Source organism: Pseudonocardia sp. OZ21 (genome assembly GCF_059359135.1).
In genome coordinates, this window is the sequence record NZ_JCADBN010000002.1 from 229862 (window position 1) to 344256 (window position 114395).

Consider the following 114395-nt stretch of genomic DNA (forward strand, 5'->3'; position numbering starts at 1 on the left):
GGCCGGAGACGCAGGGCGTCTCGCTGGAGGACATCGGCGAGGGCGCCGACCGGTAGCGCGCCGGGTCAGGCGGGGTCGTCCGTGCTCTCCTGCACCGGCGCCGCCGGCATGCCGACGGCCGCACGCAGGCACCCCAGATAGCGCGCCTTCTCCCGGCGGTAGCGCTCGACCGGTGCCGAGACCGTGTAGCAGCCCAGCAGGATCCCGTTGCTCCAGATCGGCGCCGCGATGCACGCGACGCCGGGCGAGAACTCCTCGACGTCGGTGGCGTAGCCGTTCCTCGCCACCAGCGCCAGCTCACGGGCGAAGACGGCCGGATCGGTGATCGTCTTCGCGGTGACGCTCTCCAGCGGGTGCATCGCGAGGTAGCGGTCGCGGTCACCGGGCTCGGCGAACGCGAGCAGCACCTTGCCCGACGCCCTCGCGTTGGCGGCCCCGCGGTAGCCCGGCCGCAGGTTCGTGACCTGCACGGCGTGGGTCCCGGCGAGGTGCGTGAGCACCACGGGGTTCCCGCCCCGCCACGCGCTGAGGTAGGCGCTCTCGCCGGTGACCTCGGTGATCCAGCGCAGGGGTGCCAGCAGCTCCGGAGGAGGGACGGTCTGCTGCGCGTAGGCGTGGGACAGCACCTCCATCGCGAACCCGAAGCGGAACTGCTTGCGCTCGTCACGGGTGAGGAGCTTGGCGTCGACGAGGGTGTTGAGCAGGTGGTACACGGTGGGCACCGACGTACCGAGCTCCGTGGCCAGCCGCGCGACGGAGCGTTCGTGCTCGGGCAGCGACGCGATGAGCATGAGCAGGTGCGCCGCGCGGGACACCGACTGGATGCGGGTGCCCGTCCGGGCCTCGTCGGTCATGTCGTCCTCATCGTCGCGTCACCCTGTGTCCGTGCCGGGTCATCTTCGCCTGCCCGCCGGCTGGGCGCCGGTCACCGGTCGGGACTCCTGATCGAGACGCCGCCGTCCACCGGCAGGGTCACCCCCGTGACGTACCGGGCCTCGTCGGACACCAGGAACAGGGCCGCGTAGCCGACGTCCCAGCCGGTGCCCTCGATGCCCAGCGGTGAGGCGGCCCGCCTGCGGTCGCGCAGCCCCTCGTCCATCCCGGCGGCGTAGACCATCGGCGTGTAGATCGGTCCGGGCGCGATGCAGTTCACCCGGATCCCGTCGGCGGCGTGGTCGATCGCCATCGCGCGGGTCAGGGCGATGACCGCGCCCTTCGCCGCGGTGTAGGGCGTGAGGCCGCGCGGGCGCAGCGCCGAGATCGACGACAGGTTGACGATGGACCCGCCACCGCCCGCCGCCATCACCGGCACCACCGCGCGGCTCGCCGCCACGATGGTCCCGACGTTGACCGTCATCACCACGTCCCAGTCCGCCGCGGTGACGTCGAGGATCGTGCCCGGGCCCTCGATCCCCACGTTGTTGTCGAGGATGTCGATGCGGCCCCAGCGGCCGACCGCGGCAGCGGCCATCGCGGTGCAGTCGTCCTCGGCCGTGAGGTCGGCGGTGTGGGCGACCGCCTCGCCACCCTCCCGGGTGATCATCTCGACGGTGTCCCGGGCGGCCGCCTCGTCGCGGTCGACCACGAGCACACGGGCGCCGTGGCGCGCGAACAGGATCGCCGCAGCGCGCCCCGTGCCGATCCCGGCCGCCCGCGAGCCCCCGCCCGTGACGATCGCGACCTTGCCGTCGAGCCGTCCGGCGTCGGGGTTCATGCCAGCCCCATGAGCGAGGCCGACGTGGTGCCCAGCATCTGGTCGACCTCGTCCGGGGTGACCTCGACGCCGTGGCGCTCCGCGATCTCCGGTAGCCGGCGGAACGTCTCCACCCAGGCGTCCAGCGGCATCACCGAGGAGACACCCGGGCAGTCGCTGCCGAAGACGACCCGGCCCAGGCCCACGCCGTTCTTGATCTCGCCGATCCGCCCGACGAACCGCGCCTCGTCCTCGATCAGCAGGCCCTGCCACAGCGAGAGCTCGAGGTACAGGTTCGGCTTCCACCGGGCCATGTCCAGCGCCAGCGGGAACCAGGCCCGTTGCCCGGCGTGCAGGATCACGAAGGTGGTGTCCGGGAAGTCGGCGGCGGGCTCGTCGAGGTGGATCGGACTGGCATACGTGCTGACCAGCGGCGCCGCCATCGGTCCGGTATGGACGGCCACCGGCACCCCGCGCTCACCCGCCAGCGCGTAGAGGGGGCGGCACACCGGGTCGCTCGGCGAGTAGCCGGAGCACGGGTGCAGCTTGAGCCCGCGCGCACCCGCGTCGAGCGCGTCACGGAACATCTCGACGGCCCCCGGCCTGCGCGGGTCGATCCCGAAGAAGGCGATGAAGTGCTCCGGGTCCTCGCGCGCCAGGTCGGTGGCGAGCCGGTTCTCGGCCTCGATCGAGAGGTCACCCTCCCCGAGGCGCAGCCCGTAGTCGCCGAGCAGCAGGCACGACCGGTCGACGCCGGCCTTGTCCATCTCCGCCCGGATCTCGGCCGCGCGCGACCCGACGTCCTGGACGGGCGCCTCGGAGTGCTGGTGCACACCCCCGACCAGCCCGCGGGCGGCGATCTCGCGGACCGCGGCGTACCGCTCGAAGATCGACCACAGGTGACGGTGCAGATCGATGATCATCGTCGTGCTCCTTCCGGACGTGCCGGCTCCGCGGCCCACACCAGGTGCTCCCGCACGGCGGCGGAGAACTCCCTCGGCCGCTCCAGGAACGCCATGTGCGGGGCGTCCATCTCGACCAGCCGCGCGACGGGCAGCCGCGCGGCGAGGTCCGTCATGACCTCCATCGGCGTCGACAGGTCGTGGACGCCCGCGATGCAGGTGGTCGGCACGCGGATCTCCCCCAGCCGGTCGAGCACGTCGTGGGCGCCGATCGCGCGCCAGGTGTCGGCCAGCGCGCCGGCGTCCATGGCGAGCAGCCGGTCCCGCGCGTAGGCCAGTGGCGGGGCGTCCGGGTCCTGCAGCGCCGCCGGTGTGAACCAGCGCGCCATGGTGTCGTCGAGCATCCCCGCCGAACCCCTGGCCTCGGTGGCGTCGGCGCGAGCGGTCATCACGGCCGCGTCGCCGCGCGGGGTGGTGCAGGCCAGCACCAGCGAGCGCACCCGGTCCGGGTGCGCCAGTGCCAGGTGCAGCGCGACCATGCCGCCCAGGGACGCGCCCACGCCGTCGAACGGACCGGTGCTGTGCCCGACGATCTCGTCGGCCATGTCGGCGAGGGTGAGGCCGGGGCGCGCCCTGGCCCGCTCACCGTGCCCGGGGAACGTCACGGCCCGCACCGGCGGCAGGTCCAGCCACCGGACGCAGTCCCGGTCCAGACCGACCGGATGCAGGAACAGCAGTTCGGCGGCATCCGCGTGCTCGGCCACGTCAGGACGCCTCGCCCGGGATCGCGCGGTAGACGTTGCGCACGTACGACGTGAAGTGCGGGCTCACCTTCCTCGTCCATTCCGTGGGCGGCTGCATCGCCCGGTAGGCCTCGCTCTCGAGCACCTCCGGATCCTCCAGTTCGTAGAGCGCGAGGTACTTCGGCTCCCCCTCGACGCTGACGAACCGCCGTCCCGACAGGAAGCCAGGACACCCGCGGCGCTCCGGCAGGTGTTCCTCCTCGTACCAGCGGTTGAAGTCCTCCTCGTGGACGGGATCGATGTCGATCATGACGAGCAGCAGGCCGGTGCCCCGGTCGCTCGTGCCCCGTTCGCTCATGCCTCTGTCGCTCACGATGTGCCTCCTTCTGCGGAGTTCCCGATCCCGGACGGCAGCGGGCCGGCCAGGGCGTAGGCGTCCTGCACGAGGTCCATGGCCGCGGCCATGTCGGTGAGCGACGCCAGCGGTGGCTCGCCCTCCCGGACCCGGCGCAGGACGTCGCGGACGAAGACCGGGTAGTGCGGGACGTTCGTGGTGTGCGCGCGGACGTGCTCGCGCCTGCCGTCGCGCCGGATCACCTCGACCTCCCCCGGCCCGGTGGCGATCAGGTAGTGGTCGCGCGCGGCGATGCTGAACCGCATGTCGAACACGGAGTGGGGACCGGGCAGCAGGTAGCCGGTCTCGATGTGGAACGTCCGGGCGCCGCTGCGCAGCGTCACGAGCGAGTGGTCCTCGATCGACAGCCCGTGCGCGGCGTTGGACATGGTGGCCGCGGCGACCCCGACCGACGGCCCGAGCAGGACCCTGGCCAGGTCGAGCAGGTGCACACTCAGGTTGATCGTGCAGCCGCCACCGGACTGCTCCGGATCCAGCATCCACGCGCAGCCGGACGAGACGTAGCGTATCGGCGCCCCCGCGATCCAGCGGAACGACAGATAGTGGATCTCGTCGTCGGCGAACCGTTCCCGCATCGCGGCGAGCAGCTCGCTCTGCCGCCAGACGAAGGGCACGGCCGCGAACGCGCCCTCGGCCTCGGCGCGCCGGGCCAGCCGGTGCACCTGCTCCGCGTCGGTGCCGCACGGCTTCTCCATCGCGAACGGGATGCCCCGGTCGAGCAGGTGGTCGGCCTCCCCCACCATCTCGGCGTGCGAGCCCAGCGCCAGGACGAAGTCGGGCGCGAGATCGTCACAGAGCCGCTGGTAGGAGTCCGACCACGGGCAGCCGAGCCCCTCGCCCAGTGCGCGGGCCACCGCGGCGTCCCCGTCACCGACCCCGACCAGCTCGACGCCGGGCAGCGCCAGCAACGTCGGCAGGTACAGGTCCAGGTGCCAGTGCGACGCACCGATCACAGCGACCCGGGTGGCCATCAGATCGACCGGTTGATGCCGCCGTCGACGACGATCGTCTGCCCCGTGACGAACCCGGCCCGCGGTGAGCACAGGAACGCGCAGAGGTCACCGACCTCCTCCGGTCTCCCCAGCCGCCGCACCGGGATGTTCTCGGCGTACCGGCGCAGCTGCTCGTCGAGGTCGATGCCGGCGCTCGCCGCCGCCTTCCCCTGCAGCTCACGCAGCCGGTCGGTGAGGATCGGCCCCGGCGCGATGTTGTTGACCGTGACGCCGTCGGCGGCGAGGTCGTCGGCCAGGACCTTCGCGAGCACCGTGACGGACGCCCGGTTGGCCTCGGAGAGCACCAGCTGGCTGATGGGCTCCTTGGTGCCGTACCCGGTGAGGTTGACGACCCGGCCGCGCCCCGACTCCCGCAGGTGCGGCAGCGCGGCGCGGGTGAGCCGGACCGCGCTCATGAGCACCCCGTCGTGCGCCGTGTCCCACGCGCCGTCGTCGGCCTCGGTGAAACGCAGGGCGGGCGGCGGCCCGCAGTTGACGACCAGCACGTCGAGCCCGCCCAGCAGCTCGACGGTGCGCCGGACGAGCTCCTCGATGTCGGCCGCCGAGCCGAGGTCGGCGGCCACGCTGCCGGCCGCCCCGATCTCGGCGGCCGTGGCCTCGAGCCGCCCCTGGTCGCGCGAGGAGATCACGACCCGGGCGCCCTCAGCGGTCAGGGCTTCCGCGCAGGCCCGGCCGAGCCCCTGGCTCGCGGCGGTGACGAGCGCCCTGCTGCCGGCGAGATCGAGGTCCATCGGTGGCGTCTTCCCTTCGGTCGGATGCGGCGAGGGCCGCGGTCAGCCGGCCTGCCCGGCGGCGAGGGGCTGGGCGGCGGCGGGGGAATTGTCGAGGAACGTCTGCAGGAACCGCAGGGACGCGCAGAGGCGTTCCCGCTGGTCCGCAACCCCCGGGTGGTTGTCGAGGCCCTCCACCGAGAGCCGGTAGGGCTCGGCGCGATCGCGTTGCGCCACCAGCACCCCCATCAACGAGGTCAGGTCGGCCACCCCCTCGCCGGGGTAGCACCACTGCACGTCGAACCCGCGGCGGTGGAACCGGTCCTCGACGTAGCGGGACTCGATGCGGAAGTCCTTGGCGTGGCCTGCGGGCGCGAGCGGCGCGAGCCTGCTGATCACGGTCAGCGGGTCCTGCAGCGACGAGATCGGGTTGATCAGGTCGAGGAAGACGGCGACCCGGTCGCTGCCGACCTCGTCGATGATCTGCACGTACTCGTCGGCCGTGAAGTCCGAGTGGTTCTCGAGCAGGATCTGCACATCGCCGGGGACCTCGTCGACGGCGCGGCGCAGCGCGTCGATGACGTAGCGCTGCTCCACCGCGATGCGCTCCGGGAAGGCCAGCAGCTCGTTGCGGTAGAAGCCGGAGGAGACGCGCGCGAACGGGCTGCCGATCGCCGCGGCCAGTTCGGCCCAGCTCCGGATCCGCTCGACACCCGACTCCACGGTGTCGCCGTTGCCCGCCCGCCCCACGACGTCACCGGAGAGCGTGATCCCGAGCCCCAGGTCGCCGGCGAGGGTGCGCAGCGACTCGAGGCCACTCGCCTCCCGGTCGCGGACGTGGACGGCGTTGAACTGTACGAACGCCGCGCCCAGGTCCGCGACCTCGCGCATGACGTCCTCGAGCGAGATCTCCCCGGTGGCGAGGCGGCAGTGGTAGGAGAGCGTGTCCACGCCCAGAACGATGTGCACGGCCGGTGGTCCTTTCGTCAGGCGTTGCGCTGCGGTCGGTCCGGTGACAGGAACGGTGGAGGCGTCACGGGCCCAGCACCCACTGCTGCAGCGAGGCCGCGATCCGGTCGCTGCCGGGCAGGAGCTCCGCGACGAGGCTCGGCGCGGCCGGTACCCGGGAGTCCGGCAGCCCCAGGCGCAGCGCGGGGCTGCGCAGCGGCACGCCCGCCCCCGCCACCCTGGCCACCACCTCGGCCCCGAACCCGCCCGTCACGTTCGCCTCGTGCAGCACCGCGAGCCGCCCGGTGCGCCAGACCCGCTCGATCACCTCGTCCGTCAGGAACGGGTTGAGCCACGGCAGCTCGAGCACCTCCAGCGACACGCCCTGCTCCGCGAGCGTCGCGGCGGCCTCGAGGGCTCGGCCGGTGAACGCCCCCCAGGTGACCACCGTGGCGTCCGACCCCTCGCGGCGCACCCGCAGGCCGCCCGGCTGCTGCACCGGGCCGCCGAGCACGACGTCCTGCTTCCCGGCGTTGTAGAGCGTGCGGTTCTCGATCACGATCGTCGGGTCGTCGCTGTGCACGGCCGCCACCAGCAGGTCGTACGCGTCCTGCGCGGTCCACGGCATGCACACCCGCAGGCCCGGCACATGCAGGAAGAACGCCTCCAGGCTCTGGCTGTGCTGCGCGCACGCCCCCGGCGCGGAGCCCTGCTGCGTCCGGATCACGACCGGCGCCCGCAGCTCTCCGCGGCTGACGTAGTGCACGTTCGCCAACTGGTTGACGATCTGGTCGAACGCCACGAGCGAGAAGTCGACCCACATGATCTCGACGATCGGGCGGCGGCCGAGCATGGCCGCGCCGACGGCCGACCCGAGAATCGCCGACTCGCTGATCGGGGTGTCGAAGACCCGCTCCCCGAACTCGCGCCGCAGCCCACGGGTGACCCCGAAGACGCCACCCGGCTTGGCGACGTCCTCCCCGTACAGCAGCGTCTCCGGCAGTTCGGCGAGGCAGCGGCGCAGGGCGGCGTTGACCGCCTGGCCGTAGGTGAGCTGGGAGGTCGTGGTCGCCGGGGCGGTGGTGGTGGCGGACGGCGTCTCAGAGATGGAGGTCGTCTCAGACATAGAGGTGGTCCTTCGCGGTCGCCGGGTCGGCGAGCGGGGCGGCGAGCGCCTCGGCCGCCGCCTGCTCCATCTCCGCGCGGGCGTCGCTCTCCGCGCGCTCGATCTCGGCGTCCGGCGCGCCGTCGGCCCGCAGCTGTCCCGCCAGCCGGACGGTGGGCTCGAGCCTGCGGGCCTCGTCGAGCTCACCGGGCCTGCGGTACTGCTCGGCGTCGCCGATGTAGTGGCCGACGAGCCGCGCGGTCATCGCCTCGACCAGTGTCGGGCCTCCGCCCTCGCGGGCCCGCCGGACGGCGGCACCGAGGCGGTCGCGCACGATCGCGGGGTCGTTGCCGTCGATCCGCTCGCCCGGGATGCCGTAGGCCGCGGCCCGGCGGTGCAGGAGCGGGTCGCGGACCATCTCGTCGATCGGGGTGAGCTCGGACCACGTGTTGTTCTCGCAGACGAACACCACCGGCAGGTTCATCGCGGCCGCGAAGTTCATCGCCTCGTGCACCGCGCCCTGGTTCATCGCACCGTCACCGAACACCGTGATCGCCACCCGGCCCGAGCCGTCGAAGCGGCCGGCGAGCGCCGCCCCCACCGCGATCGGCGCCCCGGCGCCCACGATGCTGTTCTCCCCGAAGAAGCGGTGCGTGGGGGCGCTGAGGTGCGCCGAGCCGCCGCGACCGCCGTTGGTCCCGGTCGCCCGGCCGAGCACCTCGCCGAACAGCGCGGCGGGCGGCACGCCGCAGGCGAGTGCCCACGAGTGGCCGCGGTAGGTGGCGAAGAGGGCGTCGTCCGGGCCGATCAGCTCTGCGGTGCCCACCGCGACGGCCTCCTGGCCGATCCCGAGGTGGATCGAGCCGACGGCGTCGCCCGCGAGCCGCAGGTCCCGAACCTTCTCCTCGAACACCCGCATCCGCCAGACCTGGTGCAGGTCGGCCGCGGTCCGGGACCGGGTCACCCCGTCCGTGGCGAGCGTCTGGTCGCTCATGGTTGCTCCGTCCGTCTCAGCCGACGGCGAGGCGCTGGCCGCCGTCGACGGCCAGCGCGACACCGGTGATGAAGGAGGCCTCGTCCGAGGCGAGGAACAGCGCGGCACGGGCGACGTCCCACGCCGTTCCCATCGTGTTGCGCAAGGGCACGTGCGCGTTGCGCTCGGCGATCACCTGCTCCCGGGTGGCGCCGCCGCGCCCGACCCGGTTCTCGATCGCCATGGGGGTGTCCATCAGCCCGGGCAGGATCGCGTTGGCGCGGATGCCGTGGGCCGCGTTGGTGATCGCGATGTGCTCGGTCAGGGTGACGACGCCCGCCTTGGACGTCCGGTAGGCGACGTACGGGTAGTTGATGTTCGCGGCGATCGACGAGATGTTCGTGATCACGCCGCCGCCCTGCTCGCGCATCACGGGAATCGCGTGCTTGCAGGTGAGGACCATGCCCTGCAGGTTGATCGCCGTGATGCGGGCGAACGCGTCGGCCTCGATCTCGGTGATCGGGGCGTCCCCGCCGGCGAGGCTCACCCCGACGTTGTTGTGCAGGATGTCGATCCGGCCCCACCGTTCGAGGCATGCCGCGGTCATCGCGGCGATGGCGTCCTCGTCGGTGACGTCCGCCCGCACGGCCTGCGCCTCACCGCCCTCGGCCGTGATCTCCTTGACGGTGTCCTCGGCGGCGGCCAGGTCGCGGTCGGCCGCGAGCACACTGGCCCCTTCCCTGGCGAGCAGCACCGCGGTGGCGCGCCCGTTTCCCGCGGTCAGGCCGGGTGTCTGCCCCGCGCCCACCACGATCGCCACCTTGCCCGTAACACGCTGACCCATGCCTCGACCCCTTCGTCGAACAACCCGCCCGCCCTGCGGCTAGCGCATGAACTCCTCGACCCGCTCGGTGCCGAGGCCGACCGCCGCGTAGTGCCGCCGCGCGTTCTCGATCTTGGTGAACACGTCCTCGTACCCGGTGGCCGCGCCGTCGGGGTCGACGTAGACGTAGGTGCCCGTCACGTGGAAGAGCGTGACCATCTCCGCGACGCCCTCCGGCACGACGAGCGTGTGGGTCTCCCCCGGCGGCTCGAAGGCGTAGCTGCCCTCGGTCGCCTCCCACTCGTGCTCGAGGTAGTGCCAGCGCCCGCGGAGGGTGAACGCGTGCACCGGTCCCGCGTGGCGGTGCCGGGAGAGCACGCCACTGCGGCGCACGCGCAGCAGGTTCACGAAGTAGCCCTGACTCGGCGCGAGCAGGAGCGGCCGGAACGCGACATCTGGAGCCTGCGGCACCCACAGCCGCTCGTCGGCCTCGAGGTCGAGCGCACCGGGAACGACCAGGTCGGACACCATGCCGGGCGGCTGCGAGCCGCGGAAGGGAACGAGGTCGTCCTCGGTCGACATGCCCACCTCGATTTCAAATGATGAACCGTTGCGGCATTACCTGAAGGACGGTAATCATGGGGCGCGCACCGCGTCAACATCCCGACCGCACCGCGCAACCGGGAGAACCTCGCTCACGAACGATGGAGTTCCGCGCCCATGGCTCTCGTGCCCTACCTGTCGGAGTCCGACCTCGCAGAGGAGGACCGGCCCCTGCTGGCCCGTCCGATCAACCTGTTCCGCGCGCTCGCGAACTCCCCCGACGCGCTGCGTACCCACGCGGAGTTCGGCGAGTGGATCCGCCACCACTGCGAGCTCGACCCGCGGCTGCGGGAGCTCGCGATCCTGCAGGTCGGCTACCTCACCTCGAGCCCCTACGAGTGGAGCCACCACATCAAGATCGGGCATGACTTCGGGGTGTCCGACGACGACGTCACGGCGCTCATCGCCGCCACCGCCGGCCAGGAGCACGGGCTCGGCGAGGTGGAGACGGCCGTGCTGGCCGCGGCGAGAGAGATCACCGCGGACACCCGGATGACCGACGAGACCTGGGCCGTCCTGCTCGGCCACCTGGGCCGGGCCCGCCTGGTGGACCTCGTGATCGTCATCTCCTTCTACAACGCGGTGATCCGCATCCTCGCCACGCTGCAGATCGACGTGGAGCCCGACTACCAGCGCTACCTCGAGGCGTTCCCGCTGGCCGAGCAGGCGCCCGGCCCGGAGACGGCCAGGAGACGGGGGTAGGCGCGCTCCCGGTGGTCACCGGGTGGACACCGGCACGACGTTGCCGATTCTTTGCTTGCTTAGCATCAAGCAATTAATATTGCGTCCCATGCTGCGCTCCCGCCCCGCCACCGCTTCGATCGATCGGGATCGACGAGGGGACGACGAGCCTCTCCCCCGCCGGTGGACCGTGTTCACCGTGATCGCGATCGCCCTGCTCATGGCGTCGATCGACCAGACGTCGGTGGCCACGGCGCTCCCCGCGATCCAGAAGGACCTCGGCGGCTCCCTCGCGTGGAGCAGCTGGACGATCACCGTCTACGCGCTCGGCCAGATCATGTCCATGCCGATCGCCGGCAAGCTCAGCGACCAGTTCGGCCGCAAGACGATCTTCCTGGTCGCCATCACGATGTTCACCCTGACATCGCTGTGCGCGGGGATGGCCGGCGACATCGCCACCCTCATCGTCGTGCGGGTGTTCCAGGGCCTCGCCGCCGGGGCGATCGTGCCGTCGGCAACCGGCATCGTCGCCGACCAGTTCGGGCGCGACCGCGACCGGGCGATCGGCCTGTTCACCAGCATCTTCCCGATCGGCGCGATCATCGGACCCGTGGTCGGCGGCGTGCTCGTCACCTACACGTCCTGGCGGGCGATCTTCCTGATCAACCTCCCGCTGGGCGTGCTGCTGGTGGTCCTGGTGGCCCTCCTGATCCGCAGGACACCCCGCACCGCGGCCGCCCCCATCGACCTGCGGGGGATCGCCCTGCTCTGCGGGCTGCTGCTCTCCACGATGACCGCGATCACCGCGCTCGGCACCCCCGGCAACCTGCGGCTGCAGCTCACGGCCGCCGGGGTGTCCGCCGCCGTGGCAGCTGTGCTCTGCTGGCGGTTCCTCCGGCACGCCCGCCGCGACCCCGCGGCCGTCGTGCCGATGCGGCTCCTGCGCGGCCGCACCTTCGGAACGATGAACACGGTCAACGTGATGTTCGGCGCGGCGGCACTCGGCTTCGGCACGCTGGTGCCGATCTACGCGGAGAACCGCTACGGCATCGCCCCGCTCGCGGCGGGGGGCCTGCTCGCGATCCGGGCGGTCGGGATGATCAGCCTCTCGGGCCTGTCGGTGTTCCTGCTGCGCCGCACCGGGCACCGGATCCTGATGGTCGCCGGCTTCGCCGTGATGACCGTCGGGATGGTGATGCTGGCGCTGCCACCGCAGGGCCTCTCCGTGGAGGCGTGGCTCTCGCTCGCCGCCGGCATCACCGGCCTCGGGATGGGGATGGCGGCGCCGGCGAGCAACAACGCCTCGCTGCACCTCGCGCCCCGCGAGATCTCGGCGATCACCGGGCTGCGTGGGATGTTCCGCCAGTCCGGCGCGATCGTCTCGATCTCGATCACCACGGCACTGCTCTCGGTCAGCGCGCAGCCCGGGATCACCCAAGCCTACGTCTTCGCTGTGTTCGCCGTGATCCTGCTGGCCGCCGTGCCACTCATCCTCTCGATGCCCGACCACCGCGGCAGCTGGTGAGCTCGCGCCCGTCTCCGCGCCCGTCTCCGCGCCGGTAGCCGCCGGAACTCCGGGTCGGCCCCGACATCGACGTCAGCGTGGCCGCAGCCGCGTCCCCACCACTCCCACGTCGACCTCGCCGCTACGAAGGTGCCCACCCCGATGAGAGGGCGTTGATTGGCGAACCCGCTATCCCCGCGTCAACAGCCCAGCTGGGCAATGCGATTCGTCGCTGCAGTAAGATCATCACCTGCGGAGTCGAGCAGCGGACGCGGTGCTCGGTGCGCGTCCACTTTCCCTGCTGACCTGCTCCGGTCAGGAAAGGACCAGATGTCGTCGCCTGCCCCGCACAGTCCGAACAGCACCCTCCGCCAGCGCGACGACCTCGATAAGCACGCGTCGCCCGAAGCAGGTGCGCAGGCTGCCACCGATGACGGATTCAGAAAAGCACGCTCCACCCTGCTGGCGATCGGCGCGGTATCGGCGGCCGTACTGACCATAGGTGGCGCCGCGGGCATTTTCGCCATCATGAACGGCGATGTCGCCCCCGCCACCATGGCCGGCATCGTCGTCGCCGCGAGTGTGGTCGTCGTCCTCGTGACGGTGGCCAGTGCCGTGCGGACCGTCCACCGGGCGCTCACGGCACCGGCCGGTGTCGAACGGCGCCCCGAGGCCGAGCGTCGTCAGGACGTTCCCGCTCCCGAACCGCGGCCTGCCGAGCCGACCGCCAGTGGGATCGCGCCGTCGGCGAGTCCCGGTCCGCCGCCACGCGAGCTGCCTCAGGAGCAGTCGCAGAGCCCGGAGGTGTTCAGCAGGATCGCCGGACGCCTGCAGGCCAAGGTGTCCAGGGCGTTCGTCGACCTCGATGCGCTGGAGCGGCGGATCGAGGACCCGGAGCTCCTGGCCACGGTCTTCCGGCTGGACCACCTCATCACGCGCATCCGACGTGAGGTGGAGAACCTCTCGGTGCTGGGCGGCGACGCTCCGCAGCCCCGCTCGAGCCAGCCTGCCGAGGTCAACCAGGTACTGCGCCTCGCTGTCGCGTCCACCGAGGACTACCAGCGCATCACCACGTTCCCGGTTCGCGGGATCAAGATGCACGGGCATGTCGTCGCCGGCCTCATCAACCTCCTCGCGGAGCTCCTGGACAACGCGACGGCGTTCACTCCGCCGCACGCCCCGAAGATCGCGCTCACCGCGTCCCGGGTCGCGTCGGGCCTCGCGATCGAGGTTCACGACCGCGGGATCGGCATGGCCCCCGACGACATCGAGCGGGTGAACCGCCTGCTCGCCGGCTACACCGACGTCGACCTGCACCAGCTGCTGGACGAGGGCCGCATCGGTTTCGCGGTGGTCAACAGGCTCGCGCCGCGGCACAACATCAGGGTGCAGCTGAGGTCCAACATCTTCGGCGGGATCGACGCCGCGGTCGTCATCCCCCACAACCTGCTGACCGAGTCGGGGGACCTCTACACAGCCCCGCACACGGAAGGTCCGACCCGACTCGAGCCGGGCATGAACCGGGGTGCCGCGCGGGTACCGGTGCGCGCCCACGCCCAACCCGCGCCGCCGGACTGGCCATGGCCCGCGCCCGGCAACCCCGCCGGGGGGTCGACGGACGTGCTGACGAACACCCGTCGCGGCATGCCGGGCCCGGCGGCGCCGGACGGCACCGGACCGTCGTCGTTCCCACGATCGCCGGCGGAGACCGACAACGGCCACGGCGGTCTTCGCCCGGTTCCGATGGCGTCCGACGCAATGGCATCCGCGGGAAAGGCGGCGCCCCCGCCGACGAACCGTCCGCCGCTCCCCCAGCGGGGTTCGGAGACCTACCTTCGGCCCGAACTGCGCCAGCCCCCGCAGGTCGCCAGGATCATCCCCGGCCACAATCCCGATCTCCTGACCGACGTCATGCGTGGACGCGAGGATGCCGAAATCGACAACAACGACGGGGGTCAATGATGGATGATCTCAACTTTCTTCTCGACGACCTCGTCAGGACCGTTCCCTACACCAAGTGTGCGGTGCTGCTCTCGGTCGACGGCATCAAGACACACTGGAGCGGAACAAGCGCCGACGACGCCGACATCCTGGCGGCCATGTCCTCCGGGATGATCTCGCTCGCACACCAGGTGGGGGCGAAGTTCGGGGGACATCAGGACAGCGGGGTCCGGCAGGTCATCACCGAACTCAGCGGCCTCTACCTGTTCGTCACGGCCGCGGCAGGTGGCACGGTGCTGGCGGTGCTGGCGGCCCGCGAGGTGAACACCGGAGCCATCAGCTTCGAGATGACGAAACTGTGCAAGCGGGTGCCCACCCGCATCGCGACGCCCACCCGCCAGCGTCCCGCCTCCGGTAGTGGGATTCGTTGAGAGATGATCGAAGGCGGCAGGGACCCGGACCTCGAAACCGAAGTACTTCCCCGCTCACGAAAGGACGCCGATCCATGGCGGGCGCGGCCGTTCACCGTCACCAACGGCAGAACTGAACCGAGCACGACCATTGATCTCATGACCTTGGTCATGGTGTCGGACGAGGCGGCCATGTCCTCCGACTGGCTGGGCATCGACCACGCCCCGGTGTTCGATCTCTGCCGAACGGCCATCTCGGTCGCCGAGGTCGCCGCACGCATCGGACTCCCGATCACGGTCACGAAGATCCTGCTGGCCGATCTCCTCGAGATGGGCGTTCTCATCATGAGGGCGCCCGCGTCCTTCATCACCGACCTGACGACCCTGGAGGCAGTTCGCGATGGTCTCCGCGCCCTCTGACCACCGTTTTCCCGTCCAGATGAAAATCCTCGTCGCAGGCGGGTTCGGCGTCGGGAAGACCACCTTCGTGGGCGCCGTCAGCGAGATCCCGCCGCTGACCACGGAAGAACATCTGACCACCCTCAGCGTCGGGACAGACCGGCTCACGGGCATCGAGAACAAGACGACCACCACCGTGGCCATGGACTTCGGCCGCCTCACGCTGCACAACAACATCAAGCTGTACATGTTCGGGACACCGGGCCAGGACCGGTTCTGGTTCATGTGGGACGAACTGTGCCGGGGCACCCTCGGTGCCGTCGTACTCGTCGACACCCGACGGCTCACGGACTGCTTTCCCGCCATCGAGTTCTTCGAGTCCCGCAGCATCCCTTTCCTGGTCGCCATCAACGAGTTCGACGGAGCGTTCCAGTACGACGCCGACGAGGTACGGGCAGCACTGAACCTCCAACCGATCGTCCCGATCGTGCAGTGCGATGCCCGCAGTTCTGCTTCCGCCAAGGGAGTGCTCATCTCATTGCTCGACGCAGTGATTGTGCAAGCCCGGACCGACGCCGCAGTGCGCGACCACCCGACCCCTACGGCCAGGAGTACGTCATGACCTACGACCCCCCAGGCAGCTCGGCCGACCCGATCGACAGCCGGTTCGTCGGCGCTCCGTACGACCCGGCCGCAGTCGCGCGGGTACAGCGGCTGCGCGCACTCGGCATCGGCACCACCCCGGACGCCGAGTTCAACAAGATCGCCGCCAAGATCGCACATGCCGCGGGCACGCCCTACGCCATGGTGAACTTCGTCCTCGACACGCATCAGTACTTCGCCGGGCTCTACGAAGCCCCGTCCGCGGGAACCGGCACGCTCGAGGCCGCACAGGCGGCAGCCCAGGGCACCGTCGGCAGGACGATGGACCTCGACCACGGCTTCTGCCCCCACGTGGTCGACATCAAGCACGCACTGGTGCTCGATGACGTGTGCGCCTGGCCGAGGTTCGCCGGCAACCCGGTGGTCGACGAGCTGGGGATGCGCTCCTACATCGGAGCGCCGGTGTTCGACCGTGCCGGAATGGTTCTCGGCACGGTGTGCGCCGTGTCCACCCGGCCGAGCGCGTGGGGCTCCCCGGGGGTGGAGCTGATCAAGTCCATGGCCCTTGAGGTCATGGACCTGATCAACCGACGTGAGCTGGGAGGGTCCTGAACAACTCCGCCCGTAGCGGGCCGAGTTGTTCAGGGCGCTCCTAGGCGGCTCGTAGCGCCGCGCTACTCGCCCGCAGCTCGCCGGCCAGTAGCTCCGACCACTCGCGCCGGTGCGATGTCGTCTGCAGGGCCACCTCGGCGAGCCGCAAGCGCTGGACGTCCGAGGTGCCCGCAGGGGCGTAGATGTGGTACGCGTCGCGGACCAGGCGCTCGAGCCGGCGGTCGGCCGACAGCCCGTGCGCGGCGTGCACCTCCATCGCCGTGCGCGCGGAGTCCAGCGACAGCTCGACGTTCTGCAGCTTCGCGTTCATGAGGTAGGCGTCGCAGGGAACTCCCTCGTCGAGCAGGTGCGACGCGTGGTAGGCGAGTACCCGGGCCGTCATGAGGGATGCCTGCATCGCGCCGAGCTTCTGCCGGACGGTGGGGTCGTTGCTCAGGGCGACCCCACCGTGCCACCGACTCGAGACGAACTGCAGGGTCTCCTCGAGCAGAGCCTGGTGGATGCCCAGCGACACCGCGGCGAGGTTCAACCGGCCGTACAGGATGCTCGACGAGTAGGCCACGCTGAGGCCCTCACCTTCGGCCCCCAACCGGTTGGCGGCGGGGACCCGGCAGTTCTCGAAGATCAGCTCGCCGAAGCTGAATCCGTTCAGCCCCATGGTGGGGCGGTAGTCACTGAGGTAGAAGCCGGGCCGGTCGGCTTCCACGAGGAAAGCGCTGAGCCCACCTGACCCCGGGCCGGTACGGGCGACGACGCCGTGCAGGTGGCCGATGTGGCTGTTGCCCACGAACACCTTCCGGCCGTTGAGGACGTACTCGTCCCCCTCTTGGTGCGCCGAGCTGGTCATGCCGAGCACGTGACCACCGGAGGCCTGCTCGGTGACGGCGATCGTGGGCAGGTAGTGGCCTGCCGCGACGCCCGGCAGCCACCGGTGCTTCTGCTCCTCGGTGCCGAAGTGCAGGATCTTCGCGACACCCAGCATCGATGCCTGGGCCATCGCTCCGAGCGCGCCGGAGACCCGGGACAGCTCCTCGATGATGATCGTTTTCGCCAGGTGGCCGAGACCCATTCCGCCGTACCGGGGTCCGATCGTCACCCCGATCCAGCCCTGCCGTGCAATTTCCGTGGCGAGCTCGACCTCTACGGACCGAGATGCCTCCATGGCCGCGACTCGGGGTCCGACCACCGTTTCAGCGAACTCGCGGACTTTCTCTCGGAGTTGGTCGTGGCGTTTGCTTGTGAACGCAGAACTAACCTGTGTGCGCTCGGACGTCACCTGACTGCTCCCCATTCTGCGACCGGCCCAGCAAGTGCTCCCAGCTTTTCTAGCGGCGCCCTGATCTTGCCATCTGCCGCCTGGTGACGCAACGCGTCTGATCATGAGCGCCCCGCTGCCGACGCTCCACGCTGCGGGTGGAGGCCCCGCCATCGACTGGGGCGCACTATTCGCAGGATGTCGTGACATCTTTCATCCGGGGCCGGCGCCCGCTTCGCCGCGCGCTTCGCGGCGACCGGTCCTGGCGACGCGGGCAACACACCGACCTCACAGCCGACGCACAGCCGGGACGCCCGCGTTCACCATCACTCTGCGTTTTCCCCGGACCGTTCCGGTCAGCATATCCACTTATCGGATAAATGCGGAACGGACTCCGAGAATCGATGTCCGACGCCTTCTTGATCGACCGCGGAGAGGAAACGATGGCGTGTCCGCCGCCGATCACCGCGCCCGCTGACGTCGCCGACGACAGCGCTGATCTGCACTCCTGGGGCGGGGCCTGATCGACACAGGGCTCAGGACCTCCCCGGCCGGGCCGGCCACGAAACCGTCGCGACGTTTGTGGGCGACCGTCTCGATCATCGTGCTGACGTCCTCTCTATCGGCGATGATCATGTTACAGAGGGTAAGCATCCGGATGATCATGCAGAAGCGCCGTTCGGGTGGCAGGAGCCCGACGACGTGACGTTTCAGCGCGTGGCGACGAGGGCGGCCTCGCCGATCACCACGGCGAGCCGAGCGACAGCCGGCTCGACGAGCAGCTTGCCGTGCTCCGCGGTGGCGCCCGTCGGGTCGCCGATGTACCCCTCCGGGTTTCGTCGCCGAGGACGGCGACACCTGGCGCTGCTTCCCGGTCCTGCCGGGACCGGTCACCTGGTCCGGCGGTCGGGTCAGCCGGCTCCCAGCAGATCAGCGGCGCGCTCGGCGATGCCGTAGACGGTGGCGTTCGTGTTGGCCGACACGATGGACGGCATGACCGACGCGTCGGCCACCCGGAGCCCGTCGATCCCGCGCACCCGCAGATCGGTGTCGACCACCGCCATGTCGTCGGTGCCCATCCGGCACGAACCGACCTGGTGGGAGTAGGTACGCAGGCTCTTGAACAGGTAGTGGCGCACGGCCTCGCCGTCGTCCTCGCGCACCCCCGGTCCCGGGAGCACCTCCTCGGCCCGCCACGGGGCAAGGGCGCCGGCCTGCCCGATGGCGCGGGCGATGCGCAGACCCGCCGCCATCACCTCGACGTCCCGCGGGTCGCCGTAGTAGTTCGGGTCCAGCAGCGGCGCCGTGCCGGGCCGGGCGTCGGCCAGCCGGATCGTCCCACGACTGCTGGGGGTCATCGCGCCGAACGCGACGCTGTAGGCCTGACCGGGTACGGGCAGCGCGGGCGGCATGGCGGGCGCGAAGTACGGGATCTCCAGCACCTGGAACTGCAGATCCGGCCCGCCGTCGGCGAGAGGGCTGCGGGCCAGCCCGATCAGCTCCGCGTGGTTGTTGACCCCGGGCGGAATGGGCACCGGCGAGCTGTAGACCACCGTCGAACGCGGATGGTCGTGCACGTTGGACCCGACGCCGGGCAGGTCCAGCTCCACATCGACGCCGACCTCACGCAGATGCGCCTGCGGGCCGACGCCCGAGAGCAGCAACAGCTGCGCCGAGCCGACGGTGCCCCCGGCCAGCACGACCTCCCCGCTGCACGCGGCGGTGTGCACGGTGGAGCCGACGCTGTACTCGACACCCGTGCACCGCCCACCGGTGACGCACAGCCGGTGGGCCGACGCGTCGGTCACCACGTCGAGGTTCGGCCGCGCCAGCACCGGGACGAGATAGGCGTCGGCCGCGCTCTGCCGCCTGCCGTCCACGATGTTGAGGTCACACCAGCCGAAGCCCTCCTCCAGCCCGCTGTTGATGTCGGACGCCATCGGGTGGCCGGCCTCGGCCGCCGCGGCGAGCCCCGCCACCGCCACCGGATGCGGCGCCGGCGCCGGCGCCGGCGTCAGCGGCCCGTCCACCCCCCGGACGGCCGGGTCCCGCCCCACGGTGCGCTCGCTGCGTCGCAGGTGGGGAAGCAGGTCGTCGAACCCCCACCCCGGCGCACCGGCGGCGGGCCACGCGTCATAGCTCGACCGGTGGCCGCGGATAAAGCACATGCCGTTGATCGCCGACGAGCCCCCCAGCACCCGGCCGCGCGGCCACGGGATGACCGTGCCGGTCGCGCTCTGCACCACGCTGACGCCCGCCCAGTCGACCGCGGTGCCCTGCAGCCTCGGCCACCCGGACGGGACGGCCACCGCGTCCAGTGGTTCCCGGCTCCCGGCCTCGATCAGCAGCACCCGCACGTCCGGGTTCTCCGACAGCCGCGCCGCGACCACGCAGCCCGCGGTGCCGGCCCCGACCACCACGAAGTCGTACCCGCGCCCCGGCCCACTCCTGACGTCATCCCCCATGCCGCAACTCCACGCGGTATGCCCAGTACCTGCAGCGGTATGAGGCCAACCTCACGGACCCGATGGCCCCTGACCAGCGATAATCCGCCGTTTGTCCGGGATGGGCGAGCAGGACGGGGTCGGCGCCGATCCGCCGTTCGCCCACACACGGCCCTGCCTGAGCGCGTGCCCGCCTCCCTCATCGCCCGCGCGCTCGACGAAACCGGCTGAACGGAGCGCCTAGTTGTAATGCCCAGGCGGGTTGTTGACCCGGCTGACGAGTGGGTGGCCGCGGTGGGCTTTCTCGTCGGGGTGGATCTCGGCGTAGGCCCCGTGGGCTGGTGCGGGTCTGCCGGGACCGGTCGCTGGCGCGGCCGTGCACCCGCCGGCGTCGCCGTCGCGCAGCCGAGCTTCTTCACCTCCACGTGCACCAGCTCGCCCGGGCAGGCGCATTCGCAGCGGCGGATCACCGTGCCGGTGGGGCGGTCGAGCCAGGCCGGCCGGGCGAGGCCGTGGCGGACGGCGTGGAGCGATCGGAGAGTCCGGCAGGCCGCTGCCACGAGCGCTGAACGGCCGTTGACCTGCGACGAGGGACCATGATTCGAACAGGTGTTCGAGTATGATGATGGGGTGTCGGACAGCCCGCTCACCACCGCGCACCGCCTCCTGGTCCAGGCGATCGACACGCTGTCCGCCGCTGCCGAGTCCGGCGCCACCGACGACGACCTGCTGTCCGTGCTCACCCTGTGCGAGGGCACGAGCAGGAGGCTGGACCGGCTTACCGTCGCCACCGTGTCCGCGCTGGAGCGGCGCGGGACGTTCGCGGAGCGGGGCTACAAGTCCACTCCGGCCGCGCTGGGCGATCTGCTCGGCTGGGAACGGTTCGAGGCCCGTCACCGGGTGGTCGCCGCCGAGCAGGTGTGCCCGCGGGTGAGCCTCGACGGCACCGCACTGCCCGCGAAGCTGCCTGCCACCGCCGAGGTCTTCGCCGCCGGGCACACCGGCCTGCGGCATGTCGCGGTGATCGCGCGGGTGCTCGCGAGCCCGGCCGCCGAGCGGCTCACACCGCAGGTGTGGGCCGGTGCCGAAGCCCAACTCGCCGAGAAAGCCGCCGTCTACACCCCCTCAGAACTGCAGACCTGGGGCATCGCGCTCGTCGAAGCCCTCGACGCCGACGGCCCCGAGCCCGACGACCGGCCCCCCGCGCCGGTCAACGAGGTGCACCTGGTCCGCCACCGCGGCAAAGCGGGCGGCACCCTCAAAGCCCGGTTCGACGACGCGGCCATGTTCGACGCCATCGCCACCGTGATCGACGCCCACGCCCGACCCGTCACCGCCGACGAGCAGCGCAGCGCCGCCCAACGCCAGGCCGAAGCCCTCGCCGACGTGTGCGGGTACGTGCTCGACCACGCAGACGTCCCCGAATGCGGCGGGCGCCGCCCACATCTCACTGTGCTGGTCCGGCTGGAGGATCTGGAGAACCGGGCCCGCGCCGCCTGCCTGGACTTCGGCGGCACCCTGTCGCCGGAGTCGCTGCGGATGCTGGCCTGTGATGCCGCGGTCGTCCCGGTCGTGCTGAACGGGACGGGCCAGCCCCTCGACGTCGGGCGGGCCACCCGCACCATCCCCGACGGGCTGCGCCGCCATCGCCGCCCGCGACCGCGGCTGCGCCGGCTGCGGCCGCCCACCATCCTGATGCGAGGTCCACCACATCACCGCCTGGCACGACGGCGGCGACACCGCCCTGCACAACTGCGTGATGCTCTGCCGCGCGTGCCACCGCCTCCAGCACCACTCCGAATGGGAAGTCCGCATCCGCGACGGGCTCCCCGAACTCATCCCACCCGCCTGGATCGACCCCCAGCGAAGACCCCGCCGAAAACCACTCCTGCACCTCGCCGCGTAAGGACGGTCGAGCAGAGGGGGCGCGGTCGGCAGAGCCTCTGTGATCACTGGGGGGACACATGTCCTCAGGCCGACGCCGTCAACAACGCTCATGGGCACTACACCTAGCCAGCGCCCGCGGTGCGCAATCTGCGCTCCGCCAGCACCATCGACTCGTGCAGCGGGGTGGTGCCACCGGCGCGGGCGGCGTCGAGCACCTGGTCCACGGTGTCCTCGATCGCCTCGACCCGTGTCGCGGCGGCGTCGTGGTCGAGACCGCCGACCTCACGGTTGAGCACGTAGATCACGCCGCCGGCGCTGGTCACGAAGTCGGGCACCCACACCGTTCCGGCGTCGGCGAGCAGTCCCGCCACCGAGTCGTCGGTCACCTGGTTGTTCGCGGGCCCGATGACCAGCGGCACGTCGAGCGTCGCCACCGTTTCCGGGTTGAGCACGCCGCCCACCGCAGCCGGCACCAGCACGTCGGCCGTGGTCCGGATGGCCTGCTCCGGATCCACCCAGGAGTATCCGGCGCTCTCCGCCGCCGCCTGTTTCTCCCCGTCGACGTCGGAGACGACAACGGTGGCCCCCGCCCGGTGGAGGTCGGCGGCGAGCCGTGACCCCACGGAGCCGAATCCGGCGATCACCACCTTGCGGCCCGACAGCGACTCCGACCCGAAGGCGTGCCGGGCACCCGCGCGCAGCGCAGCCTGGACGCCCTGCGCGGTGGGAGTGCCCGAGTTCCCCGTGCCACCGTGCTCCTGCGGCAGGCAGAACGAGTGGGGAGTCACCTCCCGGATGGTCATCATGTCCTCCGGTCCCGTGCCCACGTCGGGTCCCACGAGGTAGGAGCCATCGAAGGTGGCGACGACCTCGGCCACGTCGTGGAGCACGTCCCGGCGCAGCTGGGGCGTGAGCACCGTGCCCATCGGCAGCGCGACAACGGTCTTCCCGCCCCCGTACTCCAGCCCGGCCGCCGCGCACTTGTAGGTCATCGCCTCGGCGAGCCGCATCGCGTCCGCCGCGCCGTCCCGCCAGCTCGGATAGGTCCAGATTCGGCAGCCGCCCACGGCGGGTCCGAGCGCCCGGGAATGCACGGCGACGGTGATGGCGGCGCCGGACCGCCGACCGCGCCGGACCAGCACGTCCTCGTGGTGCAGGGCACCGTTCTCAGGCATCGAGACCTCATCTCCCATTCCTCAACAATTGGCAAACAATCACATTCGCCGGCCTGTCGGGCGGCCCGCTGTCCCATCCTGTGCCGCGCCGCCATCGTTTGACCAACGCACATTCCAGTTACCGGTCATCGCGGATCGTGCTAACAAGGGGTCATGGAGCTACGGCACCTCGCGGCGTTCACCGCCGTCGCCGAGGAGGGGAGCTTCACTGCCGCCGCGGAGCGCCTGCACATGGTGCAGTCCGCCGCCTCGGCCGCCGTGCGCACCCTCGAGCGGGAGCTGGGCGTGCGGTTGTTCGACCGCACCACCCATCACGTCGAGCTGACCCCGGCCGGACGGCTGCTGCTGCCCGAGGCACGTCGCACGCTGGCCGCAGCCGCCGCCGCGCGGGACGTGATCAACCAGATGCACGGTGGGCTGCGCGGCACGGTGCGGCTGGGGATCAACCAATGGGACCGGGCCTTCAGCGTGCCGCGGCTGCTCGCGGAGTTCCGCGAGGAGCACCCGCAGGTCGGGATCGAGCTGCACCGGGGCGACAGCACCAGCAACTCCCGTGCGCTGCACAAGGGGCAGCTGGACCTGGCGTTCATCGCCGTCGACGCCGAAGCGGCCCCCGGGCTTTCACTGACACCGCTGGTACGGCAGACGATGCTGTTCGTCACCTCGCGCGACCATCGCCTCGCCGGCCGGAGCTCGATCGACCTCGCTATGACCGCGGCCGAGCCCTTCGCCGAGACGCCCCAGACGTGGGGGGTACGCATCTCCATCGACCGCGCCTTCCGGGCCGCAGGGCTCGACCGCCGGGTCGCCTTCGAGGTCGCCGACATCGAGACGGTGCTCGACTTCGTCCGCTTCGGCCTGGCCGTCGCCCTGGTGCCTCCCTCGGTGCTGGACTCCTCGTCCGCCGTGAGCGTGATGCCCGTGTCGACCGGGGCTCCGGTGCTCGCCCGGTCGCTCGCAACAGCCGCTCAACGGGATGTCTCCGCGCCCACGCGAGCCCTGCTCTCCACCGCCCGCCGGTTGGCCCGCGACGGCCTGTGCTGAGCCGCCGGACCCGAACAGGCCCAGCCCGAGCGGGATCCCGGTGTCGGCGAACGCCGCGCGGGCGCCACCCCCGCCCCATCGGCAGGTCGCAGCCCGGCACGTGGGTGGCCCTCATCCCGGTCGTCGTGACCCGCGTGGCGCCCGTCCGCGCAGGCCGATCAGCGCCGTGCGATCACTACCAGCGCGTCCCATTCGTCCATTGTGGACGCCACCCGATCCAGCGCGGCATCAGCGCGACGGCGACGAGACTGATCACCGCGGTGACCGCCAGATAGCCGGCGGCCAACCAGGGCGTGCCGCCGCCGAGAGCGAGCAGGCCGGTGAGGAACACCGGCGTCAGCCCGGAGGCCCAGATGCCCGACCCCTGGAAGACCAGCGACATGCCGGTGTAGCGGACGTCGGTGTCGAACAGCTCCGCGAAGAGCGTGGACTCCGGCCCCGTCATCAGCGCGTACCAGACGCCGAGCTGGAGCAGCAGCACCGCGACGACGAGCCAGGCGATGCCGCTGTGGACCGCGAAGAACGAGGGCACGACGGTGACCCCGAACCCGACGACCCCGATGCCGAAGATCCGCCGTCGCCCGTAGCGGTCCGCGAGCAGGCCCGCCACCGGGATCAGCGCCGCCATGAGCAGGGCACCGCCGGTGACCGCCAGCAGCACCACGACCTTGTTGATGCCGACGGTCGCCGTCGCGTAGGTGATCGCGAAGACGCCCCAGGTGTTGAACGCCGCGCCCTCCGCCCACCGGGCGAGCATTCCGGCGAGGATCCCGCGCCGGTGCCCTGCGGTCCGGAAGACCTGGACGACGGGCACGCGTGCCGTCGCGCCGCTGTCGCGCAGCCTGCGGAACTCCGGGGTCTCCAGGAGGCGGAGCCGGACCAGGAGGCCCACCGCCACCAGCACGACGCTCAGCACGAACGCCGCGCGCCATCCCACGTTCAGGAACGTCTGCTCGTCGAGCACCTCGCCCAGCAGCGCGAAGACCCCCGTCCCGAGTGCGAGCCCCAGGCCGAGGCCGATCTGCGGCACGCTGCCGAACCGGGCCCGCTTGCCCGCAGGCGCGTTCTCCACCGCGAGCAGCACCGCGCCGCCCCATTCGCCACCCACCGCGAGGCCCTGCAGCACGCGGAGCACCACCAGCAGGATCGGCGCCGCCGCACCGATCGACGCGTAGGAGGGCAGCACCCCGATGAGCGCGGTCGCCGCCCCCATCAGCACCATCGTGGCGACGAGCGTGCGCTTGCGGCCGAGCCGGTCACCGATGTGCCCGAACAGGACGCCGCCGACGGGACGCGCGACGAACCCGACGGCGAACGTCCCGAAGGCCAGCAGGGTGCCCACGAGCTCGTTGCCGACGGGGAAGAACAGCTTCGGGAACACCAGGCTCGCGGCCGTGGCGTAGAGGAAGAAGTCGTACCACTCGACGGTGGTGCCGACCAGGCTCGCCAGCAGGACGGTGCGGGTCCTCGGCGCCGGGCCGTCCGGTGGCCGTTCCGCGAGGACGGCGGCCGTGCCCCGGCCGCTCACTGGGCTGCGGCGAACGGGACGGCGCGCGGCTCGGCCACGACGAGGCCGTGGCCCTCCGGCGGGTTCCAGATCCCCCGCCGGGCCAGCAGGGGCAGCACGCCCTCGCCGACCCACCAGGCCTCCTCCAGGTGCGGGTGCCCGGACAGGATGAACTCCTCGATGCCCAGCGCGTGGTACTCCGCGATGCGGTCGGCGACCTCGGTGTGGCTGCCCACCAGCGCGGTTCCGGCGCCGCCGCGCACGAGGCCGACACCGGCCCACAGGTTGGGCGACACCTCCAGGTTCGACGTGGAGCCGCCGTGCAGCGACCGCATCCGCCGCTGACCCTCCGACTCGCTGCGTGCGAGACCGGCCTGCACCTTCTCGATCGTGGCCGGGTCGATCGCCGCGATCAGCGACTCGGCGTGTGCCCAGGCCTGCTCGGAGGTGTCACGGGTGATCACGTGCAGCCGGATGCCGAAGCGGACCGTGCGCCCGCGCGCCGCGGCGAGCCCGCGGATCCAGGCGATCTTCTCCGCCACCTGCGCGGGCGGCTCACCCCAGGTGAGGTAGACGTCGGCGTGCTCGGCGGCGATCTCGCCCGCGATGGGCGACGAGCCCCCGAAGAAGATCGGCGGCACCGGGTCGGGCAGGCGGTCGAGGAACGCGCCCTCCACGTGCACGTGCTCACCGTCGAGATCGACCTTCTCGCCCCGCCACAACGCCCGCACGACCTGCAGGAACTCCCCCGTGCGGCGGTAGCGGGCGTCCTTGTCCAGGAAGTCGCCGTACGCCCGCTGCTCGAGGGGCTCCCCGCCCGTCACGACGTTCAGCAGCAACCGGCCGCCGGAGTGCCGCTGGTAGGTCGCCGCCATCTGCGCCGCGAGCGTGGCCGACACCGAGCCCGGCCGGAACGCGACGAGGAACTTCAGCCGCTCGGTCTCGGCCACGAGCATCGCCGTGGTGAGCCACGCGTCCTCGCACCACGCGCCCGTCGGCGTGAGCGCCCCGGCGAAACCGACCTGTTCGGCGGCGCGAGCCACCTGGGTCAGGTAGCCGATCGACGCCGGCCGGACGCCACCGGCGGAACCGACGTCGACGCCGTGCCCGCCCCCGACGAGCTGACGGCCGTCGCCGTACGTGGGCAGGAACCAGTGCGCGGTCAGAGGACCAGGAGACACGAGAAGACCTTTTTCTGAACGACCCGCGGGAGCAGAGGACCCGGGCGGGCGGGGGACGGAACGGGGCTGCGCGTCAGCCGCAACAGACGCAGGACGCCAGCCGGCACAGGTCGACATGCCGACGTTGCGTGAGCAGGACCCCGATCACGGCTTCCACAGCAGCAGACGGGCCCGGTGGACGCAACCGAATGTGATGCGACAGATGGGGATTCCCGGTCCGGCACAGCGCTATTTGTTCGAACATTTCTCAGCTCTCTCACCTGCCGAAACCGGGAAGGGAAATGGCGGCGGTAATGTCAGACCCCCCGGCCGACCAGGCTGCACTCGGGCCCGCCCTAGAGGATCTGTCTACCCACACGGAATGATGCGGGGATGCCGCCCGTGACCCTGACGCTGACCATGAGCGCCGACATCGACCCGCCGCTCGCCGGGCCCCAGGCCGCCCAGCAGCTCGGCCGGGAGATCGCCCGACGTTCCGACGCGCAGCTCGCCGGCACCTCCCTCTCCCCGGACCACGGCCGCGTCAGCTGGACGGTCCTGCGGCCGCGGTCCGAAGGGGCGTACTCCTACCCGCTCCTCGAGCTGGAGCGCACCGTCCACGCCGTCGTCCGGGAGACCGAAGGCTGGGAGGGCGCCCTGATCCGGCCCACCGAGCTCCGGGTCCTGACCGCCGACGACGTAGACGACCGCCCCGACGAGCCGTCGATCCCCGACCTCGTGGGCGTCGACGAGTTCGCGGAGCTGCTCGGCGTCAACCGGGCCCGCTTCTACCAACTGCGCGACCGGCCCGACCTCGGGTTCCCGGGCCCGGTCGCCCGGGGCGTGTACCTCCGGGCCTCAGCGGAGCAGTACGCGCAGGACCGCGCCCGCCGGCTGGGGCGCCAGGCCGCCACCGAGGGCTGACGGTCGATCGCGCAAGTCGCTCCACCTGCGCAGCTTCAGCCCGTTCATCGAACGTCGCCGGACCGCCTCGACCTCGACGCACCGGGCTGACCCGCTGCGTACGCGAGAGGGCGTCCGTCAGCCGATGGTCGAGATCGCGATCGACCTGTGGCCGGCGGACGTGGACCTCGAACCGATGTGCGCAGCCCTGGCCCGCTGACACCGTCGATCATGCCCGGCGCCGGCCCACGGCTCCTCGCCTGATCGGAGATCCTCATGACCGGCTCGCTCGCCGACCTCGGATACGGCCTCTCGATCGTCGGGTACGGCCTCTCGGCGATCGGGCCGGGGATCGGCGTCGGTCTCGTCTTCGCCGCCTTCATCAACGCCGTGGCCCGCCAGCCGGAGGCACGCGGCCAACTGCAGGGCATCGCGTTCATCGGCTTCGCATTGTCCGAGGCGCTGGCCATCCTCGGCCTGGTGCTCGTCTTCGCCCAGTAGGGACGACAGAGCCAAACCGCCCCGATGATCGCTAGGCTCCGTGGTCGATGCACCCCGCCCCCACCGGCAGCGCCGTCCCGGGCCCTGACCTGCCCGGGATCCTGCCGGGGGTGCTCCGGTCCGGGCTGCTCCCGCCGGAACCGCCGGTGAGCACCCGGCACACGGCCCGCGACCGGGCGGCCGACGTCGGCTGTGTCGTGGTGGCCGCCGCCATCGCGTTCCTCGTGTTCATGCCACCGCCCGGCCCCGGTTCGCTCGGCCTGCCGGACGCCCCGCCGTTGGTCAACCTGGCGGCCGGTGCTCTCTCGTGGCTGTCGCTGTGGTGGCGGCGCCGGTGGCCCGTCCCGCTGGCCGTCGCGCTCGTCCTGGGTGCGGTGCTGGTGCCGACGGTCGTCGGGGCCGCCGCGCTCGCGCTGTTCACCGTGGCCGTGCACCGGCGCGCCGCCGTCACCGCGGCGGTGACCGTGCTGGCCGTGGTGGCGGGCCTGGTGCAGCACCGGCTGCACCCGATCGACCCCGACACGCCCGTCACGTACTGGGTCACGTGCGGCATCCACGCACTGGTGTGCCTGCTCGCCGCGACGTGGGGGGTCACCGTGCGGGCCCGCAGGCAGCTGGTGCTGTCGCTGGCCGAGCGGACCCGCCGGGCGGAGGCCGACCAGCAGGAGCGCATCCGGCAGGCGAGACAGCGCGAACGCGAACGCATCTCCCGGGAGATGCACGACGTACTGGCCCACCGGCTCTCGCTGCTGAGCATGCACGCCGGAGCACTGGAGTTCCGGCCCGACGCCTCACCCGAGACCGTCGCGGAGGCGGCCGGGGTGATCCGGGCCAGCGCGCACCAGTCGCTGGTCGACCTGCGGGAGATCCTCGCCGTGCTGCGCGCGGCCGACCACGACGACGACACCGACCGCGACACCGACGGCGACGCCCTGCACCCCCAGCCCGGCCTCCACGGCCTCGGCCTGCTGCTGGAGGAGACCCGCCGGGCCGGCACCGTGGTCACGGTCCGCGACGAGGTCACGGCCGCGGACGCCGTGCCGGCGGTCCTCGGCCGCACCGCATTCCGGGTGGCGCAGGAAGGCCTCACCAACGCGCGCAAGCACGCGCCGGGCGCGCCCGTCACCGTCACGCTGACCGGCGGGCCGGGCGCCGGGCTCACCGTCGGGATCTGCAACCGGCTCGCCGTGGCCGCACCGGCCCCCGAGGTGCCGGGGTCCGGAACGGGCCTGGTCGGGCTGGCCGAGCGCGCCGCGCTGGCCGGTGGGCGCCTCGAACACGGGCCGACGGCCCATGGCGAGTACCGCCTGTGCGTGTGGCTGCCGTGGCCGGCGTGACGGAACCCCCGACGGGCCGGGCAGCGCCGGTCCGGGTGCTCGTCGTGGACGACGATCCCCTGGTGCGTTCCGCGCTGCACACGATGCTGGGCGGGACCCCGCTCGTCGAGATCGTCGGGCAGGCCACCGACGGGGCGCACGTCCCCGCCGCCGTCGCCGCCCACGACCCGCAGGTGGTGCTCATGGACATCCGGATGCCGGTGGTCGACGGCCTCGCCGCCACCGCGGCGCTGCGCGCCCGCCCGGACCCGCCCGAGGTCATCGTCCTGACCACCTTCGACACCGACGACCACGTCCTGCGCGCCCTGCGGGCCGGAGCGGCGGGGTTCGTCCTGAAGGACACACCACCGGCGCGGATCCTCGACGCCATCCTTCGCGTCGCGGACGGCGAGACGATGCTCTCGCCCTCGGTGCTGCGACAGCTGGTCGACCACGTCACCACCGGCGACGGCGCACGGCGGCACCGTGCCGCCGAGCGGCTCGACCGGCTCACGGTGCGGGAGCGTGAGGTCGCCACCCGGATCGGCGAGGGGCTCACCAACGCCGAGATCGCCGCGAGCCTCCACATGAGCGTCGCGACGGTGAAGGCCCACATCACGCGCATCCTCACCGCCCTCGGTCTGAACAACCGGGTGCAGATCGCCCTGCTCGCCCACGACGCCACCCCCCACGGCGACGGTCCTCCGACCCGACGGACGGGGGACCCGACGTAACTGCGGCCCCGGACCGGTCCGGGAGGAGCGCGGCGAGGTCGTCGTCGACCTCTGACCGCGCTCGGAACCGACCCGGACCGCGGTCAGTGGTGCGCTGCGCGCTCCACCGTGACCTGCAGTGCGGCCATGAGGGCACGCGCCGAGTCGAGGCTCAGCTCGACCGCCACCCGGGCACCGGGGCCGCGCTCGGGGTTGAGGAAGTCGATGTTCACCGTGTGCGCGTCGGGGGCGTGCACGGGGTGGTCGTAGTAGACGGTCGCCGTGCGCAGCGGGAACCAGCCGTTCGGGCCCTTCCCGCTGCTGGACTCGACGTCGATCTTCTCGGTGCTGTAGGTGCACATGGTCGGCTCACACCTCTCCGGACAGGCGGGTGGCGAAGAACTCCTGCACGCGCTGCCAGCCGTCCAGCGCGGCCGCGACCCGGTAGGCAGGCCGGTCCACCGAGAAGAAGGCGTGTCCGGCGTCGTCGTAGCGGTGGAACTCGTACTCCTTGCCGTGGGTCTGCAGGAGCTTCTCCAGCTCGTCGACCTGGTCGGGCGACGGGTAGGAGTCCTCGTTGCCGAAGAGCCCCAGCACCGGGGCGCGCAGTTCGGCGACCCGGTCGGCCAGCGGCTGGACCTGCAGCGGGAAGCCCTCGGGCGGCGTGCCGACGACGAACGCGCCGTAGCAGTCGACCGCACCCTGGATGTCCAGTTCGAGCGCGGTCAGGAACGCCTGGCGGCCACCGGAGCAGTACCCGATGGTGCCGACCTTGCCGTTGGAGTTGGGCAGGGCGCGCAGCCACCGCACCGCGCCGGCGGCGTCACCCACGAACCGGGCGTCCGGCACTCCCCCGTTGGCCCGCGCGGTGGCCGCGGCGTCGTCGGGCTCCGCGCCGGGGGCCTCGCGGCTGTAGAGGTTCACGCAGATGGCGTTGTAGCCCCAGACGGCGAACCGCCGCACGATCTCCTTGCTCTCGCGGTCGTAGCCGGGCATGTGGTGGATCACCAGCACGCCGCCACGGCTCCCGCCGTCCATCGGACGCGCGGTGTAGGCCTCGATCTCATCGTTGTCGGCACCCTGGATGCCCACCGTTTCGGCGAGCACGGCGTCATAGCGCACGGAGGTCGTCTCCTCTGATCGTCGGGATCCGACGGACGCCGGATCCCGACCCCTTCTTACCGCCGCAAGCAGTTGCCCGGCTGCGGCGCCCCCTGCATGCGGTGCCGGTCCCGCCACCATCTGTGACGGAATGTCCCGTGTGTCCGTCGCCGGGCTAGTTCGGGGCGGTCCCGCCGCCTCCGGGGAGCGCCGCGCACGCGCCCGGGTAGAGCTCGCGGTAGGCGGCGATCCGCCCGAACTGGGTCACCACCGACTCGGCCTGCAGCACGCTGTGGACGATCGCCCTGGCGAAGGTGCGCTCGGCTGCCGCCAGCACGGCCGGGAGCGGGTCGGCCGGACCGTCGCCGCGGCCCGCCCCCGGCACGGACACCGCGAAGACGGTGTCCCCGTCGGTGCGGCCGTGCACCGGGGACACCGCACGGGCCATCCCGCGCTGCCCGGCCGCCGCCAGCCGGTGGAGGGCTGCCGCGTCGAGCGGGGCGTCGGTGGCGACGAGACCGATCACCGTGTTGGGTCCGATCGCCGGGTCGGGCACCGCCAGCCCGGCCCGCGCCCGGCCCGGTTCCGTGAGGCGGCGCTGCGCCGCGGCGTGCTCAGCGGCCGACGGGGTGCTCAGGGGGAACTCGCCGTCGGCCCCGAGACCCAGCGCGTACGGGAGCCCCGTGGCGAGGTCGAGGGTGGAGCCGTGGGCGTTCATCGCGGCGATCGCGCCGACCACGGTGCCGCCGGGCAGCACGGCGCTCGCCGTCCCGATCCCGCCCTTCATCTCCGCGGTGACCGCACCGGTGGCGGCCCCGACGCAGCCCTGCGCGACCGGTGCGAACGCGGGCGAGTCCGCCGCAGCCTGCGCCGCACGCCGGCCGAACCCGGCGTCCGGCCGGGCGCCGAACACCCCTCCCCTGCCCAGGTCGAACAGCGCCGCCGCCGGCACCAGCGGGAGCAGGAGCCCCGGCCGGTCGGCCACCACCCGGGCACCCCGGCCGTCGGCGGCGAGCCACTCCAGCACCCCGTCCGCCGCCGCGAGGCCGTAGGCGCTCCCCCCGGTGAGCACCACGGCGTGCGTCGACACCCCTCCGGCCCGCAGGTCCAGCACCGCGGTGTCCCGCGTGGCCGGACCGCCACCGATCACCTCGACAGCGGTCGGTGCGCCGGACCGCGGGAGCAGCACGACGGTGGTGCCGGTGAGGAAGCCCTCGCCCACGCGGGTGTCGTGCCCGATCCGGACGCCGGGGACGTCCGTGATCGCGTTGTGCGGGCCCGGGACGGTGCCGGCCGGCGGGGTCGGGCTCATACCTGCTCCCGGTCGGGCAGCTGCGGGACCGCGGCGAGCAGTCGCCGGGTGTACGGGTCGGACGGCGCGGCGAGCACGTCGGCGGTGCGGCCGCGTTCGACGACCCCGCCCTCGTGCAGCACCATGATCTGCTCGCACAGCCGGTGCACCGCGCCGATGTCGTGCGAGACGAGCACCAGCGCCAGGCCGAGGTCGGCGGCCAGGCCCCGCAGCAGGTCCATGACCTGCCCGCGCACCGCGACGTCGAGCGCCGAGAGCGGTTCGTCCCCCACCAGCACGCGCGGTCCCGGCGCGAGCGCGCGGGCGATCGCGATCCGCTGCCGCTGACCACCGGAGAACTCGTGCGGGTACCGGTCCTTGGCCGTCCCCGGCTCCAACCCGACGGCACCGAGCAGCTCGGCGACCCGCGCTCCGTGGTCGCCGGGCACGTCGAGGCACTCCAGCGGCTCCGCCACGATGTCGGCCACCCGCATCCGGGGATCGAGGGAGGCGAACGGGTCCTGCAGCACGACCTGCACCTCCCGCCGGAACCACCGCAGTGACCGCGGCGAACCGGGCGCCACCACGCGACCGCGGTAGCTGACCACTCCCGCGTCGGCCCGGTCCAGGGCCAGCAGCAGCCGGACCAGCGTGGACTTGCCCGACCCCGACTCGCCGACGATCCCGACGCTGCCGCCTGCGGCCAGCTCCAGGTCGACCCCGCGCAGGGCGTGGCGGACCGGCCGCCTGCGCAGCAGCCGCTGCCGGGGCATGGGGTAATGCCGGTGCAGGCCCTCGGCGCGCAACAGGACATCCGGGCTCCCCGCGCCGTCCACTGCCGCCTCCCCTCCGTCCGCCCCGTCTCCGCTCACGATCCCCGCCCCGCTGTCTCGACGTGTGCCGGAGCGCTCCAGCTCGTGCGCCGCGCCGCCGCGACCAGTGCCTGCGTCACCGGGTCCCGCGGGCGGTGCAGCACCTGCTCCACCGGTCCGTGCTCACGGACCCGCCCGTCGGCCAGCACCGCCACCCGCCGGGCGATCTGCGCGACCACGGCGAGGTCGTGGCTGATGAACAGCAGGGCGGTGCCGCGGCGGCGCACCAGGTCGTCGAGGAGCCCCAGCACCTCGGCCTGGACGGTGACGTCGAGCGCGGTGGTGGGTTCGTCGGCGATCAGCAGGTCCGGCTCCCCCGCGAGCGCGATCGCGATGCCCACCCGCTGGCGCTGGCCGCCGGAGAGCTGGTGCGGGTAGGCGCGGACCAGCATCTCCGGGTCGGGCAGCCCCACCGTGGCGGCCAGCTCGACGGCCCGGCGGGCGGCGGCGGACCGGGACACGCCGGTGAGCCGGCACACCGGTCCGGCGATCTGCGCGCCGACACGCATCAGCGGGTCCAGCGCCGTCGCCGGCTCCTGGAACACCATCCCGATCCGGGTGCCCCGCACGCGGGCCAGCTCGCGGTCCGACCGGCCGGCGAGCTCGCTCCCGTCCAACCGGACGCTGCCGCTGACCGTCGCGCCGTCGGGCAGCAGGCCGATCGCGGCGAGTGCGGTGAGCGACTTCCCCGACCCGGAGGCGCCGATCAGGCCGAGCCGCTCCCCCACGTCGAGGGAGAGCGAGACGTCGTCCACCACGGCCCGACCGCCGAAGCGGACGGTCAGGCCCTCGATCTCCAGCAGTGCCGTCACGGCAGCAGCACCTCCACGGCCGGCGCCGCCTGCCCCGGCAACCGCATCCTCGGGTCGACGGCGTCGCGCAGCGCGTCGCCGAGAAGGGTGAACCCGAGCACGACGACGGCGATCGCGCACCCCGGCCAGACCACCACCAGCGGGTGCACGGTGACGTACTGCTGCAGGTCCTGCAGCATCCGGCCCCAGGACGGGGTGGGCGGCGGGGTGCCGAACCCGAGGTAGGACAGCGCCGCCTCGGCGAGCACCGCGAGCGCGAGGACGAGCGAGAGCTGCACGACGAGCACGGGCGCGACGTTCGGCAGGACGTGGCGGCGGACGATGCGCCCGGTGCCCGCCCCGGCCACCCCGGCGGCCAGCACGTAGTCGGTGCCGAGCACCGAGGTCATCTCCGCCCGCGCGACGCGGGCGACGTTCACGCCGGTGCCGATGCCGATGGCGACGACCGCCGTCCACACCGAACCGCCGTAGACCGCGGCCAGCACCATCGCGAGCAGCAGCGTCGGCAGCGCCACCAGCACGTCGATCAGGTGGGCGACCAGGTCGCCGCCATGGCGGGGGACGGCGGCGAGCACGGCGAGGCCCACCCCCACGACGGCGGCCACCACGGTGGCGGTGGCCGCGGTGAACGCCGTGACCTGGGCGCCTGCCAGCAGCTGGCTCGCCAGGTCGCGGCCGCTGCCGTCGGTGCCGAGCAGATGCCCGCCCGAGAGCGGTGGCAGCCACGTGGAGGCCGGGTCGACCAATGTCGGGTCGAACGGTGTCCACACCCGCGACACGAGCGCGGCGAGCACGAGCAGCGCCACCACGACGGCGCCCGCGAGGCCGGTGCGGCTGCGCAGCACCCGGCGCGTCACCGGCTCACCCGCAGCCGGGGGTCGATCAGGCGGTGGGCCACGTCGACGAGGAAACCGATCGTGAGCACCGCGCCGGTGAGCAGCAGCACCTCACCCTGCACCTTCACCAGGTCGCGGTTGCCGACGTCGGCGAGCAGCATCTGCCCCACTCCCGGCAGCGCGAACACCGCCTCGACGACGACCGCGCCCACGAGCAACGCGGCCACCTGCAACCCCAGGATCGACACGACCGGCAGGGCCGCGTTGCGCAGGCCGTGGCGCAGCAGCGCTCCCGTCCGGGTCAGGCCGGTGGCCCGCGCGGTGCGCAGGAAGTCCTGGTTCAGCACGCCGAGGGTCGCCGACCGCACGAACCGCAGCAGCACCGCGCCCTCGGCCAGCGCCAGCGTGACAGCCGGCAGCACCAGGCTTCGCACGGCCCGGACGGGCTGCCCCCAACCCGCCGTAGGGAAGCCCTGCGCGGGCAGCCAGCGCAGCCACACCGCGAACACGATCGCCAGCACGAGGCCCACCCACAGGGTGGGCAGCGCGATGCCCAGCTGGCTGCAGACCGAGATGACCACGCCGAGCCGGCGCCGGTGCGCCACCGCGGCGAGCACCCCGAGCGGGACCGCCACCAGCACCGACAGCACCATGGCCACGGCGACCAGCGGCGCCGTGACCGTCAGCTTCGCGCCCAGCTCCGCGGACACCGACACGCCGCTCAGGGCCGAGGTGCCGAAGTCGCCCCCCAGTACGCCCCCGATCCAGGTGACGTACTGGACGGCCAGTGGCCGATCCGTGCCCAGCTCGTGGCGCAGCGAGGCGACCTGCGCCGGGGTCGCCTGCACGCCCGCGATCACCTGCGCCATGTCCCCGGACAGCAGTCGGAGCAGCAGGAAGATCAGGACGCTCGCCGCGAGCAGCGACGCGGCGAACAGCGCGGTGCGACGCACCAGGAACACGACCACGGCTGACCAGCTACTGCGCGGCCGAGGCCGTGACCTGCGCGAGGTCGAGCCGTGAGTTCGTCTCCCTCGTGGGGAACCCGGTGACGCCCTGCCGCAGCACGACGAGGCTGGTCGGGCTGTAGAGCCAGTCGCTCACCGCGTCCTCGGAGATCTTGCGCGCGACCTGCCGGTACAGCCCGTCACGCTCGACGTCGCTCGCGGCTGTCGACGCCTGCGCGGCCCACTGCTGGACCTGCGCGTCGGAGTAGCGCCAGTAGTAGCCCGGGTTCGCGTAGTTCCCGATGTCCCGCGCCTCGGCGTGGTCGACGATCGACAGGTCGTAGTCCGCCTTGGTGTAGACGCGGTCGAGCCAGGTCGCGAACTCCACCGGCTCGTAGCGCACCCGGATCCCCACCTGCCCGAGCTGCGACGCCACGTACTCGCCGATCCTCGCGGAGTAGAAGTTCGGCACCACGAGGGTCAGGTCCAGCCCCGACCCGAACCCGGCCTCGGCGAGCAGCGCCTTCGCCGCCGTGGGGTCGTAGGGGTCGATGGAGGTGAGCCCGGCGTCGAACCAGGGGTCGGTGGGAGCGGCACCGCTGCCGATGCGCTGGCCCTTGCCCGCCAGAGCCACGCGGATCAGGCCGTCCTTGTCGATCGCCTGCCGGATCGCGTGCCGCACGCGGACGTCGGCGAGGGAGCCACGGCTGTTGTTCATGCCCAGGACGAACTTGTCGCTGGTGACACCCTCGGCGACGGTGAAGTCCTGGCCCTCGAACTGCGACAGGAGCGTGGGGTCGGGCCCGGTCTCCACGTCGGTCTCGCCGGTGAGCTGGGCGTTGTTGGCGGCCGTGGTGTCGGGGATGTAGTGCAGCACCACGTCGGAGAGCGTCGCGGGCTGTCCCCAGTAGTGCTCGTTGCGCGCCAGCGTGATGGACGACCCGCGCTGCCAGGAGCGGATCACGAACGGGCCGCTGCCGTTGGCGGTGTCGGCGAGGGTGGCGGGATCGGTGCCCTGCTTCAGCACCGCGGCGGCGCGGTCGGTGAGCGCGTAGGTGAGGTTGGCGTCGCGGCGCGAGAGGGTGATCACGACGGTGTGCGGGTCGGGGGCGTCGACACCGGTGACCGCGGCGAAGTCCTTCTTGTTCGGGTTCTTCGAGTCCGGTGCGATCACGTTCCGGTAGGACCACACGACGTCGGCGGACGTGAGGGGGGAGCCGTCGGCGAAGGTGAGCCCGTCGTGCAGCCGGAACGTGTAGGTGAGCCCGTCGGGGGACGTGCTGAAGTCCTGCGCGAGCAGCGGCACGATCGCGCCACCGGCGTCGCGGGTGAGCAGCCCCTCGTAGACGTTGTCGAGCAGCAGCTGCGGGACGGCTGCGCCCGCCACGCTCGTGATGTCGAGGCTGGTCGGCTCCAGCACCAGCCGCACGTCCAGCGTGGTGTCGGCGGCCGCTGCGCCCGCCCCATCCGACTCCGCGCCGCTACAGGCGGCCGTCAGCACAGCGGCCGCGAGCAGCAGGGGAACGAGTCGTCTGACCCGGATCACGGACTCTCCTTACGGGGTGGGGACGGACGTGACGGCGGCGACGAACCGGAGCAGCTCGGCGTGGACCTCGCCGCGGTCCAGCTCGTGGAGGATGTTGTGCCGGTCGCCCGGGTACACGACGACCCGGGCGCGGGGCAGCAGCTCACCCACGGTGACCGCGCCCGCCGCCGGGGCGATGTCGTCCTCGGCGCCGTGCAGCAGCAGCACCGGCAGATGGTCGAGTGCACCGTCGGTGACCGCGGCACGGGTGCGTGCACCCGCCGCGGTGAGGGCCGCGAGGGTCTGCGGGCGCAGGCCGCCGTCCCACACCAGGGGGTCCTCGCGCACCAGCCGGGCCTGCTCGGAGTCACGCACCAGCTCGGACGGGTCCTTGCGCAGCTCCATCGGGTCGACGCCGGACGCGAGGAGCGCGGTCAGCCCCTGTGCGCCGTCGAGCAGCGAGGAGCCGGCCAGTACGAGCCCCGCGGTGTCGGCGGCGGGATCGGCGGCCGGACCGCTGACGGTGCCGGTGCGGATCTCCCCCACCAGCAACGTGGCCACGGTCGCGCCGAGCGAGTGCCCGGCCACCACCACCGGGACCCGGGGCCATGCCGACCGGGCCTTGGCGAGCAGGGTCTCGGCGTCGGCCACGAGATCGTCGATGCGCTCGACGAGGACCCGCTCGCCGTCGCTGTAGCCGTGGCCGGCCTGGTCGAGCGCCCACGTCCCGACGCCCGCCTCGGCCGCCGCCTCCGCGAGCGGACCGTACTGGCCGCTGTGCTCACCGAGCCCGTGCAGCAGCACCAGCAGGGCCACCGGACGGCCGCCCGGCTCCCAGCGCCGGAAGTGGATCCTGCCCCGGCGCCCCGCGAACCAACCCCTGATCATGCCGATCCCCCCAGTGTCGATCTGTGTGTCGAGCCACCATGTGCCGTGACGCTCGATCCGGCCAGCGCTGACTCGAGATCGGTGAGCAGGTCGTCGATGCCCTCGATGCCCACCGACAGCCGGATCAGGCCGGGCGTCACGCCGGACGCCCGTTGCTGCTCGGGGTCCAGCTGCGCGTGGGTGGTGGAGGCGGGGTGGATCGCGAGGCTGCGGACGTCGCCGATGTTGGCGAGGTGGCTGAACAGCGTCAGGCCGTCGACGAACCGCCTGCCGGCGTCCCAGCCGCCCTCGATCTCGAACGCCACGACCGCACCCGCACCGCGCGGCAGGTAGTGCCGTGCCCGGTCGGACCAGCGGCTCGACGCCACCCCGGGATAGTGCACGCGGCGCACCAGCGGGTGCCGTTCGAGCCACTGCGCCACTGCCGTCGCGTTGGCGCAGTGGCGCGCGAGCCGGAGATCCAGCGTCTCGAGGCCCTGCAGGAGCAGGAAGCTGTTGAATGGGGAGACCGCCGGGCCGAGGTCGCGCAGCAGCCGCGTGCGTAGCCGCATCGAGTAGGCCAGGCCGTCGCCGGAGAAGGTGTCCCAGAACGACAGTCCCTGGTAGGTGGGGTCGGGGGCGGTGAGGCCGAGCCAGCGAGCCGGGTCGGCGCCGAAGTCGAACCGCCCGCCGTCCACCACGACACCGCCGATCGCCGTGCCGTGGCCCGCGAGGAACTTGGTGGTCGAGTGCACCACGATGTCGGCGCCGTGCTCCAGCGGCCGCAGCAGGTAGGGCGTGGGCACGGTGTTGTCCACCACGAGTGGCACGCCGGCGTCGTGGGCCACCGCGGCCACCCCGGCGACGTCGAGGACGTTGCCCAGCGGGTTGCCGATGCTCTCGCCGAACAGGGCCCGGGTGCGCGGGGTGACCGCGGCCCGCCACGCGGCGAGGTCGTCGGGATCCTCGACGAAGCTCACGGCGATCCCGAGGTCGGCGAAGGTGTGCGCGAGCAGCGTGTGGCTTCCGCCGTAGAGCGCTGCCGAGGCCACGACATGGTCCCCGGCCCTGGCCAGGTTGAGCAGGGACAGTGCCGTGGCCGCCTGGCCGCTGCCCAGCGCCACGGCGGCCGTGCCGCCCTCCAGCGCCGCCATCCGCTCCTCCACCACGGCGGTGGTGGGGTTGGAGAGGCGGGTGTAGGCGTGGGACGTCAGGTCGCGGAGCGCGAACGCGTCGGCGGCGTGCTCGGAGTCGGTGAAGACGTAGGACGTGGTCTGGTAGATCGGGACGGCCCTCGCCCGGGTGGCCGGGTCGCCGCTGGTCCCCGCGTGTACCTGCCGGGTGGAGAAGGACCAGCGTGGCGCCGGGCCCGTCACGCCTGCCGGGCCAGCACGTCGGCCCACCACTTCTGCGCCACCCGCGGGTGCGACCGCAGCCAGCCCACGAGCGCGTTCTCGCCGAACGCGGCGAACAGCGGGTTGTCCGGGTCGGCGCTGATCCCGGTGGCCGCGGCGGCGAGCTGCGGAGGAAGGTCCAGTGGCGCCACGACGGCGTCGAGACGCGGGCCGAGGAAGAAGGGGACGGAGTAGCGGTCCACCCCGGCGGCCGGGCTGACGACCCGGTGCCGGGTGGCGGTCAGGTACCCCTGGGTGGCGATCTCCAGCATCTCGCCGATGTTCACCACGAACGCGCCCGGCACCGGGACCGCGTCGATCCAGCCGCCGTCGGAGGCCAGCACCTGCAGGCCGCCGACCTCGTCCTGCTGCAGCAGGGTGAGGTATCCGTAGTCCTTGTGCGCGCCGACGCCCTGGTCGTCGGCGGGTGTGGGCCTGCCCGGGTAGTGCACGATCTTCACGTGGAGCGAGGACTCCTCGTCGAACCAGGCGTCGAAGTACCCCTCGTCCTGCCCGAGCGCGACGGCGAGCGCCCGCAGCACCTCCCTGGTCACCCGCAGCGCCTCGTCCTGCCAGGTCAGGACGCGCTCCCGCAGGTCGGGCAGCGCCGATGGCCACTGGTTGGGGCCGATCAGGCGGACCCAGTCGGGGTCGCCGGGGCGGGTGTCCACCGCCCTGCGCTCGGGACCGATGTCGATCTGCTCCCGCCAGTCCGCGTTGCCTGCGGTCTGCTCGGTGCCGACACGCGTGTACCCGCGGAACTGCGGGGAGTGGATGTTCTCGATCTCCAGGCGCTGCTCCACGGGCAACGCGAAGAACTCCTTCGCGGCGTCCAGGATCCCGTCGGTGACGGCGTCGGGCACGCCGTGGCCCGTGACGTAGAAGAACCCGACCTCGTGGGCGGCCCGGCGCAGCTCGGCGAGGAACGCTTCCCGGTCGGCCGCGGGATCACGGAACCGGGCGAGGTCGACGACCGGCAGGGTGCGGCGCTGCGCGGGGGGCAGGATGGCGTTCTCTGTCATGGGGATGACCTCGTCAGGAGTGGGGACGGGCGACACGGGGACCACCGCCGGGTGCCGGGGCGGACGTGGAGGGCGGCCGGGTCAGCGACAGCCCTGGTCGAACTGATCGCCGCGCCGGCCTGCCCAGACGGGCTCGAGCAGCGCACCGCGCGTCCCGCCTGCCGAGGTCATGGGGGGATGAAACCATGACGATGCGTTCACAACCATGACCATTCCGGCGTTGTGACCGACGCCGCTCTCCGGCCCCTGGCCGGCTGCGCAGCGGTGCTGCGCCGGGCGCGCACCGGCAGGAGCGGGAACCGGATCGTGAGGGCCGGTGCACCTTTCGCCCGATCGTGACCGACCGGCCGAACTCCGACCGTCCAGCCGTCCCGGTCGGGTAGGACGGGGATGTCGCCGGTCGCTCGACCGGCTCGGGAAGCACCGGACGGGAAGAATCGAGCCGTGGTCACCCCGTCGTCCCGAGGTTCGCAGAACCCGTCGCCCTCGTCGGTGCGCCGCTGGAGACGGCGGCTCGCCGACGAGCGCGAGGAGGCGAAGGTCTACCGCGACCTCGCCACCCGCCGGACCGGGGAGGAACGGCAGATCCTGCTCGGGCTGGCCGAGGCCGAGGAGCGGCACGCCGCACACTGGGCAGGCCTGCTCGGCGACGACGCGGGCCGGGTCCGGCGCGGGGCCGCCAGGATGCGGCTGCTGGCGTTCCTGGCGCGCCGGTTCGGCTCGGTGTTCGTGCTGGCGCTCGCGCAACGCGCCGAGACCCGGTCGCCCTACCGGTCCGACGCCGACGCCACAGCGGCCATGGCCGCCGACGAACGGGTCCACGAGGAGGTGGTCCGCGGCCTCGCGGCCCGCGGCCGGGCCCGCGTGTCGGGCACCTTCCGCGCCGCCGTCTTCGGCGCCAACGACGGTCTGGTCAGCAACCTCGCCCTCGTGCTCGGGGTGATCGGCGGCGGTGCCTCCCCGCCCACCGTGGTGCTCACCGGCGTTGCCGGGCTGCTCGCGGGGGCGCTGTCGATGGGCGCCGGGGAGTACGTGTCCGTGCGCTCGCAGCGGGAACTGCTCGCCGCATCCTCGCCCGACGTCCGTGATGCCCACGCCATCCTGCGCGAGCTCGACGTCAACGCCAACGAGCTCGCGCTCGTGTACCGGGCCCGCGGGGTGCCGCCCGATGAGGCCCACCGCCGTGCAGCGGCCGTGCTGCACAGCGACGACCCCTCCTCGGCAGCTCTGGTCGACGACCAGGTCCAGGGCGACGACGGCTATGACGTGGTGGGCACCGGCGTGGGCGCCGCACTGTCGAGCTTCTGCTTCTTCGCCTCCGGGGCCGCCGTGCCCGTGCTGCCGTTCCTGTTCGGGCTCAACGGAGTGGCCGCCCTCGCCGTCGCCGGCCTGCTCGTCGGGCTCGCCCTGCTGCTCACCGGCGCCACCGTGGGTGTGCTGTCCGGCGGTCCGCCGCTGCGCCGGGCGCTCCGGCAGCTCGCGATCGGCGCAGGCGCGGCCGCGACCACCTACGGGCTCGGCCTGCTCGTCGGTGCCGCGGTGGGCTGACCCGAGGACCGATGCGGATCGATCCGCGCTGGCGAACCCGCGCGATCGGGGCGAAGCTCGGGCGGACGAAGATCGGGCCGGCGGAGATCCGGCCGACGGAGATCTGGGCCCGCGCCTCGTCGCGACGTCCTCGACCGGAAGGCAGCATCGTGAGCTTCGCGTTCGGCATCTTCGACTCGTTCGACCTCGGTGACGCCACCCCGGGCGCCGTGCTCACGAACCGGCTGGACCTCGCCGTGGCCGCCGAGGCGGCCGGGATCGGCCACTACCACGTGACCGAGCACCACGGCACGCCCCTGTCGGTGTGCCCGTCCCCGAACCTGTTCCTCGCCGCACTGAGCCAGCGCACGTCCACGATGCGCATCGGGGCACTGGTCAACGTGCTGCCGATCTACGATCCGCTGCGGCTGACCGAAGAGATCGCCGTCCTCGACCAGCTCTGCGCCGGACGCCTCGACCTCGGCGTCGGCCGCGGGGTCAGCCCCTACGAGCTGGGCTACTTCGGCGTGTCCGACGAGGACTCCCGTGCGCTGTTCACCGAGGCCCTCGGCGTGATCACCGCCGCGTTGGCGACCGGGCGCATGACCCACCGGGGCGAGCGCCTGCGCGACTACGACGTCGAGCTGTCGGTCCGGCCCGTACAGCTCCCCCACCCGCCGCTCTGGTACGCCTCCAGCAACGCCGGCACCGCGGAGTGGGCGGGCACCAACGACGTCAACTTCGTCGGCCGGTGGAACGACGGCTCCTTCACCTCCACCGCCGAGACGTTCTGGAACGCCTGGGAGCGCCGTCCCGCCCGGTCCGGCGGCACCCCCCGGATCGGGGTGGCCGCCACCGTCCACATCGGCGCCACCGACGAGGAGGCGCTCGACCGCTACCACAAGGCCCACGCGGTCTTCGCCCGTCAGCTCACCAAGCTCTGGCACGACCACGACGACCACCGGGTCGACGCCATGGCCGACGCCGAGGCCGGCCTCCGCCGCGGCACCGCGCTGGTCGGCTCGGCGCAGACCGTCCGCGACCTCGTTCTGGAACAGGTCGAGCGCGCGGACGTCAACTACGTCGAGGCGACCCTCGCGTTCGGCGACCTCACGCCCGCCGAGGCCACCGCGAACCTTCAGGCGTTCACGGAGGTGGTCCTGCCTGCCGTGCGCGCGGCCACCGCCACCCGGGAGCACGTCCGTGACGCCCGGTGAGCCGAGCGGTCCTCGGTACCGGCGGCCATCATGGGACGGGCCGCACCGCTCTCCGACCGGAGCTCGACGTGACCACCTCCCCACCGGCCCCTGTCCGGCAGCTGCTCGATGCCGCCAACCGCGGGGACGTCGACGGGTTCCTGGGCAGCTTCACCGCCGACGGGGTGGTGGACGACTGGGGGCGGGAGTTCCGCGGTTCCTCGGAGATCCGGTCGTGGAGCGACGCCGAGTTCATCGGGGTCCGGGTGTCGCTGACCCCGACCGGTGTGGTCGAGCGGGACGGGGTCGTGACGGTCACCGCGCAGGTCGGCGGCGACGGTTTCACCGGCCCGAGCCAGTTCTCGTTCCACCTCCGGGACGGCCTCGTCTCGCGAATGACCATCCGCGCCTGAGGATCCTGCTGGCCACGACGCGCCCGGAGCGCCAGGATGTCCGCCGTGGACCAACCGCCGCAGCCCGAGATCCGCATCGGAGACCGCGAGCGGCGGGAGGTGGACGCCCGGCTTCAGCAGGCGCACGCGGACGGGATGCTCACCCTCCTCGAGTACGACGAACGTGCCGCCGCCTGCTGGGCGGCGCGCACGCGCAGCGAGCTCGACGCGATCACCAGCGACCTGCCGCAGTCCGACCAGGCCGAGACCACGGTGCTGCCGGTCGACACCCCCGCACCCGGCCCCGCGGAGGCGCCCCCCACCAGCGTGGCCCGGCGGGTCGTCAGCGGGGTGGTCACCGCGGCGCTGGTGGTCACCGGGCTCTACCTCGGCGCCCAGGTGATCACCGCCGACGACGGCGTGTCCATCTTCGGCAGCAGGGTCGTGCAGGTCGGCGCCGACCAGCAGCGTGCCGAGGTCGGCATGCTCTTCGGCAGCATCCAGGTGGTGGTGCCCGACGACGTGCGGGTGCGCCCGTCGGGCACCGTGATCTTCGGTAGCACGAGGTGCGAGGAGGCCTGCCGGCCCGGCCCTGGCCTCCGCGAGGTGGTGGTGGACGCCGATGGCGGGTTCGGCAGCGTCAACATCATGCGGCAGAGCGAGCTCGACCGCGGCGACTTCGGCGACAGGGACCGTGACTCGGACCGCGACGACGACTCCGACGACGACGACTAGCTGTACTGCCCAGCCGGGTTGTTGACCCGGCTGATGAGTGGGTGGCCGGCGATCTTGCTCCCTCGATCGCAACGAGATCCGGGTTTCGGCCCTTCGGAGGGCGGTCAGGCTGGTCTCACAGTGATCTTGCTCCGTTGATCGCCACGAGATGCGGGTTTCGGCCCCTCGCCGGGCGCAGAGCCGCGTCTCGGAACGATCTTGCTTGTCCGGCGCGCTGTCCGGCGCCACGTTCGCCGACGTCGACAACTCACACCTCGCCCGAAGGTCTCCCCATCTTCAGGCCGACACGCCGTCGACAACGCTCATGGGCACGACAACCAGCAGCGGCGGCCACGGTCGAGCGCTCTCGGCAGGTCCAGAACCCGGCTGCGCGACCCGTCAGGTTCAGCCGAAGGGCTGACCCCGAGCCGTTTGACGGCGACCCGGTCCTGCTCGACGATCGGAGCACGGCCCGCGACTACCGAAACGCCCCATCCCCGGCCGGATGGTGGCCAGGTCGCATCGGGGAGGGGTCCCGCCCGGCCGCGTGACGGGAGAGATCATGGAGACAGCTCCTGGTCGACGAGTGCATCGGCGTTCCGTGTTGGGTTCCCTGCTGGCGGCGGGCACGTTCCCGCTGGCTCTCGGCGCCTGCAGCAACCAGGCGCCGGACGTCGCAGCCCCACCACCGGCCCCGTCCCCGGCCCCGCCCCCCGGCTCGGCCCCGCTCCCGGCCCCGGTCCTGCCCCGGCCCACGACCCCCGACGAAGCGCTGCGCCGCCTCCAGGAAGGCAACGACCGGTTCGTCGCGGGCACGCCGCTGCACCCGAACCAGAGCGTGGAGCTCCGGCAGCAGCTGACCGGCAGCCAGCAGCCCTTCGCCGCGGTACTCGGTTGTTCGGACTCCCGCACCTCCCCCGAGCTCGTCATGGACGCCGGCATCGGCGACCTGTTCGTCTGCCGGGTCGCCGGCAACATCGCCTCGCCTGCGGAGACGGCGTCGCTGCTGTACTCCCAGGCAGTGCTCGGCACCGACGTGCTGCTCGTGCTCGGCCACGACGACTGCGGAGCGGTCAAGGCCGCGATCGACGTCGCGGACGGCAAGATGCCCGCCGGCGAGTTCGCGGCGTTGACGGACCCGATCCAGCCGGCCGTGGCCGAGGCGCGCCGGACCGGCGCGACCGGTGCCGCGTTGCTACACGAGGTCATCGTGGCGAACGTGCGCCTCGTGGTGGCCACCCTGCCCACCCAGAGCGCCGGGTTGGCACAGGCGGTGCGGGCCGGTCAGCTCACCATCCACGGCGGCGTGCTCACCCTCGCCTCCGGCAAGATCGAGCTGCTGGGCTGAGAGCTACCGCCCCGGTCAGGCGGTGCCGGTTCGCGCCGCGGTGACCACCACGGTGGCGTACCGCATCGTGAAGCCGCCCCCCATCGCGTCGACGGCGGCCCCTGTGGCCGCGAGCAGCTCCTGCAGCTCGGCAGGCGACAGCCGGCCCGCGACGCCACCGGTGGGGAGCTGGTCCAGCCACTCGTCCCGGGTGTAGAACCGCTCCCAGTCGAATCGCCACTGCTCCGGGTCGCTGAACGCGTCCACCTGCCGGATCCCGTCGACCGCCCTGGTCAGGAGCGGCGAGTACCCGTCGAGGGCGGAGCCCGTCCAGGGATCGAGCGGCGAGCCGGGCAGGACCCGCCGGTGGACCACGGAGAAGGCCTGCGCCACCTCGGGTGGGGGCTGGAACACGTTCCAGAACAGCGCCAGCCGGCCGCCGGGCCGAAGCACCCGCGCCGCCGCGGCCGCGCCGGCGACCGGGTCCACCCAGTGCCAGGTCTGCCCGGCGACGACCGCGTCGAACACCCGTCCCGCGGGATCCCAGGCTTCGAACGCGGCCACCTCCACCTCGACCCCGCTGCGACGCGCGAAGTCGGCCATCCGCGCGTCGACGTCGACCCCGAGCACCCGGCAGCCGGCCGCCCGGAACTGTCGGCTGGAGATGCCGGTGCCGCAGCCGACGTCGAGGACGTCGGGCCCCGGGCCGGCGTCGACGATCGCCGCCACCATGGCGCCGGGGTAGCGGGGTCTGGCCCGGTCGTAGCGCTCGGGATCCGACCCGAACGACTCCGCCATCCCCCGGTGCTGGTGCGGCTCCGGCTCGGAAGAACGTGCTCGTTCCGGCGGTAGAGTGGGCATGTGCCCACTCTAGTGGGCACATGCCCACTCGTCGACCGGGTGGGGACCCCACGACGGAACGAGGACGCGGTGCCGACGGGAGTGCACATCCGCGACGCGCGCGAGCAGCTGTTCGACGCCGCCGAGCGCGTCCTGCTCCGGGACGGGCCGAACGCGCTCACCAGCCGCGCGGTCACCACGGAGGCCGGCTGCGCCAAGGGCGTGCTGCACCGGCACTTCGCCGACTTCGACGGCTTCCTCGCCGAGCTCGTGCTGGCCCGCATCGACCGGATCGAGCACCAGGCGGCCGCCCTGCGCAGGTCCGCAGGCACCGGCACGGTCGCCGGCAACGTCACCGCCGCACTGACCACCCTGTTCGAGTCGGTCGCCGTGGCGATCGTCGCGCTGGTGATCTCCCGCGACGACCTGCGCGCCCGGCTGCGCCGGGCCCGGCCCACCGGAGGCATCCCGGCGCTGACGGAAGCCGCGGCCATGATCGGCTCCTACCTCACCGCGGAGCGAACCCTGGGTCGCGTGGCGGCGGACGCCGACATCGACACGCTCGCTCCCACGCTGATCGGGGCCGGGCATCTGCTGTTCGCCGACCGGAAAGCCACCCAACCCGAACCCGGAGCCGTCCACAAGGTCGTGGCCACGGTCCTCGCCGGCGTCGTCCCGGAATCGCAGCGATAAGCGGTCGGAAAGTTCACTCGAAAGACTGACGTCCTATAACAAATGCATCACGAACAGGCCTCAGCTCCTCCTGTGTCGCGGGTCCACGAACAGGAGGTTCTTCATGGACAAGGTCGCCACGCGGGACACCACGATCGACCTCGGCGCACCCGCCGCCGAGCGAGACATCGATCGAGGGCTCGAGCACTACTTCCTCGAGTCCGATGCCTTCCGGCGCGTCCTGCGGGGTGAGACAACCGTGATCCTCGGCAACCGCGGCGCCGGCAAGAGCGCCATCTTCCAGATGGTCGCCCGGCGCAGCCGGGCGAACGGCGCTCGGGTCATCGAGCTGGCCCCCGAGGACTACTCCTACGAGATGCTCCAGCGCACCATGCAGACCGAGGAACAGGGCTCGTGGGCCAAGCAGGGCGCCTACGCCGCGGCGTGGAAGTACAGCCTGCTCGTGCTGGTGATGAAGGAGATGTGCAAGAAGCAGGTGCGGTCGAAGAACGCCTCCGAGGCGGCGATCCGGAAGTACGTCCGGGACCACCACCGCCAGCCGGGGATGGGGAAGCTCTGGGCGCTCATCTCCTACCTCAAGCGGCTCGAGGGCTTCAAGATCGGCCCGTACGAGGCACAGGTCAAGACGAAGGAGCTGGAGCGGCTCTACAAGCTCGAGGAGATCCGCCACCTCGTGCCCCACCTGCAGAAAGCACTGACGGACCAGCAGGTGGTCGTCGTCATCGACGAGCTCGACAAGGGCTGGGACTCCTCCGAGGACGCGCAGGCGTTCATCTCCGGGCTGTTCCAGGCCTGCGTCGCGCTGAACGGGCTGTCGGCGAACCTGCGGATGTACATCTCGCTGCGCCAGGAGCTCTACGAGAACACGCCGTCGCTCTACGAGGACGCCCAGAAGCACCGCGACCTGATCGAGTCGGTGTCCTGGTCCGAGGCCGACCTCCGCAGCCTGATCGCCCGCCGCATCAGGTACTCACTGCCGAGGCTCGCCGACGCCACTGACGAGAAGTGCTGGAACGCCCTGTTCGCCGCCGGGCGCGGCACCGGACGGGACGAGGCGTTCCGCTACATCGTGGACCGCACGCTCCACCGGCCCCGCGAGATGATCCTGTTCTGCACGCAGTGCCTCCATACGGCGGGCGAGCGCAGGTCGCCGCTTCCCCTGCGCATGGACACGATCGCGCTCGCGGAGTTCGAGTACTCGCGGGGCCGCACGCACGACGTCGCCGCCGAGCAGAGATTCCAGTACCCGGACGTGCTCAGCGTCTTCGAGGCGTTCCGGGGCCAGGTTCACACGTTCGAGCGGCGCCATCTCGAGTACCTGTGCCTCGAGATCATCACGGGCGAGGTGACGGTCGGTGCCCGCGCCCGGCGGTGGCTGGCGGACTACGACGAGGACACGCTGATCGACGTGCTCTGGAAGATCGGCTTCCTCACCGCGGAGGTCGCCGCAGGCACCGCCTGCCCCGGCGGCGCCACCACCTTCGCCGGGCACCACCAGGTCCCGCAGCTCGACGTCCGCAACGTGCGCAGGTTCGCGATCCACCCGATGTTCCGGGCCTGCCTTGGCACGAGAGAGGGGGACCCGGAGATCCCGCGCCAACGCCACGGCAGCTGACGCGGGCACGAACCCGGCCGCGGACCCGACGCCCCGGCCGGACCCGGCGTGCCGGGTCCGGTCCGGGCCACGGTCACCAGCCGGCCACCGACCCGGCGTCCACCGGGAGCGTCACGCCGGTGACGAACGACGCGTCGTCCGACAGCAGCCAGACCACCGCAGCGGCGACCTCCTCCGGCTCGCCGATCCGCTGCATCGCCTGCGGCTTCATGATCTGTGCGAGCCGCTCGGGGGTCGCTCCACGGGCGAACCCGGTCATGATCGTCCCGGGCGCGACCGCGTTGACCCGGATGCGGTCCTCGGCGTACTCGACCGCGGCGTTCTTCGTGAGACCCACCAGGCCGTGCTTCGCGGCCGTGTAGGGCGCGAGCCGCTTCACGCCGCGCAGCCCGGCGTTGGACGCCGTGTTGACGATCGAGCCCCCTCCCCCGCGGAGCATCTGGCGGATCTGACGCTTCATCCCCAGGAACACGCCACGCAGGTTCACGGCGATGACCCGGTCGAAGTCCTCGTCCTCGACGTCGGCCAGCAGCTCCCCGCCACCGCCGATGCCCGCGTTGTTGTGGGCGAAGTCCAGCGCGCCGAACCGCTCGAGAACCGCCGCCACCAGCGCGTCCTGGTCCTCGGCGCGGGACACGTCGCAGGCCTGGAAGTGGGCCTCCCCGCCGGCGTCCCGGATCAGCCGCACGGTCTCCTCACCGGGCTCGCGCGCCGACTCGAGATCCGAGACGAGCACCCGGGCGCCCTCCTGTGCCGCCCTGATCGCCGTGGCGCGCCCGATCCCGCTCGCCGCGCCCGTCACCAGTCCTGCCCTGCCGGTCATCGATCCCATCGGCTCCCCCTGGACGTCGTCATCGCCATCACCCGCGGCCCGGGCCGGTTCGCCCGCCGACCTGCCGCCAGGATCAACCGGCCGCGCCGAGGGGCGGGAGCGGTTCCACGCGCGATTACCTGGTGATCCGTGCAGCCCGCGCGGCCATCCGACCCCGGATTACGACGCCGGAACTGTCCTCGATCAAGCGCCGAACCGCAGGGCCGCTATGGTCGCCGCCACATCGACCGAACCGATCTTCCGCGTTCCCCGAATACGTCACTCCTGTCCCCCGTCGAAGGGCGAACTCCCCATGGTGCAGAAACCATTCGATGTCGTGATCGTGGGAGGCGGCACTGCCGGATGCGTACTGGCGAACCGCCTCACCGCCGATGGCAATACCCGCGTCCTGCTCCTGGAGGCCGGGCGCCCCGACTACTGGTGGGATCTGCCGATCCAGCTGCCGATCGCCATGGGAATGCCGGTCGGCAACAAGCACCACGACTGGCTCTACGAGTCCGAGCCGGAACCCGGCCTGCTGAACCGGCGCCTGCACCACCCGCGGGGCAAGGGCATCGGGGGCTCCAGCGTCATCAACGGGATGATGTACCAGCGGGGCCACCCCACCGACTTCGACCGGTGGGGCGTCGAGTCCGGCACACCCGAGTGGGACTACGCGCACTGCCTGCCCTACTTCCGCCGGTTGGAGAACTGCCTCAGCGAGGTGGACGAGTCCGTCCGCGGCCGCGGCGGCCCGCACACGCTGCAGCGCGGACCGGCCGAGGGCCCGATCTTCGAGGCGTTCCTGTCCGCAGCCCAGCAGGCGGGCCACAAGCTGCTGCCCGACCTGAACGGAACCGAGCAGGAGGGCTTCGCCCGGCTGGACCAGGGCGTGCGCCGCGGCCGGCGGGAGTCGGCGGCGCGCTCGTACCTCGGTCCGGCGCGGCGGCGGCGCAACCTCGAGGTGCGGTCCCGGACGATGGTCACCCGCCTCCACGTCGAGGGGGGCCGTGTCGTCGGCGTGCGGTACCGGCAGGGCACGGGCAGCGACACCGTCGTGCCCGCTCGCGAGGTCATCCTGTGCGCCGGGGCGATCGGCTCACCCCAGATGCTGCAGCTCTCCGGCATCGGCGCGGCCCGGGAACTGGAGGCGCTCGGGCTCCGGGTGGTCCACGACCTGCCCGGAGTGGGTGAGTCGCTGCAGGACCACCTGGCCGTCCATCTGCAGCACCTGTGCCGGGAGCCGGTGTCCATGGCACCCATCCGCCGCAAGGTCCACTGGCCCCGGGTGGTCGCGGAAGCACTGCTGTTCGGGCGCGGCCCGGGAAGCCGCAACCCGATGCAGGCGGGCGGCTTCGCCCGGAGCGGGCTGGAGGAGACCCACCCCGACCTGATGTACCTGCTCGCGCCGCTGGCGATGAACAGCACCGAGCAGTCGGTTCCGCTCAACGAGCACGGCTACCAGCTGCACGTGGGGGTGATGCGCTCGGAGGCCAGGGGGTCGGTGAAGATCACGTCGCCGGACCCCGCACGGCATCCGGCGATCCTCCTGAACTTCCTGACCGGACCGGAGGACCGGAGGCGCTGGGTGGAGGCCGTCCGCATGGGGCGCGAGCTGCTCGCGCAGCCGGCCCTCCAGCATCTCGACGCAGGCGAGCGCATCCCGGGACCCGAGGTCCGGTCCGACGACGAGGTGATCAGCTGGGTGACCCGCACCGCGAAGGTCGGGTTGCACCTCGCGTGCAGTGCCCGGATGGGCGCCGACGACGGCTCCGTGGTGGACCCGTCGACGCTGCGGGTGCACGGCCTCGACGGACTGCGCATCGTGGACGCCGCGGTCATGCCGTCGCTCACCAACGCCAACACCTACGGCCCGGTGATGATGCTCGCGGAGAAGGCGGCCGACATGATCCTCGGCAACACGGCACTCGCGCCGGAGTACCCGGGCAGCGCGCCCGGCCGGCTCTCCGTGGCCGGTCCGGACACGGTCCGGCAGCCCTCCGGAACGAGGCGTGCACCGGCCTGACCGGACACCAGGAGATGAGGGATGACCGGGTCGAGCAGGGCAAGGGGCGATCAGAGCAGGTGGCACCGACTGCCCTAATGTGCCGGTCCATGAGGAGCGCCGCCAAATGAGAAATGCCTTGGCGAGCTGGAAGTCCCCGCAGCACCGCGACGGACTGGCGCTCGTACTCAGCTCGGCCCTGTCCTCGGCGGTCGGCCTCCTCTACTGGGTCGCCGCCGCGCGGCTGTTCGACCCCGACACCGTCGGCGTGAACTCCACGATGGTCTCCACGCTCACGCTGCTCGGCAGCGCGGCACAGCTCAACCTGGGCAACGCCATGCTGCGCTTCGTCCCGGTGGCGGGCCGGACGGCGCGGTCGTTGGTGCTCAGCTGCTACGCCGTGGGGATCGGGGCGGCCGTCGTCACCGGCGGGGCGTTCGCACTCGGAGCGGGATGGTGGGCGCCCGACCTGCTCGAGGCCGTCGGATCCGGCCCGCTGCTGGCGTTCTTCCTGCTCGCCACGCCCGTGTGGTCGGTGTTCGTCATGCAGGACTACGTGCTCACCGCGATCAAGCGGGCGACGCTCGTGCCCCTGGAGAACCTCGTCTTCGCGGTGCTGAAGATCGCCTTGCTCGCGGTGGGCGCGGTGCTCGCGATGTTCACCGCGATCGCCGTCTCCTGGGCGGTGGCCACCGCCGTGCTCGTGCTGGCGGTCACCGTATGGCTGCTGCGGGCCCTCCCGGCCCACGGCATCGCCACCGCGGCTGCCGCCGTGCCGATCCGGGCACGCACCGTCGTCGGGTTCGTGTCCGCCGACTGGGCGGGCACCCTCTTCTCCCTGTCCGTCAACTTCGGACTGCCCCTGCTCGTGCTGGCGCGCCTCGACGCGGACGCCGCCGCCACGTTCGGGGTGGCCTGGCAGATCGCCTTCGCGCTGTACCTGGTGGCCAACGGGATGGGTCAGTCGCTGGTGGCCCACGTGTCGGCCGACCCGCAAGGGCTCGACGACGCCTACCGCGGCATGGTCAGGAAGGCACTCACCCTGCTGGTGCCTGCCGTGATCGTGATCGTCCCGGGTGCCGGGCTGATCCTCTCCATCTTCGGGGAGCACTACGCGGCCACCGGCACCGCGCTGCTCGCGCTGAGCGCGCTGTCCGCCGTGCCGAACGTCGTGTCGATCGCCACGGTCAACGCCGCCAGGGTCCGCCAGCGCCGGATCGTGCAGTTCGGCGTCCCGGCGTTGATCGCCGTCATCGTCATCCCGCTCGCGTGGATCCTGATGCCACGGATGGGCCTCACCGGTGTGGGCATCGCCCTGCTCGCCGGCCAGTCGACGGTGGCCGCCGTCATCCTGGTGGGCCGCTGGCTCCGGCCGCGGCGCCCTCCGCGTCCCGCGTCGGGCGACGAGCCCGCGCCCGTGCCCGTGCTCCCCGACTTCGGCCTGGTCAACGCCGAGACCCTCCCCATCCCGATCGCCACCCGCTCGCTCCACCTCAACGGGTCGGCCACAGACGCGAGGTCGCCCGTGTACGACCCGCCGACCGCCCCCGTGCCGCCGACGACTCGCCCCACGCCGGGCCCACGTCCCCCGCACAAGTAACGGCGCACTGATCGCGCGAGATCCGCCCTCGCAGCAAACACAGGGATCTCGTGCGGGCTCTCCCGTAACCGGGTCCGCCCGTTTCCGCACGATAGCCGGATATGCCGGTTCCGCCGGCCGGAACGGGCCTACATCAGCCCCGGCCGGTGGCCCGCTGTTGGGAAACCGGCCGACTCCGGATCACCAACCGCTCATTTCGTATTGCCAAGGTCTGCCCAGCCGCGGACCACCGCGGTGTCGATCTACGGGCAGGGACTGCGGAGTGCGGGAATGTCATCGGTAACGTCCGTACGGGTGGCGGCACCGCCACCGACCGTACCCAAGTCGGCCCCGGCGCCGCGACGTCGTTTCGGAGCCCGTGAGCGCCACGACTTCCTCGTGTTCCTCGCCCTGGCGGCCCCGAACATCCTCCTGATCGTCGCCTTCAGCTACCGCCCGCTGCTGAGCAACATCTACTACTCCACCCTCAACTGGACCCTGGGCGCGGCCACGGCCGTGCCCGTCGGCCTCGGCAACTACGTGCGGTTCTTCACCTCACCGGAGACGGCCGAGATCGCGAGGGTTACGGCGATCTTCACCGTCGCCACGGTCGGCGGGTCGATGCTGCTGGGCCTGCTGATCGCACTGGCCCTGAACCGCAAGGTCAGGGGCGTCGGCTTCGCCCGCGCCGCGGTGTTCTCGCCCTTCGTGCTCTCCGGGGTGGGCGTGGGGCTGATCTGGTCGTTCATGTTCGACCCCACGCTCGGCGTGATCGCACAGGTGCTGGACGCGGTGGGGCTGCCGAGCCCGCAGTGGTTCAACGACCCGTCGCTGAGCCTCGTGATGGTGATCGTCGTCTACATCTGGAAGAACATGGGCTACGCGGCGGTGATCTACCTCGCCGGGCTCCAGTCGGTGCCGCGCGACCTGCTCGAGGCAGCCTCCATCGACGGGGCCGGCCGGCTGCGGACGTTCCGGTCGATCGTCCTGCCGATCCTCTCCCCCACCACGTTCTTCCTGCTGGTCACGAGCGTCCTCAACTCGCTGCAGGCCTTCGACATCATCCGGATCATGACCCCGCTCGGCCGGGGCACGACCACGCTGATCTACGACGCCTACCTGCAGGCCTTCGGCGGCTACAACCGCGCCGGCTACTCCGCGACCGTGTCGACGGTCCTGTTCGGCCTGCTGGTGCTGTTCACCGCCATCCAGATGCTGGTCCTCGAGCGACGGGTGCACTACCGATGACCCTCACGGCGACGGGACCCGCACGGGTCACCCGCCCGCACCCACTGTCCCCGCGCAATCTCATCGCCGCGGCGGTGGGGTCCTACCTCCCGATCGTGCTGGCCGTCGCGGTCGTCGTCCTGCCGCTGGTGTGGATGGTGCTCTCGTCGTTCAAGACGCCGAGCGAGCTGCTGAGCCGGGACCTGTCCTCGCTCCTGCCCGGCAGCCTCGCCCCCACCAACTACGTGCAGGCCGCCCGCGACGTCCCCTTCGTGCGGCTGTTCCTCAACTCGGCGCTCGTGACCGTGGTCGGCGCCGGGCTCAAGGTGCTCCTGGCGATCTCGACGGCATACGCGCTGGTCTTCGTGCGGTTCCCCGCCAAGAAGCTGATCTTCGCCGGGATCCTGGTGACGCTCATGGTGCCGCCGCAGGTGTCGCTGCTGCCGAACTACATCCTGGTCACCGGCCTGGGCGGCGCCGACACCTACTGGGGGATCATCCTTCCGGGCCTGGGCACCGGTTTCGGCACGTTCCTGCTCCGCCAGCACTTCATGACGCTGCCGATGTCGATCATCGAGGCGGCCGAGATCGACGGCGCCGGCCACTGGCGCAGGCTCACCCGCATCGTCGTGCCGATCTCCGCGCCCAGCATCGTGACGGTCGCGCTAATCAGCATCGTGTTCGAGTGGAACGACTACCTGTGGCCGCTGGTCATCGTCAGTAACCCCTCGATGATGACCCTGCCGGTCGGCCTCACGCTGCTGGACAACAACGAGAGCGGCATCGCGGCGTACGGGGTGCTCATGGCCGGCTCCGTCGCCGTCATCGTGCCGGTCCTCATCGTGTTCGCCGCGCTCCAGCGCTACGTCATCTCCGGGCTCACCCAGGGCGCCGTGAAGGACTGAGCGAGCACCGCACCACCGTTTTTCTCTCCCCACCCATCAGAAGGACCTTCCATGCCCACCGGTACCTCCCCCCGTGCTGCCCTCAACCCGGCTCTGGACCGGCGCGGTTTCCTCCGCCTCGCCTCGGCCGTCGGACTCACCGCGGCCGTGGCCGCGTGCGGCGGCCCCGTGACGACCTCCGGTGCCGCCCCGGCAGCGACGACGACCGAGATCGACTACTCGGGGGTGAAGCCGGCGTCCCAGATCACCTGGTGGTCGAGCAACCCCGGCGGCTCCCAGCCGGTGTCGCAGCAGATCATCGACGCGTTCCACGCCTCACAGCCCGACATCAAGGTGAACCTGGTGACGGCGGGCTCGGACTACGAGGAGATCGCGCAGAAGTTCCAGACCGCCCAGACCGGCGGGACGCTGCCCGACCTCATCGTGCTGTCGGACGTCTGGTGGTTCCGGTACTACATGCTGGGGTCCATCGTCCCGCTCGACTCGCTGATCAAGACCGTCGGCATCGAGACCGCCGACTACCGCGAGCAGCTGATGGCCGACTACCAGTACGCGGGCGGCCAGTGGGCGATCCCGTGGGCCCGTTCGACGCCGCTGTTCTACTACAACAAGGCGCACTGGGCGGCTGCCGGGCTGCCCGACCGCGCCCCCGCCACCTGGGCCGAGTTCGCGGAGTGGGCACCACGGCTGCAGAACGCGGGCACCGGCGTCCAGCACGCGTTCCAGCTGCCCGCCCTCGACGGCTACGCCGGCTGGACCTTCCAGAACCTGCTCTGGGGTTGGGGCGGCGGCTGGAGCAAGGACTGGGACGTCACCACTGACTCCGCGGAGTCCGTCGCCGCGCTGCAGTACCTCCAGGACGCGGTCTACAAGGGCGGGTGGGCCGGCGTGTCCAGCAAGGACGCCGGCAGCGACCTGTCCTCCGGGGCCGTCAGCGCGACCATGAGCTCGACGGGCGACCTCGTCGGGATCCTGAAGGCCGCGAAGTTCGACGTCGGCGCGGGCTTCATGCCGGGCGGTCCGGTCGCCACCACGCCCGTGTGCCCCACCGGTGGGTCCGGCCTCGGGATCCCGAAGGCCATTCCGAAGGAGAACCAGCTCGCCGCGGCGACCTTCGTGAAGTTCCTCACCTCGCCCGAGAACACCGTCACCTTCGCCGGTGCCACGGGCTACATGCCGGTGCGCAAGTCCGCCGACATCTCGAGCCTCGTCACGAAGACCCCGCAGAGCAAGGTGGCGATCGACCAGCTGGCCGTCACCCGCGTGCAGGACCGGGCCCGCGTGTTCTTCCCCGGCGGCGACCAGGAGATGGCCAAGACCTGCGCGAACATCCTGACGCAGCAGGCCGACACCCAGACGGAGCTGACGGCGCTCAAGAAGACCCTGACCGGTATCTACGACCAGGACGTCAAGCCGAACCTGTAGTCCGCCCGCTGGTCCGCCGCCGGCAGTACGCCGGCGGCGGCCCGGCTCACTCCGTGGCCGCCCGCTGTTCGTGACCGACGCCGCCGAGGGCGTCCGCCCCGCTCCGCAGTCGGAACGCCCACACGGCCATGATCACACCGAAGACGATCGAGAAGATCCCCACCAGCCACAGCAGCGTGATGAGCCCGGCACCCGGCCAGGTGAGCAGCACGATGCCGAAGATCACGCTGACGACGCCTCCCGCCAGCATCCAGCCCCACGTCGACGCGCCCACCTTGCGCATCGTGAACGACTCGACGATCTGGGCCACGCCGTTCACGATGCTCCAGAATGCGATCACGAAAAGGATCGCCAGCACCGTGACACCGGGCCACGTGAAAGCGATGATGCCGGCGATGAGCGACACGACACCCTGGACGACGTGCCAGATCCAATGCGATTCCTCCGTGCGGTGCCGGATCCCGGCAATGATCGCCGTGATGCCGTCGATGATCGCGTAGGCCCCGAAGACGAACACCAGCGCGAGCAGCGCGGTACCCGGCGCGAAGAGCGCGAACAGGCCGAAGAGGATCGCCAGTATCCCGCGGATCAGCACGAGCCACCAGACTCCGCGAATTGCTGACGCCGGTTCCGACGTAGTCATGGTCAGCTCCTGTCTGCAACGCTGTGTTCCGGAATAGTGGAATGTGTCACGGTACCGTTCGAACGGCTGCCGTCGAGCCCCTGAACGGGGCAGTCGCCAATGCGCGCCCGCCCTCACCGCTGCAGCGCGCCGAAGATTCGCTCGGGAGCCAGTGGGAGATCGCGGAAGCGGATTCCGGTGGCGTCGGCCACCGCATTGGCCAGCGCGGGGGCGTGGAGAACAGCCACGTGCCGCCGGCCAGCCAGGCGTCCCCGGGCCGCCACTGGTGCCGCGGCACGTCCCGGCGGCGGATCACCTCGGTGACGGTGTGCAGATCCATGACGTGGCGCCGCGTCGCTGAGGTGTCGCGGGCCGGGAGGTCACGGGAGCTTCCAGAAGTGGTCGGTCACCAGGAAGAAGACCACGGCCCAGACGACGTTGACCGCGATCGCCGCCCCGAACCCGATCAGGTTGGTGCGGGGTTGCGGAGCATCCTCGGCCGGCCAGAGCCACCAGCGGAACAACCGGTTCCCGTAGCGCGGCATCGTCAGGTACGTCATCACGAAGCTCGACAGGAGATTGCCGACCAGCAACGACTGCCACAGCGGCAGCCCGGGCAGCAGCGTCGCCAGGCCCAGCGTCAGCACCATCGCCGTCGGGTAGAGCCCGACCCACACGACGACCGCCGACTTCACATTCGACGGCGGCGCCACCTCCTGCCCGCGTTCGTCGAACGCGAACCAGTTGCCGAAAGAGTTGTCGATGGTGCGGAGCTGGAAGTTGTCGAACTGCTTGCCCTCGTCGAGCAGCTTCTGCCGGCGACCCGACGTCAGCCACTGGTCGAGCGTCGCCGCGGAGTCGAATCGGTACAGCGTGGTCCACTCGTCCTGCAGTCCCTCGATCGGCCGGAAGATCTCGGATCCGCGAAAACCGGGGAACTCACACTCCGCGGCGGTGACATGTTTCTGCCACTCGAGGAACGCAGCGGTGTCCTCCTTCTTGACGCGGTGCGTCACCACGACCGTGACGAGCGCATCGCCGGAATCCTCCCCGCGGGTGAGCACCTGCTGCGTCGCCGGCCCGTCGAAGTACCCGGCGCCCCGGTCGAGGAAGTCCTGGCGGGTCGCGCTGTTCAGCCAGCTCTGGAGGTGGTCGAGGGAGTCGAACCGGTAGACCACGATCCAGTCCGGCTGCACCGGGGTGGGCGGCGTGATCGTGGCTCCGAGGAACCCGGGATAGGTGCCCGCCGCATCGTTCACATCGTTCTGCCACGTCTGGAACGCGTCCCGGCAACCGTCCCGGACCCGTTGGCCGATGATCACCGTCGCCAGTTCGTCGACGGCCTCGTCACTGGCTGTCGCCATTCTCATCACCCCCTCGGGGCAATCCTTCGCCCATTTCAGGCCCATCAGCTCCCGAGGGTTCCCATCAGCACTCCGGAAGCCCCTCCATCGCCCCGATCAGTGACGAAAAGCGCTACGGAATGATGGCTCTTCGAGCGATGCGCATACCCGTCTACTCGGAGCTACGGACAGGGCGTTACCGCAGTTTCCCGAACGTGATCCGCCCGGTGACCGGCCACGAAAAGGACCGATCATGGCGAGGAGCGCCGCATTCCCGGGCACCGCGACGATCAGGGGTCGTCGCGGCGCTCGCCGGGGTGCTCGGTGTCCTCGGCGAGCGCGTCGTCGGCGAGCGCGTCCTCGGCGAGCGCGTCGTCGATGAGCCGCTCCAGATCAGCGAGGTTGTGCCGGCGCCCGTCGGTGCGCAGGACGACGACGCCGTCGTCGTCCACACCGGCCTCGGCGAGCGCCTCCGTGATGTCGTGGGCGGCGAGCAGCGCCTCCTTGCCGAACCGGTCGTACGCGAGGTGCTTCGGGTGGACCTCGGGCTGCTCCGGGGGGTCGTCCGTCATCCGGGCCTCCAGATCACACCGGCCGGGCGGCCCGCGCGCCGGTGGGGCGCACGGGCCACCCGTTCTTCAGGCGGCGACGCTCACGACGTCATCGCGCACTGCCCGCGGTCCTGCATCACGGGTCCGCTCGCCGACGGCTTCAGGTCGAAGTCGAAGATCGCGGTGGGCAGGTAGAGCGAGCAGCAGGCGTTCGGGATGTCGACGACGCCGCTGACGCGGCCCTCGATCGGCGCCGAGCCCAGCAGCAGGTAGGCCTGCTCGCCCGAGTAACCGAACTTCTTCAAATACTCGACCGCGTTGAGACACGCGTTGCGGTAGGCCATCGTGGCGTCGTTGTAGAGCTGGGTGTCGGTCGTGTGGTCGACGCCGATACCGATGAACGTCACGAACTCCGAGTAGCGCGGCTCCACGTTGCCCGGCATCAGGATCGGGTTGGTCGTCACCCCGTAGGTCTCCATCCCGCCCTTGATGACGTCGACATGGAAGTCGATGAAGCCGCCCATCTCGATCGCGCCACAGAACGTGATCTCCCCGTCGCCCTGGCTGAAGTGCAGGTCGCCACCGGAGAGCATCGCCCCGGAGACGTGCACCGGGTAGAAGACCCGGGAGCCCCGGGTGAAGTTCTTGATGTCGTGGTTGCCGCCGTTCTCCCGGGCGGGCACCGTCCTCGCGCCGTCACGGGCGATGGCTCCCGCCACGTCTCCCTCCGCCGTGCCACCCAGCGAGTTCGCCTCCAACGGCGGGAGCGCGAGCGGCGGTACGCGATCCGGATCACGTTCGATCAGTGCGCGCTCCCGGCGGTTCCAGCGGTCCAGCAGCTCAGCGGACGGGGCGGTACCGAACAGGCCGGGGTGCGTGATCCCCGTGTAGCGGACCCCCGGGATGTGTCGCGAGGTCGCGACCTGCCCGGCGAAGTCCCAGATCGCCTTGTACGCGTCGGGGAAGTAGTCGGTCAGGAAGCCGCCACCGTTGGCCTTGGCGAAGATCCCGGTGTAGCCCCACCCCTGGCCGGGGGCGTCCCCGTACTCCTGCGGAGCTTGCACCGGCCCCAGGTCGAGGATGTCGACGACGAGGAGGTCTCCCGGCTCGGCGCCCTCCACCGCGATGGGCCCGCTCAACATGTGCGCCTGGGTCAGGTCGACGTCACGTATATCGTTCGCCGAGTCGTTGTTGCCGATCTGACAGTCGGTCCACTCGCGGCACTCCACCCGGATCTGCTGTCCCGGCCGGACCGTCACCGCGGCGGGCACATCCGGATGCCACCGGTTGTGCCCCGGGACCGCCTGGTCGCGCATGGACTTGGACTGGTCGACGGTGAACACCACATCGGGCATGGTGGATCTCCTTCCGGATCGGATCGGTCACCCCGTCGCCGCGGGGACGGACGGGGCGGGCTTGGTCGGGACCGGAGCGCGGGGCGCGCGACGGCGATCCCACACGAACAGCGCGCCGAACACGACGACGCCGCCGATGGCGAGGCCGAGCGCGATGGCGTCCGGGTTGCGCCACAGGTTGGTGAGCAGCAGATAGGCCGGGATCGCGCCCGTCACCCAGCCCTGGATGATCGTCACCCAGCCCGTGTAGCGCGTGAGGGACTCGCGTTTGAGGCCGAGTACCACGAAGAACAGTGCCCACAGGAACGCCCAGTAGAGCCAGATGACGCCGAAGGGCCGGTCCCCGAGTATCTGGAAGTTCGCGTACGAGTACCCGACCGCCGTGATGGCCACGAACAGCGAGAACCACCCGACGCCGGTGGTGTCCAGCCCCGCCAGGAGCCCGATACCGACGTAGAGGTAGGTGAAGCCGAACAGGTACAGGCCCGACGCCGCCAGGATCACCTGCGGATCACCCGCGGCAGTGAAGATCAGGTACGTCGGGGTGACGACCTGCAGAGCACCGACGAAGAGATTCATCGGCGCAGCCGCTTTACCGTCGACGGCCCCGACAAGCAGCAGGCCGTTGATGAACAGCACCGCTCCGACGTACAGCAGACCGACAATCGCCATCTTGTCCTCCTTGCTGCGCCCACGTCCCGGCGGCGTGGCGGCCGGGCGTCTGTCAGTGCAGCGGTAGCGCGGTGGGTCGGAGGACGGTGCCGGGGCGGCGACGGGTGGCCGGCGCACTCGCCGCTACCACCGCACGGACGTCCCGGCCGGCCTCCTCGCGCAGCCGGTGCCGGACGAGGCCCTGGACCGTGAAGGTGGGTGACGGCGGGTGCCGGCGCCGCAGTGGCCGCCGGCCGGTGGTGCGCGCCGCTCCGGCCGAACTTCGAAAGTGCAGCGACCCATGGGCCGCACTCCGGGCAGCGGTACTGGTGTGCCGCCGTCATGTCTCACAGCTGTCCGGGACCTCCCGAACCAGCTCAGATTAGGACGGCGCCCACAGCCCGGGATAGCGCCGAACGGAGGTGGGAATGGTGGCATTTGCCCTGATCGGAGGCGTTCTACTGCGTGCAGGCGGCGGTAGGGAGGACGATGATGGGCACGAGAACGGTCCGTTGTGCAGAGTCCTCCGGGACTGCCAGGAGGCAGCCGCAATGTCCACCAGGCCGCAGGTCATCACCGACGCCGCCCCGTCCTTCCACGACGAGCAGGCCCGGCGCCGCCGCACCTACGTGATCCTCATGGTCGTCCACATCGTCGGCTTCGCCGCGTCGTACCCGCTGTACCTCTGGACGCCGGTTGCCGGGGTCGTGGCCGTCGTGCTCACCGGCGTCCTGCCGTGGGTCGCGGTTCTGCTGGCCAACGACGCCGGCCGCCGCGGGGGCAGACGGCAGGGCGTCGGCACGAGGAAGCGCAGTCTGCCGCCGTCGACGACGGGCGGTGCTCCTGACGTCGTCGTACCGCACGAGGCCCCCTGACCTGCGGCCGGCCCGGGCACACGACGACGGCGGCGCCGATACCGGCGCCGCCGTCGTGGTCGTGCGGGATCCGTGTCAGGCGGCGACGGCCGATGGTCCGGTGGCCGGTGCTGCTGGAGCCAGGGGAACCACCGGGGCGGCCGCGGCCGGAACCTCGGGCCGCAGCTCCGTGGCCGGGTTGCCTCCCCACCGGGTGAACGGCGCCGTCTCCTCGCCCTTGATGAGGAAGGCGTCGGCGTCCAGCTTCGTGCCGTCGCCCATCGTGACCCCGTAGTGGACGAAGGACGCCACGCCGAGGACCACACCCGCGCCGAGGGCGGTGCGGTCGGACTTGAAGGTGCCGTCCTCCAGCGAGTGGCACTGGATCACGCTGAGGTTGTTGAGCACGGCGTCGTCCCCGATGCTGACCAGGGTCTTCTCCGGGATGCCGCAGCCGTCGTCGAAGACCCGGCGGCCGATGCGCACACCCAGCAGGCGCCACTGGAGGTTCCGGAACGGGGTGCCGGGGAACAAGGGCGCCGCCAGAACCTTCCAGAGCCGCTCGTGGCGCCAGAAGTACGGGTCGTAGATCGAGACGAACCGCGGGACGAGCGACCGGAACCCCGTCGCGGCGCGCTCCGCCAGCGTCACGAAGAGGATGTTGAACACCACGGCCGCGACGAGGCCCACGGCGGTGGCGGCCGCACCGAACCGGGAGTAGAAGGTCGCGGCGACGGTGGTGATCACGATCAGTGCGAAGAACTGCACCCACCGGACCAGCAGGTACGTGGCCATGCCGGCGACGTTGTGCCGGTTCTTGGCGGCGAGGCGACGGCGCAGGACCCCCGGAGCCTTCAGGTGGTCGAACTCGCTGTCGCGGGCGACGCTGCGCGGGATCTCGAAGGGCGGCGAGCCGAGCAGGCCCACGTTCTCCCGCACCGGGCCGTCGATCGGCACCATGACCTTCGTGCCGAGCAGGACGTTCGTGCCGATCTTGGCGTCGGCCGGGTAGACGATGTTGTTGCCCATGAAGTTGCGCTCGCCGATCGCGATCCGCGACATCCGGAAGGAGCTGCTCGAGTAGTCGACGTTCCGGATCGCGAGACCGTCGGCGATCATCGTGCCGGTCCCGATGGTGGTCATCAGCGGCGAGTCCTGCTGGAGCTCGGTGCCGAAGTTCGAGCCGGTCTGCTCCACCACGGACAGGTCGTAGCCGAGGCCACGGGCGTATCCGACCGCGCCGGAGCTGTCCCCGAACATCCTCGTGAAGAACTGGGAGTTGCTCAGCCGGGTGATCACCGCCGCGACGACGTGGTGGAAGCCGTAGAGCCGGTAGGTCCGGTCCGGGCGGACCAGCGGGCTGAGCAGCCGCGGGACGACGACCATCACGGCGAGGAGCAGAGCCAGCACGCCGAAGAACACGATCGCCGAGAGCGCCGCCATCGACAGGTAGAAGGAGGCCCCTGCGAGCGACGCCACTGTGGGCTGGAAGAGGGTGTCGACCCCGGGAACCGCGATGAGAAGGGTGATCACGGCGCCGAGCACCGCAGGCACCAGCAGCAGAGCGCCCACCAGCTGCGCCGCGCCGTAGACGAACCGGCGCAGGGTGGCGCGGGGGTGCGGCTCGACGGTCCGGTAGTTGGTGGTGGTGGGCTCGGCCGGGACGCCGTGCCACCGCTCCCCCGCCGGCACGGTCTGCCCGGAGTGCAGCGACGAGGAGTGCCCGAGCTGTGCGGCGTCGCCCATCTCCGTGCCGATCTCGAGCACGCTCGACTCGCCGACGAAGACGTCACGCCCGAGGGTTACCTTCCCGGTGCGCAGGACACCGCTGGTGGCGTGGTAGCCGCTGAACGAGACGCCGCGACGGATCAGCGTGTCCGAGCCGATGCTGATCAGGTCCGTGGCCACGGGGACGGTGCGCGACATGATCGTGGTGCCGCGGCCGATCTTCGCGCCCAGCGCCCGCAGGTACAGGTTGTAGAGCGGGGACCCGGCGAACAGCACCAGCGGGTCGATCTGGATCAGCGTCTTGACGAGCCAGAAGCGGACGTAGCCGAGGCTCCACAGCGTGATCTCGCGTTCTTTCCAGCGTCCCATCAGGGTCCACTTGGCCAGGATCGGCAGCAGGCAGGCCGCCACGAGCAGCCCCACGGTGAGGAGGGCGGAACGGCCGTAGACGTCCAGCTGGGTGGCGCCCGATGACGACCACGAGAACCCGCGGTCCACGACGAGACCGCTGAGGTAGCTGAACGCCAGGAACACCAGCAGCTGCAGCGCACCGGTCATCACGTAGCCGGCGGTGCTGGTCCGCACGACCGTCTCGGTCGAGGGGGCGGCAGCCACCGGCGCCACGTCACCGAGGGTCGCGGCCAGCTGCCGGACGGTGGGGTGGCCGTATATCTCGCGCATCGACAGCCCGGGAATCGCGGACTCCTTGCGCACCCGCGCCGAGAACTGGGCCATCAGCAGGGAGTTGGTGCCCAGGTCGTCGAAGAAGTCGTCCTCGACCGAGACCTGCTCGACGCCCAGGGTCCGCGCCAGCGCGGCGGCCAGGATCTCCTCGGCCTCGGTGGCGGGCGCCACGTGCTCGTTCGCGGAGGTGGAGCGCCGCGTGGTGGGCGCGGGCAGGGCGCGGCGGTCCACCTTGTCCTGGGGGGTCATCGGGATGGCCGCGAGCTGCTCCAGGTACGCCGGCACCATGTAGGCGGGCAGGCGCTCCTTCAGGTGCGCGGTGATCTCGTCCGGGTCGAGCGTGGCGGTGTCGGTGCGGAGGCTGTAGTAGCCCACCAGCTCCTTGGTGCCCGGCGTCGGTTCGAAGGTGTCGACCACGGCCGCGGCCACCCCGGGCACCTGCAGCAGCACCGACTCGATCTCGGTGAGCTCGATGCGGTAGCCGCGGATCTTGACCTGCAGGTCGATCCGGCCCATGTACTCGATCTCGCGCTCGGCGTTGACGCGCCCGAGGTCACCGGTGCGGTAGATGCGGTGTGAGGGGTTGCCCGGGATGTCGAGGAAGTCGGGGATGAACGCCTTCGCCGTCAGGTCGTCGCGGTTGAGGTAGCCCGCGGCCAGGCCGACGCCGGCGATGCCGATCTCACCGATCTCGCCGTACGGGAGGGCGCGGGAGGGGTCGTCCCGGTCCAGGATCACCGTCGTGTAGGTGGGCAGCGGCTGCCCGATCGTGACCGGCCGGTCGGGGTGCAGCGTGGTCCAGGTGGCGGTCACGGTGGCCTCGGTCGGCCCGTACACGTTGAGGAACCGCCGCCCGGGCTTGTGCCAGCGCGCGATCAGGTCCTGCGGGCACGCCTCACCGGACACCAGCAGGAAGCGCAGCAGCGGCAGGTCCTCCTCCAGCGTGGCCAGCAGCGTCGGCACCACACACATCGCCGTGACCCGCCGCTCGGTCAGGAACTCGTGCAGGTCCAGCCCCAGCAGAGTCGAACCCGCCGGCTTGGGCACCAGCGTCGCACCCGCGACCCACGGCACCCAGATCTCCTCGACCGAGAAGTCGAACGCGATCGTCATGCCCTGGTACACGCGGTCCTGCGCGGTGATCCCGTAGACCTCCGCGGCGACCCGTACGAAGTTGCAGATGCTCGCGTGCTCGATCGCCACGCCCTTGGGCCGGCCGGTGGTGCCCGAGGTGTAGATCAGATAGGCCAGATCCTCCACCGGCTCACCCCGCTCGCCGACCGAGAGCCGAGCCGCACTCTGCTCCGCAATGGCGTCGGCCGCCCGATCGACATAGACCAGACCGGGCGCGAAGTCCTCGAGCCCCTCGACGCGATCCCGAACGTGCGACAACGACAGCACCATCCGCACACCGGCATCGGAAAGGATGTAGGCGATGCGGTCCGGCGGAAATGCCACATCCAAAGGCACGTACGCGGCATTGATCTTCAACACCGCCAGCATCCCGATGTAGGAATGCACGGCCTGGTCGAACAACAACCCGATCCGGTCGCCCGGCCGCGCCCCGTTCGCCAGCAGGTACCGGGCGAGGCGGTTGGCCCGCTCGTCGAGGTCGGCGAAGGTCAGAGTGGTCTCACCGGCGTCGACGGCCAGGTGGTCGGCGTGCCCGGCGGCCCGCATCCCGTCGACCCGCTCCTCGAAGACCTGATCGAGACGCTCGCCTCGAAAGGTCCGGGATTCCTGCGCGTAGTCGGCAGCCACCAGCACAAGACCCGGACGCGGCCCCGGGCTGGGCATCGAACCGGGTTCCTGCAGCAGCGTGCTCACGATTTCTCCTCGAACTTTCCTGACTAAGGGCGCGCGGAGGCCCGCCGGGTATCACCCGACGACTCCACATGTGGAGGAGCTGAGAAAAGCTGGGATCGGCGATATGTGTGCTGACCCACACCGGCCGGGATCCCGGTGAAACTGTCTCCCACCTACTACTACGGATCCAACGGCCGACCGGTTCGGTGAATTCCCGATTGTGTTCGACCCGGAGCCGCGTCGGATTCACGAGATTCTCCGGGCAGCAGCGCACCCGGATGCGCCTGCGCGGGCAGGACAGCCACGGGGCGCAGGTGTCGGCCGAGCGTGGCCGGCCCCGTCGCGCGGTGCCGGCGCAAACGCCACCGGCGCCGCGTCAGCGGCGCCGGTGGCTGTCACCCATGTCGTCGAGCGGGCAGGCTGTGCCGAACCGTGGCGGCCTGCGTAGCCGGCCCGCATCCCCGTCCGCCGCGTGCTGGGTCACACGCGACGGCCGATCGTCATCCCGCGGTGGCGCTCTCCCGCGGCTCGGCGCTGGAGAGCACGTCGAACAGGCGCTTCACCGGACGGCTGGCCCCGGCGAGGTGCAACGGCGGAAGCTCGTTGCGGGCGCGGCGCCGAGCACTGGCGGCCAGCGGCTCCATCCCGTCACTGTCGGCGAAGGTGACGGCCGACAGGTCGACGTGCGAGGTGAGCGGGAAGATCTCCAGCAGCCGCAGCGCCTCGTCGAGCAGGTCGGCGCTGGACATGTCGAGCTCCCCACCGACCAGCAGATGCACGCCGTCGTGGCGGTCGACCATCCGCCACCAGCTGGGCAGCGTGCCCGGGTCGCTCGCGAGGTAGGCAGACGAAGAACGTTCGAGCACTGCTAGTCCTTTCCCCAGGTCCGACCAGCGGGAGCACCGCGGCGCGGCTGGACGGCCGCCCCCACGGCCGGCGCCGTCGGCACACGGGGCAGGCCGACCGGCCACACCCCCGACCGGCCCGGCCGGATTCTCGGTCCTGCCACCGCCCACACCCCCCAAAACGGATATTGGTGACGGTTCCCTACCCGCCCGCAATACATGTTGCTTCAACCGTACGACGGTAGAACGGCTGAGCGCCCGGAAAAGATGGCAGGTGTCGCGCCGGTTACATGTGATAGCGGCGACGCCGAGCCCGTTCAATGATCGGCTTTTCGTAAGCTTTCCGAAATGCTGCCGGAACGTTGGTCCCCGCTTTGCCGACAAAAGGGGCGAAACCCTGCCGTCGACATCCGGACAGGGCGGGCGGACGGAGCAGCCGGCGGGGTCAGCGACCCGGCACGGTGGAGTCCGGCGCCGCCAGGCCGACCGGACTCGGCCCGACCGCTCTCGGTGCCGGCCGGGAGGGTTGCGGCGGACCCCACGCCAGTGCGAGGACGAGCTGGGCCCGTGTGCTGGGCGAGTCGAGATCGTCGCCGAACAACTCGTGCAGCTTCGCGAGGCGGTAGCGGACCGTCTGCGGGTGCACGTGCAGCTCCGCGGCGATGGCCCGCCGGTCGCCCATGTGCCGCAGCCAGGCGAGCAGCGTCTCGGACAGGCGCTCCCGCGACGCGGGCGAGGAGGTGGCGAGCGGGCCGAGCACGCGGGCCCGCAGCGCGTCGAGCAGGCCGGCGTCGCGGTGCACGATGATCGCGTCGAGGTGGTCGGCGGTGAACACGGGGTCGTCGACCAGCACCCCGCAGCGCTGCAGCCGGGCCGCTGTCTCGGCGATGTGCAGGCTGGCCGGTAGCCGGTCCGCCGTGACGGCCACGCCGACGACCGCCCGGGTGCCGCGCAGCACCGTCGCCAGCCTGCGCAGGTTCCGGTGCGACGGGTTGGGCACGATCGCCCCGAGCAGCGGCGGGCGGCTGAAGACGATGTTCGACGGGTCGAGCCGGGCGAGGGCCTGGTGCGCGGCCGGGCTGTCGGGCTCCACGAGGACCACGGCCATCTCGTCGGGCAGGGGCCACTCGGCCCGCTCCGCCGCCGCCTGGACGGCGGCCCGGTCGGCGCGGTCGGACAGCAGCAGCCCGACGAGCTCCTCGCGCAGCCGCTCCCGGGTGACCGCCGCCTCGGACTGCTCGAGGACGTAACCGCGGGCCGAGGACGAGGAGAGCTTGTCGACGAAGAGGAAGACCGCCTCGGCCAGCGCCGCGACGGTGCGGGGCTCGACGTCGTGCTCCACGGCCACGGTGGACACGTGGCGCCAGAACACCCGCGCCCCCATCTGGTAGGCCGACAGCAGGGTGGTCAGGTCGTTGCCCTGCCGCCACTGGATACGGCCGATCTGCTCGAACAGCTCACTCTCGACCCCGCCGTCGGTGTTGCTGCTCGTGACCAGGGTGACCAGCCGGTTCAGCGCCGCGTCCGCCGCGACCCCGACCTCCGCCCTGTTCGCCGCGAGGAACTGGGCATAGTCGGGCCAGTCCTCCTCCAGTGCCAGGCGCACTTCGTCCAGCAGCTCGGGCAGCCGCTCGACGAGCGCCGGCACCAGGCCGGCCAACGAGGGATCTGGAACGTCCACACACATCTTCTACGCCTGTCCGGGCGTATCCAGCGCCCGAGTTGTACGAGATTGACAAAATCGCACCTAAATAATTAACCACAGATGCGCAGAGACCGCGGCAGTTCCCGGGCAACATCGGCTCATGCGCGAATCGCGGTCGGCACAGGGTGCGTCCGCCGTGCCGCCACGCGGTGCCGAGGCGCGGCTCCGGCAGGCCGAACAGGCCGAGAACTTCCCGGTCGCACTGCGTGTCCTGCCCGCCAGGGTGCGCACCCGGTTACAGACGATCTACGACGTGGTCCGCATGATCGACGACCTCGGTGACGAGGCCGCGGGCGACCGGGTCGCCGAGCTGCACGCCTTCGCCGACGACCTCGGCACGGTCTGGTTACCCGACGGCACCGGCCCCCGGGCGCCGGTGCTGCGCCGGCTGGTTCCGGTCGTGCGCGACGGTGGCCTGCCGCAGGAACCGTTCGACCGGCTGATCGCGGCCAACCTCCAGGACCAGCAGGTCATGCGGTACCGGACCTGGGACGAGCTGCTCGGCTACTGCGCTCTGTCGGCCGAGCCGATCGGCCGGCTCGTCCTCGCCGTGTTCGAGGTCGACGCTCCGCCCGGCGGTGCCGTCGAGCGCGCCGCCGACCAGGTCTCCACCGCGCTGCAGCTGCTGGAGCACTGGCAGGACGTCGCGGAGGACCGCGACCGGGGGCGCGTCTATCTCCCACTGGAGGACCTCGACCGCTTCGGAATCACCAATACGAGCGATGTCGCCGGCGATGCCGTCGGCGAGGATCGACACGACCAGGGCGATCTGTGGTCGGCCAGCGCGTCACCCGCGCTGCGCAGACTGATCGCCCACGAAACCGCTCGCGCCGTGGCGTTGCTCGACGAGGGTGCCGCCGTCGTGAGGACCTTGCACGGCTGGGCCCGCCTCGCCGTCGCCGGCTACGTGGCCGGTGGCCGCGCCGCGGCCGACGCGTTGCGTCGGGCCGAATGGGACGTGCTGGCCGGCTCGCCGGCGGCCCGGCGGCGCGACGTCATCCGTCACCTCGTCCCCGAACTGATCCGGAGTGCTCTGTGACCCCGCCACGGACCCCCCTCGACGACGCCTACCAGGCGTGCGACGCCATCACCCGGCGGGAGGCCCGCAACTTCTACTACGGCATCCGGCTGCTGCCGCCCGCGAAGCGCTCGGCGCTCTGCGCGGTGTACGCACTCGCCCGGCGGATCGACGACATCGGCGACGGGGACCTGCCCACCGCGCAGAAGGTGACCGCGCTGGCCGACGTACGGCAGTCGCTGCGCAGGCCGCCGGACCCGGCCGACCCCGTACTGGTCGCGGTGACCGACGCGGCGACCCGGTATCCGATCCCGCTGGGGGCGTTCGACGAGCTCGTGGACGGCGTGGAGGCCGACGTCGCCATGGACGCCCGGTCCGACACGGCGGCCTGCTTCTACGAGACGTTCGACGACATGGTCGGCTACTGCCGCTGCGTGGCCGGCTCCGTGGGGCGGCTGTGCCTGGGCATCTTCGGCTCCCGCCCGGACCCGGAGGCCGCCCGCTACGCCGACGTGCTGGGCATCGCGCTGCAGCAGACCAACATCCTGCGCGACATCCGCGAGGACCTGCAGCACGGTCGGATCTACCTGCCCCGCGCTGAGCTGGAGCGCTTCGGCGTCGAGCTGGTCCTCGACGAGCACGAGGTGCTGGTCGACAAGACCGGCGGCCTGGCCGAGCTGATCACGTTCAGCGCTGAGCGGGCCCGCGGGTGGTACGCCGAGGGCCTGCAGCTGGTGCCGCTGCTCGACCGGCGCAGTTCCGCCTGCGTGACCGCGATGTCCGGCATCTACCGCAAGCTGCTGGAGGACATCGCGGCCGACCCGCCCTCGGTCTACCACCAGCGCCGGTCGCTCTCGGGCTGGCAGAAGGCCGCGGTGGCGGCACGGGCGTTGTCCGGACGCGCGCCGGTGGGAGCCGGCACCTCATGAGTGCTCCTGTCCGGGTCGGGGTGGTCGGCGGCGGTCTCGCGGGGATCGCGGCCGCGCTGCGCTGCGCCGATGCAGGCTGTGCCGTGACGCTGCTGGAGTCGCGCCCGCGGCTGGGCGGGCTCGCGTCCTCGTTCCGCCGGGGCGACCTCGACGTCGACAACGGTCAGCACGTGTTCCTGCGCTGCTGCACGGCCTACCGCGAGCTGCTGCAACGCCTCGGGGTCGCCGACCTGGTGACGCTGCAGGACCGGCTCGACATCCCCGTGCACGTCCCCGGGCGACGGCCCGGCAGGCTGCGCCGGTCCCGGCTCCCTGCGCCCCTGCACCTCGCGGGGGCGCTGCTGCGTCACCGCCCGCTCACGTTCGCCGACCGCCTGCGACTGCCCGGGGCGGCGCTGGCGCTGCGCAAGGTCGACCCCGCCGACCCCGCGACCGACGCCGTCAGCTTCGGCCGGTGGCTCACCGAGCACGGCCAGAGCCGCCGGGCCATCGAGGCGCTGTGGGACCTGGTGGGGGTGGCGACGCTGAACGCCGGGGCGGACGCCGCGTCGCTCGCGCCTGCCGCCACCGTCTTCCAGCTCGGGCTGCTCACCGACGCGGCGGCGGGTGACATCGGCTGGTCCCGGGTGCCACTGGGCCGGCTGCACGACGACGCGGCCGGACGCGCACTGCGCGCGGCCGGTGTGCAGGTCCGCACCTCGACGAAGGTCCGCGCGCTGGGGCGGACGGCGGACGGGTGGCAGGTCAGCTCGGAAGGAGAGGGCGAGAGGGTGGAGGAGACCGTGGTCGATCAGATGATCTGCGCCGTGCCGCCCGCGGCAACGGAACGGCTGGTGCCCGAGGGGGCGCTGGACCTGCCGCCCGGGTGGTCCGAGGCGCTGGGCAGCTCGCCGATCGTCAACGTGCACGTCGTCTACGACCGGCGGGTGCTCGACGTTCCGTTCCTGGCGGCCGTCGGCACCCCGGTGCAGTGGGTCTTCGACCGCACGGAGCAGTCCGGGCTGCGCCGGGTGCACCCCGCGCCCGCGCAGTACGTCGCGGTGTCCCTGTCGGCTGCGGACGACCTGATCCGCACGCCGACGGCCCGGCTGCGGGAGCGGATGCTGCCTGCGCTGGCGGCACTGCTGCCCGCTGCCCGCGACGCGCGGGTGCTCGACTTCTTCGTGACCCGGGAACCGCACGCCACGTTCCGGCCGGCGCCGGGCACCGGCGCGTTGCGCCCGCTCCCCGGCACCAGGGCGGCCGGTCTGTTCCTCGCCGGGTCGTGGACCGCCACCGGGTGGCCCGCCACGATGGAGGGCGCGGTACGCAGCGGGAACGCCGCGGCCGACGCTCTGCTCGCCACCGCGGGCACGCCGGCGCGCACGGCAGGGGTCGCGACATGACCGCCGTCACTGCCACCGACACCGCCACCGCCGTGCTCCGGCGGTGCCGCGAGATCGTGACCCCCGCGCTGCAGGCGGCCGTCGCCCGGCTCGATCCCGCGAGCCGCGAGCAGGCGTCCTACCACCTGGGCTGGACCGAGCTGGACGGCTCGCCCGGCAACGGTGGCGGCAAGGCCGTGCGGCCCGCGCTCGCGCTGCTGTCGGCCGAGGCGGCGGGCGCGACGGCCGCGGCGGGCCTGCCCGGTGCGGTCGCCGTCGAGCTGGTGCACAACTTCTCACTCCTGCACGACGACCTGATGGACGGTGACACGGAGCGCAGGCACCGGCGCACGGTGTGGGCGCAGTGGGGTGCCCCCTCGGCGATCCTCACGGGGGACGCCCTGCTCGCGCTGGCCGTCGAGGTGCTCCTGGAAGCCGAGTCACCGCACGCGGCCCGGGCGGCCTGGCTGGTCACCGGCACCACCCGCGAGCTGATCCGCGGCCAGGCCGAGGACATCGCGTTCGAGCGGCGCACGGACGTCGCGGTGGAGGAGTGCCTCGCGATGGCCGCGGGCAAGACCGGCGCGCTGCTCGCCGTGAGCGCGGAGGTCGGGGCGGTGCTCGCGGGCGCCGGCCCTGCTCTCACCGCGGCGCTGCGCACCTACGGCGCAGAGCTGGGGGCCGCGTTCCAGCTCGTGGACGACCTGCTGGGGATCTGGGGCGACCCCGCAGTGACGGGCAAGCCCGTGCTGTCGGACCTGCGCTCGCGCAAGAAGTCGCTGCCGGTGACCTACGCCGTGCACCACGGCGGGGCGGCGGGGCGGGACCTGGGGCGCTGGCTCGCCGGAACCGGCACGGACACCGAGCCCGAGCTGCGCCGGGTGGCCGCCCTCGTCGAGTCCGGCGGGGGCCGCGACTGGGCCGCCGCAGAGGCGCGCAGGCGGATGTCGCTCGCCGAGAAGGCCCTCGGTTGCGTCGAGCTTCCCGACGCCACCCGCGCCGAGCTCGTCGCACTCGGCCGTCACCTCACCGACCGGGAGTTCTGATGACCCTCACCGCGCCGGAAACCACCTCACGCAGTCTGCACTCGGCACTCGACGCCGCGGTCGGGTTCCTCCGGTCCCAGCAGGACGAGCAGGGCTGGTGGAAGGGCGAGCTCGAGACGAACGTGACGATGGACGCCGAGGACCTCCTGCTGCGGGAGTTCCTCGGCATCCGCGAGGACCAGGAGACCGAAGAGGCCGCCCGCTGGATCCGCTCCCAGCAACGGGCCGACGGCACGTGGGCGAACTTCCGTGGCGGTCCCGGCGACCTCTCGACCACCGTCGAGGCCTGGGTGGCGCTGCGGCTGGCAGGCGACTCGCCAGACGCCGAGCACATGCAGCGCGCGCAGAAGTTCGTGCTCGCGTGGGGCGGGGTGGAGAACAGCCGGGTCTTCACGCGGATCTGGCTCGCGCTGTTCGGGCTGTGGTCGTGGGACGACCTGCCCGACATGCCGCCGGAGATGGTGTTCCTGCCGCGCTGGTTCCCGCTCAACGTCTACGACTGGGCCTGCTGGGCCCGCCAGACCGTGGTCCCGCTGACGGTCGTGGCCACCCTGCGGCCTGCGCGACCGCTGCCGTTCGGCATCGACGAGCTGCGCTGCCCGCAGGAACGGCTCACCCCAGGGCAGCGGCAGGCCGCCCGGCCGCGCCAGGCCGCGCTGTGGTCCTGGGCGGGGGCGTTCCAGTGTCTCGACAGGGTGCTGCACCGCTACTCCCGCCGCCCGATTCGGCCGCTGCGCAGGCTGGCGATGCGCCGCGCCGCCGAGTGGGTGCTCGCCCGCCAGGAGGCCGACGGCTCCTGGGGCGGCATCCAGCCGCCGTGGGTGTACTCGCTGCTCTGCCTGCACCTGCTCGGCTACCCGATGGACCATCCCGCCATGAAGGCCGGCATCACGGGGCTCGACCGCTTCCTGATCCGCGAGCAGACGCCCGAGGGGTGGGTCCGCAGGCTCGAGGCCTGCCAGTCACCGGTGTGGGACACCTGTCTGGCCGTCACGGCCCTGCTGGACGCCGGTGTCGCTCCCGACGACCCCGCCGTGGTGCGCGCCGCGGACTGGATGCTCGTCGAGGAGGTCCGCGTCACGGGCGACTGGGCGGTGCGCAGGCCGCACGTGGCGCCCGGCGGGTGGGCGTTCGAGTTCGACAACGACGGCTACCCGGACATCGACGACACGGCCGAGGTCGTGCTGGCGCTGCGCCGCGTCGCGCACCCCGAGCCCGCGCGGATGCGCGCGGCGATCGACCGCGGGGTCGACTGGACCGTCGGCATGCAGTCGCGGGACGGCGGGTGGGGGGCGTTCGACGCCGACAACACCCGCGAGCTCATCACCAAGCTGCCCTTCTGCGACTTCGGCGCCGTGATCGACCCGCCGTCGGCCGACGTCACCGCCCACGTGGTGGAGATGCTCGTGGCCGAGGGACTCTCGGGGTCGCAGGCGTGCCGCCGCGGCGTCGCGTGGCTGCTGGCCGCCCAGGAGCAGGACGGGTCGTGGTTCGGCCGGTGGGGGGCCAACTACGTCTACGGCACCGGCGGGGTCGTCCCGGCCCTCATCGCCGCCGGGGTGCCCGAGTCGTCGCCCGCGGTCCGGGCCGCGGTGCGCTGGCTGGAGATCCACCAGAACCCCGACGGCGGCTGGGGCGAGGACATCCGGTCCTACGCCGACCCGACCTGGTCGGGACGGGGGACGTCCACCGCGTCCCAGACGGCGTGGGCGCTGCTCGCGCTGCTCGCGGCCGGGGAGCACTCGGACGCCGTCGAGCGTGGGGTGCAGTGGCTGGTCGACACGCAGCTCGACGACGGCTCGTGGGACGAGCCGGAGTTCACCGGCACCGGGTTCCCCGGCGCCTTCTACATCCGCTACCACCTGTACCGCATGGTGTTCCCGGTCTCGGCGCTCGGCCGGTACCTGGGCGGACGACGATGACCACCCCCGTCGTCTGCACGCCACTCCGGGTGGAGCGGGCAGCCATCGGCGCGCCGCTCGGCGCCGCCGAGGTCCGCCACACGGGGTTCGGCCCGCGCCGGGCGACCGCCGCGGCCACCGCACTCGGTGCGGCCGGGCCCCGCCCCGTCCTCGTCGTCGGGGTCGCGGGCGCGCTCGACGGCCGCCTGCGGCCCGGTGACCTCGTGGTCGCCGACGAGGTGCGGCGCGACGGGTGCGACCCCATCCCGGTGCCGACCGCGGCCCCACTGGCGGCGGCACTGCGCCGGCGCGGGCTGCGCGTCCACGTCGGCCCGGTGCTCTCCAGCCCGGTCGTGGTCGACGGGGCCCGCCGCGCCGAGCTCGCCCGCAGCGGCGCGCTGGCCGTCGACACCGAGTCGGCCTGGCTCGCCGCCGGGGCGGGCGGTGGACCGTTCGCCGTGGTCCGCGCCGTGGTCGACACGCCGTCGGCGGCCCTGTACCGCCCCGGCACGGTCGTGCGCGGGGTGGCGGCGCTGCGGTCCCTGCGCCGCGCGGCGCCTGCGCTTCGCGAATGGCTGGCCGCCACCGGGCCGCGCACCGTCGAGCTCGCCGAGCCGCGGTCGTTCTGCGCGGGGGTCGAACGCGCCATCGAGGTCGTCGACCGCGCGCTGGCCCGCTTCGGGGCGCCCGTCTACGTGCGCCGCCAGATCGTGCACAACGCCCACGTGGTGCGCGGGCTGGAGAGCCGCGGGGCGGTGTTCGTCCAGGAGGTCGAGGAGATCCCCCGCGGGGCGGTCGCCGTGCTCGCCGCCCACGGGGTGACCCCCGCGGTACGCGACCAGGCGAGGGTCCGCGACCTGTCGGTGATCGACGCGACCTGCCCGCTGGTCGCCAAGGTGCACACCGAGGTGCGCCGGTTCTCCGACCGCGGCAACACCGTGTTCCTCATCGGCCACGCCGACCACGAGGAGGTCGAGGGCACCGTCGGGGAGGCGCCGGACGACGTCGTCGTGGTCGAGGACGTCGCCGCCGCCAGGACGGTGCAGCCGCGCGACGCGGCCCGGGTGGCGTACGCGATGCAGACCACGCTCGCCGTCGACGAGGCCGAGGAGATCGCCGACGTGCTGCGCAGGCGTTTCCCCGGCCTGGCCGGCCCCCGGCGCGACGACATCTGCTACGCCACCACCAACCGCCAGCGCGCGGTGCGCGCCGTCGCCGCAGGCGCGGATCTGGTGCTGGTGGTCGGCTCGCCGAACTCCTCCAACTCGCGCCGGCTGGCGGAGGTCGCCGGCCGCGACGGCGTGCCTGCCCACCTCGTCGACGACGTCGGCGAGCTCGACCTGCGCTGGCTCGCCGGCGTGCACCGCGTGGGCGTCACCGCCGGTGCGTCCGCGCCCGACCACCTCGTCGACGACGTGGTGTCCTGCCTGTCCGGTCTCGGACCGGTGACCGTCACGACGGCCACCACCGGGACCGAGTCCATCTCATTCACCCTGCCCAAGGAGGTGAGCTGACCATGCCCATGCCCATGCGCCAGTCCATTCGACTCGCCACGTACCTGATGAAGCAGAAGATCAAGCGGGTGGAGAAGTTCCCGCTCCTGGTCGAGCTGGAGCCGCTGTTCGCGTGCAACCTCAAATGCGCGGGCTGCGGGAAGATCGAACAGCCCGCGTCGCTGCTGAAGCAGCGCATGTCCGTCGAGCAGGCGGTCGGCGCCATCGAGGAGAGCGGCGCCCCGATGGTCTCCATCGCAGGCGGCGAGCCGCTGATGCACAAGGAGATCGACGAGATCGTCCGCCGGCTGCTCGACCGCGGCAAGATCGTCTTCCTCTGCACGAACGCGGTACTGCTGCCCAAGCATCTGCACCGGTTCACCCCGCACAAGAACTTCGCGTGGATGGTGCACATCGACGGCCTGCGCGACCGCCACGACGCCTCGGTGTGCAAGGACGGGGTGTTCGACCAGGCGGTCGACGCGATCAAGCTGGCGAAGGAGAAGGGGTTCCGGGTCAACACGAACACCACCTTCTTCAACACCGACACGCCGCAGGACGTGATCGACGTCCTCGACTACCTCAACGACGAGCTCGGCATCGACAACATGCAGATCTCGCCCGCCTACGCCTACGAGAAGGCCCCGGACCAGGAGCACTGGCTGGGCGTCGAGCAGACCCGTGAGCTGTTCCGCAAGGCCTTCGACGGCGGCAGGCGCAAGAAGTGGCGCCTCAACCACTCCCCGATCTTCCTCGACTTCCTCGAGGGCAAGGTCGACCTCGCCTGCACGGCGTGGGCGATCCCGTCCTACTCGCTGCTGGGCTGGCAGCGCCCCTGCTACCTGCTCGACGACGGCTACGTGCAGACCTACAAGGAACTGGTGGAGGACACGGACTGGTCGGCCTTCGGCCGGGGCAACGACCCGCGCTGCGAGAACTGCATGGCCCACTGCGGGTACGAGCCGTCAGCGGTCTTCGCAACTCTCGGCTCGCTGCGCGAGTCACTGCGCGCCGCAGCGGGTACCTGAGAGAGGGGGAACCGGTCACAACCGGACGATGAGCCCGTTATCGCCCCGTTACCGGTGTCAGTACACTGCTTGCACCTCGCAGCCAGCCGGAGAGGCAGAGCATGCTGCAACACCGCATTACGGTCCATCTTCCCCCGGTCGGGTCGTTGTTACGGCACGCGGGCATCCCGCTGCTCGAGTCGACACTGATCCCGCTGGCCCTGTTCTGGGTGCTCTTCACGCAGGCCGGCTTCGACGCCGGGCTGTACGCCGCCCTGGGCTGGTCCGGGCTGGCGATCAGCCGCAGGCTGGTCATGCGCCAGCGGGTCCCGGTGGTCCTGCTCATGAGCACGATGCTGCTGGTCGTGCGCACCGTGGTGGGCCTGTGGACGGGCAGTGCCTTCCTCTACTTCCTGCAGCCCACGGTGCAGAACTTCGTGTTCGCGGTGGCGTTGCTGGTCACCCTGGGCTTCGAACGTCCGCTGCTGGCGAAGCTGGCCGACGACTTCTGCCCGTTCCCGGAGGCGCTCACCGGGCACCCGCGCATCAAGCGCTTCTTCAAGCGTGTGTCGCTGCTGTGGGCGTGCGTGTTCCTGGTGAACGGCGCCACCACGCTCGCCGTGCTCGCCACGCAGACCGTCGGCAACTACCTCGTGGTCTCCACCGCCGGGTCGTACTCGATGGTGGCGCTGGGCATCGGGCTGTCGCTCTGGTGGTTCCGCCGGTCGCTGGCCGGCGAGGGCATCCGGCTGCGGATCGGCGCACCCGCCGCGGCCTGACGCCGCCGCGCCCCGCCCCCCGGTCAGACCCGCAGGGCGAGCGCGCTCAGTTCCTCGTCGAGCTCCGCGCGGCCGAACTCGGCCGCGCGGGCGGCCAGTTCAGCCCGCTCGCCGGGCTGCTCCCGGAGCCTGCGCACTGCCGCGGTCACCTCCGCGGGTGTCGGGCAGACCACCCCGAGCCCGGCCGCCGCCGTCATCGCCGCACCGGCCCGCCCGTGGCCCGGGATGGGCGCGGCGAACAGCACGGCGCGCCCGACAGCCAACGCCTCGGTCGCGATCACCCCGCCCGCCGTGGTCACCACGAGGTCGGCGGCGGTGATCTCCTCGGCCACCCGGTCCGTCCAGCCGCGGGCGACCAGCCGCTCGGACGGCAGCCCGCGGGCGAGCAGCGTGGCCCGCAGCCGCTCGTTGCGGGCACACAGGACCACCGCCTGCACGTCCTCCCCACCGGCCAGTACCGCGTCCACCACCCGCTCGAGGCCGCCGAAGCCCAGCGACCCCCCGGTGACCAGCACGACGAACGCGTCCGGGCGCAGGCCGCCGGCGGCCCGGGCCGCCAGCGGGTCACCCGGCCGGAAGCGCCGGTCGACCGCCGCGGGCACCACCCGCACGTCCGCCAGCGGAGCGACGACCCGCGCCTGCTCCTGGGAGGCGGGCAGCAGCGTCCAGGTCTCGTCGAGGTCGGGCCACACCCAGAACGGGTGCACGGCCACGTCGGTCACCACCGCGACCGCGCGGCCCGGCAGCCGTCCCCGCCGCCGCAGCCAGGCCAGCCCTCCGGAGATCATCGGGTAGGTCGAGACCACGAGGTCGGGGGACGCCGCCGTCAGGATCGGCTCGATCGACCTGCCGATGCCGCCCGCGGACATCGCCTTGAACACCTCGGCGGCCTTCGGGAACCGGACCAGCAGGTCGTAGCCCACCCCGTAGAGCCGCGGGACGAACCGCAGGGTCAGCCGGTAGGAGACCCGCAGCAGCGCGTCCCGCGACCCGCGGCCGGTGCTCTCGACCTCGAGCACCTCGGCGTCCGGCCAGAGCGTGCGCATCCGCGCCGCCAGTGCCCGCGCGGCGGCGACATGCCCCTCGCCGACCGGCGCGGAGAGCAGCAGCACCCGCGCGGGGCCGCCCGACACACCCGCTCCTTCTTCCACATGCGCACGCTAGCGCCGCATCGACCCCCCGGAGGGGTGGCATGAACACGGACACCCCCATGACCACGACCACGCGGCCCCACATCCGGCCCGGGGCGGCCACGGACACCGGCGTCACCGCCCCGCGACGGGTCCTGCTGGTCACCGGCGGCATCGGCGAGGGCCACCACGCCGCCGCCCGCGCCGTCGAGGAACGGGCCCGGCGCGCGTGGCCGGGCGTCGAGGTGGTGTGGACCGACACCCTCGACGGGATGGGCCGCGGCACCGGTCCCGTCTTCCGGGCGATCTACGCCGGCTGCATGCGGCGGTTCTCCTGGCTCTACGAGCTGTACTTCTGGCTGCTCTGGCACGTGCGCCCGTTCCGCGCAGGCACCCGGGCGGTGATCGGAGTCTGGAGCGGCCGTGGCCTCGCCCGGCAGGTGGCCCGCCACTCCCCCGACCTCGTCGTGGCCACCTTCCCCGAGGGCATCACCGGCCTCGGCCGGCTGCGCCGCCGCGGCAGGCTGCCGATGCCCGCCGTCGCCGTCATGGCCGACCCGGCGCCCCACCCGCTCTGGGTGGACCCCGGCCTGGACCTGCACCTGGTCTCCACCGGCGCGGCGGCGGCGCTGGTGCACCGCGCCGCCCCGGGCGCGCGGGTCCGGGTGGCGGCCCTGCCCGTCTCGAGCCGGTTCACCCCACCGCCCGTCGAGGCCGCACGAGCGCGCCCGCAGGTGTACGTGTCCTGCGGCTCGATGGCGTTCGGCGACGTCGCGGCGGCCTGCTCGGCCGTCCTCGACGCCGGAGCGGACGTGCTCGTGAGCAGCGGTCGCAACACCGCGGTGCGGCGCAGGCTGCTGGAGATCGGCCGCGCACACCCGCGCGGGGCGGCGATGCGGGTGGTCGACTGGGTCGACGACCCCGCCGCGGCCACCCGGGACTGCGACGTCGTCGTGGCCAACGCCGGCGGCGCCACCACACTCGAGGCGCTGGCCTGCGCACGCCCGCTCCTGCTGTTCGCTCCGATCGCCGGTCACGGCCGCGCGACCGCCGCGCTGCTCGCCGGTGCCGGGCTCGCCCGCGTGTGCCCGGCACCCGCCGACCTCACGGCGGCGCTGGCCGACCTCGCCCGCGACGGCCAGCGCGAGGCCCTCGTCGAGTCCCTGGTCGCCCGCCTCGCCGGCACCGACCTCACCGCCGACGTCGCGGCGCTCGCCGACCTCGACGCGCACCACCGCATCACGCAGGGCACCCCGGGCCCGCGGCACCCGCGGGTGCGCTCCCAGGACGCGCTGTTCCTGCACGCCGCAACGCCCGAGGTACCCCAGCAGGTGGGCGCACGCATCCTCATCGAGGACCCCGCCTGCCGCGACGACTGGCCCGATGCCCTGGCCGGGCTGATCCGGGACCGGGTCCCGGACATCCCGCTGCTGCGCCGCCGCCTGCTGCGCCCCCGGCCCGGACGGCCGCTGCGCTGGCTCGTGGACGACACGCCGGACCCCGCCCGGCACGTGCGGCCCGGCATCGTCGAGATCGCAGCCGACGGCACCTCCCCCACCTGGGACGAGGCCCTCACGGCGTTCTTCGCCACGGTGGTCGACCCGGTGACGACCGGGTGGGAGCTGCAGGTGGCCCGCGACCGGGCGGCGGGCGAGATCGCCGTGCTGGCCAAGGTGCACCACGCGCTGGGGGACGGGCTCGCCGTCACGGACGCGCTGATCCGGCTGCTGAGCAACGAGATCACACCGGCCACCCCCGACCGGTCCCGGAGCGCCTCGGACGAGCCGGGCGGCGTGGCCCACCGGCTGCGGCGCGCCGCCGTCGTCGTCCGGGGGGTCGCCAGTCTCGCCCGCGCCGGTGGCGCCGGGGCGTCACCGCTGGCAGGGCGCATCGCCGGCACGGCCCACCGGCGCGCCGGCGTGTGCCTGGACGGGGCCCAGGTCCGTGCGGCGGCGCGGGCGCACGGCGTCGGCACCACCGTGCTGCTGCTGGCCGTCGTGGCCGAGACCCTGCACACGCTGCTCACCGAGCGCGACCCGCAGGCCGTGCCCACGGCGGTGCGCACCATGGTGCCGATGACCACCCGCACCAGCGCCACGGTGGGCAGCCGCGCGCTGGGCAACCGCACCGCCGCCGTCTCGATCGACCTGCCGACCGGCCCGATGTCCCCGGCCGAACGCGTCGCGCGAGTGGAGAAAGCGCTGGCAGCGGGCTCGTCGGCCGGTCAGCCCGATGGCGCGGCCGCGGTGCTGCGCGTGCTCGGACTGCTACCGTGGCGGCTGCAGGCCCAGCTGGTGCGCCTGGCCTATGGGCGGCGGTTCTTCCACGCACTGGCCTCGGTCATGCCGGGCTCGCGGCGCCCGTTGCACTCGCGCGGTGGCCTGATCCGCGAGGTCTACCCGGTGCTGCCGCTGGCCGACGGGGTGGGATTGGCCATCGGGGCGCTCCACTGGGGCCGCACCACAGCGATCGGAATCACCGCTGATCCTGGGCTGATACCCGAGATCGGGGGAATTCCCGACCGGGTCAGGGCGTCGTTAAGCGCTGTGCAGGGTCATGGCGACTGAGGGGGCTGGGGGCTGGAGGTGGTGATGGACTCGGGAACGGCGTTGGTGATCGCGGTGCCTGCCGCTGTGCTGGGCGCTGCCGGGTTCGGGCTGGCCAGCGCCGCGCAGCAACGGGCGACCCACGAGGTGGCGGTCGCTCCGACCCTGAGCCCGCGGCTGATCGTCGAGCTGCTCGCACGTCCGATGTGGCTGCTCGGACTGGTGGCCACGATCGTCGCCCTCGCCCTGCAGATCGTCGCGCTGGCCTTCGGGCCGCTCGCGGTGGTGCAGCCGCTGCTCGTCACCGGGGTCGCCTTCGCCTCCGTGTTCGCCGCGCTGATGAACGGGCGGCGCCCCGACGCGCTGATCCTGCTCGGTGCGCTGCTCTGCGCGGCCGGGCTGTCGGCGTTCCTGCTGCTGGCCCGGCCCACGGAAGGCAGCGCCGACGCCGACTTCAACCTCATGGCCGGGCTCCCGTTGGCGATCGCACTGGCCGTGCTGGTGCTCGGCTGCGTGCTCTACGCGGCCACCGTGGAGCACTCGTCGCGGGTGCTCGCTCTGGCGCTGGCCACCGGCGTCCTCTACGGCGTCACCGCCGGACTGATGAAGGTCATCACCGGACAGCTACGGGTCGGGCTGGACGAACCGTTCCGCCACCCCGTCCTCTACGTGGTCTGCATCATCGGCCCGATGGGCTTCCTGCTGAGCCAGAACACGTTCCAGGCCGGGCAGCTCGTGGCACCGGCCGTCGCCGTGATCACGAGCGTCGACCCGGTGATCGGCGTCCTCATCGGCGTGAGCTGGCTCGGCGAGCGACTGGACAGCTCCCCCTCGCTGCTCATGGGCCAGTATCTCGCCGCGGCCGTGGTCATCGGCTCGATCGCGCTGATCGCCGTACGCGGCCACCACCTGCTGCAACGCCGCGAGTACACGACCCCCAACAACTCACTCGTGATGCGGCGCGGCGCGGGACCCGTCACCCGATGACCTGCTCCGGATGACCTCACTACCTCGCAACGCCGTGGTCACCGGCGCCTCGTCCGGAATCGGGGCCGCCGTGGCGGAGCGCCTGGCGCACCACGGCTGCCGGCTGTTGCTCGTGGGCCGGGACCGCGACCGTCTCGACGCCGTCGCCCTCCGCAGTGGCGGCCGCGCGCTGGTGGCTGACCTGCGGGAACCCGCCGGGGTCGAGGCGGTGTCCGACGCCGCGGACGGCTGGGCGGAGCTGCTGGTCCACGGGGCCGGGGTCGGCGCCGCCGGGCCGCTGGCCGACACGCCCGCCCAGGTCGTCGACGAGTTGCTGACCGTCAACCTCGTCGCTCCCGTGCAGCTCACCCGGGCCCTGCTGCCGACCCTGCGCCGGGCCCACGGCCACGTGGTGTTCGTCGCCTCCGTCGCGGCGATCGGGGTGGCGTACGAGGCCGCGTACTCGGCGACCAAAGCCGGCCTGCGCGGGTTCGCCGACGCGCTGCGCGTGGAGTCGGACATCGGCGTCACCACGGTCCTCCCCGGCGCCGTCGCGACCCCGTACTACGAGCGGCGCGGGGAGCCCTACCACCGGCGCTTCCCGCGTCCGGTCAGCCCGGAGCGGGTGGCGGGCGCGCTCGTCGACGCGGTGCGCCGCGACCGTGCCGAGGTGTTCGTGCCGCGCTGGCTCACGGTCGGCGCGCGCGTGCACGGCGTCGCGCCCGCCGCCTTCGCGCACCTGTCACGGCGCATGGACCGGCGGCCGGACGCGGGTCACGCCTGACCCTCGGCCGCCTCCCGGAGGGTCAGCCACACCGTGTCGCGGGTGAACGGGAGCCGGGTGAAGCGCACGCCGGTGGCGTCCCGGAGCGCGTTGGCCAGCGCCGGTGCGACGGGAATGAAAGGGCTCTCGCTCATCGACTTCGCCCCCAGCGGGCCCATCGAGTCGGCGGTGTGGGAGAAGTGGACCTCCGTGCGCGGCACGTCGGCGAAGGCGGGCAGGTGGTAGCGGCGGAAGTCCGGGGTGCTGACCTCCCCGTTCTCATCGATCCGGACCTGCTCGTACAGGGCGGCGCCGAGCGCCTGGGCCACCCCGCCCTCCACCTGGCCGCGTAGCTGCATCGGGTTCATGACCACGCCGGCGTCGGCGGCGTGGACGCTGCGCAGGATCCGGATCTCCCCGGTGTCGGGGTCGACCGCGACGCGGAACCACTGCGCGTTGAACGCCACCGAGCGCGGGGTGCCGTCCGAGCGACCGGCCGCGGCCGGTTCGCGACCGGCGGCACGCATCGCCGCCCCGAGCTTCGACAGCGGCCGGCGCTGCCCCGCACAGTCCACGGCGTCCGGCTCCAGCCGGCACCGTCCCGGGTCGGTTCCGGTGAAGTCGGCCGCGCAGGCGAGCAACGCCGCCCGCAGGGCCTCCGCCGCGCGCAGCACGGCCTTCCCCCCGACGACGATGCCCGCGGAGGCGAAGACACCCGTGTCGTGGCCGACGATGTCGGTGTCGGCCTGCCGGATGCCGATCTGGTCCACCGTGGTGCCGAGGGTGGCGGCCGCGATCTGGCGGAGGACGGTGGCGAGGCCGTTGCCGAACTCGACGCTGCCCACGGCCAGGTCGAGGCGGCCGTCCTCCAGCAGCGTGAGACGGGCGTCGGCGAAGTGGCCACCGGGTGGCCCGGTGGCGATCATGGACAGCGCCATGCCCTGCCCGACCAGCCAGCCGTCGGGTGCCGGCTCGCCTGCCGCGTCGCCTGCAGTGTCGCCTTCGGCGTCGCGGACGACCTCGAGGCACTGGTCGAGCCCGTAGCTGCCCATCTCCAGGTCCGGCTCCGGGCCGGCCGGGTCGGCCACGGGATCACCCGAGACGATGATGTTGCGCTCGCGGAACGTGGCCGGTTCGATGCCCAGCCGCCGCGCCAGCTCGTCCAGCGCCGACTCCACGGCGAACGTCACCTGGCTGAGCCCGTAGCCGCGGAACGCACCGGAGGGGACGGTGGTGGTGTAGACGGCGAAGCCGTCCACCTTGCGGTTCGGGCAGCGGTAGAGCGCCAGTGGCTCCGAGCAGCTGTGGAAGAGGACGGACGGGGAGTGGTTGCCGTAGGCGCCCGCGTTCGAGACGACCCGCAGCGCCAGGCCGGTGAGCGTGCCGTCGCGGCGACCGCCCACCTTCATGTGGACGGTGAAGGGGTGGCGGGTGGTGGACGCGGTGAACTGCTCGGCGCGGGTGTACTCGAGCTTCACCGGGCCGCCTGTGCGCAGCGCGGCGAGCACCACGACGTCCTCCACCAGCATCTCCTGTTTGCCGCCGAAGCCGCCGCCGACGCGCCCGGCGACCACGCGCAGCCGGTCCTCCGGCAGGTCGAACAGGTCGCACAGGACCCGGCGGGTCAGGAACGGCGTCTGCGTGCTGCTGCGGACGGTGAGCCTGCCGTCCCCGTCGAACCAGGCGACGGCTCCATGGGTCTCCAGGTGCGCGGGCTGCACCCGCTGCGTACCGAACGTCCCCTCGTAGATCGCGTCGGCCTGCTCGAATGCCCGCTCGACGTCGCCGACCTCCTCGTGCATCTCGGCGACGACGTTGTCCTGGGGCCGGGCGATCCGGGTCTCCGGGCCCTTTCCCGGGTGGATGACCGGCGCGCCCGGGGACATGGCCCGCTCCGGATCGGTCACGGCGGGCAGCACCTCGTACTCCACGCGAACCCGCCGGCAGCCCTCCGCCGCGGCGGCCTCGGTGTCGGCCACCACCACGGCGACGCGCTGCCCGATGTGGCGCACCACGTCGTCCAGCACCCGGGTGTCGGCGGGGTCCTCCTCCGGGTGCTCGTGGCGAGCCGTGGAGAACAGGCCGGTCGGGGCGTCGTGGTGGGTGAGCACGGCGACCACCCCCGGCACCGCCATGGCCGGCCCCGTGTCGATGGCGACGATCCGCGCGTGGGCGTGCGGGGACCGGAGGAGCGTGATGTGGCGCACCCCCGGGACGTCGGTGTCGCCCGGGACCTCGATGTCGAAGGTGTAGCGGGCGGTCCCGGTGACGATCTGCGGCCCGGCGGGGGCGGCCACGCTGCAGCCGACGGCCTGGCCCGGGGCGGGCTCGTCGACGTTCCGGACCCCGCGCACGGCGTCCTCGATCGCGCGGTAGCCGGTGCAGCGGCACAGGTTGCCCTTGAACGCGCGCGGCAGGTCGGCCAGCTGCTCCTCGTCCAGTGCCGCGGTGGTCATGATGAACCCGGCCGTGCAGAACCCGCACTGGAAGCCCTGCGCGTCCAGAAACCGTTGCTGCACCGGGTGCAGCACGCCGCCGGTCGCCAGCCCCTCGATCGTGGTGACCTCGTGTCCCAGCGCGCGGTGTGCCGGGTAGAGACAGCTGTGCACCGGTTCCCCGTCGACGTGGACGGTGCAGGCGCCGCAGTCCCCCGCGTCGCAGCCCTTCTTCACCCCGAACCAGCCGCGCTCCCGCAGGTAGGTACGCAGGCACTGCCCAGGACGGGGCCGCTCGGCGAACTCGCGCCCGTTCACCACCACGCCCATCAGGCGGTCCCCTCCCCCAGCTCGCGGCGGATCTCCTCCGCCAGCCGTTCCGTCATGTGCCGCCGCCAGGCCGGGAGCCCGTGGATGTCGTCGACGTACGCCTCGGCCGGGATCGCCTCCGCCACGGCGTCGGCGAGGCCTGCCGCGTCCGGGACCCGGCCGAACCGCAGCTGGACCGGCCGGGCCGTCGAGGCGGTGACGGTGAGGGTCAGTGAGCCGTCGAGCGGGTCGAGACGGCCGATGAGCAGGGCACCGGAACGCCCGACGCGATGGAGCGAGGCCTGGCGGAACGCCGTCCTGCTCCGCAGCGCGGAGGCGGGCAGGGTCACCGACCGCAGGAGCTCCCCGTCCGACAGCACCGTGGTGCCCGCACCGGTGACGAAGTCGGCGACCGGCACGAACCGCAGGCCACCATCGGGGGCGATCACGGTGGCGGTGCCCTCCAGCGCCGCGGTCAGGGAGATCATCGGGCCGGCCGGCAGCGCGGTGCAGAGGTTGCCGCCCACCGTGGCCATCGTCCAGATCTTGAAGGAGGCGACGAACGCGTGGCAGCACTGCGCCACCAGCGACGGTCCGGCCGCCGGCCGGACCGCGGTCCACCCGGGCGGCGGGGCGAACCGCGCCAGCTCGGCGACGGTGCACGTCGCCGCGATCTCCAGGCCGCGGCCCGTCACCTCCAGCGGAGCCCACCCCATGGCGCTCAGGTCCAGCAGCCGGGTGAGGTGCGGCTGCGGCTCGGCGAACAGGACCGTCCCACCCGCCAGCCACGCATCACCCGGTCGCCACCCGTCGAGCTCCCGGGCGCTCCGGATCTCCGTCACCGTGTCCAGGTCCACACCCACCACCATCCGCCCGCCGGTCGATGCCTGCGCGGCACACACGCGGCCACCCGCAGCGCGGGGGCGCCACCCGGCACACACCGGGGACACGCCCGTCAGCGCTCCGTCGTCACGGCTGGGTGTGGAAGGCGAAGCCGTTCTTGTCGCACCCGATCGCTCCGCTGCCGTACGCGCCGGTGTCGGCCAGGCAGTTCCACCCCTGCACGTCGAGGACGTGCGCCGTGCCCTGCGACTTGGTCGGGGCTTCCTCGTAGTACTCGGCGATGATGTTGAACGCCTCGGTGCACCCGACGATGCCCGCCTTGGTCTCCACGGCGAGCAGATCCACCTGCTTGCCGCCCTTGGGGCCGACCTTGCCGCAGTTCACCGCGTCACCGTCGGAGCCGGAGTACGACTTCTTCCCGTTGGCGTAGCCGCTCGGCGCGGGGGCCGGAGCCGCATTCGGGGCCTTGGGCGCGGGGTAGTGGGCCTCCGGGGCGCCCCCGGCCACCACGGTCACCGGCGGCGCCAGCGGCACCAGCGCAGACGGGTCCTGGGCGGACGGAGCCTGGGCGACCGGAACCGGGGCGGAGGGCACATTGGCGGCCGGGGTGACGGCGACCCCGGGCACCGAACAGGCCGACACCAGGCCGACTGCGGCGAGCATCAGACCGACGGTGAACCGGCGAGCGGGGTGGGGACCCATGGGAACTCCTCATGATCAGGTCGAGAACGCGGGCCTCCGCGGGATCGCGGCCGGTCCCCGTGCACCGACGGGCGCGCCTTTTCGCAGCGCTCGGAGGTGATCACGTGAGGGTCGTTCCGGCGGTTCACAGGAAGCTCAGGTTTTCCGGATCGCCTATCCCGTGACGTCGAGAATGCCGGTGATCGGCACACCGGGCCGATATGCCAGATATCGGTAGGACGGTGCGTCGAGCACAGCGAGGTCGGCCCGGGCGCCGACACCCAGGTGGCCGACGTCGTCGCGGCGCAGCGCCGCCGCGCCACCGGCGGTCGCAGCCAGCACGGCCTCGGCCGGGGTCATCGCCATCTCCCGGACCGCCAGCGCCACGCACAGCGCCATGGACGAGGAGAAGCACGTGCCGGGGTTGCAGTCGGTGGCGAGCGCGACGGTGACGCCGGCGTCGAGCAGGCGGCGGGCGTCGGGGTAGGGCTGGCGGGTGGAGAACTCGACGCCGGGCAGCAGTGTCGCCACCGTGGTGCCCGACGCGAGGGCGGCGACGTCCGGGCCGGTGAGGTGGGTGCAGTGGTCGACGCTGGCGGCGCCAAGCTCCACCGCGAGCTGCACGCCCGGCCCCGGGCCCAGCTGGTTGCCGTGCACCCGCAGGCCGAGCCCGGCGGCCCGGCCGGCCTCCAGCACCGCACGGCTGGCTGCGCCGTCGAAGGCGTGGGGTGACGCGGGTTCGCAGAACACGTCGACCCAGCGCGCGTGCGGGGCACAGGCCGCCAGCATCGGGCCGGTGACCAGCGCGACGTACTCCTCCACCCGGCCCGCGTACTCCGCGGGTACGACGTGCGCGCCGAGGAAGGTCGTCTCGTCGGTGACCTCCCGGGCGAGCCGCAGGGCGCGCTCCTCGTCGGCCACCGTCAGCCCGTACCCGCTCTTGATCTCGACGGTGGTCGTGCCCTGGGCGCGCATCTCCGCGACGAGCCCCCGCAGGCGCGCGCGCAACTGCTCGTCGTCCGCCTCGCGCGTGGCCCGGACGGTCGAGGCGATCCCACCTCCGTCGTAGGGGACGCCGGACATCCGGGCCTCGAACTCCGCGGAGCGCTCCCCGGCGAACACGAGGTGGGAGTGGCTGTCGACGAACCCCGGCAGCACGGCGCGGTCGCCGACGTCGATGCGCTCGTCCGCGGAGGGAGCCGCGGCGGCCGGCCCCACCCAGGCCACCGCGCCGTCCTGCACCACGAGAGCCGCCTCGGGCACGAGCCCGAGTGGACCGGCACCGAGCGACGGATCGTTCGTGACGAGCTCCCCGATCCCCGTGATCAGCGTGGCGGCGTGGGCGCTGGTGGTCATCCCGTGCTCCAGAAGGGCTCGATCGCCTGGCGTAGCAGTGCTCCGACGTCGCCCAGCCGGTGGACGCCGCCCGTCACGACCCGCACGCCGTCGACCACCACGGCGTCGACGTCCGCGGCGGTGGCCACCAGCACCACCTGCTCGGGAGCGGCCCCTGCGGTGCGGGGGCCGTCGAGGCGCACGGCGACCAGGTCGGCCCGCTGCCCCGGCGCGATCCGGCCGGCGTCCGGCCAGCCCAGACAGGCGTGGCCCGCCGCGGTGAGGACGCCGACCAGCTCGGCGGGCGCGAACCGGCCCCGCTCCCCGCGGGCGAGCCGCTCGTGCGACTCGACCAGCCGGGCCTCGGCCAGCAGGTCGGTGCTGACGTGCTGGTCGCTGCCGACCGCCAGCGGCGAGCCGGCGTCCCGCAGCGCACGGAACGGGCCGATCCCGTCGGCGAGGTCCGCCTCAGTGCTCGGGCAGGCGCAGACGGTGGTGCGCGAGCCGCCGAGCAGAGCGATGTCCCGGCTGTTCAGATGGGTGGCGTGGACGGCCGTCGTGGACGGTCCGAGCACGCCGTCCCCGGCGAGCAGCTCCGTGGGGGTGGCGCCGTAGAACGCCTGGCAGGCCGCGTTCTCCCGCGGCTGCTCGGACAGGTGCACGTGCAGCGGGCGGCCGGCGGCGGCCGTCACGACGAGCGGTAGCTGCGCCGCGGGAACCGCTCGGACCGAGTGGATCGCGGCGCCGATGCGCACCCCTTCGCCGTCCTCGAGCCCGGCGGCCCGCGCGGCCCAGCCCGCCGCGTCGCTGTCGGAGAACCGGGCCTGCACCGCGTCGGGCGCGGTGTGGCCCGCGTCCTCCAGCCCACCGGACAGGTAGCAGGTGTCGAGCAGGGTGAGCCGCACGCCGGCCTCGGCGGCCGCCCGGATCAGCGCGTGCCCCATCGCGTTCGGATCGGCGTACGGCTCGCCGCCCGGGCCGTGGTGCAGGTAGTGGAACTCCCCGACGGCGGTGACGCCGGCCAGCACCATCTCGGCGTAGGCCGCGCGGGCCAGCGCGAGGTAGGAGTCCGGATCCAGCCGGGCCGACACGGCGTACATCCGCTCGCGCCACGTCCAGAACGTGCCGCCCTCGTCGTGGGTACGGCCGCGCAGCGCCCGGTGGAAGGCGTGGCTGTGGGCGTTGGCGAACCCCGGCAGCACGAGACCGGGCAGCCGTTCGTCGCCGGGTGCGGCCTCCACCCCGGTCTCGACGGCGGCGATCCGGCCGTCGGCGACGGCGACCCGGACGCGGGGCACCGGACCCGGTCCGAGCCACGCCTGCTCGCACCAGAACGTCCGTCCCGGCGGGGGCCGGGTCGACGGTGGGGTCACCCCAGCTCCTCCACGACACGGGCGAGGGCCGCGACGCCACGGTGACAGTCGTCGGTCTCGGCGTGCTCGTGCGGGGAGTGGGACACGCCGGTCGGGTTGCGCACGAACACCATCGCGGTGGGCACACCCGAGGCGGAGAGGATCCCGGCGTCGTGGCCGGCCCCCGTCGGCAGTACCGGCACGGGTCGCCCGGCGTCGCCCAGCAGGACGGCGAGCCGGTCGCGCAGGACCACGTCGAAGTCCGTCGCCGAGGTGAAGGACTCCTCGACCGGGTCGGCTCCGGCGGCCGCACCGACCGCGGCCACCACCGCCCGCACGTCCCGCTCCGCCGGCCCGCGCGCGTCCAACCACGCCGTGACGGCCGACGGGATGGCGTTCACCCCGTTCGGTTCCACCCGCAGCTTGCCGATCGTGGCCAGCGCCTCGTGCCGCTGCGCTGCACTGCGAGCAGTGCCCACGGCCGCGGCCAGCGCGAGCATCGGGTCGTCGCGGTCGGCCAGCCGGGTGGTGCCGGCATGGTCGGCGCGGCCGCGCAGGTCGAGCCGCCACCGGCCGTGCGGCCAGATCGCGCTCGCCACCCCGACGGCCGCGCCCTCGCCGTGCTCGGCGTCGACCAGCCCCTTGCCCTGCTCCACGTGCAACTCGACGAAGGTCCCCACGCGGCGCAGCGTCTCGGCGTCGGGGCCGACCTGGTGCGGGTCGTGTCCGCCGGCGGCCATCGCCTCGGCCATGGTGGTGCCGTCGGCATCGGTGAGCGAGCGGGCGCGGTCGGCCGGGAGCGCGCCGGTGATGATCCGGCTCCCGGCGCACGCCACCCCGAACCGCGCGCCCTCCTCGTCGGAGAAGACGGCGACGCCGAGCGGGCGCCGTGGGGACCAACCCTCGCCGCGCAGCAAGTCCAGAGCGGCCAGCGCCGACACCACACCGAGCGGACCGTCGAACGCCCCGCCGTCGGGCACCGAGTCGAGGTGGCTGCCGACCACCAGCCCCGGGCCGTCGGCATCGGGGTCGCCCCACCAGGCCCAGAGGTTCCCCGCCCGGTCGGTGGTGACGTCGAGCCCGCGCCGCTGTGCCTCGCCGACGAACCACTCCCGCAGCGCCGCGTCCGCCGCGGTCCACGCGAAGCGCCGGTACCCGCCGGTCCCGCCGTGGCGCCCGACCGGCGCGAGCTCACCCCACAGGGCGTCGAACGCGGCCGCCCCCGTTGCAGCAAAGCCACGTTCATGCCACCTCGTTGCCGCAACGTGGCTTTGCTGCAACCCGGGCTGGGGGCGGGGGGTCATGCGTGTTCCTGCATCGGGACGCGCAGGTGGTGGGCCTCGGCCACCTCGGCCGCCGTCTCGTACCCGGCGTCGACGTGGCGCAGCACCCCGCTGGCCGGGTCGTTGGTGAGGACGCGCTCGATCTTGCGGGCGGCGAGCTCGGTGCCGTCGGCCACGGTGACCTGCCCCGCGTGCAGCGACCGGCCGATCCCGACCCCACCGCCGTGGTGGATGGACACCCAGGTCGCTCCGGACGCGGTGTTGACGAGCGCGTTGAGCAAGGGCCAGTCGGCGATCGCGTCGGAGCCGTCGGCCATCGACTCGGTCTCCCGGTAGGGCGAGGCGACGGAGCCCGTGTCCAGGTGGTCGCGGCCGATCACGACCGGTGCCGACAGCGCACCCGAGGCGACCATGTCGTTGAACCGCAGCCCGGCGCGGTCGCGCTCGCCCTGCCCGAGCCAGCAGATCCGGGCAGGAAGCCCCTGGAACGCGACCCGCTCGCGGGCCGCGCGGATCCAGCGGTGCAGCCGGTCGTCGTCGGGGAACAGCTCCAGCACGGCGTCGTCGGTGGCGTGGATGTCGGCCGGGTCGCCCGAGAGCGCGGCCCACCGGAACGGCCCCTTCCCCTCGCAGAACAGGGGCCGGATGTAGGCCGGGACGAACCCGGGGAAGGCGAACGCGCGCTCGTAGCCGCCGTGGCGGGCCTCGTCACGCAGCGAGTTGCCGTAGTCGAACACCTCGGCACCCGCGTCGAGGAACCCCACCATCGCCTCGACGTGGCGCGCCATCGACTCGCGCGCCCGGTCGGTGAACTCGTCCGGCTTCGCGGCCGCGTACTCCGGCCAGTCGTCGAGATCGACGCCGTCGGGCAGGTAGGACAGCGGGTCGTGGGCCGAGGTCTGGTCGGTGACGACGTCCACCTCGACGCCGCGGCGCAGCAGTTCCGGCAGCACCGCGGCGCAGTTGCCGACCACCCCGACCGACCATGCCCTGCGCTCCCGGCGGGCCGCCTCGCAGCGGGCCACCGCGTCGTCGAGGTCGGTGGCCAGCTCGTCGAGGTAGCGGTGCTCCACCCGCCTGCGCAGCCGGGCCGCGTCGACGTCGACGACCAGGCAGACCCCGCCGTTGAGCGTGACGGCCAGCGGCTGCGCGCCACCCATGCCGCCGCAGCCCCCGGTGACGGTGAGCGTGCCGCCCAACGTGCCGCCGAACCGCTTGGCGGCCACGGCGGCGAACGTCTCGTAGGTGCCCTGCAGGATGCCCTGGGTGCCGATGTAGATCCACGACCCCGCCGTCATCTGCCCGTACATGGTGAGGCCGAGCCGTTCCAGCCGCCGGAACTCCGGCCAGGTGGCCCAGTCGCCGACGAGGTTGGAGTTGGCGATCAGCACGCGCGGCGCCCACTCGTGGGTGCGCAGCACCCCGACCGGACGGCCGGACTGCACCAGCATCGTCTCGTCGTCGGCCAGCGTGGTGAGCGTGCGCACCATGGCGTCGAAGGACACCCAGTCCCGCGCCGCCCGGCCGGTGCCGCCGTAGACCACGAGGTCGTCGGGCCGCTCGGCCACCTCGGGGTCGAGGTTGTTGCAGAGCATCCGCAGCGGCGCCTCGGTCTGCCAGGAACGTGCGGTCAGGGTCGTGCCGCGGGCGGCTCGGACGGGACGGGCGCCTTCCATGGCGGCCTCCTTCTGGCGTCGGAAGAGCGTCGGTCAGTGCAGGGGACCGGTGACCGTCTCGGCCGCCGCCACCGCCGCACCGGAGGCGACCAGCTCCACGGCCGCCTCGATCTCAGGAGCCAGGTAGCGGTCGGGGCCCGGCCCGGGAACCTGCTCGCGCAACAGGTCACGCACCGCCCCGGTCGCCGCCGCCGGCGCCAACGGAGCCCGCAGGTCCAGCGCCCGCGCCGCCGTCAGCAGCTCGACGCCCAGCACCCGGGCCAGCCCGTCGATCCCCCGCCGCAGCTTCCGCGCAGCCGCCCACCCCATCGATACGTGGTCCTCCTGCATCGCACTCGTCGGAATCGAGTCCACCGACGCGGGAACCGCCAACCGCTTCAGCTCCGCCACCACCGACGCCTGCATGTACTGCGCAATCATGTGCCCCGAATCCACACCGGGGTCATCGGCGAGAAATGCCGGCAACCCCTGGCTGCGCGCCACATCCAGGAACCGATCCGTCCGCCGCTCACTCATCGACGCCAGATCCGCCACCGCGATCGCCAGGAAATCCAGTACATAACCCAACGGGGCACCGTGGAAGTTGCCGTTGCTCTCCAGTCGCCCGTCCACCGTGACCACCGGATTGTCGACAGCGGCGGACAGCTCACGACCGGCCACCGACTCCGCGTGAGCCACGGTGTCGCGGGCGGCACCGTGCACCTGCGGCGCACATCGCAACGAATACGCGTCCTGCACCCGCGTGCACTCCGGCGTCCGATGACTCGCCATCACCGCCGACCCCGCCAGCAACACCCGCAGATTCGACGCCGACGCCGCCTGTCCGGGATGGGGACGCAACGCCTGCAGATCCGCCGCGAACACCGCGTCCGTGCCCAACAGGGCCTCCACGCTCATCGCCGCCGCGAGGTCGGCGCCGCGCAGCAACCGTCGCAGGTCGTGGCAGGCCAGCACCAGCATCCCCAGCATGCCGTCGGTGCCGTTGATCAGTGCCAGACCCTCCTTCTCCTCCAGCACGACCGGCGTGATCCCCGCCGCGGCCAGCGCCTGCGCGGCGGGCACCAGCTCACCCGACCCGTCGCGGACCGTGCCCTCGCCCATGGCCGCCAGCGCGCAGTGCGCCAGCGGCGCGAGATCCCCCGAACACCCCAGCGACCCGTACTCACGCACGACGGGGGTGATCCCCGCGGACAGCATCGCCGCGTACACCCGCGCCGTCTCCACCCGCACCCCCGTCCGCCCCGTCGCCAGCGTGGAGAGCCGCAGCACCATCAGGGCCCGCACGACCTCGCGCTCCACCTCCGGCCCCGACCCCGCCGCGTGCGACCGCACCAGGCTGCGCTGCAGCTGAGCCCGCCGGTCCAGCGGAATGTGCCGCGTGGCCAACGCCCCGAACCCCGTCGACACCCCGTAGTGCGGCCGGACGTCCTCCGCCAGCGACTCGACGATCTTGCGGCTGGCGGCGATCTCGTTCTCCGCGTCGGCGGAGAGGACGACGCTCGCCCCCTCCCGGGCCACGGCGAGGACTTCTTCGGGCGACAACGGACCGGTTCCGACGGTGACTGCATGCATCACTGCATGGGACACCCGGCCCCGGTCCGGCCACCACAGGCCGTCGGCGAACTCTGTCCGGGATGCCGGACAGTTGCTAGCGTCCTCGGGTGCCCGGCCATCCATTGAAGGTGCCCGCGGCGCACCAGGTGCTGGCCGTTCTGGGCTACCTCGCCCGGCAGGCCGGTCCCGTGCCCGCGGCGGCGATCACCCGCGACCTGGAACTGCCTCGCTCCACCACCTACCAGCTGCTCACCACGCTGGCCGAGAGCGGGTACGTGGTGCATCTGGCGGACGAACGACGCTACAGCCTCGGGGTGGCCGCCTACGAGCTCGGCACCGGCTACGTCCGCCAGGCGCCGCTGCAGCGCATCGCGCGGGTGCCGCTCGGCCGGCTCGTCGACCGGACGGGCGACACCGCCCACCTGGCCGTCCTGCACGGCCGGGAGGTCGTCTACGTGATCGAGGAGCGCGCCCCCGGCCGGCCACCCCTGGTCACCGACGTCGGGGTGCGGCTGCCCGCCCACCTCACCGCCAGCGGCCGGGCGATGCTCGCCGCGCTGCCCGGGGCGCAGATCCGGGCGCTCTTCCCGCAGCCCGACGCGTTCGTCACCCGCAACGACATCGGCCCCCGGTCGCTCTCCGCACTGCGCAGGCTGCTCGTGGAGACCCGCCGTCGCGGCTATGCCGTCGAGGACGGGGAGGTGACGCCCGGCTTCGTCTCGGTGGCCGTGGCCGTGCTCGACCACGCCCGCTATCCGGTGGCCAGCGTGGCCATCACCTTCCCTCGCAGCCCCACGGCCGCCCACCACGAGGAACGCGTCGACGAGGTCAAGCGGACGGCGCGAGCCATCGCCCACCGCGTCGGAGGCCGGGCCGCGGAGTAGGACCACCGGCGCCACGGGTTGCAGCAAAGCCACTTTCACGCAACCTGCTTGCAGGAAAGTGGCTTTGCTGCAACGTGTCGGGCACCGGGGAGCGGGTCAGGTGCGCGTCGCCGGGAGCACGTGGTCGCCGACCTTGTCGGTGCTCAGGCACAACGAGCAGACGTGGGCGTCGTGGGTGTGGCACGCAGCCATGTCGGGCCGCTCGAACTCCTGACGGCAGACGTGGCAGCCGAGCACGTCACCGGACGGGTTGCCGTGCTCGTCGTACATCGGCAGGTCGATGCCGTCATCGGTGCGCCGCACGTAGTACTTCCCCTTGGTGGCCAGCGCGATGATGGGCGGGAGAACCAGGCCCAGGCCGATGGCGACGAGCGGCGAGAACGGCTGGATCCCCGATCCGAGCGCCCCGAAGAAGGCCAGGATCGACACGCCGGCGGCGATGAGCATCGAACCGAAACCGACCGGGTTGAACGAGTAGATCATCCCGCGCCGGAACTCGGGCTCCTTCGGCGAGATCTTCAGCAGGTACTTGTTGATCGCGATGTCCGAGGCGACCACCACGACCCAGGCCATGCCGCAGTTCGCGTAGAAGCCGAGGATCGTGTTGAGGAAGTCGAACATGTTCGCTTCCATCAGGATCAACGCGATCAGCAGGTTGACACCGAGGAACACCAGCCGGCCCGGGTAGTGCTTGGTGACGCGGGTGTAGGAGTTCGTCCACGCCAGCGAACCGGAGTAGGCGTTGGTCACGTTGATCTTGATCTGGCTGATCACGACGAGCACCACGGCGAGGGTCAACGCGGCCCAGCCCGGCATGATGTCCTGGTAGATCTCCAGGAACTGGTGCACCGGCTGGTTGGCCACGGCCGTGCCGCCTGCGACGTTGGCGATGATGTAGACCGCGAGGAAGAGCCCGATCACCTGCTTGATCGCGCCGAAGATCACCCAGCCGGGCCCGGCGAGCACCATGGCGGCCCACCAGCGGCGTGAGTTCTCCGGCGTCTTGGGGGGCATGAACCGCAGGTAGTCGATCTGCTCGGCGATCTGCGCGATGAGCGACAGACACACGCCGGCGGCGAGCATGATCGAGCCGAGGCTGGGCGCACCCTGGCCGTTCGCACCCTGGTAGGCGAAGAACGAGTCGACCGACTCCGGGTGGGTGATCAACAGGTAGGCGAAGGGCAGCACCATCAGGACCAGCCAGAGCGGCGTCGTCCAGAGCTGCAGCTTCGAGAGCAGGGACATCCCGTAGACCACGAGCGGGAAGATGATCAACGTCGATATCGCGTAGCCGAGCCACAGCGGGATGTCCAGCCCGAGCTGGAGGCCCTGGGCCATGATCGAGCCCTCGAGCGCGAAGAAGATGAACGTGAACGTCGCGAAGATGACGTTCGTGACCACGGATCCGTAGTACCCGAAGCCGCTGCCGCGCGTGATCAGATCGAGGTCCAGATTGTACCGGGCCGCGTAGAACGCGAGCGGAAAACCGGTGGCGAAGATAACCACCGCGAAGACCAGAATGCCCCACAGGGCGTTCGTCGTACCATAGGAGATCCCAATGTTCGCTCCGATGGAGAAATCGGCCAGATAGGCGATTCCACCGAGCGCGGAAACCGCTACGACGCCGGTCGACCACTTACGGTAGCTGCGCGGGGCGAAACGCAGCGTGTAGTCCTCCAGTGTCTCTTTTGCGGCGGTACCGATATCGGCGGCCGCGGTGGTTTCGGTCGCAACGAGCGACGGATCTGGTGACACGCGCTGACCTCCGAGTATTCGTGCTGCTCTTCGTCAGCGAGTATGTGTCAGCACTCGGCGCGGTCGGTTTCCTTACGATAATGGCTGTGTTACACCCGTGATCAGCTACGGGGTCAGCCGAGCTCGTCGGCCACCACGGTTGCCGCCTGGGCGAGCAGAGCGTCGTCGGTGGAGGCATCGGCGGCCGACCGGCTCGACAGGATCGCGACGACGAGGGGCGGTGCGCCAGGGGGCCAGACGACCGCGACGTCGTTGAGGGTGCCGTAGCTTCCCGTGCCGGTCTTGTCCCCGACCCGCCACCCGGACGGCAGCCCCGCCCGGATCCGGGTGTCGCCCGTGGCGTTGCGGACGAGCCAGTCGGTGAGCAGTGCGCGATCGGGGCCGTCCAGCCGTTGCCCGAGCACCAGTTCCCGGGCGTCGGTCGCCAGCGCCCGCGGGCTGGTGGTGTCGCGCTCGTCGCCGGGCACCGCGCTGTTGAGTTCGGGCTCCCTGCGGTCCAGCCGCGTCACCCCGTCGCCCAGGGAGCGGGCGAAGGCGGTGATCGCAGCCGGGCCGCCGAGGTCGTCGAGCAGCAGGTTGGCGGCGGTGTTGTCGCTGTAGCGCACGGCCGCGTCGCACAGTTCGCCGATGGTCATCCCGCCACCGACGTGCCGTTCGGTGATCGGCGAGTAGGACTCCAGATCGCCGGCCCCGTACCGCACCCGCACGTCGAGGTGCTCCGGCGGGTTCCGGTCGAGCACGGCGGCGGCCGCCAGCATCTTGAACGTCGAGCACAGGGCGAACCGCTCGTCCGCCCGGTGGGTCAGCTCCTGCCCCGTGCCCGTGTGCACGGCGTACACGCCGAGCCGGGCGTCGAAGCGGCGTTCCAGCTCGGCGAACCGCTCGAGGGCCGCCGGGCGCACGACGGCCGGGCCGGGCGGCGGCGGGGGGACGACGGCGGGCGGTGTGCCGGGTGCGCAGCCGGCCAGCGGCGCCAGCAGGGCCGCCCGCAGGATGGCCCGCCGGGACGGGGCCCGCGTCCAGTCGTGCCCGCTCACCAGGAGCTCGCCCCCTACAGACCCGCGCGACACACACCCTCGACGCTCGCGGGCTCCCGGCGGGAGCGTGAGAGTAGCGCGGTGGCCCTAGCGCTCCAGGCGGTAGCGGATGAGCCGGGAGCTGTTGCCCACCACGGCCACCGACGAGGCGTTGTGCAGGATCGCCGCCACCACCGGGCTCATCGCTCCCCCGGCCGAGACGAGCAGGCCGGCCGCGTTGACCGCGATCGACATCCCGTAGTTCTGCCGGATGAGGCCGATGCTGCGCCGCCCGAGGTCGCGCAGGTCGAGCAGCTTGCGCAGATCGTCTCCGGCCAGCGCGACGTCGGCCGTCTCGACCGCGACGTCCGTGCCCGCCACCCCCATCGCGATGCCGATGTCGGCGAGCGCCAGAGCCGGGGCGTCGTTCGTGCCGTCCCCCACCATGGCGACCGTGTACCCCTCCTCCTGCAACGACCGGACGAGGTCCTGCTTCGCCTCCGGCGAGACCTGCGCCTGGAACTCGTCGATCCCCAGCTCGGCGGCCACGGCGGCGGCCGTGGCGGGATGGTCACCGGTGAGGAGCACGACGCGGCGCACCCCGTCGGCGCGCAGCGCGTCGAGCACCTGGCGTGACTCCGGGCGCACCGTGTCGCGCAACGACACGAGCCCGACCAGCGTGCCGTTCACGGCCAGCAGCAACGGGGTCTCGGTCGCCCGCTGCAGCTTGCGCACCCAGTCGTGCGCCCTGCGGCTGATCGGCACGTTCTCCCGGCGCAGCAGCTCACGGCTCCCGATGAGCAGGATCCGGCCGTCGGACTCCACCCGCATCCCCTGCCCGAGGAGCACCTCGCACTCCTCGTGCGGCGGGATCGTGATGAGCCGTTCCTCGGTGGAGCGGATCACGGCCTGGGCCAGCGGATGCCGCGAATGGATCTCGGAGCTGGCGGCGTAGGCGAGCACCTGCTCGGGCGTCCAGTCGTCACGGAAGGAGATGACGTTGGTGACCACGGGGCGGCCCACGGTGAGGGTGCCGGTCTTGTCGACGATGAGCGCGTCCATCCGGCCGGCGGCCTCGAGGTGCGCGCCGCCCTTGATCAGGATCCCGCGCCGCGCGCCGTTGCCGATGGCCGCGCTGATCGCTGTCGGCGTGGACAGCCCGACCGCGCACGGGCAGGCGACGAGCAACATCGTCATGGCCCGGCGGACGTCGCGGGTGACCAGCAGCGTCAACGCCGACAGCGCGAACGACGTGGGCACGAACCGGCGGGAGAAGTTCTCCCCCACGGTCTGGATCGGCGCCCGGTCGTGCTGGGCCTGCTCGACCCGGTTGATGATCCGGCCGATCGCGGTGTCGGACCCCACCGCCGACGCCCGCACGACCAGCCGTCCACGCAGCAGCACCGTGCCCGCGGGCAGCTGTGCGCCGACCGTGACGGAGACGGGCAGCTGCTCGCCGGTGATCGCCGCCTGGTCGACGATGCCGTCACCCTCGACGATCTCACCGTCGACGGGCAGCACGACGTGCTCGTGCACGACCACGTCGTCGCCGATCCCGAGCTGGTCGATGTCGACCTCGAGCTCGGAGCCGTCGGCGAGCCGGATCCACGTCCTGGTGCGGGCGCCGGTGAGCAGCTCCGCGATCGCGCGGCGGCTCCGGCGCAGCGTGAGGTCCTGCAGGTACTCGCCGATGTTGAGCAGCCACAGCACCGTCAGCGCGACGACGTTCTCGCGCAGCACCAGGCTCGCCACGGTGGCGGCCGAGACGAGAGCGTCGGTGCCGGCCCCCTTGCCGCGTCCGAGCGAGCGCACCGCGCCACGCAGGAACGGGTAGCCGGTGAAGATCGTGACACCGGTGGCCACCGTGCGACTGGTGGGCCCCAGCATCGGTGGCCGGCGCAGCCCGTAGCGGCGCAGGCCCAGCGCTGCCAGCGCCACCCCGCCCACGACGAGCCGGACCAGGTCACCGTTGGTCACGTCGGCAGAACGGGGCGACCGCTCGGCCGTGGCCTGCGGGTCTGCGCCCAGCCCTTTCCCGATCGCCTCGATGACCTCGGTCCGGTCGCAGCGCTGGGGGTCGAACCAGACGACGACGTTGCCGGTGCGCGGGTAGGCGTGCACCTGCCGCACGTGCGGCACGGCGTCCACGGCGTCCTCCACCGCCACGGCCAGAGCGGAGCAAGCGGTCAGCCCGGGGGTCGCAAACCGGACGCGGCCTGCCGCGTCCGAGACCACGGTGATCGACACGCCGGACTAGTGCTCGTGGTTGGTCGCCGACGCCGCCGTGCCCGGCGGCGGTGACTGCTCGCCGAGCTTCCCTCTGGCCTCGCTGACGATGTCCGCCGTGGTGAGCCGCGCCTTCTCGGCGCCCGTCTCGGCGACCCGCGCCCCGCGCAGCCCCCAGGACGTGACAGTGACGGCGGCGCCGTGCAGCACGTCGCCGCGAACCAGCCTCTTGACCCCGTCGTAGGCGACCGCGCCGACGACGCCGCTGGCCACCAGCCCTGTCGCTCTGCCCAGGAAACCGCCGATCATGACATCAGCTCCTCGTCCGGAAGAAACATCGAGCCTATGTGACGAGGTGGGGGTGACCTGGCATTCACCGCCCAGATGGCCGACCACATCTACATGATAACCATCACCGTAATCTGCAACATCAGACATCCGCGATGGAAACGGCGGTGCCGCGTCACGACCCCTCCGGGAGTTACTATCCGACACGTCCACACACGATCGTATGAAGGAGAAGGTTCGATGGCGTCGTCGGATAAGGTTCACGGCCGCGTGGTCGACGCCCACAGCCACATCGGCACGATGGACGCCTGGCAGTTCTACGACCTGAAGGAGCCGGTCAAGCCGACGGTCTACGAGTTCCCCCGGGCCAAGGACTACCTGAGCCACCTCGACGAGCTCGGGGTCGAACGGGGGCTCGTGCTCCCCAACTACGGCATCCCCGTGCAGGGGCACGCGTTCTCGCTCAACGATCTCGTCCTCGACGCGGTCACCGACAACGAACGGCTCGTCGGCGGCCTCTGGGTCTCGTTCCTCCCGCAGAACCGGGAGATGACACTGCAGGCCCTCGAGCACGCGGGGGCCGATGGGATCGTCGCCCTGAAGACGACGTTCCTGCTCGGGGGCAACCCGGACCCGAACACCTGGGACGAGGAGACGCGCGCCGTCGCCGAGGCCTGCTTCGACGCCGCCGAGCGCCACGGGCTGGTCTTCCACTTCCACACCAGCCCGGGCGGCGCCTCCGACATCGACAACTTCGTCCCGCTCGTGGAGGCCTACGGCAAACGCATCAAGATCTACCTGGTGCACTTCGGCGGCGGCGTGAGCGGCCACATCAAGCTCGTCCCCCGTTTCCTCGACTGGGTGGAGCAGGGCTACCAGGTCTACTGCGACACCACCTGGACCATCGGCTTCGGCGCCCGCTGGCTCATGACCGAGATCGAGCGGCGGGGCCTCGGGGAGGACCGCGTGCTCTTCGCCTCCGACGAGCCGTGGAGCGACTTCTGGAGCGAGTACTGGAAGATCTACGGCGCCCCGGTCAGCGACGAGCTCAAGCAGCGCATCCTGTGCGACAACTACGACGCGCTCTACGGCACCCGCCCCTGACCTGACCAGGGAGTCAGCGACGACGTGAGCCGCCGCCCCCCGCCCGCGAGTCGCCCGTTCCGCCCCCGCGAGTCGCCCGTTTCGCGTCAGCCGACACCCCGGACACGGCGCGCAGGCCGCTCCCCCGCCGGAGACCTTGATCGGCGTCAAGTTCACGCCTTCGCCCCTCGAAGGGCCAAAACCCCCATCTCACGGCGATCAACACCGCGCCGGTCCCGCGAGTCGCCCGTTTCCAGCCCGCGAGTCGCCCGTTTCGCGTCGGCCGGCGTCCCGGGTGCGTAGGTCACTCGCCCGGCAGCGGGCCCTTGATCGTTGTGAGATCCGCGTCTTCGCCCTCCCCCGGGCGAAAACGCGGATCTCGTAGTGATCAGGGTCGGCGACGGTCGCGGGAGCGCGCGACCGGGGAGAACGCGGCGCGTCGTCCACCCTGGACACGCAAGGCCCACCGGGGGAACGTGATTGGCCTGGCGGATGCACACACGAACCTGTCGGGCGAGCACCCGGACGAGCGCTCGAGGTGGACAGTGCCCCAGGGCTCGGACAGGATGCCCGTGCGGGGTATAGGTATGGTCGTGCCGGTCCGACGCCGGCGGAGGAGGCCCGGGGTGAGCGAGTTCTGGCCGGTGCTCGTCCTGCTCGGCGTGGTGGTCGCCGGGGTGGCGCTGATGTACGGGGTCGCCCGCGTCCTCGCCGTGCGCCGGACGGCGCTGGAGGTCACCCCGTTCACCGGAGGGCTGCCCCCGGCCCAGCACGCCTTCTCGCGCTTCCACGTCCGCTGGTACCCGGTGACGATGGTCTTCCTGGCCTTCGACATGGAGATGGTGTTCATGTACCCGTGGACGCTCGTCGTGTCGCGGGTCGGGCCGGCCGCGGTGATCGAGATGTTCGCGTTCCTGGCGATCCTCCTGGCCGGAGTGGTCTACGCATGGCGGGAGGGAGCGCTGCGGTGGACCTGACCGCCCGCCTGCTGCGCTTCGCCGCCGCCCGCCCGCACGTGCTGGTCGTGCCGGCCGTCGGGCACACCGCCCAGCGCCTGGCCGTGGAGGCCGAACTCGCCCGCCGGGACTGGCCCGCCGCAATGAGCCCCGCCGACACGGACGTGCTGGTGGTGGCCGGCACGCCCGGGCCGGAGCTTGCGCCCGTCATCGAGGCGCTGTGGCAGCAGGTCCCGGCGCCCCGCGCGCGGGCCGAGGTCCCCGAGACCGCCGCGGTGGCGGCCGCGCTCGACCGCGCCGTGGCCCTCCTCGCCGACCCCGTCGGGCAACGCCACCCTTCCACCCCCGACGTCCAGCCCCGGGAGAACGGCGGCCACCAGCGCGACGGTCACGGTGAGCCCGACGAGACCGAGCACAGTGGACACGAGCGGAGCACGCACCAGAACGGCGAGCACCACCAGCCCGAGCACGACCGGGACGAGCACCACCACGAACAAGGCGAGCACCAGCACACCGGACGCGACGACCGCACCGCGCAGGACCAGGGCGAGCACAGCCACACCGATCACCAGGACGGCGGCCACCAGCACAGCGCCCACGACCACGGCGGCCACGACCACGGCGGCGGCGGGATGGGGATGCCGGGCGGCCTGCCCATGGCGGACGTGGGTCCGGATCGCGACGGCCTGACGCTCGACCGGTTGCGGGTCCCGCTCGGTCCCGTGCTTCCGGACTGGCCCGCCGGGCTGGTCGTCGAGGTGGTCCTGCAGGGCGACGTCGTGCAGGAGGCCACCGCGCGGATCCTCGATCGGGCTGGGCAGGCCGCGGAGTCGTTCTGGGACGCGCCGGGCACCGACCGCGCCCGCCGCACGGCCGCCCGTCACCTCGACGGTCTGGCCCGCCTTCTCGGCACGGCAGGCTGGGCCGGCCCGGCGGCCACGGCCCGTCATCTGCGCGACGAGCTTCTCTCGGGCGCCCCGGCGGGCCCGCTGCGGGTGCGCACGCAGGCGCTGGTGGCGAGGGTGCGGCGCTCGCGCACCCTGCACCGGATGTTGCGAGGGCTCGGACGCGGCGCCGCCGACGTCGAGAACCGGCTCGCCGCCAGGCTCTCCGCCCTGGAATCCGCGATGGCCGACCTCGACGCGCCTGCGAGCCCGGCCGCAGACGCCGGGTGGGGAGCCGCCGAACCGGGGATCGACCAGCTGGCAGACCTGCTCGTCGGCGCCGAGTTCGCCGCCGCGCGGCTGATCGTCGCGGCGGTGGACCCGGACACCGACCGCCAGCCGACGGGCCCGACGGGACGGGTGCACCGTGGGTGAGCCCGTCCCCGTCCCGGCGGCGCCGGGCGCCCTGCCCCTGTGGTGGGTGCTGCTGTTGCCGCTGCTGGTCGGTCTGGCGGCGTGGGCGACCACCGCGCTGGACACCGCGGTCACCGCCCGCGCGTCCGGCCGGCCGATCGGGCCGGTCACGGCGGCGCTTACTCCGGTGCGCGAGTCGGCACGGTTGCTGGTCGGGCAGCGGCGCCGCACGACGGCCGCCGACCGGGTGCTGTGGCGGCTGGGCGGCGCGGTGCTGCCGGTGGCCGCGGTGCTCGCAGCGGCGGTGCTGCCCCTCGGGTCCCGGCCGGTGGCCGATCTCCCGGTCGGCGTCGTCTGGTTCAACGCCATGGAGGTGCTGGCCTGGGCCGCGGTGTGGATGGCCGGGTGGGGCGCCAACAGCGCGGTGAGCCTGGTCGGCGGCTACCGGTTCGTCGCCCAGGGCCTGTCCTACGAGCTGCCGCACATGTTCGCGATCATCACCGCGGCGCTGGGCGCGGAGAGCCTGCGGATCACCGACATCGTCGCCGCCCAGGAGGACCTCTGGTTCGTGGCGATCATGCCCGTGGCGTTCGTGGTGTACCTCGTCTCCGCCGCGGCCATGGCGTTCTGGGCTCCGTTCGACGCACCCGTGGGTCGCGACCTCGCAGGCGGGGCCGCCGCGGAGCTGTCCGGGGTGGACCGGCTGGTGTTCGCGGGCGGCCGGTGGCTGCTCACCGTGGTCACCGCGGCCATGGCGGTGCCGCTGTTCCTCGGCGGCGGCAACGGACCCTGGCTGCCCGCCTGGCTGTGGGTGGCGGTCAAGACCGCGGCGGTGCTGGCCGCGATGGTGTGGCTGCGCCACCGGCTGCCCACCGTCCGGATGGACCGGTGGATTGAGTTCTCCTGGATCGTGCTGGTCCCGCTGATGATCGCGCAGGCGCTGGTGGTCGCGCTGGTCGTGCTCGGCGGCGGAGGAGGGATGTGAATGGCCGCGACCGTGCTGTTCTGGGTACTCGCGCTCGCCGCGGTGGGCTTCGGCTTCGCGGTGTTCCGGCTGGGCTCGATGGCGCAGGTGACGTTCGCGCTGCTCGCCTCGTTCCTGGCCGTGGCCGGGCTCGTGCTGCTGCTCGGGCTCGGCTACCTCGGCGTGGTCATCGCGCTGATGATGGTGATCGAGATGGTGATCATGGCCGTCTTCATGATCATGTACATGATGAACCCGGCCGGGTTGATGCCGATGGCGATGTTCCACAACAAGGCGGGTTCGATGACGATCGCCGTCGGGACCTTCGCCGTGCTCGCCGCCGGGATCCTGTTCGTGGACTGGCCGGTGCGTCGCGGCGTGCCGCCCCCGGACCCGACGTTCGCGCTCGGGGAGGCACTGATGAGCGGTCAGATGCTGACGATGATGACGCTCGGGGTGGCGCTGTTCGCCACGATCGTCACCTGCGTGGTCCTGGCCACGAACCGCGGCCGCTACGACCGGTTCGGCGACGACCTGCGGAGTGGAACGGCAGGGGGCGACGGGCAGTGACGCTCCAGCTGTTCCTCCTCGCCGCGGCCGGGCTGTTCGCGATCGGCCTCTACGGTGCGCTGTCCCAGCAGTCGATCGTCATGCTGATGATGGGCCTGGAGCTGATGCTGAACGGGGTCATCCTCGCCACGGCCGCGTTCTGGTACTTCCTCACCCCCGCCGGCTCGGACGGGCAGGTCCTCATCGTCGTGATCATCACGGCGATGGCCGTCGAGATGGCGGCCGGGTTCGCTGTGGTGACCGCGATCTACCGGTCCCGTCAGGTCGACATGACCGACGGCGCGTCGGACCTGCGGGGCTGAGCGGATGCCGTCCGGATATCCGGCCCTTCTCGTGGCGCTGGTCGCGGTCCCGCTCGGGGCGGGCGCACTCCTCGCGCTCGCCGGCCGCCGGGCCGACCGGGTCGCCGCGCCTGTCTCGACGGTGCTCGCGGCCGTGGTGCTGGCCCTCGCCGTGGCTGCCGCGGTGCTCCGCCCGGCCGCCGACGCGCCGCTCGTGGCCGGCATCCGCGCGGGACTGGCGGTCGACGGGCTGTCCGCGGCACTGGTGGTGACCGTCGGCGGGGTCCTGGTCTCGGTGCTGCTGGTGGCGGCGGGCGAGCCAGAGCTGCGCACGGGTCGGTTCGCCGGGCTGATGCTGCTGTTCGCCGGGGCGATGCTGGTGACGGTCACGGCCACCACGCTCGCCGTGCTGCTCATGGCGTGGGAGGTGATGGGGGCGACGAGCTGGGCGTTGATCGCGTACCACCGTCGCGACGGGTCCGCGGTCCGCGCCGCACACACCGCGTTCCTCACCACCCGTACCGCCGACCTCGGCCTCTACCTCGCGGCGGGCGCCGCCGTGGCAGGCGGGATCGGCTCGCTCGGCCTCGCGGAGCTGCCCGGCACCCAGGGTGCGTGGCTGCACGTGGTCACCGCGGGGGTGGTGGCGGCGGCGCTGGGCAAGTCGGCGCAGCTGCCGTTCAGCTTCTGGCTCTCCGGGGCGATGCGCGGCCCGAGCCCGGTGTCGGCGCTGCTGCACTCGGCGACCATGGTCGCCGCCGGCGCCTACCTGCTGCTGCGCCTGTCCCCGCTGCTCGACGCCTCCGGGTGGGCGGCGCCGACCGTCGCCTGGGTGGGCGCCGCCACCGCGCTGCTGCTGGGGCTCGTCGCGGTCGCGCAGACCGACCTCAAACAGCTGCTCGCCGCGTCGACCTGCGCCCAGATCGGCTACATGGTGCTCGCCGCGGGGGCGGGCGGTACGGCCGCAGGCACCGTGCAGCTCGTCGCCCACGCCGCCACGAAGAGCCTGCTGTTCCTCGCCGCCGGGGCCTGGCTGGTGGCACTGGGCACCCGGCAGCTCGACGGACTGCGCGGCGCGGCACGGCGGTTCCCGCTGGTCGGCGTCACGTTCACCGTCGGCGCACTGTCTTTGGCCGGGATCCCACCCCTCTCGCTGTGGGTGACCAAGGACGCCGTGCTGGCCGCGGCCCTCGAACGCTCGCCCGCGCTCTACGGCGTCGGGCTCGCGGCCGCGGCCGTCGCCGCCGTCTACAGCGCCAAGGCCCTCTGGTTCGTCTGGCAGCCGGCCGCACCCCACCCGGTCCGGCCCGAGCAGGAGCCCACCGGCCGGGTGGCCGTGGTGGCGCGCCCGCCGCTGGCCGTGCTCGCCCTGCTCGCCGCGGGTCTCGGCCTGCTGCCGCTGCTCGGCACCGGCGTGCTCGCCCCGGCCCCGGCACCCGACGCGTGGGAGCTCGCGCTCTCCGCCGTGCTCGCTCTCGCCGCCGCCGTCCTCACCTGGCGCCTCGCCGACCGGCTGCCCGCGCCGGCGGCACTGTCCGGGTGGCTCGGCATCGAACGCGCCGCGCACGCGCTGGTGGTGCGCCCGACCCTCGCCCTGGCCTCGGCGCTGGCCCGGTTCGACGACCAGGTCCTCGACCGGGCCGTCGACGGGGCCGCGCGCACCACGGTGCGGGCGGCGCGGGCGCTGGACCGCCGCGGCGAGCACCCTCTCGACGCGGGCGTCGGCGGCATCGCGGCGGGTGCACGGGCGCTCGGCCGGTGGGCCCGCCGCCCGCAGACCGGGCAGCTGCACCAGTACTACGCGCAGGCGTCCGTCGGGTTCGCCCTCCTCGCCGCGCTCGCCATCGTGATGATCGCGGTGCGGTGAGCGTGATGCTGTCGCTGATCGTGTTCCTGCCCGCCGTGGTCGCGGCGGCGCTGCTGTGCGTGCCCTCCCGGGTGCCGGGCCGCGTGTTCGTCGGCGCGTGGATCGCCGCCGGGCTCGCCGACCTCGGCCTGATCATCGCCGTCTGGACGGGGCTGCCCGCCACCGGAGGGTTCGGCTTCGAGGAGCGGCTGCCGTGGATCCCGAGCGCGGGGATCTCCTACCACGTCGGGGTGGACGGGCTGTCGCTCCCGCTGCTCGCGCTCACCGCCGTGCTGTTCACCGCGTGCGCGGTGTTCGCACTGCGGGAGACCCGCCGCGTCAAGGCGTACGTGGTGCTGTTCCTCGGGCTGCAGACGGTCTGTCTCGGCGTGTTCGTCGCGCTCGACCTGATCCTCTTCTTCCTGTTCTTCGACCTGTCGATCGTCGCCATGTACTTCCTGATCGCCGGCTGGGGCCACGGCGAGCGGGCGCGGGCGGCGGCCCTGAAGTTCTTCCTCTACACGTTCCTCGGGTCGCTGGCCCTGCTGCTCGGGTTCATCGTGGTGTTCCTGGCGGCCGATCCGCACACGTTCGACATCCCGACGCTCGTGACGGCGAACCCGCTCGCCGGAGGCGGGGCCGCCGCCGGTCTGGCGCTGCTCGCGATCGGGATCGGGCTGGCGGTGAAGACCCCGACCGTCCCGTTCCACACCTGGCTGCCGCCTGCCCATACCGAGGCGCCCGCCACCGGCTCGGCGATTCTCGCCGGGGTGCTGCTGAAGATGGGCACCTACGGGTTCGTGCGGATCGCCATGCCGGTCCTGCCGTCGACCTGGCGCGACTACGCGCTCGTCGTGGTGATCGTCGGGGTGGTGTCGGTGGTGTACGGAGCGCTGGTCGCGCTCGCCCAGACCGACCTCAAACGCATGATCGCCTATACGTCGATCAACCACATGGGCTACGTCCTGCTCGGGGTCGGGGCGGCCGGGCTAGCACCGGGGACGGACGAGCAGGCCCGCCAGCTCGCGACCACCGGCGCGGTGACCCAGATGGTGTCCCACGGGCTGATCACCGGCGCGCTGTTCCTGCTGGCAGGCGTGCTCCACGATCGCGGCCACACCTACGACATGGGCGCCTACTCCGGACTCGCGGCACGCACCCCCCGTTTCGCCGGGCTGTTCGCGGTGGCCGCGTTCGCCTCCCTCGGGCTGCCCGGGTTCTCCGGCTTCATCGCCGAGTTCCAGATCCTCACCGGGGCGCTGGCTGCCGCGCCGATCCCCACCGCGGTGGCGGTCACCGGCATCGTGCTCACCGCCGGGCTGTTCCTCGTCGCGCTGCAGCGGCTCTTCGTCGGCCCGCTGCGGATACCGGACGCCCCCGGCGCGCCCCGGCCGTTCGCCGACCTGCGCACGGGCGAGGCCCTCGCCATCGTCCCGCTGCTCGCGCTGGCCACCCTGATCGGCCTGGCCCCCCGGTTCCTGCTCGACGTGATCGAGCCGGCCGCCACCACGCTCAACCAGCTGGTCGCCCGGTGACCCGAGGGCGGCCACCGGCGTGCCGATGACGAACGAGAACCCGGCAGCGCTGATCCCGGAGCTGGCGTTGCTGGTCGGGGCCGTGCTCGGACTGCTCGCCGGGGCGTGGCTACCGCGGCGGCGCCAGTGGCCGGTGCGGGCGCTGGCCACTGCGGCCTGCCTGGTCGGGCTCGGCGCGACCGCGATCTCCGCCGCCACCACGCCCGCGCAGATCGTGTTCGGCGCCGCCTACGCGGTGGACACCGCCACCCAGGCCACCCGCGCCATCGTGCTCACCGCCACCCTGCTCGCGTTGTGGCTGTCGATCGACACCGTGGACGGGCACCGCCGGGAGAGCGAGTTCGTCGTCCTGCTGCAGCTGGGGGCGCTGGGCTCGATCATGCTCTCCGGCGCGAACGACCTGCTGCTGCTGTTCGCGGCGTTCCTGCTGGCCAGCGTCCCGTTCTACGGACTGGCCGGGTGGGCGGCGACCGGGCGGACCGGCGAGGCTGCGATGAAGTACTACCTCTCCGGCGCGTTCGCCGGGGTGGTCATGCTCACCGGCACGGCCGTCCTCTACGGGGCGGGCGGCGCCACCGGTTATGCCGCACTGCACGACGGTCTCGGCGCCGGTCCGGCAGGCGCCGCCGCGGTCGGGCTGGTCGCCGTGCTCGCCGGACTGATGTTCAAGGCCGGCGCCGCGCCCGCGCACTTCTGGGTACCCGACGTCACCGACGGCACGCCGGCCGCGGTGGCCGCCGTGATCACCACGATCCCCAAGATCGGCGCGCTCGTGGGCGCCTACCGGCTCCTGCTCGGCGCGATCCCCGTCCAGGTCGTCGACTGGCCGCTGCTGCTGGCCGTGATCGCCGCGGTGTCGATGACCCTGGGCAACCTCGCGGCGTTCTTCCAGACCTCGGTGCAGCGGCTGCTCGCCTACTCCACGATCTCCCAGGTCGGATACGTGCTGATGGCGGTGGCCGTCGCCGGGCGGTCCGCCGAGGCGCTGCCGGGCCTGCTGTTCTACCTCGCGGGCTACGCGGTGACGAACCTCGGCGTGTTCGCCGTGGTCGCCGCGTTGCCTGCGGCCCGCACCCTCGACGACTACCGGGGCCTGGCCCGGCGCAGGCCCGCACTGACCGCGGCGCTCGTCGTGTGCCTGCTGGGCCTGGTCGGGACGCCGCCGACCGCGGTGTTCCTCGGCAAGCTCACGGTCTTCACCGCGGCCGTCGACGGCGGTTTCGGCTGGCTCGCCGTTCTCGCCGTGGTCAACACCGTGGCCAGCGTCTTCTACTACCTGCGCTGGATCGCCCCCGCCCTGCGCAGCGCCGATCCTGCTCCGGGGAGTGCGGACGTCCTGGCCGTGCACAGCCGGTCGAGGCTCGCGGCGCTCACCGCCGCCACCGCGTCGGTGCTGCTCGGGATCGCCGGGGGCGCCGTGCTGCCGCTGCTCGGCGGCGCGCTCATCCGCTGACCCGACTGCCTCCGGCCCAGATTTGCTCTGTAGCAGAGGTATGATCCCGTCATGCCCGCTCCGCGCACACCCACCACAGTCGATGCGGTGTCCGAGGCCCTGATGCCCGCCGTCGGCGCCCTGCGCAGGCTGCTGCGACGGGCGACCGGGCCGATGCCCAACGGCGACACGCTCTCGACGTCCCAGCGCGAGGTCCTCGCGGTCGTCGGGAGGCGCCCCGGCAGCCCCGTCGCGGACATCGCCCAGGAGCTCGGACTGGCCCCCAACAGCGTGTCGACGATCGTCACGCAGCTCGTGGGGACGGGCATGGTCGTCCGCGAGACCGACCGGCACGACCGTCGCGTCGGGCGCCTCACCCTCACCCCGCGCGCGCAGGAGCGGGTCTCCCGTCTCCGCGAACGGCGGCGCGGCGTGCTGCACGAAGCGCTCGACCGGCTGACGGCGGAGCAGATCGCCGATCTCGCTGCCGGCATCGACGCACTGGGGGCGCTGACCGAGGAGCTGCGAGCCCTGGAACGCACGAGCGAGGCGGTGAACGAGTGAGCGATTCCATGAGCCGTCCCGACGGGGGCCCGGCGCCCGTGCCGGACGGCCCGGACCCGGCGGCCGCGCTCGAGTGCACCGGCCTGGTGCACCGCTTCGGCGAGACCATCGCCGTCGACCATCTCGACCTGCGGATCAACACCGGTGATGTGTTCGGGCTGCTCGGCCCCAACGGCGCGGGCAAGACCACCACCATCCGCGTGCTGAACACCCTGCTCCCCGTGCAGGAGGGCACCGTCCGCGTGTTCGGGCTCGACGTCCGGCGGCGCGCCACGGACGTGCGGCGCCGGCTCGGCTACGTGCCCCAGCAGCTCTCCATCGAGGCCGCCCTCACCGGCCGCCAGAACGTGATGTGGTTCGCCCGGCTGTTCGACGTACCGCGTGCCGGGCGCGCGGCCCGGGTCGACGAGGCCCTCGACGCGATGGACCTGCTCACGGTCGCCGACCGCAAGGCGGGCACGTACTCCGGCGGCATGATCCGGCGGCTGGAGCTCGCGCAGGCGCTGGTCAACCACCCCGCGCTGCTCGTGCTCGACGAGCCGACGGTCGGCCTCGACCCGATCGCCCGCGAGGGGGTCTGGGAGCGGGTGCAGCAGATGCGCACCGACTACGGCATGACCGTGCTGCTGACCACGCACTACATGGACGAGGCCGACGAGCTGTGTGACGTCGTGGCGCTCATGCACCGCGGCAGGCTGCAGGCCGTCGGCTCACCTGCGGCGCTGCGCGCCGACATCGGGCCCGACGCCACTCTGGACGACGTCTTCCGCCGTCACGCAGGCGCCGACCTGGCCGTGACGGAGGAGCAGAAGGGGGTGAGGGATGTCCGTCGCAGTCGCACGACCGCGCGCAAGCTGGGGTGAGCCGGTCCGCCTGCTCTTCTCGCGGACCACGACGCTCAGCGTGGTGGAGATGCAGAAGCTCCGCGCCGACTACACCGAGCTGTTCACGCGCATGGCGCAGCCGGTGCTCTGGCTGCTGGTCTTCGGGCAGATCTTCAACCGGATCCGGGCGATCCCCACCGGCAACCTGACCTACCTCGAGTACCTGACACCGGGGATCCTCGCCCAGTCGGCCCTGTTCATCGCGATCTTCCTCGGCATCCAGATCATCTGGGACCGCGACGCCGGGATCCTCACCAAGGTCATGGTGACGCCCACGCCGCGCGCCGCGATCGTGCTGGCCAAGGCGTTCTCGGCCGGGGTGCGCGGGCTCGCGCCCGTAGTGGTGCTCGTGCCGGTGGCGCTGCTGCTCGGCGTCTCCATCACGGTCAACCCGCTCAAGCTGCTCGGCGCCGCCGTGGCCCTGATGCTCGGCGCCGGCTTCTTCGCGTGCCTGTCGATGGCGATCGCGGGCGTCGCCCAGACCCGCGACCGCCTGATGGGCATCGGTCAGCTCATGACGATGCCGCTCTTCTTCGCGTCGAACGCGCTGTACCCGCTCGACCTGATGCCGGGGTGGCTGAAGGTGATCAGCACGGTCAATCCGCTGACCTACCTGGTGAACGCCCTGCGCGGACTGCTCGTCGGCGCACCGGCCAACCTCTGGGTGGACTTCGGCGTGCTCGTCGTCGCCGCCGTGGTGGGGATCGTGGGATCGGCGTCCCTGATGGGCAGGCTGGTGCGGTGAGGAGGCCCTCACCCGCGTCGAGTACTGCCCGCGCCGTGCCCGAGGGGCACCATCGGGGAGGACCGGAGCGGTGAGGGGTGAGCTCGATGAGCACGGACAACCCGTGGCTGGTGCGGCGGCGGGTGGTGGCACAACCACGGCTGCGGCTGTTCTGCTTCTCCTACGCGGGTGGCGGCGCCACCGTCTACCGCGACTGGCCACGCCTGGTCCCGCCCGACGTCGAGGTGTGCGCGATCCAGCCACCCGGGCGGGAGTCCCGGCTGGGCGAGGACGGGTTCACCCGCATGCACGACCTGCTGCCGCCGCTGGCCGGCGCGATCGGTGAGCTGCTGGACGTGCCGTTCGTGACCTTCGGCCACAGCCTCGGCGCCCTGGTCAGCTTCGAGCTGGCCCGCCACCTCCGCCGCAGCGGCGGCCCGCTGCCCCAGCACCTGCTCGTGTCCGGCCGCAGGCCACCGCACATGCAGGGCGATCACGACCCCATCCACAAGATGGACGACGACCACCTCCTGGAGACCGTCCTGGAGCTGAACGGGACCAGCCCCGAGATACGCGAGCACCCGGAACTGCTGGAGTTCGCGATCCCGCTGCTGCGCGCCGACTTCGCC

Annotated in this window: 104 protein-coding genes and 1 pseudogene (2 of these 105 running past the window's edge); 52 read left to right on the plus strand and 53 right to left on the minus strand. The window is 72.3% G+C overall.

From position 1 onward, the window contains the following. Positions 1–56, plus strand: the end of a protein-coding gene (locus AC5L35_RS04735; protein ID WP_495058295.1) for an MFS transporter. Its footprint begins 1384 nt before the window's first position; the window shows 56 of its 1440 coding nt (coding positions 1385–1440); its start codon lies off the left edge, out of view; it ends in the stop codon at positions 54–56. 9 nt (positions 57–65) lie between these two features. Here AC5L35_RS04735 and AC5L35_RS04740 read toward each other — a convergent pair whose 3' ends face one another. The 12 genes from AC5L35_RS04740 to AC5L35_RS04795 form a co-directional block, all read right to left on the minus strand. Continuing rightward, positions 66–854, minus strand: coding sequence for an IclR family transcriptional regulator (locus AC5L35_RS04740; protein WP_495058296.1), 789 nt, complete (start codon positions 852–854; stop codon positions 66–68). Positions 855–925: 71 nt separating this feature from the next. After that, the gene (locus AC5L35_RS04745) at positions 926–1714 is read right to left on the minus strand and encodes an SDR family NAD(P)-dependent oxidoreductase (RefSeq protein ID WP_495058297.1); all 789 of its coding nucleotides are present in this window, start codon (positions 1712–1714) and stop codon (positions 926–928) included. Then, a complete protein-coding gene (locus tag AC5L35_RS04750) occupies positions 1711–2616 on the minus strand; it encodes an amidohydrolase family protein (RefSeq protein ID WP_495058298.1) in 906 nt (301 codons plus the stop codon). The genes AC5L35_RS04745 and AC5L35_RS04750 overlap by 4 nt, the downstream gene beginning before the upstream one ends. After that, the gene (locus AC5L35_RS04755) at positions 2613–3359 is read right to left on the minus strand and encodes an alpha/beta fold hydrolase (protein ID WP_495058299.1); all 747 of its coding nucleotides are present in this window, start codon (positions 3357–3359) and stop codon (positions 2613–2615) included. Before AC5L35_RS04755 ends, AC5L35_RS04750 begins: the two co-directional genes overlap by 4 nt. Before the next feature lies 1 nt (position 3360). Continuing rightward, entirely contained in the window at positions 3361–3711 is a 351-nt protein-coding gene (locus AC5L35_RS04760) for a hypothetical protein (RefSeq protein ID WP_495058300.1), read from the minus strand. Continuing rightward, positions 3708–4724: a Gfo/Idh/MocA family protein gene (locus AC5L35_RS04765; protein ID WP_495058301.1), complete on the minus strand. Its 1017-nt coding sequence runs from the start codon at positions 4722–4724 to the stop codon at positions 3708–3710. Before AC5L35_RS04765 ends, AC5L35_RS04760 begins: the two co-directional genes overlap by 4 nt. After that, positions 4724–5497 carry an SDR family oxidoreductase gene (locus AC5L35_RS04770; protein WP_495058302.1) on the minus strand — a complete coding sequence of 258 codons (774 nt, stop codon included), beginning with the start codon at positions 5495–5497 and terminating at the stop codon, positions 4724–4726. Before AC5L35_RS04770 ends, AC5L35_RS04765 begins: the two co-directional genes overlap by 1 nt. 42 nt (positions 5498–5539) lie before the next feature. After that, positions 5540–6445 (minus strand): sugar phosphate isomerase/epimerase family protein, encoded by a 906-nt coding sequence (locus AC5L35_RS04775; RefSeq protein ID WP_495058303.1) that lies wholly within the window; start codon positions 6443–6445, stop codon positions 5540–5542. Positions 6446–6509: 64 nt separating this feature from the next. Beyond that, complete coding sequence (locus tag AC5L35_RS04780) at positions 6510–7550, minus strand: alpha-ketoacid dehydrogenase subunit beta (RefSeq protein ID WP_495058304.1); 1041 nt, start codon at positions 7548–7550, stop codon at positions 6510–6512. Beyond that, positions 7543–8523, minus strand: coding sequence for a thiamine pyrophosphate-dependent dehydrogenase E1 component subunit alpha (locus AC5L35_RS04785; RefSeq protein WP_495058305.1), 981 nt, complete (start codon positions 8521–8523; stop codon positions 7543–7545). Before AC5L35_RS04785 ends, AC5L35_RS04780 begins: the two co-directional genes overlap by 8 nt. Positions 8524–8539: 16 nt before the next feature. After that, positions 8540–9346, minus strand: coding sequence for an SDR family NAD(P)-dependent oxidoreductase (locus AC5L35_RS04790; protein ID WP_495058306.1), 807 nt, complete (start codon positions 9344–9346; stop codon positions 8540–8542). Positions 9347–9385: 39 nt separating this feature from the next. Beyond that, positions 9386–9907, minus strand: a complete 522-nt coding sequence (locus AC5L35_RS04795; protein ID WP_495058307.1) for a 2,4'-dihydroxyacetophenone dioxygenase family protein — start codon at positions 9905–9907, stop codon at positions 9386–9388. A 138-nt stretch (positions 9908–10045) separates the two neighbouring features. Here AC5L35_RS04795 and AC5L35_RS04800 point away from each other — a divergent pair, with 138 nt between their 5' ends. The 7 genes from AC5L35_RS04800 (at position 10046) to AC5L35_RS04830 (ending at position 16078) form a co-directional block, all read left to right on the plus strand. After that, on the plus strand, positions 10046–10630 hold the full coding sequence (locus AC5L35_RS04800) for a carboxymuconolactone decarboxylase family protein (RefSeq protein WP_495058308.1): 585 nt from the start codon (positions 10046–10048) through the stop codon (positions 10628–10630). 22 nt (positions 10631–10652) lie between these two features. Continuing rightward, positions 10653–12134: an MFS transporter gene (locus tag AC5L35_RS04805; protein WP_495058309.1), complete on the plus strand. Its 1482-nt coding sequence runs from the start codon at positions 10653–10655 to the stop codon at positions 12132–12134. Positions 12135–12443: 309 nt separating this feature from the next. Next, the gene (locus tag AC5L35_RS04810; RefSeq protein WP_495058310.1) at positions 12444–14075 is read left to right on the plus strand and encodes a sensor histidine kinase; all 1632 of its coding nucleotides are present in this window, start codon (positions 12444–12446) and stop codon (positions 14073–14075) included. Then, positions 14072–14485 carry a roadblock/LC7 domain-containing protein gene (locus AC5L35_RS04815; RefSeq protein ID WP_495058311.1) on the plus strand — a complete coding sequence of 138 codons (414 nt, stop codon included), beginning with the start codon at positions 14072–14074 and terminating at the stop codon, positions 14483–14485. The genes AC5L35_RS04810 and AC5L35_RS04815 overlap by 4 nt, the downstream gene beginning before the upstream one ends. Positions 14486–14488: 3 nt before the next feature. Continuing rightward, positions 14489–14884 (plus strand): DUF742 domain-containing protein, encoded by a 396-nt coding sequence (locus tag AC5L35_RS04820; RefSeq protein WP_495058312.1) that lies wholly within the window; start codon positions 14489–14491, stop codon positions 14882–14884. Between the two features lie 19 nt (positions 14885–14903). Continuing rightward, a complete protein-coding gene (locus tag AC5L35_RS04825) occupies positions 14904–15485 on the plus strand; it encodes a GTP-binding protein (RefSeq protein ID WP_495058313.1) in 582 nt (193 codons plus the stop codon). Next, positions 15482–16078, plus strand: a complete 597-nt coding sequence (locus AC5L35_RS04830) for a GAF domain-containing protein (protein ID WP_495058314.1) — start codon at positions 15482–15484, stop codon at positions 16076–16078. Before AC5L35_RS04825 ends, AC5L35_RS04830 begins: the two co-directional genes overlap by 4 nt. 40 nt (positions 16079–16118) lie before the next feature. On the opposite strand, the gene AC5L35_RS04835 is transcribed toward AC5L35_RS04830, so the two are convergent. The 3 genes and pseudogenes from AC5L35_RS04835 to AC5L35_RS04845 all read right to left on the minus strand — a co-directional run. Beyond that, positions 16119–17369: an acyl-CoA dehydrogenase family protein gene (locus AC5L35_RS04835; protein WP_495058315.1), complete on the minus strand. Its 1251-nt coding sequence runs from the start codon at positions 17367–17369 to the stop codon at positions 16119–16121. 875 nt (positions 17370–18244) lie between these two features. Continuing rightward, positions 18245–19798, minus strand: a complete 1554-nt coding sequence (locus AC5L35_RS04840) for a GMC family oxidoreductase (RefSeq protein ID WP_495058316.1) — start codon at positions 19796–19798, stop codon at positions 18245–18247. Positions 19799–20157: 359 nt separating this feature from the next. After that, positions 20158–20295, minus strand: a pseudogene (locus tag AC5L35_RS04845) (IS481 family transposase); the annotation flags it as partial. Between the two features lie 112 nt (positions 20296–20407). On the opposite strand from AC5L35_RS04845, the gene AC5L35_RS04850 reads away from it, so the two are divergent. Then, positions 20408–21790 (plus strand): DUF222 domain-containing protein, encoded by a 1383-nt coding sequence (locus AC5L35_RS04850; RefSeq protein WP_495058317.1) that lies wholly within the window; start codon positions 20408–20410, stop codon positions 21788–21790. On the opposite strand, the gene AC5L35_RS04855 is transcribed toward AC5L35_RS04850, so the two are convergent. Continuing rightward, positions 21787–22839: a Glu/Leu/Phe/Val dehydrogenase dimerization domain-containing protein gene (locus AC5L35_RS04855; RefSeq protein WP_495058318.1), complete on the minus strand. Its 1053-nt coding sequence runs from the start codon at positions 22837–22839 to the stop codon at positions 21787–21789. The two genes, AC5L35_RS04850 and AC5L35_RS04855, sit on opposite strands and share 4 nt — an antisense overlap. A gap of 153 nt (positions 22840–22992) precedes the next feature. Here AC5L35_RS04855 and AC5L35_RS04860 point away from each other — a divergent pair, with 153 nt between their 5' ends. Beyond that, on the plus strand, positions 22993–23883 hold the full coding sequence (locus AC5L35_RS04860; RefSeq protein WP_495058319.1) for a LysR family transcriptional regulator: 891 nt from the start codon (positions 22993–22995) through the stop codon (positions 23881–23883). 175 nt (positions 23884–24058) lie between these two features. Here the strand turns inward: AC5L35_RS04860 and AC5L35_RS04865 are convergent, their stop codons facing one another. The 3 genes from AC5L35_RS04865 to AC5L35_RS04875 form a co-directional block, all read right to left on the minus strand. Next, entirely contained in the window at positions 24059–25411 is a 1353-nt protein-coding gene (locus AC5L35_RS04865) for an MFS transporter (RefSeq protein ID WP_495058320.1), read from the minus strand. After that, positions 25408–26571 carry an LLM class flavin-dependent oxidoreductase gene (locus AC5L35_RS04870; protein WP_495058321.1) on the minus strand — a complete coding sequence of 388 codons (1164 nt, stop codon included), beginning with the start codon at positions 26569–26571 and terminating at the stop codon, positions 25408–25410. The genes AC5L35_RS04865 and AC5L35_RS04870 overlap by 4 nt, the downstream gene beginning before the upstream one ends. A gap of 73 nt (positions 26572–26644) precedes the next feature. Beyond that, positions 26645–26815, minus strand: coding sequence for a putative leader peptide (locus tag AC5L35_RS04875; RefSeq protein WP_495058322.1), 171 nt, complete (start codon positions 26813–26815; stop codon positions 26645–26647). A gap of 137 nt (positions 26816–26952) precedes the next feature. Between AC5L35_RS04875 and AC5L35_RS04880 the strand changes: the two genes are divergently transcribed. The 4 genes from AC5L35_RS04880 (at position 26953) to AC5L35_RS04895 (ending at position 30004) form a co-directional block, all read left to right on the plus strand. Beyond that, positions 26953–27474: a hypothetical protein gene (locus AC5L35_RS04880; protein WP_169397903.1), complete on the plus strand. Its 522-nt coding sequence runs from the start codon at positions 26953–26955 to the stop codon at positions 27472–27474. Between the two features lie 255 nt (positions 27475–27729). Further along, positions 27730–27954, plus strand: a complete 225-nt coding sequence (atpE, locus tag AC5L35_RS04885; RefSeq protein ID WP_169397904.1) for an ATP synthase F0 subunit C — start codon at positions 27730–27732, stop codon at positions 27952–27954. A gap of 47 nt (positions 27955–28001) precedes the next feature. Beyond that, positions 28002–29291, plus strand: coding sequence for a sensor histidine kinase (locus AC5L35_RS04890; RefSeq protein WP_495058323.1), 1290 nt, complete (start codon positions 28002–28004; stop codon positions 29289–29291). Continuing rightward, positions 29288–30004: a response regulator gene (locus AC5L35_RS04895; protein ID WP_495058324.1), complete on the plus strand. Its 717-nt coding sequence runs from the start codon at positions 29288–29290 to the stop codon at positions 30002–30004. The genes AC5L35_RS04890 and AC5L35_RS04895 overlap by 4 nt, the downstream gene beginning before the upstream one ends. Positions 30005–30087: 83 nt before the next feature. On the opposite strand, the gene AC5L35_RS04900 is transcribed toward AC5L35_RS04895, so the two are convergent. The 11 genes from AC5L35_RS04900 to AC5L35_RS04950 all read right to left on the minus strand — a co-directional run bounded on the left by AC5L35_RS04900 (position 30088) and on the right by AC5L35_RS04950 (position 40650). Beyond that, positions 30088–30345 carry a DUF6295 family protein gene (locus tag AC5L35_RS04900; RefSeq protein ID WP_495058325.1) on the minus strand — a complete coding sequence of 86 codons (258 nt, stop codon included), beginning with the start codon at positions 30343–30345 and terminating at the stop codon, positions 30088–30090. A 7-nt stretch (positions 30346–30352) separates the two neighbouring features. After that, entirely contained in the window at positions 30353–31105 is a 753-nt protein-coding gene (locus tag AC5L35_RS04905; RefSeq protein ID WP_495058326.1) for a dienelactone hydrolase family protein, read from the minus strand. Between the two features lie 154 nt (positions 31106–31259). After that, positions 31260–32396, minus strand: coding sequence for a P1 family peptidase (locus AC5L35_RS04910; RefSeq protein WP_495058327.1), 1137 nt, complete (start codon positions 32394–32396; stop codon positions 31260–31262). Next, positions 32393–33148 (minus strand): ABC transporter ATP-binding protein, encoded by a 756-nt coding sequence (locus AC5L35_RS04915; protein ID WP_495058693.1) that lies wholly within the window; start codon positions 33146–33148, stop codon positions 32393–32395. Before AC5L35_RS04915 ends, AC5L35_RS04910 begins: the two co-directional genes overlap by 4 nt. 95 nt (positions 33149–33243) lie before the next feature. Beyond that, positions 33244–34059 (minus strand): ATP-binding cassette domain-containing protein, encoded by an 816-nt coding sequence (locus tag AC5L35_RS04920; protein WP_495058328.1) that lies wholly within the window; start codon positions 34057–34059, stop codon positions 33244–33246. Continuing rightward, on the minus strand, positions 34056–34916 hold the full coding sequence (locus AC5L35_RS04925; RefSeq protein ID WP_495058329.1) for an ABC transporter permease: 861 nt from the start codon (positions 34914–34916) through the stop codon (positions 34056–34058). Before AC5L35_RS04925 ends, AC5L35_RS04920 begins: the two co-directional genes overlap by 4 nt. Continuing rightward, positions 34913–35863 (minus strand): ABC transporter permease, encoded by a 951-nt coding sequence (locus AC5L35_RS04930; protein ID WP_495058330.1) that lies wholly within the window; start codon positions 35861–35863, stop codon positions 34913–34915. Before AC5L35_RS04930 ends, AC5L35_RS04925 begins: the two co-directional genes overlap by 4 nt. A 10-nt stretch (positions 35864–35873) precedes the next feature. Further along, entirely contained in the window at positions 35874–37388 is a 1515-nt protein-coding gene (locus tag AC5L35_RS04935) for an ABC transporter substrate-binding protein (RefSeq protein ID WP_495058331.1), read from the minus strand. A 9-nt stretch (positions 37389–37397) separates the two neighbouring features. Continuing rightward, positions 37398–38255, minus strand: coding sequence for an alpha/beta fold hydrolase (locus AC5L35_RS04940; protein WP_495058332.1), 858 nt, complete (start codon positions 38253–38255; stop codon positions 37398–37400). Next, entirely contained in the window at positions 38252–39637 is a 1386-nt protein-coding gene (locus AC5L35_RS04945; RefSeq protein WP_495058333.1) for an O-acetylhomoserine aminocarboxypropyltransferase/cysteine synthase family protein, read from the minus strand. Before AC5L35_RS04945 ends, AC5L35_RS04940 begins: the two co-directional genes overlap by 4 nt. Then, positions 39607–40650, minus strand: a complete 1044-nt coding sequence (locus AC5L35_RS04950; protein ID WP_495058334.1) for an isopenicillin N synthase family dioxygenase — start codon at positions 40648–40650, stop codon at positions 39607–39609. The genes AC5L35_RS04945 and AC5L35_RS04950 overlap by 31 nt, the downstream gene beginning before the upstream one ends. A gap of 444 nt (positions 40651–41094) precedes the next feature. Here AC5L35_RS04950 and AC5L35_RS04955 point away from each other — a divergent pair, with 444 nt between their 5' ends. The 5 genes from AC5L35_RS04955 (at position 41095) to AC5L35_RS04975 (ending at position 45827) form a co-directional block, all read left to right on the plus strand. After that, positions 41095–42198, plus strand: a complete 1104-nt coding sequence (locus tag AC5L35_RS04955; protein ID WP_495058335.1) for a VIT1/CCC1 transporter family protein — start codon at positions 41095–41097, stop codon at positions 42196–42198. An 11-nt stretch (positions 42199–42209) separates the two neighbouring features. Then, positions 42210–43394, plus strand: coding sequence for an LLM class flavin-dependent oxidoreductase (locus tag AC5L35_RS04960; protein ID WP_495058336.1), 1185 nt, complete (start codon positions 42210–42212; stop codon positions 43392–43394). A gap of 68 nt (positions 43395–43462) precedes the next feature. Beyond that, positions 43463–43786: a nuclear transport factor 2 family protein gene (locus AC5L35_RS04965; protein ID WP_495058337.1), complete on the plus strand. Its 324-nt coding sequence runs from the start codon at positions 43463–43465 to the stop codon at positions 43784–43786. Positions 43787–43822: 36 nt separating this feature from the next. Next, positions 43823–44500 (plus strand): DUF1707 SHOCT-like domain-containing protein, encoded by a 678-nt coding sequence (locus AC5L35_RS04970; protein ID WP_495058338.1) that lies wholly within the window; start codon positions 43823–43825, stop codon positions 44498–44500. Positions 44501–45080: 580 nt separating this feature from the next. After that, positions 45081–45827, plus strand: a complete 747-nt coding sequence (locus tag AC5L35_RS04975) for a carbonic anhydrase (RefSeq protein WP_495058339.1) — start codon at positions 45081–45083, stop codon at positions 45825–45827. Between the two features lie 15 nt (positions 45828–45842). Here the strand turns inward: AC5L35_RS04975 and AC5L35_RS04980 are convergent, their stop codons facing one another. Beyond that, entirely contained in the window at positions 45843–46604 is a 762-nt protein-coding gene (locus tag AC5L35_RS04980; RefSeq protein WP_495058694.1) for a class I SAM-dependent methyltransferase, read from the minus strand. A gap of 132 nt (positions 46605–46736) precedes the next feature. On the opposite strand from AC5L35_RS04980, the gene AC5L35_RS04985 reads away from it, so the two are divergent. Continuing rightward, positions 46737–47339 carry a TetR/AcrR family transcriptional regulator gene (locus tag AC5L35_RS04985; RefSeq protein WP_495058695.1) on the plus strand — a complete coding sequence of 201 codons (603 nt, stop codon included), beginning with the start codon at positions 46737–46739 and terminating at the stop codon, positions 47337–47339. Positions 47340–47442: 103 nt separating this feature from the next. Further along, positions 47443–48954 carry a P-loop ATPase, Sll1717 family gene (locus AC5L35_RS04990; RefSeq protein WP_495058340.1) on the plus strand — a complete coding sequence of 504 codons (1512 nt, stop codon included), beginning with the start codon at positions 47443–47445 and terminating at the stop codon, positions 48952–48954. 73 nt (positions 48955–49027) lie between these two features. Here AC5L35_RS04990 and AC5L35_RS04995 read toward each other — a convergent pair whose 3' ends face one another. Further along, positions 49028–49777: an SDR family NAD(P)-dependent oxidoreductase gene (locus AC5L35_RS04995; protein WP_495058341.1), complete on the minus strand. Its 750-nt coding sequence runs from the start codon at positions 49775–49777 to the stop codon at positions 49028–49030. A gap of 301 nt (positions 49778–50078) precedes the next feature. On the opposite strand from AC5L35_RS04995, the gene AC5L35_RS05000 reads away from it, so the two are divergent. From AC5L35_RS05000 to AC5L35_RS05020, 5 genes are all read left to right on the plus strand, one after another. After that, positions 50079–51791 carry a choline dehydrogenase gene (locus tag AC5L35_RS05000; RefSeq protein WP_495058342.1) on the plus strand — a complete coding sequence of 571 codons (1713 nt, stop codon included), beginning with the start codon at positions 50079–50081 and terminating at the stop codon, positions 51789–51791. A 106-nt stretch (positions 51792–51897) separates the two neighbouring features. Next, the gene (locus AC5L35_RS05005; protein ID WP_495058343.1) at positions 51898–53370 is read left to right on the plus strand and encodes a lipopolysaccharide biosynthesis protein; all 1473 of its coding nucleotides are present in this window, start codon (positions 51898–51900) and stop codon (positions 53368–53370) included. Positions 53371–53664: 294 nt separating this feature from the next. Continuing rightward, positions 53665–54597 (plus strand): carbohydrate ABC transporter permease, encoded by a 933-nt coding sequence (locus AC5L35_RS05010; RefSeq protein WP_495058344.1) that lies wholly within the window; start codon positions 53665–53667, stop codon positions 54595–54597. Beyond that, positions 54594–55481 carry a carbohydrate ABC transporter permease gene (locus AC5L35_RS05015; protein ID WP_495058345.1) on the plus strand — a complete coding sequence of 296 codons (888 nt, stop codon included), beginning with the start codon at positions 54594–54596 and terminating at the stop codon, positions 55479–55481. The genes AC5L35_RS05010 and AC5L35_RS05015 overlap by 4 nt, the downstream gene beginning before the upstream one ends. 51 nt (positions 55482–55532) lie before the next feature. Then, on the plus strand, positions 55533–56906 hold the full coding sequence (locus AC5L35_RS05020) for an ABC transporter substrate-binding protein (RefSeq protein ID WP_495058346.1): 1374 nt from the start codon (positions 55533–55535) through the stop codon (positions 56904–56906). Between the two features lie 46 nt (positions 56907–56952). On the opposite strand, the gene AC5L35_RS05025 is transcribed toward AC5L35_RS05020, so the two are convergent. The 5 genes from AC5L35_RS05025 to AC5L35_RS05045 form a co-directional block, all read right to left on the minus strand. Then, entirely contained in the window at positions 56953–57549 is a 597-nt protein-coding gene (locus AC5L35_RS05025; protein WP_495058347.1) for an HdeD family acid-resistance protein, read from the minus strand. A gap of 359 nt (positions 57550–57908) precedes the next feature. Then, on the minus strand, positions 57909–58892 hold the full coding sequence (locus AC5L35_RS05030) for an antibiotic biosynthesis monooxygenase (protein WP_495058348.1): 984 nt from the start codon (positions 58890–58892) through the stop codon (positions 57909–57911). Positions 58893–59161: 269 nt separating this feature from the next. After that, positions 59162–59443: a hypothetical protein gene (locus tag AC5L35_RS05035; protein WP_495058349.1), complete on the minus strand. Its 282-nt coding sequence runs from the start codon at positions 59441–59443 to the stop codon at positions 59162–59164. Between the two features lie 80 nt (positions 59444–59523). Beyond that, positions 59524–60777, minus strand: coding sequence for a formamidase (gene fmdA / locus AC5L35_RS05040; protein WP_495058350.1), 1254 nt, complete (start codon positions 60775–60777; stop codon positions 59524–59526). Positions 60778–60804: 27 nt separating this feature from the next. Continuing rightward, positions 60805–61449, minus strand: coding sequence for an AmiS/UreI family transporter (locus tag AC5L35_RS05045; RefSeq protein WP_495058351.1), 645 nt, complete (start codon positions 61447–61449; stop codon positions 60805–60807). A gap of 530 nt (positions 61450–61979) precedes the next feature. Between AC5L35_RS05045 and AC5L35_RS05050 the strand changes: the two genes are divergently transcribed. Next, positions 61980–62303 carry a DUF3099 domain-containing protein gene (locus AC5L35_RS05050; protein WP_495058352.1) on the plus strand — a complete coding sequence of 108 codons (324 nt, stop codon included), beginning with the start codon at positions 61980–61982 and terminating at the stop codon, positions 62301–62303. A gap of 75 nt (positions 62304–62378) precedes the next feature. On the opposite strand, the gene AC5L35_RS05055 is transcribed toward AC5L35_RS05050, so the two are convergent. The 3 genes from AC5L35_RS05055 to AC5L35_RS05065 all read right to left on the minus strand — a co-directional run bounded on the left by AC5L35_RS05055 (position 62379) and on the right by AC5L35_RS05065 (position 69032). Then, complete coding sequence (locus AC5L35_RS05055; protein ID WP_495058353.1) at positions 62379–66521, minus strand: Pls/PosA family non-ribosomal peptide synthetase; 4143 nt, start codon at positions 66519–66521, stop codon at positions 62379–62381. Positions 66522–67000: 479 nt separating this feature from the next. Continuing rightward, positions 67001–67366 carry an STAS domain-containing protein gene (locus AC5L35_RS05060; protein ID WP_495058354.1) on the minus strand — a complete coding sequence of 122 codons (366 nt, stop codon included), beginning with the start codon at positions 67364–67366 and terminating at the stop codon, positions 67001–67003. A gap of 424 nt (positions 67367–67790) precedes the next feature. After that, entirely contained in the window at positions 67791–69032 is a 1242-nt protein-coding gene (locus AC5L35_RS05065; protein ID WP_495058355.1) for a PucR family transcriptional regulator, read from the minus strand. 118 nt (positions 69033–69150) lie between these two features. Between AC5L35_RS05065 and AC5L35_RS05070 the strand changes: the two genes are divergently transcribed. From AC5L35_RS05070 to AC5L35_RS05105, 8 genes are all read left to right on the plus strand, one after another. Next, complete coding sequence (locus tag AC5L35_RS05070; RefSeq protein WP_495058356.1) at positions 69151–70089, plus strand: squalene/phytoene synthase family protein; 939 nt, start codon at positions 69151–69153, stop codon at positions 70087–70089. Further along, positions 70086–70997: a presqualene diphosphate synthase HpnD gene (hpnD, locus tag AC5L35_RS05075; RefSeq protein WP_495058357.1), complete on the plus strand. Its 912-nt coding sequence runs from the start codon at positions 70086–70088 to the stop codon at positions 70995–70997. Before AC5L35_RS05070 ends, hpnD begins: the two co-directional genes overlap by 4 nt. Then, positions 70994–72382 carry a hydroxysqualene dehydroxylase HpnE gene (hpnE, locus tag AC5L35_RS05080; RefSeq protein WP_495058358.1) on the plus strand — a complete coding sequence of 463 codons (1389 nt, stop codon included), beginning with the start codon at positions 70994–70996 and terminating at the stop codon, positions 72380–72382. Before hpnD ends, hpnE begins: the two co-directional genes overlap by 4 nt. Then, on the plus strand, positions 72379–73407 hold the full coding sequence (locus AC5L35_RS05085) for a polyprenyl synthetase family protein (RefSeq protein ID WP_495058359.1): 1029 nt from the start codon (positions 72379–72381) through the stop codon (positions 73405–73407). Before hpnE ends, AC5L35_RS05085 begins: the two co-directional genes overlap by 4 nt. After that, positions 73407–75329: a squalene--hopene cyclase gene (shc, locus tag AC5L35_RS05090; RefSeq protein WP_495058360.1), complete on the plus strand. Its 1923-nt coding sequence runs from the start codon at positions 73407–73409 to the stop codon at positions 75327–75329. Before AC5L35_RS05085 ends, shc begins: the two co-directional genes overlap by 1 nt. Next, a complete protein-coding gene (gene ispH / locus AC5L35_RS05095; protein ID WP_495058361.1) occupies positions 75326–76822 on the plus strand; it encodes a 4-hydroxy-3-methylbut-2-enyl diphosphate reductase in 1497 nt (498 codons plus the stop codon). Before shc ends, ispH begins: the two co-directional genes overlap by 4 nt. A 2-nt stretch (positions 76823–76824) precedes the next feature. Then, on the plus strand, positions 76825–77829 hold the full coding sequence (gene hpnH / locus AC5L35_RS05100; protein WP_495058362.1) for an adenosyl-hopene transferase HpnH: 1005 nt from the start codon (positions 76825–76827) through the stop codon (positions 77827–77829). Between the two features lie 101 nt (positions 77830–77930). Next, a complete protein-coding gene (locus AC5L35_RS05105; protein ID WP_495058363.1) occupies positions 77931–78587 on the plus strand; it encodes a VC0807 family protein in 657 nt (218 codons plus the stop codon). Positions 78588–78610: 23 nt separating this feature from the next. On the opposite strand, the gene AC5L35_RS05110 is transcribed toward AC5L35_RS05105, so the two are convergent. Next, on the minus strand, positions 78611–79738 hold the full coding sequence (locus tag AC5L35_RS05110; protein ID WP_495058364.1) for an MGDG synthase family glycosyltransferase: 1128 nt from the start codon (positions 79736–79738) through the stop codon (positions 78611–78613). Between the two features lie 59 nt (positions 79739–79797). Between AC5L35_RS05110 and AC5L35_RS05115 the strand changes: the two genes are divergently transcribed. Genes AC5L35_RS05115 through AC5L35_RS05125 form a run of 3 tightly spaced genes read left to right on the plus strand, consistent with a single transcriptional unit; the run spans position 79798 to position 84013 of the window. Beyond that, positions 79798–82284, plus strand: a complete 2487-nt coding sequence (locus AC5L35_RS05115; RefSeq protein ID WP_495058365.1) for a wax ester/triacylglycerol synthase domain-containing protein — start codon at positions 79798–79800, stop codon at positions 82282–82284. A gap of 24 nt (positions 82285–82308) precedes the next feature. Continuing rightward, positions 82309–83250 (plus strand): DMT family transporter, encoded by a 942-nt coding sequence (locus tag AC5L35_RS05120; RefSeq protein WP_495058366.1) that lies wholly within the window; start codon positions 82309–82311, stop codon positions 83248–83250. Positions 83251–83260: 10 nt separating this feature from the next. Continuing rightward, complete coding sequence (locus AC5L35_RS05125) at positions 83261–84013, plus strand: SDR family NAD(P)-dependent oxidoreductase (RefSeq protein ID WP_495058367.1); 753 nt, start codon at positions 83261–83263, stop codon at positions 84011–84013. Here AC5L35_RS05125 and AC5L35_RS05130 read toward each other — a convergent pair. The 8 genes from AC5L35_RS05130 to hutH all read right to left on the minus strand — a co-directional run bounded on the left by AC5L35_RS05130 (position 84004) and on the right by hutH (position 95478). After that, on the minus strand, positions 84004–86757 hold the full coding sequence (locus AC5L35_RS05130) for a molybdopterin-dependent oxidoreductase (RefSeq protein WP_495058368.1): 2754 nt from the start codon (positions 86755–86757) through the stop codon (positions 84004–84006). The two genes, AC5L35_RS05125 and AC5L35_RS05130, sit on opposite strands and share 10 nt — an antisense overlap. After that, on the minus strand, positions 86757–87638 hold the full coding sequence (locus AC5L35_RS05135) for an FAD binding domain-containing protein (protein WP_495058369.1): 882 nt from the start codon (positions 87636–87638) through the stop codon (positions 86757–86759). Before AC5L35_RS05135 ends, AC5L35_RS05130 begins: the two co-directional genes overlap by 1 nt. A 67-nt stretch (positions 87639–87705) precedes the next feature. Beyond that, the gene (locus AC5L35_RS05140; RefSeq protein ID WP_495058370.1) at positions 87706–88281 is read right to left on the minus strand and encodes a hypothetical protein; all 576 of its coding nucleotides are present in this window, start codon (positions 88279–88281) and stop codon (positions 87706–87708) included. A 153-nt stretch (positions 88282–88434) separates the two neighbouring features. Beyond that, positions 88435–89616 (minus strand): imidazolonepropionase, encoded by a 1182-nt coding sequence (hutI, locus tag AC5L35_RS05145; protein WP_495058371.1) that lies wholly within the window; start codon positions 89614–89616, stop codon positions 88435–88437. Then, entirely contained in the window at positions 89613–90968 is a 1356-nt protein-coding gene (locus AC5L35_RS05150) for a formimidoylglutamate deiminase (RefSeq protein ID WP_495058372.1), read from the minus strand. The genes hutI and AC5L35_RS05150 overlap by 4 nt, the downstream gene beginning before the upstream one ends. After that, positions 90965–92251 carry an allantoate amidohydrolase gene (locus tag AC5L35_RS05155; protein ID WP_495058373.1) on the minus strand — a complete coding sequence of 429 codons (1287 nt, stop codon included), beginning with the start codon at positions 92249–92251 and terminating at the stop codon, positions 90965–90967. The genes AC5L35_RS05150 and AC5L35_RS05155 overlap by 4 nt, the downstream gene beginning before the upstream one ends. After that, positions 92248–93906: a urocanate hydratase gene (gene hutU, locus AC5L35_RS05160; RefSeq protein ID WP_495058374.1), complete on the minus strand. Its 1659-nt coding sequence runs from the start codon at positions 93904–93906 to the stop codon at positions 92248–92250. Before hutU ends, AC5L35_RS05155 begins: the two co-directional genes overlap by 4 nt. 33 nt (positions 93907–93939) lie before the next feature. After that, positions 93940–95478, minus strand: a complete 1539-nt coding sequence (gene hutH, locus AC5L35_RS05165) for a histidine ammonia-lyase (protein WP_495058375.1) — start codon at positions 95476–95478, stop codon at positions 93940–93942. A gap of 89 nt (positions 95479–95567) precedes the next feature. Between hutH and AC5L35_RS05170 the strand changes: the two genes are divergently transcribed. Beyond that, complete coding sequence (locus AC5L35_RS05170; RefSeq protein WP_495058376.1) at positions 95568–96344, plus strand: IclR family transcriptional regulator; 777 nt, start codon at positions 95568–95570, stop codon at positions 96342–96344. Positions 96345–96440: 96 nt separating this feature from the next. On the opposite strand, the gene AC5L35_RS05175 is transcribed toward AC5L35_RS05170, so the two are convergent. The 4 genes from AC5L35_RS05175 to AC5L35_RS05190 all read right to left on the minus strand — a co-directional run bounded on the left by AC5L35_RS05175 (position 96441) and on the right by AC5L35_RS05190 (position 101650). Continuing rightward, positions 96441–98099, minus strand: a complete 1659-nt coding sequence (locus tag AC5L35_RS05175; RefSeq protein WP_495058377.1) for a purine-cytosine permease family protein — start codon at positions 98097–98099, stop codon at positions 96441–96443. A gap of 113 nt (positions 98100–98212) precedes the next feature. Then, positions 98213–99136, minus strand: coding sequence for a class A beta-lactamase (bla, locus tag AC5L35_RS05180; protein ID WP_495058378.1), 924 nt, complete (start codon positions 99134–99136; stop codon positions 98213–98215). Positions 99137–99223: 87 nt separating this feature from the next. After that, entirely contained in the window at positions 99224–101281 is a 2058-nt protein-coding gene (locus AC5L35_RS05185) for a heavy metal translocating P-type ATPase (RefSeq protein WP_495058379.1), read from the minus strand. 87 nt (positions 101282–101368) lie between these two features. Beyond that, positions 101369–101650 carry a DUF1490 family protein gene (locus AC5L35_RS05190; protein WP_495058380.1) on the minus strand — a complete coding sequence of 94 codons (282 nt, stop codon included), beginning with the start codon at positions 101648–101650 and terminating at the stop codon, positions 101369–101371. Between the two features lie 219 nt (positions 101651–101869). On the opposite strand from AC5L35_RS05190, the gene AC5L35_RS05195 reads away from it, so the two are divergent. From AC5L35_RS05195 to AC5L35_RS05255, 13 genes are all read left to right on the plus strand, one after another. Then, positions 101870–102733, plus strand: coding sequence for an amidohydrolase family protein (locus tag AC5L35_RS05195; protein ID WP_495058381.1), 864 nt, complete (start codon positions 101870–101872; stop codon positions 102731–102733). 605 nt (positions 102734–103338) lie between these two features. Beyond that, complete coding sequence (locus AC5L35_RS05200; RefSeq protein ID WP_495058382.1) at positions 103339–103689, plus strand: NADH-quinone oxidoreductase subunit A; 351 nt, start codon at positions 103339–103341, stop codon at positions 103687–103689. Beyond that, positions 103680–104987, plus strand: a complete 1308-nt coding sequence (locus tag AC5L35_RS05205; protein WP_495058383.1) for a hypothetical protein — start codon at positions 103680–103682, stop codon at positions 104985–104987. The genes AC5L35_RS05200 and AC5L35_RS05205 overlap by 10 nt, the downstream gene beginning before the upstream one ends. Then, positions 104980–105951 (plus strand): complex I subunit 1 family protein, encoded by a 972-nt coding sequence (locus tag AC5L35_RS05210; protein WP_495058384.1) that lies wholly within the window; start codon positions 104980–104982, stop codon positions 105949–105951. The genes AC5L35_RS05205 and AC5L35_RS05210 overlap by 8 nt, the downstream gene beginning before the upstream one ends. Continuing rightward, the gene (locus AC5L35_RS05215) at positions 105952–106500 is read left to right on the plus strand and encodes an NADH-quinone oxidoreductase subunit J (protein ID WP_495058385.1); all 549 of its coding nucleotides are present in this window, start codon (positions 105952–105954) and stop codon (positions 106498–106500) included. Continuing rightward, positions 106497–106802, plus strand: a complete 306-nt coding sequence (nuoK, locus tag AC5L35_RS05220) for an NADH-quinone oxidoreductase subunit NuoK (RefSeq protein ID WP_495058386.1) — start codon at positions 106497–106499, stop codon at positions 106800–106802. The genes AC5L35_RS05215 and nuoK overlap by 4 nt, the downstream gene beginning before the upstream one ends. A gap of 4 nt (positions 106803–106806) precedes the next feature. After that, on the plus strand, positions 106807–108648 hold the full coding sequence (locus tag AC5L35_RS05225) for a proton-conducting transporter transmembrane domain-containing protein (RefSeq protein WP_495058387.1): 1842 nt from the start codon (positions 106807–106809) through the stop codon (positions 108646–108648). 5 nt (positions 108649–108653) lie between these two features. After that, positions 108654–110162, plus strand: a complete 1509-nt coding sequence (locus tag AC5L35_RS05230; protein WP_495058696.1) for a complex I subunit 4 family protein — start codon at positions 108654–108656, stop codon at positions 110160–110162. 25 nt (positions 110163–110187) lie between these two features. After that, a complete protein-coding gene (locus tag AC5L35_RS05235) occupies positions 110188–111615 on the plus strand; it encodes an NADH-quinone oxidoreductase subunit N (protein ID WP_495058388.1) in 1428 nt (475 codons plus the stop codon). 51 nt (positions 111616–111666) lie between these two features. Then, a complete protein-coding gene (locus tag AC5L35_RS05240; RefSeq protein WP_495058389.1) occupies positions 111667–112158 on the plus strand; it encodes a MarR family winged helix-turn-helix transcriptional regulator in 492 nt (163 codons plus the stop codon). Beyond that, positions 112155–113021 (plus strand): ABC transporter ATP-binding protein, encoded by an 867-nt coding sequence (locus AC5L35_RS05245; protein ID WP_495058390.1) that lies wholly within the window; start codon positions 112155–112157, stop codon positions 113019–113021. Before AC5L35_RS05240 ends, AC5L35_RS05245 begins: the two co-directional genes overlap by 4 nt. Further along, positions 112981–113787, plus strand: a complete 807-nt coding sequence (locus AC5L35_RS05250; RefSeq protein ID WP_495058391.1) for an ABC transporter permease — start codon at positions 112981–112983, stop codon at positions 113785–113787. The genes AC5L35_RS05245 and AC5L35_RS05250 overlap by 41 nt, the downstream gene beginning before the upstream one ends. Before the next feature lie 86 nt (positions 113788–113873). Beyond that, positions 113874–114395 carry the 5' portion of a thioesterase II family protein gene (locus tag AC5L35_RS05255; protein WP_495058392.1) on the plus strand. It continues 252 nt past the right edge of the window, so 522 of the gene's 774 nt are visible here — the first part of the coding sequence; the start codon lies at positions 113874–113876; its stop codon lies beyond the right edge, outside the window.

What these genes read in the sequence shown, in the direction of transcription:
- AC5L35_RS04980 (WP_495058694.1), bottom strand. Translation starts at nt 46,604, where the DNA reads ATGGCGGAGTCGTTCGGGTCGGATCCCGAGCGCTACGACCGGGCCAGA.
- hpnH (WP_495058362.1), top strand. Translation starts at nt 76,825, where the DNA reads ATGCCCATGCCCATGCGCCAGTCCATTCGACTCGCCACGTACCTGATG.
- AC5L35_RS05030 (WP_495058348.1), bottom strand. Translation starts at nt 58,892, where the DNA reads ATGGCGACAGCCAGTGACGAGGCCGTCGACGAACTGGCGACGGTGATC.
- AC5L35_RS05215 (WP_495058385.1), top strand. Translation starts at nt 105,952, where the DNA reads ATGGCCGCGACCGTGCTGTTCTGGGTACTCGCGCTCGCCGCGGTGGGC.
- AC5L35_RS04995 (WP_495058341.1), bottom strand. Translation starts at nt 49,777, where the DNA reads ATGACCGGCAGGGCAGGACTGGTGACGGGCGCGGCGAGCGGGATCGGG.
- AC5L35_RS05025 (WP_495058347.1), bottom strand. Translation starts at nt 57,549, where the DNA reads ATGACTACGTCGGAACCGGCGTCAGCAATTCGCGGAGTCTGGTGGCTC.
- AC5L35_RS05070 (WP_495058356.1), top strand. Translation starts at nt 69,151, where the DNA reads ATGCGCGAATCGCGGTCGGCACAGGGTGCGTCCGCCGTGCCGCCACGC.
- AC5L35_RS04770 (WP_495058302.1), bottom strand. Translation starts at nt 5,497, where the DNA reads ATGGACCTCGATCTCGCCGGCAGCAGGGCGCTCGTCACCGCCGCGAGC.
- AC5L35_RS04875 (WP_495058322.1), bottom strand. Translation starts at nt 26,815, where the DNA reads ATGTTCGAACAAATAGCGCTGTGCCGGACCGGGAATCCCCATCTGTCG.
- hutI (WP_495058371.1), bottom strand. Translation starts at nt 89,616, where the DNA reads ATGACCACCAGCGCCCACGCCGCCACGCTGATCACGGGGATCGGGGAG.
- AC5L35_RS05000 (WP_495058342.1), top strand. Translation starts at nt 50,079, where the DNA reads ATGGTGCAGAAACCATTCGATGTCGTGATCGTGGGAGGCGGCACTGCC.
- fmdA (WP_495058350.1), bottom strand. Translation starts at nt 60,777, where the DNA reads ATGCCCGATGTGGTGTTCACCGTCGACCAGTCCAAGTCCATGCGCGAC.
- AC5L35_RS05130 (WP_495058368.1), bottom strand. Translation starts at nt 86,757, where the DNA reads ATGGGCGTGGTGGTGAACGGGCGCGAGTTCGCCGAGCGGCCCCGTCCT.
- AC5L35_RS05005 (WP_495058343.1), top strand. Translation starts at nt 51,898, where the DNA reads ATGAGAAATGCCTTGGCGAGCTGGAAGTCCCCGCAGCACCGCGACGGA.
- AC5L35_RS04820 (WP_495058312.1), top strand. Translation starts at nt 14,489, where the DNA reads ATGATCGAAGGCGGCAGGGACCCGGACCTCGAAACCGAAGTACTTCCC.
- shc (WP_495058360.1), top strand. Translation starts at nt 73,407, where the DNA reads ATGACCCTCACCGCGCCGGAAACCACCTCACGCAGTCTGCACTCGGCA.
- AC5L35_RS05240 (WP_495058389.1), top strand. Translation starts at nt 111,667, where the DNA reads ATGCCCGCTCCGCGCACACCCACCACAGTCGATGCGGTGTCCGAGGCC.
- AC5L35_RS05190 (WP_495058380.1), bottom strand. Translation starts at nt 101,650, where the DNA reads ATGATCGGCGGTTTCCTGGGCAGAGCGACAGGGCTGGTGGCCAGCGGC.
- AC5L35_RS04910 (WP_495058327.1), bottom strand. Translation starts at nt 32,396, where the DNA reads ATGAGCCCGACCCCGCCGGCCGGCACCGTCCCGGGCCCGCACAACGCG.
- AC5L35_RS04890 (WP_495058323.1), top strand. Translation starts at nt 28,002, where the DNA reads ATGCACCCCGCCCCCACCGGCAGCGCCGTCCCGGGCCCTGACCTGCCC.
- AC5L35_RS04960 (WP_495058336.1), top strand. Translation starts at nt 42,210, where the DNA reads ATGCGGATCGATCCGCGCTGGCGAACCCGCGCGATCGGGGCGAAGCTC.
- hutH (WP_495058375.1), bottom strand. Translation starts at nt 95,478, where the DNA reads ATGCATGCAGTCACCGTCGGAACCGGTCCGTTGTCGCCCGAAGAAGTC.
- AC5L35_RS04800 (WP_495058308.1), top strand. Translation starts at nt 10,046, where the DNA reads ATGGCTCTCGTGCCCTACCTGTCGGAGTCCGACCTCGCAGAGGAGGAC.
- AC5L35_RS05140 (WP_495058370.1), bottom strand. Translation starts at nt 88,281, where the DNA reads ATGGGTCCCCACCCCGCTCGCCGGTTCACCGTCGGTCTGATGCTCGCC.
- AC5L35_RS04915 (WP_495058693.1), bottom strand. Translation starts at nt 33,148, where the DNA reads ATGCCCCGGCAGCGGCTGCTGCGCAGGCGGCCGGTCCGCCACGCCCTG.
- AC5L35_RS05050 (WP_495058352.1), top strand. Translation starts at nt 61,980, where the DNA reads ATGTCCACCAGGCCGCAGGTCATCACCGACGCCGCCCCGTCCTTCCAC.
- AC5L35_RS04825 (WP_495058313.1), top strand. Translation starts at nt 14,904, where the DNA reads ATGAAAATCCTCGTCGCAGGCGGGTTCGGCGTCGGGAAGACCACCTTC.
- AC5L35_RS04830 (WP_495058314.1), top strand. Translation starts at nt 15,482, where the DNA reads ATGACCTACGACCCCCCAGGCAGCTCGGCCGACCCGATCGACAGCCGG.
- AC5L35_RS04790 (WP_495058306.1), bottom strand. Translation starts at nt 9,346, where the DNA reads ATGGGTCAGCGTGTTACGGGCAAGGTGGCGATCGTGGTGGGCGCGGGG.
- AC5L35_RS04970 (WP_495058338.1), top strand. Translation starts at nt 43,823, where the DNA reads ATGTCCGCCGTGGACCAACCGCCGCAGCCCGAGATCCGCATCGGAGAC.
- AC5L35_RS05020 (WP_495058346.1), top strand. Translation starts at nt 55,533, where the DNA reads ATGCCCACCGGTACCTCCCCCCGTGCTGCCCTCAACCCGGCTCTGGAC.
- AC5L35_RS05235 (WP_495058388.1), top strand. Translation starts at nt 110,188, where the DNA reads ATGACGAACGAGAACCCGGCAGCGCTGATCCCGGAGCTGGCGTTGCTG.
- AC5L35_RS05230 (WP_495058696.1), top strand. Translation starts at nt 108,654, where the DNA reads ATGCTGTCGCTGATCGTGTTCCTGCCCGCCGTGGTCGCGGCGGCGCTG.
- AC5L35_RS04795 (WP_495058307.1), bottom strand. Translation starts at nt 9,907, where the DNA reads ATGTCGACCGAGGACGACCTCGTTCCCTTCCGCGGCTCGCAGCCGCCC.
- AC5L35_RS05125 (WP_495058367.1), top strand. Translation starts at nt 83,261, where the DNA reads ATGACCTCACTACCTCGCAACGCCGTGGTCACCGGCGCCTCGTCCGGA.
- AC5L35_RS04855 (WP_495058318.1), bottom strand. Translation starts at nt 22,839, where the DNA reads ATGCCTGAGAACGGTGCCCTGCACCACGAGGACGTGCTGGTCCGGCGC.
- AC5L35_RS05155 (WP_495058373.1), bottom strand. Translation starts at nt 92,251, where the DNA reads ATGACCCCCCGCCCCCAGCCCGGGTTGCAGCAAAGCCACGTTGCGGCA.
- AC5L35_RS05250 (WP_495058391.1), top strand. Translation starts at nt 112,981, where the DNA reads ATGTCCGTCGCAGTCGCACGACCGCGCGCAAGCTGGGGTGAGCCGGTC.
- AC5L35_RS04860 (WP_495058319.1), top strand. Translation starts at nt 22,993, where the DNA reads ATGGAGCTACGGCACCTCGCGGCGTTCACCGCCGTCGCCGAGGAGGGG.
- AC5L35_RS04810 (WP_495058310.1), top strand. Translation starts at nt 12,444, where the DNA reads ATGTCGTCGCCTGCCCCGCACAGTCCGAACAGCACCCTCCGCCAGCGC.
- AC5L35_RS04950 (WP_495058334.1), bottom strand. Translation starts at nt 40,650, where the DNA reads ATGACAGAGAACGCCATCCTGCCCCCCGCGCAGCGCCGCACCCTGCCG.
- AC5L35_RS04990 (WP_495058340.1), top strand. Translation starts at nt 47,443, where the DNA reads ATGGACAAGGTCGCCACGCGGGACACCACGATCGACCTCGGCGCACCC.
- AC5L35_RS05035 (WP_495058349.1), bottom strand. Translation starts at nt 59,443, where the DNA reads ATGACGGACGACCCCCCGGAGCAGCCCGAGGTCCACCCGAAGCACCTC.
- AC5L35_RS04745 (WP_495058297.1), bottom strand. Translation starts at nt 1,714, where the DNA reads ATGAACCCCGACGCCGGACGGCTCGACGGCAAGGTCGCGATCGTCACG.
- hpnE (WP_495058358.1), top strand. Translation starts at nt 70,994, where the DNA reads ATGAGTGCTCCTGTCCGGGTCGGGGTGGTCGGCGGCGGTCTCGCGGGG.
- AC5L35_RS04740 (WP_495058296.1), bottom strand. Translation starts at nt 854, where the DNA reads ATGACCGACGAGGCCCGGACGGGCACCCGCATCCAGTCGGTGTCCCGC.
- AC5L35_RS04765 (WP_495058301.1), bottom strand. Translation starts at nt 4,724, where the DNA reads ATGGCCACCCGGGTCGCTGTGATCGGTGCGTCGCACTGGCACCTGGAC.
- AC5L35_RS04815 (WP_495058311.1), top strand. Translation starts at nt 14,072, where the DNA reads ATGATGGATGATCTCAACTTTCTTCTCGACGACCTCGTCAGGACCGTT.
- AC5L35_RS05065 (WP_495058355.1), bottom strand. Translation starts at nt 69,032, where the DNA reads ATGTGTGTGGACGTTCCAGATCCCTCGTTGGCCGGCCTGGTGCCGGCG.
- AC5L35_RS05115 (WP_495058365.1), top strand. Translation starts at nt 79,798, where the DNA reads ATGACCACGACCACGCGGCCCCACATCCGGCCCGGGGCGGCCACGGAC.
- AC5L35_RS05105 (WP_495058363.1), top strand. Translation starts at nt 77,931, where the DNA reads ATGCTGCAACACCGCATTACGGTCCATCTTCCCCCGGTCGGGTCGTTG.
- AC5L35_RS05195 (WP_495058381.1), top strand. Translation starts at nt 101,870, where the DNA reads ATGGCGTCGTCGGATAAGGTTCACGGCCGCGTGGTCGACGCCCACAGC.
- AC5L35_RS04750 (WP_495058298.1), bottom strand. Translation starts at nt 2,616, where the DNA reads ATGATCATCGATCTGCACCGTCACCTGTGGTCGATCTTCGAGCGGTAC.
- AC5L35_RS05085 (WP_495058359.1), top strand. Translation starts at nt 72,379, where the DNA reads ATGACCGCCGTCACTGCCACCGACACCGCCACCGCCGTGCTCCGGCGG.
- AC5L35_RS04780 (WP_495058304.1), bottom strand. Translation starts at nt 7,550, where the DNA reads ATGTCTGAGACGACCTCCATCTCTGAGACGCCGTCCGCCACCACCACC.
- ispH (WP_495058361.1), top strand. Translation starts at nt 75,326, where the DNA reads ATGACCACCCCCGTCGTCTGCACGCCACTCCGGGTGGAGCGGGCAGCC.
- AC5L35_RS04840 (WP_495058316.1), bottom strand. Translation starts at nt 19,798, where the DNA reads ATGGGGGATGACGTCAGGAGTGGGCCGGGGCGCGGGTACGACTTCGTG.
- AC5L35_RS05120 (WP_495058366.1), top strand. Translation starts at nt 82,309, where the DNA reads ATGGACTCGGGAACGGCGTTGGTGATCGCGGTGCCTGCCGCTGTGCTG.
- AC5L35_RS05045 (WP_495058351.1), bottom strand. Translation starts at nt 61,449, where the DNA reads ATGGCGATTGTCGGTCTGCTGTACGTCGGAGCGGTGCTGTTCATCAAC.
- AC5L35_RS04900 (WP_495058325.1), bottom strand. Translation starts at nt 30,345, where the DNA reads ATGTGCACCTACAGCACCGAGAAGATCGACGTCGAGTCCAGCAGCGGG.
- AC5L35_RS05015 (WP_495058345.1), top strand. Translation starts at nt 54,594, where the DNA reads ATGACCCTCACGGCGACGGGACCCGCACGGGTCACCCGCCCGCACCCA.
- atpE (WP_169397904.1), top strand. Translation starts at nt 27,730, where the DNA reads ATGACCGGCTCGCTCGCCGACCTCGGATACGGCCTCTCGATCGTCGGG.
- AC5L35_RS05225 (WP_495058387.1), top strand. Translation starts at nt 106,807, where the DNA reads ATGCCGTCCGGATATCCGGCCCTTCTCGTGGCGCTGGTCGCGGTCCCG.
- AC5L35_RS04940 (WP_495058332.1), bottom strand. Translation starts at nt 38,255, where the DNA reads ATGATCAGGGGTTGGTTCGCGGGGCGCCGGGGCAGGATCCACTTCCGG.
- hutU (WP_495058374.1), bottom strand. Translation starts at nt 93,906, where the DNA reads ATGGAAGGCGCCCGTCCCGTCCGAGCCGCCCGCGGCACGACCCTGACC.
- AC5L35_RS04785 (WP_495058305.1), bottom strand. Translation starts at nt 8,523, where the DNA reads ATGAGCGACCAGACGCTCGCCACGGACGGGGTGACCCGGTCCCGGACC.
- AC5L35_RS04835 (WP_495058315.1), bottom strand. Translation starts at nt 17,369, where the DNA reads ATGGGGAGCAGTCAGGTGACGTCCGAGCGCACACAGGTTAGTTCTGCG.